The organism is Bacteroidota bacterium (genome assembly GCA_018816945.1).
Classification (GTDB): Bacteria; Bacteroidota; Bacteroidia; order Bacteroidales.
Genome location: JAHIVC010000071.1, coordinates 1 through 99,772, shown reverse-complemented (window position 1 = coordinate 99,772; position 99,772 = coordinate 1). Strand labels below are relative to the sequence as shown.

The window sequence follows — 99,772 nt, the reverse complement described above, 5'->3', positions numbered from 1 at the left end:
TGCACAAAGAAATCACAGAGATACACGAAGAGAATTTTTGAACAGGAACGGAATCCGCCAATAATCAATAATCAATAATCAATAATCAATAATCAATAATCAATAATCAATAATCAATAATCAATAATCAATAATCAATTTTTAACCTTTGTGTCGCTTTGAGGATTCTTTGTGGTTCTTAGTGTTATAGCTAATAAATCGTTACACAGAGCTGCACAAAGAAATCACAGAGATACACGAAGAGAATTTTTGAACAGGAACGGAATCCGCCAATAATCAATAATCAATCGGTAACTTTTCGCCTTCCAATTTAGCAATCACCACAGAACCACAGGTGTCGCTCCAAACATTGGTTGCTGTCCTGAACATGTCAATTAATCTATCAACAGCCAAAATAAGGCCAACTCCTTCTAAAGGCAAGCCAACTGCTGATAGCACAATGGTGATCATCACCAATCCGGCCATCGGAATACCTGCAGACCCAATGGACGCAAGCAATGCTGTTAAAACGATTATAATTTGCTGCAAAACAGTAAGATCAATACCATAAGCCTGAGCAATAAAAATGGCAGCAATGCATTCATATAAAGCTGCACCATCCATATTGATCGTGGCTCCAAGAGGCAAAGTAAAACTGCTAATTTTACGTGAAACACCCGAATTGTTTTCTACGGCATTCATTGTCAGTGGTAATGTTGCACTGGATGAGGAAGTAGAAAAAGCTGTTAATAAAGGCAAGGTCATATTTTTCATATGTTTCCATGGGTTTACTCTCCCAACTACTCTGATTATCAAGGGAAGCGTGATGAAAAAATGTATTGACATTGCCAGAATGATAGTCCCCATATACAAACTCATGCGCTGCACCAAATGACCAAGATCATCCTGTTCGGCTATGATACTTGATACTATTCCAAAGATACCGAGTGGGGTAAATTTGATGAAGAACATGGTTATCTTCATCATTACATCAAAAATAGCATTAAATGCATCGGTTAAAACCTGCTTGGGACGAGGACTTATTTGGGTTATGAAAAATCCAAAAAGTATAGCGAAAAAGATAACCGATAGTATTTGGTTATCATTAAAGGCCGTAAAAATATTCTCGGGTACGATGTCGAGTATAATTTCTTTGAAAGAACGTTGTTGGTCCATCAAGCCTTCAACTTTATAACTAAAGTTCAGATCGGCCCCTATACCCGGTTTAAACAGGTTTACAAAAAATAAACCGGTGAGTATAGCAATCAAACTGGTTGACATATAAAAAATCATCGTTTTCAAGCCTAGCCTCCCAAGATGTTCAACACTGCCGACATTTGAAATTCCACTGATCAAAGAACTTAAAATAAGCGGAATCATAATAAGCTTGAGCATTTTGAGAAAAAGGATACCCATCCAATCAACCGCTTTGATATAAGAATTTTGAACTGACCATTGAACAATGGTGGAGCCATGTTTTTGATACTGATCAGCCGATAGATGCTTTTTTAATTCATCCTGAAATTCATTTCTACTCGTAAAATCAACATCTTTTATAGATTCGACGGATATTAAAACTTCATTTTCAACGATTCGGTTCGTTAGCTTCTTCATTGTAGATTCGCTAACAGAATAATGATTGGAGAATATTACACCGTAGATGATGGCAAGGATCAATGCGATTAATATTTGCCAATGCAATCGGATTTTCCTCATGTTATCTGATTAAAATAAATATAAGAATTACAAAGGATTAAAATTTATTAAATACCATTACCTTAGGTTTTTCGCCTTTTTCAACGCGGATTCGCCATTCTTTGGTTTTATATTGACCTTGTCGTAATCCCACTCCAATAATCCTGCTTTCCCATGTTGGATTTTTATCTTCAGGCTTGCATTTAAAAGGGAAACGCATACTTATCGCGTCTGGATATATAAAGCCTTCTTTGGCAGACAGACCTTTTCCTGAGGCATTTGAAAACTTTAATTGGGTCCACGCATTTTTAGGAGTTTCAACAAATTCATAAACCGCATTTTCAAACAAGGCGATGTAATCATTGCCCATATTATTCAGTGTTGCCGTAATTTCATACACATCTTGTCCACCGGTCTCTTTGACATAAGTAGCGATAAAACTTAATTCAATATTATTAATTTGTATCACCTGGCCTTCTTCCAAAGTTTGCCAATTTTGTGAATAAACAATGTGACCGGTAAGAATAAACACTCCGATCAGGAAAAATTTTATTTTCTTTTGCATCTTAGATTGATTTTGGGTTGGTTAAAAATACAGATTAGTGATCAGATTCCAAAACAATGTTATGTATTTTATTAAATATTATGGCCATATTCGTCCAAACTTCAGCACAGTTATTCGAATAATTCATAACTTTAAAGATTAAATAATTTGTATGAAGGGCAGGATATTTACTTTAATCATCTTTTTATCCTTTACAATGTTGTGTTTAAATTCCTGCAAAAAAACGGGGACTTGTGACAATGGTGTAAAGGGGTCTTTCAAAAACCTTACCGGACTTGATGGTTGCGGCTGGGTTATTGTTCTCGAAGATAATAATCAGGTCATCGAGCCATCCAATCTACAAGATTTTATGATCGTTCCCTCAGAAGACAAAAAAATATGGGTAAAATATGAGCGTGCCCCTCTTGGAAGCATTTGCATGGTGGGAGAAGTAGTTATTATTAATTGTATCTCAGATCGCTAATTAGCAAAATAGCATATGTCAGACAATGCAGAATTATTTCTTGGAACATTTAATGAATTTGAGAAATTTTTGAAATATACTTATAATCATGGCAAACATGATTCCTTTCGGATTTTGATATTTCAGGCATCCCGTCATAATCCTATGGTAAAAAAATACAAAAACGACTTAATTACCTATGGTGATCTGCGTAACGCCATCATGCATAATTTTGATAAGGACGGAGAAGCGATCGCTGTTCCCAGAGATAAGGTTGTTAAACACTTTAGCGAAATTTGGGAGAAAGTAAAAAACCCGGAAAAAGTAGAAATTTTCTTCAAACCAGTGCACACAGTTAATATTAATGATAAACTTTCGGAAGCACTTAAACTCATTCATGAATTTAAAATTTCACAAATACCGATTACTGAAAATAACGTCGTGATTGATGTCCTTAATAGCTTGCAAATAGTTGAATGGTTATCCGGTTTATCTGAAGTAAAACCATCTGAAACAATAATTAGCGAAGTTTTAAACAATTCAAGTAATCGCCGGAATTTTGCAATCATCCCTTCTGATTTTACAATCTATCAAGCTGCTGAACTGTACAAACAATCTTATAAACAGAACCCTGTTAACCGCTATTATGATGCCTTGCTAATCACCAAAAATGGCACAGAAAACAATCCATTACTTGGGATCATTGTTTTAAAAGATATTGCTGCGTTTCTGAGCTAACACTTTTTTATCACCTAAATATTTTTGATTTGTGGTCCAACTTAGCTAAGTTTGAGGATCATATTAAGTATAATCTTAAATCATTCAGATCATGTTTAAAAAAGAAACTTATATCGCACGTCGTCAGACCTTAAAATCTAAAATAGAATCCGGTATTATTCTCATATTGGGTAATGAAGAAAGTTCCATGAATTATAAGGACAACGGTTATCACTTCCGCCAGGACAGCAGCTTTAGCTATTATTTTGGCTTGAACGTAGCAGGCTTAACCGGAATTATTGATGTTGAGTCAGGAGAAGAATTTATCTTTGGCAATGACTACACCATTGACGATATTATTTGGATGGGGGTATTACCAACGGTTAAGGAACTTTCTGAATCCGTCGGGGTTTATAAAACCGGTCAAATTGCTCTTTTAAACACCTTCTTAAAGAATGCTGTAAAATTTAGTCGTAAAATTCATTATTTACCTCCTTACAGGGCTGAACATCATCTTAAAATTTTCAATTGGTTGGGTATCCACCCGCTTGAGGCTGAAAAAAATGCTTCTTTAGAACTTCGGCTAGCTGTGATTTCTCAACGAAATTATAAAACTGCTGAAGAAATGGTTGAAATTACAAAAGGGGTTAATATTTCGGTAGATATGCACGTAAAAGCCATGCAAATGGTAAAACCCGGGATGATGGAAGCTGAAATAGCAGGCGCAGTTGAAGGTATCGCCCTGGCTAACGACGGTCATGTTGCTTTTCCAGTAATTGCGACCATCAATGGGCAAACCTTGCATAATCATCACCATGGCAACATTATTAAAAGCGGAGATTTATTTTTACTTGATGCCGGTGCTGAAACACCAATGTATTATGCAGGCGATTTATCAAGTACCTTTCCCGTAGATAAAAAATTCACTTCTCAACAAAAAGCTATTTATCAACTTTGTTTAAATGCCCACAATCATGCCATCTCTTTACTAAAACCCGGCAAGCCCTTTAAAGAGATTCACCTGGAAACATGCAAAGTAATTGCAGAAGGGATGAAAGATTTGGGTTTGATGAAAGGTAATATTGATGAAGCCGTTTCAGCAGGAGCACATGCCTTGTTTTTCCCTTGCGGCTTAGGTCACATGATGGGTTTAGACATTCATGATATGGAAGGATTGGGCGAAGAATATGTAGGTTACGACGGTGAATTAAAAAGCACTCAGTTCGGGCTCAAATCTTTGCGTCTGGGCCGAAAATTAGAACCCGGATTTGTATTGACCATCGAACCGGGGATTTATTTTATACCGGAATTGATGGATAAGTGGCGTGTCGAAAATAAATTCATGGATTTTCTTAATTATGATGAAATCAATAAATTCAGAAAATTTAGCGGTTGCCGTAATGAAGAAAACTTTTTGATTACTGAAACCGGTGCCAAACTTATAGGAAAACCAAAACCAAAAAGCATAGAAGACGTAGAAAATATTCGAAATTCGTAAATAAATGAACTATTATCCGGCAGGCTTTGATATACGTTTGCCGGATCAACTAAAGCATAACTCAACAAGCTATCATTGTATGGAAGAAATTACACGTTTCCAGCACTGGGAAAACATCTATTCTACTAAGGAACTGCATGAAGTTGGCTGGTATCAAAGCGTACCAGTAACTTCTCTTAAAATGATTAAAGACCTTAATCTTCTAAAAACTGCAAGTATTATTGATATTGGAGGAGGCGACAGTCACCTGGCTCCCATCCTCATTTCGGAAGGTTATACAAATATTACAGTTTTGGACTTATCTGCAAAAGCAATCGAACGGGCCAAACAAAGATTGGGCAATGATGCAACTAAAATTGAATGGATTGTAAGTGATATTCTGGATTTTAAACCCCATAAAAAATATGATTGCTGGCACGATCGGGCTGCTTTTCATTTTCTTATTAAAAAGGATGAAATTGAAAAATATGTAAGTATTTCGGCGGATGCTATCCATACAAATGGAAGTATTATTATTGGTACTTTTTCTGAGAAAGGACCTACCAAATGCAGTGGGCTGAACATCAGCCAATATTCTACAGATTTACTTAATAAAACATTTAATCCTCATTTTAAACTTAAAGAAAGTCTCAACCCTGAACATAAGACTCCAGGTGGATTTAAACAACATTTTACTTTTTGCAGATTTGAGAGAAACTCTAATAATCATTAGGCTTACCTTATTAGAACAGAATCGAGTTCCATATACGATCCCCTATTTAAACTTGAAAGTTTTTTTTCCTTATAGAATTTTAAAATCGAAATTTTATATCTTTAACAACCAATTAATTAACCTGCTATGAAAAAAACACCATTCCTCATCCCCTTTTCAATAATACTGCTTACGCTAGTTTTATTTAGTGCCAGTTGTCAAAAAAAAGCTTCAAATGATAATTCATTTTCATTTGTATTCATGACCGACATTCATTTGCAACCTGAACTAAATGCGGTACAGGGATTCAGGCAAGCACTGGATACCATCGTTACTATGAATCCCGATTTTATTATCACCGGCGGCGACCTGATAATGGATGCCCTCGGGGTTTCTCACGAACGTGCGGATTCGCTATATAACTTATATCTGGAAGTTACCAACGACTATGACATTCCTTTTTATAACACGATGGGCAATCATGAAATCTATGGAATGTACATCAAGGAAGAAGGTATTGAAAACAACCCGGATTACGGCGAAAAAATGTTCGAAAACAAGATTGGAAAATCCTATCAAAGTTTTACGCATAAAGGCTGGAAATTTATGATTTTAAATTCAGTAGAAGAAAAAGCAAACAAGAAATATACAGGACTGATTGATGATGCGCAAATTGAATGGATCAAAAAAGAATTGAGCAATACCGATAAAAATATACCCATTGTAATCAGCACCCATATTCCTTTGATTACAGCATTTAAACACAGATCTCATGGAAGTACTGTACCCATAGATTCCTCAGGGGTAGTTTATAACTCAAAAGAAGTATTGGATTTATTTAATGACTATAATTTAAAACTGGTTTTACAGGGACACCTGCATATAATTGAAGATATTTTGATTAATGGCACTCATTTTATTACGGGGGGTGCTGTTTCTTCCAGTTGGTGGGAGGGGAAGTACTATGGCTTTGAAGAAGGATTTCTGAAAATCGACATAAAGAACGACGATTTCAGTTATGAATACATTGATTATGGATGGAAGGTGATGAATGATGAATGATGGGTTATGGGTTATGGGTTATGAGTTATGAGTTTGGAATTATATTTAAAAAAAGTTGCCATGTCACGAATAAATTCTATTTTATTTTTGGTTTTAGTCATTGTATTTATATCATGCCAAAACAATGATATTCAGGAAAATGATGCAATTTTTCAAACTTCTACTTTTGATGCATTACTCTCAGGCAATTATGATGGCACGATGAGTTTTGAAGAACTCTCAAAAAAAGGCAATTTTGGTATTGGTACCTTCAATCAACTGGATGGAGAAATGCTCGCACTCGATGGAAATTTTTATCAAATAAAAGCTGATGGCATGGTTTATCCTGTAAACCTTGAAATGAAAACACCTTTTGCCGTTGTGACTCATTTTGTTGCAGATACAAGTTTCACTTTAACCAATGAATTAGATTTTGAGCAACTCAATAAATTAATTGATGGAATTATTCCAACAAATAATATTTTTTATGCCATTAAGGTTGAAGGTAAATTCAATAAAGCGATTACCCGTAGCGTTCCAAAACAAAACAAGCCATATCCACCTCTGGTTGAAGTCGTTAAAGAGCAGCCAATATTCGAATTTATTTCAGAAACCGGCTCCATGGTTGGATTTCGCGTTCCAGAATATTTTGGAGGGGTAAATGTTCCTGCCTATCATTATCATTTTATAAATGAAGATAAGAGCCGTGGTGGCCATCTGCTAAATTGTACCATATCAGAAGTCAAAATTTCTATTGATTTTATTCATGAAATCCAAATCTCGTTGAATAATTCTTCTGGCTTTTATAATTTAAATTTGGTAAAAGACAGAAGTGAAGAAATGGAGAAGGTTGAAAGATAAATTTATTGAAACAGTAAAATGAAAGGACGCCACCCCAATAAAATCGGGATGGCGTCCTTTTTTTTAACTAATTCATATCTGCTACTTTAAAGTTGTACTTTTAGAAGTACTTAAAAACAGTCCGTTAAAAAACAATTTAAAAGTTCCATGCGATTGAGCCCGGTATAAAATTTCGGGTCCGAATAAATACAAATTCCCTTTACCGACTTTTGCTTCTGCAATGGCAACGCCTCCGTACAAACGGTCTTGTCCCCATGCCCATCCGCTGGTTAAAGGTTTATCACTATCGAACCATGCAATCGACTTCACACCCTTTTTATCCGCTTCAGGTTTAAAACGGAAAACCGGGCTTTCATCAAAGAAAATATTTACCCTTTCGTTCATCCCATAAGCAATGGGTTGTTTATTATCCATCCTTACTTGCAAAATGGTAGCAGGAATATAATACACCTCAGGTTTTAAAGAATTACCATCCTTATCAACCATGTGATTGCTCATAGGTAATTTCAGGTGTCCGGCCAAATTCGTCGAACTGCCGATGGCGATAATACTTCCTCCATTGTTCAGAAATGAGATCAATTGCGGGATGGTTTTTGCCGGTGTTATTTGTCCTAACCACGATCGGTATTCTTCAGGTATAGTACTGTCATTCAACTGTCCCCGTCCGAATGATGCTGTCCTTGCTTCACCGGAAGGAATTGCACCGCTCACGAATACGATCACATCATACTTTTTATTCAGATCACCGGCATCAAGAGCCTTTGGATATACAACATCAAATGGAAATTCATATTGTTCCATTATCCATCTTGTCCATCCGGAAGACATGGAACCGCCATAGGTATCCCACAAAGCGATTCGTGGTGAGGATAATTCCAATGCCGAAGAAATGGGTTCCTTCATTGTTCCTTCAAAGTTTATCCCTAATTGATTAGCCATCTCCTCTATAATTTTCAGGCTTGAACTTTTTGCTTTGATATAAATGGTACCCACAGGGTATGTTTTGCCATTTACCTCGATTGGATTTGTCAGCCAAAAAATTTGATGTTTGGATTTTAACAGTCGGTTTGTAACAATCGCTGCATCATTGATTTGGTGAGACAGCAAGAATCCTGTTGCATTTTTTGCATTGGTAACTTTGCCTGGCAATGGAGTTGCCAATCCTTCAATTTTTTCAAAAGGACCTTCTATCCCTTCCATTATCCGTTCGAACTCAATCCCCATTTGATAGGCCAATGTATATCCTGCATTGTCGTATGGTGCAACCGGTGGTCCTCCGGGGTATTGAAAATCATTTGGGTGATCCTGAGGCTCAAACAAATCTAAAATATGTGGCCTGAAAGCCTGATCTGTTTTGAAAATATAGGATCCGACGGGATAAGTTTTTCCGTTCACTTTAAAATCAGCGGTTGCTTGTAATACATCCACTCCATTCTTAATAAAAGTGTTTACAAATTTCGTTGCAGTTGCAAAATCAATCTGATCAGCAGAAACGATGTAAGCTCTTGGATCACGATTTTCGGGCTTTTTAAACAAATCATAATATTTCATCGGGGCTCCGGGCCTTCTTCTTCCTGTAGCTGACAACAATTCTTTTAATTTAGGATCCGCTTTAAGTTCCTTGCTTACTTCCTCCACAATTTTAGGGCGAATCGTCCAACTATCCCCGCTCCCTTTTTGAATATTGTTCTTACCCATTAAATATCTGTTATAAAGTATGGGTTCCCTGTTTCGTGAAGCATAGTCTAAAACAGCCATATCCATTGAAATAGAGTATTGAATGGCATCCTTAAAATAAAGCATTCTAGGGGTTACGGGAAATGGCATATCCGTGCCTAATAGTAACTCTTCGGGATATAGTTCCAATTCCAACGGTGCTGGTGTTCCCTTTATTTCGGTCAGCATCCCGATTTGATTATGAAAATATCCTGTTGTACGCAGATTACCATTGAACCATGTGGAATAATTTGCTTTCGAACGCATTGCACTTCCCGGTAACCCGTCGGCTATTAAACGGCTGTGCATGGCCGTTCCTAACGATTGTATCCCAATTATCAGCAAAGGATCAAAATAGTAATTCACCGGATCCCTGAATGGGGGTACAAAAACGATAGCTCCATTGGGACCGGTTTGATGATGATTGTACATCAACTGCGGATACCATTCTTTGTACATTACACGGGCCATATTCTCGGTTTCGGGTTGGGTAACCATGTACGAATCCCTGTTGTTATCATGGCCAATATACTTTTGATATAAACGGGGCAAATTATTGTAGGATCGATCCTTTTCGTTGTCCTTTCTCATATACCAGTCGGCAACCAATTCCAGTCCATCCGGATTGGCAAATACTGCCAGTAAAATTACATCATCCAGGATTCTTAAAGTTTCAACGTCATTTTTACTGACCATGTTGTAAGCCAGTTGCATCAACTGTTGTGACCCAGCGACTTCGGTGGCATGCAAACCTCCATCTATCCATACAACAGCTTTTCCTTCAATAGACAAAGCTTTTGCATTATCGTCCGTAAGGCCTTTTGCTAATGCTAATTTGGCGGATATTTCCCGATAGTGATCAAGTTTTTTTAAATTTTCGGGTGAAGTGATAATTGCCATAAACTGACGTCTGCCTTCAGCAGTTGGTCCAATATCAACCAGTTTCATCCGATCTGATTCCACATTTAATTTTTCCCAATAATTAACAATTTCGGTATAGTTTATCAAATGATAATCGTCACCAATATTAAATCCAAACTGTTCCTTGGGAGTTGTAATCTTGTTTTGTGCCTGAACAGCAGTAATAAGTGCCAGATTCAATAACAAAAAGGCAAATAAAAAATTAAATACCCTTTTACTTTCATTTTTTTTCATGTTGTGCATATTTAGAAAATTACAGTTTTTTAAGAATCTTAAATTTAGAAAAAATTAAATAGCGCGTACCACCCAAATAATGACAATATATTAACTTAGCAATAAAATCGACCAAATGTGCTATGATGTTCAATCAAAACTTGAAACCCTGCTAAAAAGAGCGATTCGTTTTCATGATGATGAAGGTATCCGACAAATTAAAAAAGAGCTGGCACCATACCTGATAAACCATTACCATGCATCAGGCTTTACCCACCCTTCCTTATTAATTTACCCTGATATAAATTCATCCACTCCGGTTCCATCCGTTTGGGGGTTAATTCCGCATTGGGTTAAAGATCAAAAACAAAAACTCCAATTATGGAATAATACCATTAATGCACGGGGTGAAACGATATTTGAGAAACCTTCATTCAGGGAAGCGGCACTTAAAAAAAGATGTGTACTTTACCTGGATGGATTTTACGAACATCATTACCATAAATCGAAACCCTATCCCTTTTTTATCTCAAAAAAAGATAAAAAGCCCATGGCCATTGGTGGTTTATGGAGCGAGTGGCTCGACAAAGAAAGTGGCGAAATTGTGAACACCTTTACCATCGTTACCACTAAAGCCAATGAAATCATGAAAAAAATCCATAATAATCCAAAATTGGCCGAAGCCCGGATGCCACTTATACTAAATGGAGAGAATGAAGATAAATGGTTGGAACCCACTCCGGATGAAAACATCATCAAATCGATCATTCAGCCTTATACAGAAACTGAGTTGACCTATCATAGCGTTCAAAAACTTAGAGGGAAAAATGCAATCGGAAATATTCATGAAGCTTCTGAGGAATTCATTTATGAAGAACTTGAAGCGTTCTGATCTTTATTGATTCATTATTTTTAAAACCAACTATTTTTGATTTTTGATTTTTGATTTTCAATTTTCAATATTTAATTGACTCAAGTTTCGCGGTTAAACCTATTTAGTGAAAATCAGATAATTAATTTATATTAAAAACATAAAAACTATTGATATATAGTCAATTACAGATTTAATTTCTATCAAAATTCTCTTTGTGTATCTCCGTGACTTCTTTGTGCAGCTCTGTGCAACAACTCATTAGCTATGTCACTAAGAACCACAAAGTGACACAAAGTGACACAAAGATGCCACAAAGTGACACAAAGTGCCACTAAGGTCAAAATTAAATTATATTTCATTGGCTATCAGATATAAGAGTTTGGAAAATTACATGCGAAACTTGAGTAATTGATTATCTAATATCAGCATCTCACTAATCACAAATCACTTTTAACTTTTCACTTTTTATTTTTAACGATAGAATCCGCGCTATGGTCGATGAAATGCCTGACTTGCAGATTTTGCATTAAATTTGAATTGATCTTCACTAATTTTTTATAATTTCATCTGTTCAAATAATCGCACTTAAAATATTGAACTATTGAAAAAAACCAAATTCAATAACATAAATCTACTGACATGAAAATCAAATCAATCCTCAGCTTTTTAGCCTTACTTTTTTTAATCGTTGCTTGTAACACAGCCGATCCAAATCTTTCCAAATGGCAGAAACAAGCCGAAAACATTACCATCATTCGCGACAACTGGGGAATTCCTCACGTTTATGGGAAAACCGACGCTGATGCAGTTTTTGGATTATTGTACGCACAATGCGAAGATGATTTTAATCGGGTAGAAGTTAATTATGCAACTGCGATGGGTCGAATGGCTGAATTTGAGGGAGAATCTTCCTTATCTGCTGATCTTCGGATGAAATTGTACATCGACCCCGTGGAAGTAAAAAAGGAATATGAAAACAGTCCGAAATGGTTAAAAAAACTAATGGATGCTTTCGCCGATGGGATTAATTATTATTTATACACCCATCCCGAAGTTAAACCTAAAATTATCACTCATTTTGAACCCTGGATGGCTTTGACTTTTAGCGAAGGAAGCATTGGTGGCGATATCGAACAAATTTCAACCCGTGATTTAGCTTCGTTCTATTTGAATAATACAAAAAAAGAAGTAGCCGAAGTCATTATTGATCAGGATACTGAACCAAGAGGATCGAACGGATTTGCGATCTCACCTAAGAATACAGTGAACGGAAATGCGCTTTTCCTAATTAATCCCCATACTTCTTTTTTCTTCCGGCCGGAAGTTCACATGACCAGTGAAGAAGGCCTAAATGCTTACGGTGCCGTAACCTGGGGACAGTTTTTCGTTTATCAGGGTTTTAACGACAAATGTGGCTGGATGCATACTTCAAGTGCCGCTGATGTGATTGATTATTATTACGAAACAATCGTGGAGCAAGATGGCAAGTATTTTTATAAATATGGTGCAGAATTAAAGCCGGTCATCGAAAAAGAAATCACTTTAAAATATAAGGATGGTCAAAAACTATCAGAGAAAAAAGTAACTGCCTATTACACGCATCACGGGCCTATCATCAGAGAAGCTGGTGACAAATGGGTTTCGATCAGTTTAATGGTTGAACATGAAAAAGCATTGACCCAATCGTATATGCGGACTAAAGCAAGCAGTTACGACGAATTTTACCAAACCATGGAAATAAAAACCAATTCGTCGAATAACACGGTTTATGCAGATGCAGATGGGAATATCGCCTATTTCCACGGCAATTTTATGCCCGTACGAAATGAAAACTATAATTGGAAAGGCATTGTTGACGGCAGCGACCCTGAAACAGATTGGAAAGGATTACATGACATCAAAGATATGATTCATGTTTTAAACCCAGAAAACGGGTGGATCCAAAATTGTAATGCAACCCCGTTTACGGTTTCAGGCAATTTTAGTCCGAAGCGCGAGGATTTTCCAACCTATATGGCACCTGATCTTCAAAACTTCCGGCAATTGCATGCTGTGATGGTTTTGGAAAATCAAACAGATTTTACTTTAGAAAAATTGCGTGACGCAGCATATGATTCTTATCTTCCCGCTTTTGTATCATATATTCCTGCTTTATTAGATGATTATGCGAATTTAAACTCTTCGGATGAAAAATTAAAAGACGAGCTGCGTGAGCCCACCGAAGCATTGCGAAAATGGGATTTGCGTTTTTCAGAAGAATCTATTGAAACTTCACTTGCCGTTTATTGGGGACAAGAAATGATGAATGCTGCGCGGATATTGCAAATTGCCCCGGAAATAAATGTTTACGATTATTTAGCCAATGGCATGAGCAGTGAAAACAGGTTAAACTCATTGTTGTTGGCAGTTAACAAATTAAAAAATGATTTTGGAAGCTGGAAAACACCTTGGGGAGAAATTAACCGATATCAGCGTGTAAACGGCGAAATTGAACAACCTTTTAATGATAATCTGCCAAGTTTGCCTGTTGGATTTACATCTTCCAGATGGGGATCGTTGGCCTCTTTCGGCAGCCGTGCATACCCGGGAACAAAAAAAATGTACGGAACAAGCGGCAACAGTTTTGTTTGCATAGTTGAATTTGGAGAAAAAATTATTGCAAAAAGCAGTTTGGCCGGGGGCCAGAGTGGCGATCCAGATTCTCCTCATTTTGCCGACCAGGCATTGGATTATACCAAAGGGAAATTTAAAGATGTGAACTTTTATAAAGCAGATATTGAAAAAAATGCCGAACGGACTTATCATCCGGGAGAAAAATAAAATTTATTAAAAGGGATGGCTTCCGCCTTTTAGCGGAAGCCATCCCTTTTTGTATTTCTTTACATTTAAAACTAAAAATTAAAAAAATAAGCATTTATCAGTTAAATGAACTACGAGCAAATCATCCTCTATTATTTTTCGGGTACCGGAAATGCCCGGAATGCTGCTCATTGGTTTGTGCAAGTAGCTGAGGAAAAACAGTTGAAAACCAGGCTGATCAATATCGACCGCTTCGATCAAATTGAAATTCCGGATACGGGCAAAAAAACATTGATTGGGTTCTGTTCGCCAACGCATGGGTTTAACTTCCCTCCCATCATGCTTAATTTCATCCTAAAATTTCCCCGCTTAAAAAATGCAGATGTTTTTATCATGAATACGCGTGGAGGATTAAAACTCTCCAAGCTTTTTTTGCCCGGGGTGAGTGGAGTCGCACAACTATTACCTTCCCTGATTTTACTCTTTAAATCTTATAAAATCGTGGGCATGCAGCCCCTCGATTTACCTTCAAACTGGATTTTTCTGCATCCCGGTTTAAAAGCAAAAGTTGTTGATTCGATAACTCAAAGAATTAAAAAAATAACCAAAAAATTTGCGTTAAACCTGCTGGAAGGAAAACGAAAATATAAAGCTTTGCTCAGTTTGCCCATTGACCTTGCCATGATCCCCATTGCTTTTGGTTATTATTTTATCGGGCGGTTTTATCTGGCCAAAAGCTTAGTAGCAACCAACAATTGCAATTCATGCATGAAATGCATCAATGAATGTCCTGTTGAAGCAATCAAACTAAAAAAACAATTGTTCTGGTCGTACAAATGCGAAAGCTGCATGCGTTGTTTAAACAATTGTCCGAAAAAAGCCATACAAGTGGCCCATACTTTTTCAATCGGCCTCCTGCTTCTCAACTTTCTAATTATTATTCCGGCAATCATGTTTCTATTTAACGACTTAGGCAATGATCAGATGGGTGATCCGTTGTTGCTGCTGATCATTTTACGCATCACAAAATGGATCGTATTTATCACTTTTGTTTTCCTGACGTATCGGATTCTGAATTATTTGATGCGATTCAATTGGATCAACAAAATGGTTGAGTTTACCTCTTTTAGTAGATATAAATTTTGGAGAAGATATAAAGCACCTAACTATTAAGATTTTGGGATGGCGTCCCTTACGGGAAGCCATCCCAAAATTCACAAGTCATTTTCGCGGGATTTTTATCGCAGTGAAATCGATTGATTTTGACTAATTTTGTATCCCAAAAATAAACAGAATGCCAGAAGCAATTGTCATCACACCGGTTAAAGATTCGATAGAGACGACAAATCTTACTATTCAGGCTATTTCCAAAGCAAAAGGAAACTTCAAACATTTCATATTTAATGATTTCAGTCAACCCGAAACCAAACAGTTTCTGGAAAAAGCTAAAACAGAATACGGATTTCAAATCATTCATCTCGAAGATATTACTTCAACTCCTTCGCCCAACTACAAACTTGTGCTTGAAACAGCTCAAAAAATGGCTTTGGAAAAAGAATGTCCCTTAATTATTATTGAATCAGACGTAATTATTAAACCTGACACTTTATCCGGATTGCTCGAAATCTTAAAAATCAAACCGAAATGCGGTTTAATTGGTGCCATTACTGTTGACCAATCGGGCGAATATAACTTTCCGTATACTTTTGAAAAATCCAAAAGCGATGAGATTATAAGTACGTCGCATAGTTTGAGTTTCTGTTGTACACTTATTTCCACTGAATTTCTTCGGAAATTTGACTTTAAAATACTTTCTCAAAACAAAGATTGGTTCGATATCTACATCAGCAGGCAATCAAAAAAACTTGGATTTAACAATTACCTGGCAAAAGGACTTGAAGTTTTGCACCTCCCTCATTCAAGCCGACCGTGGAAGCACTTAAAATACACGAAACCTGTACTCTACTACTTTAAAAAGATATTTTACAGACGCGACCGTATTTAAATGACGAAAAGCATATTATATCTTTTGTTTTCCTAAGTTATCGAATCCCATAGAGTCGCCATCCCAAAATTCATAAACATTTTAATAAATTTAGGTAGAAGACGTTATACATTAGACATCAGATACTTAAAATACCTATCATTGCAAGCTTTACTTCTATTTTCTAATATCTAATAACTAACGTCTTATTAGCTCTAAGACTAAATTTCAGACATATTGAACCAGTTTCATAAGAAATGCTCAGATCGAACTGAGGTTAAATTAATTAATTGGGAGTAAATATAAAAATGCAAAGAAATGGCAGATGCTTCCACCTAAAATAAACAAGTGAAAAACGAAATGGAAAAATGGAATCTGCTTTTTGATATAGAATACCACTCCAGCACTATAGGTTAAGCAGCCTGCCAGTAAAAAATAGAGTGAAGTATTGGGAACATTCTGAATAACAGGAACAATGGCAATAATAATGAGCCAACCCATCCCTACATAAAGCCAGGCAGAGAGTTTACGCCATCGATGCGTATAAAACCAAACTTTAAAAACGATACCGGCTATTGCCATGGCCCAGATTAATCCAAATATAACCCAGCCAAATGCACCCTTTAATGAGATCAGCGTAATCGGGGTATAGGTTCCTGCAATCAGGATATAAATGGCTGAATGATCAAACTTATTGAGTATATACTTGAATCGTAGATTTTTAGCTGAATGAAACAAAGTAGAGGCTAAATACAAGGTGATCATACTTGCCCCAAAAACCGAAAAGCTTACCACATGCCAGGCATTCCCATATATCGCACCAAAAACCACCAATAAACATACCACAGCTAATGCTATCCCTATACCAACTGCATGAGAAATGCTATTGGCAATTTCTTCAGCTCTTCTTATTTTTTTTGATTTATAAACCATTATTAAATAGCATAAATAATTAAGCTCAACCTTCTTACAAAATTAAATCTTTTACATCAACTAAGGAGGGCAAAAAAAATATTATTGAAAATTTGTACTTATATTCGCACCCACAAATCACTTGCCCGAATGACTAATTACTATGGCGAATACGCCGCACTGTTAACAGCTTTTTTCTGGACCATCACAGCCATGGCTTTTGAAGTGGCCACCAAACGTGTTGGCACTTATTCGGTGAATATGATTCGTTTAACATTCGCATTCATTTTGTTAGCAACGCTTTCTTATTTTAGAAGGGGAATGCTTTTGCCAATGGATGCCAGCACCCATGCTTGGGTTTGGCTCTCCGTTTCAGGATTGGTTGGTTTTGTATTGGGCGACCTTTTCTTATTCGCCTCCTACCCTATTATAAGCTCCAGAACTGCTATGTTGTTCATGACACTTGCACCACCCTTAGCGGCTATCTTTGGATTTTTCGTTTTAGGAGAAGTGATGACCCTGCTCAGTATTTTAGGGATGATTCTGGTTGTTTCGGGTATTGCAATTGCAATTTGGAGTAAACCCGAAGGATCAAAGAAACGCAGTCTTAATATTCCGATAAAAGGCGCAATCTTCGCTTCGCTCGGAGCACTCGGTCAGGCCGGAGGTTTAGTTTTAAGTAAATACGGTATGCGTGATTATGATCCATTTGCTGCAACCCAAATACGAATTATCGCAGGAGTGATCGGGTTTATGATCGTCATCAGTTTATTGAGAAAGTGGAAAAATGTAATTACCACATTTTCGAACACAAAAGCCATCAGCCGCATTGGGATAGGTTCATTTTTCGGCCCTTTCCTTGGAGTTTCATTTTCATTGATAGCCGTGCAAAACACAAGTGCCGGTATCGCATCGACACTTATGGCCATTGTACCTGTTTTAATTATTGTTCCAAGCGTAATGATATTTAAACAAAAAATAACCCCAAGGGAAATTTTTGGTGCGATACTCAGTGTAGGTGGAGTAATTTTATTTTTTGTTTAAAGAAGGTGTTAAATTATCATAATTCCTCAATTTCTGCTTAATTATTCGGATTAAGTGTTTAATTTTATTAGCAATAAATGTATCGTAACATTAAGCGCAATTTTTACATGAGATTTTCTCGGGTTATTATTCTCCTTATACTAACAACTTTTTTAAATTTTGGGGCAAATGCACAAATTCGTTCCAATTTTTTGCAGTACGGTAATATCGAACTCCGAAACGGGAACTATCTTCAAGCAATTGTATACCTGAATCAGGCCATTCAACTTGAATCAAATTCATACTTCGCTTATTATTTGAGGGGGATTTCAAAATTCAATCTGGATGATATTTCAGGCGCAGAAATGGATTATACCACTGCCATTAACCTGCTCCCCTATTATGCTGAATTTTTCCATAACAGGGCAATTGCACGCTCTGTTTTATTAAGGTATGACGAGGCTTTTCAGGATTACACAAAAGCTTTAAAAATTGATTCCACCGACGCTTCCATCTATTTTAGCAGGGCCAAAACCTATATGAATATCGATAAATACGATGAGGCCATTAAAGATTGTGATAGGGCCATTTCACTAAAATACAATCATGAAAGTATCTATATCTTAAGGGGGAGTGCAAAAGCCGGAGGGAAATATTACGAGGAGGCAATTAAAGATTTGAATCTGGTTTTAGAATATAATCCTGAATATATTATGGGATATATACAAAGAGGTAAAGTATGGATTGAACTCGAAAAGCCTGATTCGGCAATTGCAGATTTCAATTTTGTATTAGCCAGAGACACCAATAATTCGTATGCGTATTTTAGTCGGTCTCTCGCAAATATAAAAAAGAAGGATGATAAGGCTGCCCTTGCTGATTTGGATCATGTGCTGCGGATTTCGCCCCGAAATTCCTATGCTTTATTTAACAAGGCTATTATTAAGATCAACAATCAGGATTTACGCGGTGCAATAGAAGAACTGGATAAAGTAATTAAAATAAACCCAAAGAATATTACAAGTTATTTTTATCGGGGTAAATTAAAATCCGATTTAAAAGATTATGCCGGTGCACTTGAAGATTTCAATAAAACCGTGGAGATTCATCCGGAATTTTCAAACGGGTATATGGAGCGATCGATGATCAAAAACAGGATGGGATTGTTTGATGAGGCAAAGAAAGACAACGACAAAGCTATAAAATTAGGCAACCTGACTGATTTGGAAACGAACAATCTGACACCGGAAAAAATTGCCTATCTGAATAGTTTGGTTCATTTACGTGCCGATTTTACTGAAATTAAGGATAGCAAAAACATGCCCCAATATCAGTATTTCGACATTGATATGTTGCCCTTATTCCAAAAATCAATTGATGATACTCCTGCTTTAAAAGAAAAAATTTATGATGCATATCAGAAACCGGTTTATGATGAATCTTTAATTTCATTGACAAATAGCCCGGTGCAACCAAATGTTTCTGAAATTTCAGTTAAAATTGAGGAACTTACTAACCTGATTAATACAAGTCCTGGGCAATCATCAAATTATTTAAACAGGGCAAACCTGTATGCAGCAATTCAAAATTTCAATGATGCATTTCGCGATTATGATGCTGCCATTGAAAAAAACCCCTCTAATCTCCTTGCCTATTTTAGTCGTGCCAACAGCAATTATTTATTGACTGAACTAATAAAATCAATTGGTTACAAACAACAAGCGATAACTATTAGTCAGGAACAAAAAGAACCTGAAAAGAAAGAGGATAATTCGAATAATGAATACTTGGTTAAAGCTTTAAATGATTATAAAAAGGTATTAAGGTTGGATCCAAACTTTGCTTATGCCTATTATAATAGTGGATATGTAAATTGTATTATGGGCGATTATAAAAATGCCGTAGATGATTTTACATATGCAATTCAACGAAACAATACTTTTGCAGAGGCATATTACAACAGGGGTTTAATCCTTATTTTTCAGAACGAAAACAAAATAGGTTGCCTGGATCTAAGTAAGGCAGGAGAATTGGGAATCCCAAATGCTTATTCGGTAATGAAACGTTATTGTCATCAATAATCTGAGTTACTGGTTACCCTGCTTGCGGCAGACAGGTGGTTACTCGTTGCTGGTTACCCTGCCTGCGGCAGGCAAGTGGTTGCTGTTTGCTTGATATTAAGTTTCTTTCATTTTACATTTTACATTTTACATTTTACATTCATCATTTTTCATCCTCTAACAATCCAAGTATTAATCCAATCAATAATCAATTACTACTCGTATTTTATCGCATCTACCGGGTTTTTACTTGCTGCTTTATATACTTTACCAATAATAGTGATGACTGAAACGCTTAAAATAACTATAGTAGGAATAATGAATGTGCTGATACTGGCACTTTTATAAACCTGATAAATACTAGATAAAAGCATCTCTGACAGATAATAACCCAATACTGAACCCAAAACTGATGAAATAAAAATAATGTATAAAAATTCACGATTAAGTAAACTTATGATATGAAATACCGGTGCCCCCAGTACTTTTCTGATCCCGATTTCTTTGGTTCGTTTTATAACTTTTAAAGAAACCAGAGTGTATAATCCAACCAGCGAAAGCAAAACCGAAACGATCGCTAAAAATAAAAATATATCTATAATATTATTGTTCACGGATTTAGATTCAGCCAATCGTTCTTCCTGCAGAAAGCCTGGATATACGGCATTAGGGATTAATTTTTCCCATTCAGTACGCATATATTTATTCAATTCTTCCAGATTTTTAGGCTCGGCCTGAACCACCAAGGTTCTCATTCGCTCTTTTACGCCAAGTTTTAACATGGTGGGAGTTATTTCGTTCCAAAACCCAAAAGGATAAAAATTTCGAACAACACCAACTACGGTAAGTTCAGTAGTATCATTTTCTCTCAATCTCTGCCCGATTGCCGATTCCCAGCCATATGCTTCCACAAGTTTTTCATTAACGATGATGGCCTTTTCTCTCTCAGATTCTTTAAAGTCCTGATCAAAATAGCGACCATCAACCAATTCAAAACCCATAGTCTCAAAATATCCTTTGCCGATATCAAAAGCGGTCACTTCATGCTCTTGTTCGGCACCCCAATTAAGTGTACGATTGTAACTTGACCAGCTGACGTGTTCTTCGGCCCAGCCCATTTTATTAATCATGGGATTTTGACTGATGGTATTTCTGAAGAGCTCAAGAGTGGGATTATTACTAAAAGGCACCGCGATGATTTTATCTTTCGCATATCCCATTGATAAATTCTCTTGAAATTTTGCGTTTTGTGTAAATATCACGGTGGAAATAATCCCTGTTACAGCTAATAAAAATTGTATCACCAACAAAATTTTTGAAAGCAACCCTGCCCCACTTAACTTAACATTTCCTTTCAAAATATTTATCGGGTTAAATTTGCTTACATAAAAAGCAGGGTAAGATCCTGCAGCAAGTCCTGTAACTATTAGCAAAACAAAGAGAAAAAACCACAATTTTCCGCCATCAGCAAAATTAATTGCTATGGTGTACTCCCACATTTTGCTCCACTCATCAATCAAATAAGATCCAATCAGCAGGGAAGCAAGTAACGCAATAAAACATAAAACTATGTTTTCTCCCAGAAACTGGATCATGGTATGAATACGTAAGCCACCCATTACCTTTCTTAATCCTATCTCTTTTAAACGACGACTTGAAATTGCCAAAGCTGTATTTGTAAAGTTCAAACACGCTAACAGCAAAATGAGTATTGCCATGATGCTGGGTGCAGCAAAAGCCGCAGGATGCAATCCTTGCATAAGCCCATAATTCCATGTATTCCTGGCCGTATTCGGAATAACTTTCATTGGTTCGAGATGAAAACTTGCAACCTTTAAATCCTCTCTGGCTCTATTTTGAATTGGTATAAAAGTTTGTAAGTGATCTTCAATATTTTTCACATATTTCTTATCCGGAATTAAAAGGAAAGTGCCTGAAATCCATGCCCTCCAATTATTCTCGTCAAGATTATTCATTTCAATAAAATTATCAATGTGGGTTAAAACACTGAATTGGAAGCTTGTATTTTCCGGCAAATCTTTGATAATCCCACTGACTTTAAATGTCCTTTCTTTACCATCGTTTAAAAAAACACTGATCATTTCACCTATCGGGTCCTTATCACCGAAACAAGTCTGTGCAAATTCTTCTGTTAAAATTGCACTTCGCGCGTCATTTAATGAATTTGCATCCCCCCGTAAAAAAGGATAATCAAAAACATCGAACATATTTTCATCAGCAAAGCCAACAATATTGCTGAATATTCTATCCCCATACCTGATAGCCATTCTGCTACGTTGAACCCTGATAATTTCATCTACTCCAACCATCGAATTGCCAATTGCCGGCTTTAACGAAAGTGGATTCATTCCAAATCGTTGCATCCGACCATTGATATTTTGAACAAATCCAACCTTATAAATTTCATTTTTATGGCTAATCACCTTATCAAAATCAACGTTCCAACGATAATTATAATAAGCAACAATACAACTGGCCAATGCAATTCCCAATCCAATTACATTGATAATTACGAAAAATTTATTTTTCAGGAAGTTCCGAAAAGTAATTTGAAGAAAGTTTTTAAACATAGGATGTTAGGTTTGGTTAATAGGATTATGACATATGACGCATTAAATTATTAATTGTTACACTTTTTAATTTATCATATAAACATAACGCATTTAGTACGATGCAATACATGGTACTAATAATTTTAACAGACCTATTAAACAATTATTCTTATGCGAGTTCGAAACTATTCTATTTCTTTTACTTCATGGCAATTAACAAATACAATGTCACCAATTGCATCATATCCTTTAAACAAATCGAGCCCATAAATATTGAGGTGCTCGGGCCTGAAGCCGATAATGGTCAATCCTGCTTTTGCAGACTTTTCAGAAATGATTTTTTTACTGCTTACAGATTCATCTTTGCTGATAATTTCTATATTTTGCGGTGCGATCGGAATACGCCCACTTTTAACCAATGCGACCAAATCCTGTTTGGTCATTTCTTCTTCATTTGCTTTACAAATATCAAAAATTTTGATGGTAGATTTGCGCCAATCAGGATGCTCTGAAATGATATAGCTTAAAAGAATCATCAAATTAGAATTTTCGAAATCGAAACTCCTGATCCAAACATGTATAGGCGCTTTTGGCGAATATCTTTTTTCAGAACTTCCAAATATACATACGTCATGACTTCCGGGAAGAGTTAAGTGAAAATTATCAATAACAGTTTTTAATTCGGACAAATTCTTTTTATCATACTCAAATATGATCATATTATTCTCCATACCCGATATTCCGGGTAATTGGATTGCCTGCGCCATTGCCGAAGTATATGAAGGTGAAATAATGGTATCGATGTATACATTATTACTTTTTGCATTCGATTGTAGGATTAACTCTTTCAAACTTGACTGTGCCTGCCTGCTTGTTTCCAGATTATAAAAACCTTCGATAAGATGAATATAAGTACCAAAACCATATTTATACGAAACCCAGTTTAAAAAATTAAATGCATCCTCATGCTCAAGTGATTTTTTCGAAACACAAATGGCTGAAGGTCTCCAACTCTCTCCCATTTTAATACTTCTGGATTTTTGAAGATAGACCTGAATCCGACGGTTCATCTGAAAAATTGCACCCTTAAATATAGATTGCAGTCCATCGCGCTCCTTGCGCTTATTTGAAACCCACAGGTACAATGCGGTCATCAAAACAATTGCCAAAAATGCATACAATCCATTGATTTTAAACATAAGCCAAAAACTCAACAAAAATCCAATTAACGACAAATACCATTTCGATCGAAATGCCGGTCGATACGATGGATCAGAACCAAAGTGATTTAAGAAGGAAATAAGGCAAATGGAACCATAAGTCACCATAAAAAACATAGAAATAATTTCTGCCACAGAATTAACATTTCCCATTGCCACGAAAATAAACGCAATTATTACTGTAAGTATGGAAGCGTTAATTGGTTCATCTGAATCCCTCTTTCCTTTAGCGAAAATTTTATTTATTCGTGTAAATGGTAAAAAATTATCTGAACCCAAAGCTTGCAATGTACGAGGAGCTACCATTACCGATCCAAGTGCAGAAGAGATAGTAGATGCAGCGAGCCCAACAGGAATTACAAGCCAACCATATAACGCTATTTTGCTCATCACCAATTGTTCGGTTAGCATTTCATCTATACTTGCTGATACATTAATTTTCCAGATTATAAAAACATAAACAATCAACCCGACCACTGTTGCAACTGTAGTTCCAATTGGGATTGATTTAGCAGGATTTCTTAAATCTCCCGAAAGGCCAACACCTGCTGTCATACCAGTAAATGCAGGAAATATGATAGCAAAAATCACGAAAAAATTATCAAGATTACCAAAAATATAACGGACACCTTCTGGTTCCGAATTCATAGATGGAGTTGGTTTTCCCATAAAAAACAATAGCAGCGAAGCAAATAAAATTGTTACAACGATATATAAAGCTTTGACACCTATTCCGGCTCCTTTCGTCAGAATTAACAAAGCAAGCAATGCCATCGCAGGCAAGCTAATTGCCTGACGTGGTAAAAGGATTCCATAATTGGTATTTACCCAATTAATTACCGGCTCGAAAGCCTCTGTAAAAGCTATAACATAAAATGCAACACTTATGGCTTGCGACAGGTAAAGTGCAATTCCAATTGTAACCCCAATATTTAATCCAAATGATCGTGAAATAATATAATATTCGCCACCACCTTCAACCTTTTTATTTGTCGCAATCTCTGAAATTGCTAGAGCCGTTGGAATTGTAACCATATGACCCAGTATTACGATGAGCAAAGCTCCACCCATCCCTAAAGTACCAACTGCGAAGCCAAATCTTAAAAATAAGATGGCACCTAAAATGGTTGAGATTGCTGTAAAAAATACCGGTGCTGTTCCAAAGCCATGCTTATGCTGCTTATCTATGGAGTCCATGCTAAAATATTTGGTCATGGTTAATATTAGTCTTTTATATTATTATTCCTCTAAATTAATCGAATTTTAAACACTTCTTAACCATAATGCTTGTATTTTACTATTTTTGATAAACACGAACTCAAATAATGAAGCTAAAGAAATCGACTCCAATTATTATCATCTTTATATTTTCCTCCATGATTGTATGGCCGCAAGACAAGACGATTCCCAAAGATTTTTGTATTTCGGAAAAAGCAAATAAATTATTTGTATTGATCAATGAAGCACGAACGCAGAAACAACTTGACCGACTACCCCTATCAGCTTCTTTATCATTTGTAGCTTACACACACATCAATGACCTAATCCAGAATCATCCAGATACCAGTTTGTGCAATCTCCATTCATGGTCGGATAAAGGAATCTGGACATCCTGTTGTTATCAAGCTTATATCCCCGTACAAGAATGCATGTGGAATAAGCCACAAGAAATTAGTCCATATAAGTACAGAGGGTACGAATTGGCTTTTTGGCAAAGTGAGGATTTAACAGCTGAAGAAATATTCGAGGGATGGATGAATATCCCTCAAGCTTCTGATATGATTTTAAATAAAGGGGAATGGCAAAATGTATGGAGAGCCATGGGAGTAGGTATCAAGGATGGTTATGCAGTTGTGTGGTTTGGACGTGCAGTTGACAATGAACCAAAGCCAAATATTTGTGGCGAAGCACAAAAACCCAACCGTGAAAATAACCCAATTATTAGCGAAAAAATATCAGTTATTAGCGAAAAAACCAATCAATATTATTTAATTTTTGGCAGTTTTAATCGCCTTAAAGATGCAGAAAAACGAACTGAGAAACTTAAGAAAGATGGTTTTAATGACGCAGTTATTTTAATGACAGATGAAAAATACCGGATTGCACTTTCATCATATCCGGATTTAGAATCGGCTAAAACAGCCCAATCCGGTTTAGATAAAAAATATGATGAATCCTGGATTTTTAAGTTTTAATGTCTAATGTTGATTTTTGAATGCTGATTTTTTATTTAAGAGATATTTAAAGACCAATTTCATCATTCATCATTAATCATTCATCATTTAAGCAGTTCTGCCATTTTAGTTCCAATATCGGCTGGAGAATCCACCACATGAATTCCGCAACTAATTAGTTTTTCTTTTTTAGCTTGAGCAGTATCGTCCTTTCCACTAATAATTGCTCCGGCATGTCCCATTGTACGACCTTTAGGTGCGGTTGCTCCGGCAATAAAACTAACAACCGGTTTTGTACTGTTTTCTTTGATCCATTCAGCAGCATCGGCTTCCATATCTCCTCCAATTTCACCAATCAAAACAATCCCATGAGTATCGGGATCGGCCATAAATAGCTGAACGGCATCTTTGGTAGTAGTACCAATAATCGGATCACCACCAATGCCAATTGCCGTAGATTGGCCTAACCCAAGTTTTGTGATTTGATCAACGGCTTCATAGGTTAAGGTGCCAGATCTGGAAACAATACCTACGTGACCTGGAGTATGAATAAAGCCGGGCATGATACCCACTTTTGCTTCTCCCGGAGTAATAATTCCAGGGCAATTAGGACCAATCAGTCTACAATCAAAATCAGTTAAATAATGCTTTACCTGAATCATATCTTTTGTAGGAATCCCTTCGGTAATACAAACGACAACTTTAATACCTGCTTGAGCAGCTTCCATTATCGCACCTGCAGCGTAGGCAGGTGGAACAAAAATTACACTGGTGTCGGCCGCTGTTGCTTTTACCGCATCTTCAACTGTATTAAAAACAGGTTTCCCTAAATGCAACTGTCCACCTTTATTCGGAGTCACTCCACCAACGATATTTGTTCCGTAAGCTATCATTTGCTCAGAGTGAAAAGTTCCTTCGCCACCGGTAAAACCTTGTACAATTATTTTTGAATTTTTATTTACTAATATGCTCATTTTAAAGATTTTAAATTTTCAGATATTAGAGGTCAGTGTTTAGGAATCATTTATTTAATTTTGATGCTGAATCTTTTATGTCTAACTTCCAAGGCCAAAGGTAAGATGTTTTAAATAATTACTGAAAGAATTGCTTAAATTTGTTATTTAAACCGAATATGAAAATGCATTACGATCTGATCGATATTTCAAACAATGAAACCATTGTCGCACTGGCAAGCCCGCTAGGTAGTGGGGCCATTGCAACCATCAGATTATCAGGCACATTATCACTTCGTATTGCAAGTCAAATTTTCACTCCAAAGAATAAAAAACTTGTTCTAAAGGAAGCTCAATCCCATCGAATCCATTATGGTTTTATCAAAGACAAAGATTGCATAATAGATGATGTTTTACTGAGTGTTTTTAAAGGCCCAAACTCTTACACCGGAGAGGATTCTATTGAAATTTCATGCCACGGATCTTTATACATTCAGCAGCGTATTCTAGAATTGATTATAAATTGCGGTGCAAGGGCAGCTCACGCCGGAGAATTTACTTTCCGTGCCTTTATGAATGGCAAATTTGATCTATCACAAGCAGAAGCTGTGGCAGATTTGATCGCATCAAATTCATCGGCATCCCATCAATTAGCTTTAGATCAAATGCGTGGTGGTTTTTCTGCAAAGATCAAAGAATTAAGGCAAAAATTTGTGGATTTTGCTTCTCTTCTGGAATTGGAACTTGATTTTGGAGAAGAAGATGTTGAATTTGCCAATCGCAATGATTTGATGAAATTGCTAGATGAAATGGAGGTTGAAATCAGCCGCTTGATTGAATCGTTTAAACTGGGGAATGTTTTAAAACACGGAATCCCCGTTGCGATTATCGGCAAGCCCAATGTTGGGAAATCAACATTGCTCAATGCACTGCTGAATGAGGAAAAAGCAATTGTATCGCCGATACCTGGTACCACCAGAGATGTTATAGAAGATACTGTTAATATTGACGGGGTTTCATTTCGTTTTATCGATACCGCCGGACTAAGAGAATCTATCGATAGCATTGAAGCAATCGGCATTGAACGAACCTATGAAAAGATCAAACAAGCTAAAATCATCCTGTATGTTTTTGATATCAGTGAAATCAGCATCGAAGATCTGAACGACCTCATAGCTGAATACAAAGAAATTATTGAGAACGAAAATAAGCGAATGATATTAGTTGCCAATAAAATTGATCAACTTATCGAAATTCCTCATGGATTTAAAACTTTTGTTGAATTAGAAACTATTTTTATTTCTGCCAAGCGCAAGGAAAACATTAATGAAATTTCTGATACCTTACTCAAAAATATTGACGTTGCCAAGCTCACCGACAATACCATTATTTCAAACATTCGGCATTATGATAGTTTAAACAAAGTGCTTAAAGGAGTTGAAAAGGTCAAAGCAGAATTTCAATTAAACACCCCTACAGATTTGATAAGCATTGATATTCGTGAAGCACTTTATTACCTTGGTGAGATTACCGGGGAAGTTACTACCGATGAAATTTTAGGAAATATATTTGGGAAGTTTTGTATCGGGAAGTAATTCCTTTTCTCATATTTTCCAACAGCTTGCTATTGTTAGCATTTAAGTAAAATATTTTCTTTTATTTGTTGCCCGTTTTCCTTTTTTATACCTATCTTTGTTGCCAGTTTGTTGCCCAAGAAAAATTATTTAGTTGCCGGGCAACAAAAAGGCGAAATGATGTCACATCATGACACATTTAGTCGCTTACAGGCAATTAAAGACATAAAAGGACATTATGAGCAGCAACCTTACTTTTAAGAAAATTTGTGATTACTGCGGTAAAGAATTTGAAGCCAAAACTCTTTACACTCGCTATTGTAATCACACATGCAACAGCAGGCATTACAAGAAAATGAAACGGGAAGAAAAAATTCAATCCGTTTTACAACCTCAGCAAGCAGAACTGGAACCACAAAAATTTGACACTGCCATTCAGCAAAAAGAATTTCTTAGCGTTGATGAAGCAGCTACCCTATTGGGAGCAAGCCGGAGAACCATTCAAAGAATGATTGATAAAGGTGCTTTGAAGGTTGGTAAGCTCGGTCGCAGAATCATTGTCAGGCGAAAGGAAATTGATAAACTCTTTATATAATATGGTATGAATGTAACACTACGTCAACGGCAGAAAGGCGACAAGGTCAGTTTATACCTTGATTACTACCATCAGGGAAAACGCCAATATGAATATTTGCAACTTTACCTCATCCCTGAACCCAAAAAAGGAAAGCTGACAAAAGAACAAAAGGATGAAAACCGGAAAACCCTTGCTCTTGCAGAATCTATACGATCTAAACGACATCTGGAAATTCAAAACGGAATTTACGGTTTTCAGGATCAGGGTAAAATGAAAGGCAGCTTTTTGAGGTACTTTGAATATCTTGCAGAGAAACGAAAAGGCAGCGAAGGCAATTATGGTAATTGGGACAGTACTTTAAAGCACCTCCGCAAGTTTGTGAAATTTGATGTAACCTTTGCCCAGATTGATAAACGATGGCTCAATGATTTCAAAGAATACTTACAGAAAGAAGCTCGTACACCTGCCAAACAGCCCCTTTCGCAAAATTCAGCATCATCTTATTATAATAAGGTAAGAGCAGCTTTAAGAGAAGCCTACAAAGAAGGAATCATTCAGCGTAATCCTGCCGATGAAACCGAAGGCATTAAACCAGGTGAACCGGAACGGGAATTTCTTACACTTGAAGAATTACAGGCTATTGTAAAAGAGGAATGCGAAATCCCGATTCTAAAACGTGCCTTTATTTTTAGTGCATTAACAGGTTTGCGATGGTCTGATGTTCAAAAAATGACCTGGTCAGAAGTCCAGCACTCCAATGAAATCGGGCATTATATCCGTTTCAGGCAAAAGAAAACCAAAGGAGCAGAAACACAGCCAATATCAGAACAGGCATTTGAATTATTAGGAGAACGAACCATTCCCGAAGATCGAGTTTTTGTCGGATTAAAATACAGTGCCTGGCACAACCTGAAATTACAGCAATGGGTTATGAAAGCCGGGATCAGCAAAACGATAACATTCCATTGTGCAAGGCACACATACGCCACATTGCAGTTAACTTTGGGAACCGACATTTACACGGTTTCGAAATTGTTAGGTCATAAGGACCTGAAAACAACTCAGATTTACGCCAAAATCATTGATGAACGTAAAAAAGAAGCAGCGAACAAAATTAAATTAGACCTATGATAGTAAAGCCAATCATTTTCGACAATATCCTTTTTGGTGAATTAGCTCCCTGGAAACCGGAAAACACCAATGAAACAATGTTTAGAGATATTCTGAACAATCAGGTAAGAGTAAACAAGGACAAACCTGAAAAGTATTTCAAAGCACTGCTAAACTCAGTAAAGGATTATTCAATCAATCTCAAAATAGACCTTTTACCCAATTCCGAAAGAATTGCAAACCTAGCAAAGTTTGCAGAAATGCAAACCGATTTCAGTAGCCTGGCAATTCCTCCCTTTTATAATAAGTCCTCAGAATTTTACACCTGCCTAATTAATAATGAAAATATTCGTCTCCGGGCAGCCCTGGCAACAAATGTGAGCAAGGCAAAGACTGTGATTGATAAAGAATACCAGGTCGTCAGCTTGCTTAAAAACCTTGATTATACAATCGAACAAGTCTCCCAGAAAACCTATAATGATAAACTCAGCACCTTTGTCTTGAATGCCATGAAGATTTCACTTACAAGATTATATGAAGAGATTAAATCAGTTTACCCTCAGTTCATTGGTTCTGAAGCTTTATCAATGCATGAGATTATCAATTTTATAGCACCAGACTTTGACCAGGAAAAGAATGTTCAAAATACCTGTTCATATTTGATCAGTCAGTTTATCGAATCAAGACAGTCAATTCCTGTTAAGGATGATAAACCAATTACAGGAATACTTCCTGCTGACATGGCTTATTGTTCCTTTACTTACAAACATTTAAGCACTCAACCGGAATACATCAAAGATTTATTCGATTCACTAAAAAGCAATCAGTTCATAAATAAATCAACCATCTACACCGACTTTAAGAAAGTGTTTGTTGGTGATCAGGTTCAAAAGCCGGTAATCTGGACAGGCAACATCAGCGAGCTTCATTATTTCATTAAACTAATTCACAACATCAACAAATCGGTCGTTGACTTGAAGCAACATCAATGGGAAGTTGCCTGTAAATGTTTCATTAAACCGGATGGCTCTGCCTTTGACCGTGCCCAGTTGAAGGAACAGAAGAAACCAAAAGCCACAGCAGCATTACTTGAAAAGGCTGCAAAGCAGTTGCAATAACTCCACACTACACTCCTGCATTTTATTTTTCTCTTTTTGTTTGCCGATGTTTTCCTGAATATCGGTTAATCTTCTTTTGTTATATCCACTCCGCACTCCACGCTCCACTCCACCCCTTGTAAACACCAATAAAATAAGGCATTTCCTTAAAGTAATTTTGGCTTGTCTTTGATAATCAAAGATGACTTTTGGCCAGAAGTCCATTTTCTAATTTTTAATTTCTAGTCAAATGGACGACATTATTTTAAAAGAATTGCATGAGCTAAAGAAGCTCATCAATGAGCAGAATCTGCTCAAAAAGGATGTACTGAATTTCTCAGAGGCTTGTCAGTACCTCGACATCAGCGAAAGCCACTTGTATAAACTTACCAGTCGTAAGCAGATCCCGCATTTCTGCCCACAAGGTAAAAAATTGTACTTCAATCGGCAGGAGTTAGACCGTTGGTTACAGCAAAACCGACAAAATACAAATGATGAAATTGAAAAGGAGGCCACCGATTACATACTTCAAAACAGGAGGAGGTAATCTATGGAAGAATGTAAAATATGCCGTGAACCTCTTGAAAACATTCAGGAACGGCTTAATAAAATGCTGTTATTACTTGAGATTAAGCAACGCACTAACCCTGAACAGGTATTTTTCGACAATCAGGAATTTATTCAGGTAATGAATATCAGCAAACGCACCGCTCAGGCTTGGCGTGATACAGGAATGATTGCCTTTTCGCAGGTAGGCAGCAAAATGTATTACCGCTTGTCCGACATCCTGAAAATGCTCGAAAAGTATCACAAACCCTCTAAATCCTGATATTATGGCATGTTCGACAATCTTTTCAGGATTTAATCAGGTGGTAGAAAACAGGGCTTTGCTGTTAATCATCAAAGACATCAAAGAAGGCAAATACAGGGAGGATATTGAACCTATCCGCTCCCTGATTGCCTCCGGTGATACCGAAAAAGCCGACCAGCTAAAACGACAGCTTCCGGCTTTCACTCCATCGGCTACCTTCAAAGGTGGTCGGAAAGCTGATTTACTTGACCAATACAGCGGTTACGTTCATTTGGATTTCGACAAACTCACACCTGAACAGCTTAAAAATGCTTTTCAGGCAATAACTCAAATCCCCTTTACCTTTGCCTGCTTTCGCAGTCCAAGCGGTAAAGGATTAAAAGTTTTTGTTGAGGTAAACACCGGAGCAGAACAACACGATATTGCTTATAAACAGGTGCAGGCATATTACGAAAAAGCATTGGGTATTACTTGCGATCCTAAATGCAAAGACATTACCCGGCTTTGCTTTGTTTCAGATGACCCTGATACTTACAAGAACATTCACAGCCAAAAGTTCGAAGTACAAACGGTTTTCAATGAGAATCCTGCAAAACAGGATTCCCTTGAAATACCAAATTTTCAGGCATTGTTTGAAAATTGCATTCGTTTCACTGAGCAAAAAGAACAATACCATTCCGGCAACCGCAACAACTTTGTATATCTCCTGGCTTGCAACTGCAACCGCAAAGGCATTCCCGAAAGTATTGCACTTGATTTTATTTCAACAAATTTCGATTTATCCGAACAGGAAATCAGGGCTTCAGTAAAGAGTGCCTACAACCACCACTTTAACGAGTTTGCAAACTTTGCAAAGTCTGCAAAAGTGCAAACCAATACTAATGCACAAAACCAGCAGCAGGAAACTATCGAAGAAGATTACCTGAAAAAAACACCAACCATTCCTGATGAGGTTTACAACCAACTGCCCGAATTAATAAAATCAGGAGCTTTGGCATTTACCGACCTCAGAGAACGTGATGTTTTTCTTACGGGTACTTTGTCTATCCTTAGTGGATGCCTGCCAAATGTAAAAGGAGTTTATGCTCAGCAAATCGTCTATCCCAATCTGTTTGCTTTTGTCATAGCCCCTGCCGCAAGCGGCAAAGGGGCTATGAAATTCTCCAAAACTCTTGCCGATAAACACCACGACCAGCTTGTTAAGTCAAGCAAGGAAGAAAAACAGCGCTACGATACTGAACTTAATGAATACAAAAACCGGCAGCGGGCAAAGAAAAAGCGCGAACCGGCAGAGGAACCACCGGAACAACCACCTTTCAGGGTTGTTTTTATTCCGGCAAATTCATCTTATGCAAAAATCCTTTCGCACCTCGAACAGAACCAGGGCGAAGGTATCATTTGCGAAACCGAAGCCGATACGATGGGTAATGTGCTGAAACAAGAATGGGGCGGCTATTCCGATATGCTCCGCAAGGCTTTCCATCACGAACGCATTTCAAGCTCAAAGAAAACCAATAACGAGTATATCGAGGTTAACGAACCCCGCCTGTCAGTTGCACTGTCAGGCACTCCAAGTCAGGTAACCGGTCTGATTGCATCAGCCGAGGACGGTCTTTTCAGCCGTTTTATCTTCTATGCCTACAAGGTTGAACAACAGTGGCGTGATGTTTCACCTTATGCAAGCAGTTTCAACCTTACTGAGCATTTCAATACATTATCCGATCAGGTATTTCAGTTAATTCAATTTTTGAAGCAATACCCGACAACAATAGAGCTTACTCAACAGCAATGGCAGACTTTAAACAGTATTTGCAGCCGTTGGCTGATTGAAGTTACCACCTTTACCGGGGATGATGCCGGAAGCATTGTAAAACGGCTTGGGCTTGTTCTGTATCGCTTGACAATGATTTTTACCGCACTCCGTAAATTTGAGAATGGCGATACCTCAACCACAGCATTTTGCACCGATGCTGACTTTGATACAGCCGTAAACCTTGCCGACTTATACTTACAACATAGTCTACTGATGTTTCACAACCTGCCGAAGCAAAACGAAAACGCTGTTTTCCGGTCCGGCGACAACAAACGCAAATTCTTTGATGCCCTGCATAATGATTTTAAGAGAGCAGAAGCCATCGAATTAGGCAAGAAGTTCAATCTTTCAACCCGTTCGGTTGACAACCTCCTCAAAGAGCTTACAGGGAAGTATCTTTCACAGCCGCAATACGGTTGTTATTCAAAACTGTAGGGCTTTTTACCAAGCTTTGCAGAACTGCATACTTTGCATGGTTTGCAGTTTTTCTCTTTTTTCTTTTGTGTTTCTTTTATTATGTTTATTTTTGTCAATGATTGACAAGACAATAAATAACAACATGAGCCAATTTAGTGAACACATACGCAACCTGCGTGAAACGCTGAAAATCAGGCAACGTGAGGTTGCAGCTTGTCTGAAAGCTGATACAGCTTTTGTAAGCAAGCTGGAAAAAGGGGAACGACAGGCACGTAGGGAACAAGTGCTTTTACTTGCCGAACTTTACAATGTAGATAAAGAGGAACTACTCTCTCTTTGGCTTGCAGAAAAAGTTTATGATCTTGTAAAAGACGAGGATGTCGCTTTAAAATCATTGAAGACGGCAGAAAAGAATGTTAAACTTAAAAACAGGAAATCGGAATGATTACAAAACAACAATTGGGAAACTTCCTTTGGGGAATGGCAGATATTCTTTATGGCAAAGTTGAAGATTACAAGTCGTACATTCTCACATTGCTTTTTTACAAGCGATTGTCTGACAACTATACCTGGGAAGAATCAAATAAGGTATCTGAATTTGAAGAAAAATATGGGAAACAACCCAATACCAAACAATTGGAGCAAATTACCAAGTATGCCCATCAGTTTGTGATCCCTTCCGGCTGCTTTTGGGATGATGTGAAGCAAGCTCCGCTTGACAAAAAGAATGAATTGATGCAAAAAGCCTGTGATGGCATAGCTGATGCAAACAAATTAGCCGATGGCTCATTCCCGTTGAAAGGAATTATCAATGCTGTCCGTTGGAATGAAGCCGCTCCCGATGGATCCGGCAGGAAACGGCTTGACCCGAGCATTTTGCAGGAGCTAATAAATCATCTCGACCCGATGAAACTTTCAAACGACCGTGTACCATTGGATATATTAGGTCATGCTTACGAATACCTGATAAAACGCTTTGCTGATGAAAACAAAGGTGGTACGGTTGCCGGTCAGTTTTATACTCCTCCTGAAATTGTTGAATTGATGGTCCGTACCTTGAAACCTCAAAACGGCCAACGCATTTACGATCCCACTTGCGGTTCAGGCGGATTTTTGGTAAAAACTGCCGACTATGTAAGAGAAAAAAACAGTGAACTCAAAGGATTACGTTTATATGGTCAGGAAACCATCTGGACTACTTGGGCCATTGCAACCATGAATATTATGCTGCACGGTTTGGAAGGCAAAATTGTACAAGGTGATACAATAAGAGACCCGAAATTCCTGAAAGACGAGCATAGCATTGAAACCTTTGATATGGTATTTGCAAATTTCCCTTTCTCAGTCGAAAACTGGGCAGGCAATGGCACACCGAAGAAAGACAAGAAAGGCAAAGCAGTTTTGAATAAAGACGGCTCACCTCAATTTTCATTTCCTTCAAAAGACAGCTATTCCGATAAATTTAACCGTTTTATATATGGTGTGCCGGATTTCTCAAACGGCGACTTTGCCTTTATTCAGCATATCATTGCATCATTAGAGGAAGATGGCAAAGCTGCTGTTGTTTGTCCCAATGGCGTTTTATTTAAAGGACAACCTGAAAAAACCGAGGAAGAGGACGGTCAAAACCGCAAAGCCGATGATATTTACCTCATACGGCGTGGTTTTATTGAAGGCATTGGCGAAGAAGACAAAAATATTCTTGATGCCATTGTAGCCCTGCCCGAAAATGTTTTCTATGGCAATACCATTCCGGGTTGCATCCTGTTTTTTAATAAGAATAAGCCTGAACACCGCAAAGACAAAATCTTAATGGTTTGGGGTGCAAAAAAGGGATGGTACAAAGAAGAACCTGTTCAGAATGTATTGCGGCCTCAGGATGTGATGCGATTGCTGGTACAGCTCGAAAGTTACGGAGATAAGGCAGAAGCCATAAGAATTATCCCGACTGAAGAAGCCCGCTTATTCCAGTTGGTTGATGACTACCTTGCTTTCAAAGAACTCGAAATCAACGACAATTTTAAAGAAGAACAGCAGGATTGGATAAAAACCGATGCTTTGCTCCGAAATATAAAAGAGCTGTCGGAAACGGAGCAAACACTTGAATTTACTACCACCAAAGACAATACTGTTAAATGCAAAGTGAAGAATGGGAAATTTGAGTTTCTGCCCGATGCTAAAGGCAACCTGAAACTACCTGTAGAAGAAAAGAACATCCTTCACCTGAGACTTGAAAACGGTGCTGTACTTGAATTAAAAGTGAAAGCCGATGGCAAGGCAGCCATCAGCAATGCTGATATTGAAAAAGTGGAAAAGAAATTGGCTAAACTTACCGAAACCCTGCAAAAGCGTGACAAAGCTCTTGAGGATGCCCGGCAGGAAGCAGTACGAGAAAAGGAAGCCATAAAAGCGGTGAGTGCGGAACTACTCGAAGTGTTCGACAATCCTGAACTGCGTAAACGCTATTTCTCACTGATTGAAATTGACGAGATTCTCGAAAACGAGTTTAACCTCAACCTGCCCCGCTACATTGATACTGTTGAACCGGAAGAAGAAATTCCTATAAATACTGCTGTTTCCGACCTTGAATCAGTTTTGAAAGAAGAAAAGAAAGCAGAAAACCTATTGGATAACCATTTAAAAACCCTTGTAAATGCAAAGTAAATTATCAAGATTAGGCTTATGCAATCCTGCCTTTGATGTTATGCCATTAAAGGAAATGATTGATAAAAACGATGCCGGAAGCTGGGGTTCCGATCCTGTGGATGCTTCAATGAATGTAGTGCGGAGCACAAATTTTAATGATTCCGGCTATCTTGATTTATCTGATGTAGCCAAACGATTTTTAGAACCTGCTGTCTTTGAAGCATTGAGTCTCGAAGAAAACGAAATCCTGATTGAACGTTCTGGTGGTAGTGAAACTCAGCCTGTCGGCAGGGTTTCATTTATAACAAAAGATGTTGCTGAACAAGGTTTTGCTTATGCAAACTTCATACAACGCATTTCTGTTAAGCCCGGCATTGACCCAAAATATTTGTTTTATTGCCTTTATCAAATGCACAGTGCTGGTTTTACACAGATTATGCAGAATCAAACCAATGGAATCCGTAATCTTGAATACCGCTTTTTCCTGAAACAGCTATTACCAAAACCTGAATTTCCCGAACAGCAAAAAATCGCCTCCATCCTATCATCTGTTGACGATACCATAAAAGCCACCCGTACGAGCATTGCAAAACTCGAACGTCTCAAAAAATCCCTCATGCAAAACCTGCTTACCGGCAAAATGAAACCCGATGGCACCTGGCGAAATGTGGAAGAGTTTTATATGGATGATAAGTTTGGGAAAGTTCCTGTCGGATGGTCAGTAAAGTTTTTGGGTGATAGTGATGTAGCAAAAGTAAACCCAAATTACGAGTATGAGATTAACCAATATTTTGACTTTTTAGAAATGTCTGATGTTGATGAAAAATACAAAGGTGTTATCAAGTACGAAAAGATTTTTATTGAGAAACGTAATAGTGGTTTTGCAAAATTCAAAAACGGTGATATCCTTTTCGCAAAAATTACTCCATGTACAGAAAATGGGAAAATTGCTTTTATTGAAGGTTGTTCGACTGATATTGGGTTTGGCTCTACTGAATTTATCTCTATCAGTCCAACTGAAAACGTTGATGGATATTTCTTATACCTTAATCTTATTACTCATAGTGTTCATGGTAGAGCTGTTGCTTTAATGGAGGGTACAACAGGAAGACAAAGAGTACCTGCCAAAATTTTCAAAAACGTAATTCAAATTTCAGTGCCAGAAATTGAAGAGCAAAGAATAATAGCAGGGCGGATAAAGCTCATTGAAGATGGCATAAGAAGTAAATCTCAAAAAATTCCTAAGCTTGAAAAACTTAAAAAATCACTGATGCAGAAGCTATTAACAGGTCAGTTAAGGGTAAGATGAAAAATATTTTTAATTAACAGCAGGTGTTAACCAAATTAAATGTATCTTTGCATGGAAATTACATTCAGCGATAAAAAACTCGAAAAACTGGCAAACGATGACCGCAAATGTCTTAAAGAGATGGGCAAAATCAGGGCGGAAATATTCCGCCGCCGTCTTAATCAACTCAAGGATGCTCAAACTCTTGAGGATGTTAGGTATTTACCGGGCAATTACCATGATCTTATCGGCAATCGTAAAGGTCAATGGGCTTGCGACCTCGACCAACCTTACAGGTTGGTTTTCGAGCCTCACGAAAGCCCCATCCCCACCGATGAACATGGTGTATATATCTGGTTCGAGATTAAAGGCGTTGAAGTAATAGAAATTATTAACTATCATAAAGAAAAATAGTCATGGTAAAGCAAAATCAGTATTTTCCGCAGTCTGTCCCGCACCCAAGCGAAACACTAATTGAAAAATTGGAAGAAATGGGAATGGGTCCTAAAGAATTTGCATTGCGTACCGGTAAGCCGGAAAAAACCATCACGGCGATTCTTAAAGGCGATAGTTCCATCACGGCTGATATGGCAGTGCAATTCGAGAATGTAACAAAAATCCCTGCTCATTTCTGGCTCAACAGTCAGCGTGGCTACGATGAATATCTTGCCCGTGTTAAACGTCAGGAAGTTATCGAAAAAGCGGTTGTTTGGGCAAAGAACTTTCCTTTGGCTCAAATGGTTAAGTTTGGCTGGTTAAATGCCCTGCCCTCAAAACAGGCAATGGCAGCACAACTTTTGGCATTCTTCGGTGTGGCTTCTCACAAATCCTGGGAGGATTACTATTGCAACCAACAGTTAAAAGTGGCGTTTCGCATTTCTTTGGTACATACCAAAGAACCTTATGCCATTTCAGCCTGGTTGCGAAAAGGTGAGCTTTCCGCCCAGCAAATTCAGGCAAAACCCTATTCCGAAAAAACCTTCAAGGAAATATTACCGGAAATTAAGTCAGTAATGGCAGAGCAGCCCGGTGATTTCTTTCATCAGCTCCAGAATATTTGCTTAAAAGCCGGTGTTAAAGTGGTTCATACGCCATTTCTGCCTAAAGCCCCTATCAGCGGTGCAACACGTTGGATGAACGATACTCCGTTAATCCAACTCACTGGCAGAGGCAAACGAAACGATAAGTTTTGGTTCTCATTTTTCCATGAAGCAGGACATATCCTCTTGCACGGCAAAAAAGAAATTTTCTTAGAGCAGATCGAATACAAAGACAAAGACCTCGAAAAAGAAAAGGAAGCAGATGAGTTTGCCGTAAAATGGACATTCACACACGAGGAAGAAGCCGAACTAAAAGAAAACCTGCCTGATACCGAAGAAGCATTTTATGAGTATGCACGGAAAATAAAAACACACCCTGCAATAATCATTGGCAGGTTGCAGCACAACAAAGATATTCCCTACACTCTGGGGCAAAAGTTTTTTAAAACAATTGATTTGGCAAATTAACAACAACAGCGTATGAAACCAGACTGGGCAGATCAACGAGTATATGATTTATACAATGAATTTATAAGTGCCTGCATTTTGCAGGACAATAGTTTTTTGACTGATGAAAAAGATGTTTTTACCATCACAGCACTTGATGATAACATTCAAAGATTCATTGTTAAATACCTTGAAGGCAGCGACAGCTTCGATAATAAAATTAAAAAACAGTTTGAGGGTGCAACTTATGAAAGTCGCCTGGTATTTGCCCATGCCAATTGGTTATGGTGCATGGCTCCAAGCGATTTTCGTAAAAACTTCAAAAAGGAAGTTCCTATAAATGTACTTGGCGAATTTCTTACGGTTCCCATAAAAGACAATGTTATTCCCGATAATGGTTTTGGATCTGCAGGACCTTATTTAAAATACAATAAGCCGAATGAAATTGCTTTAATCCTTTTGGTTTGCAAACAGCTTAAACTTTCAGTTGCTGCCGGTAATATTAAAACCTTAGAGCAGGCAAATGAAATGGTTGAAAAAATGTGCCTCGTATGTCGTTTTAATTGGGATAGTGAAACAAGCACAATCGTTGATCCCGATGTATGGCATTTAATACCCGAAGGTTTGCTTACAATGTACAACATATTATTGCATTTGGCTAACCCCGACAAGTACGAACCTGTTTATTCCGAAGGTCATAAAAACCAAATCTATGGTGCATTTCACAAATTGCTCGATGATGCCCCAAAAGAAATTAAAGAAGCTAACCGTGAAGAACAAATCCTATACATCCGTCAAAAAATATCAGAATACAGTGGTGAAACTGATTTCACTTTTTATGATGATGAAATCCGAAATATCTGGAATTTTAACTTGGGTGAAACAAGTTTTAATGAATTTCAGGCACTACAATATAAAAAATCAATTATCTTATATGGCCCTCCGGGTACAAGCAAAACCCATTCAGCCAAAGCTTTGGCAAAAACCTTGATTTATCAGCATTACTTCAGCAACAGGGAAAATGTAAAAACATATTTCAAAGACAATCCTGATGTTACTTCCCCTCGTATTCATCGGTTACAGCTTCATCCGAACTATACTTTTGAAGATTTTATTGCAGGTATTCAAATTAAAGAAGGCAATACCATTCCGGTAAAAGGCTATTTTCTTAACCTTATTGAAGAAGTCAGGAAAGATGATTATCCCCATGTATTAATTCTTGACGAAATAAACAGAATAGACTTATCCCGTTTGTTTGGCGAGCTTTTTTCTGGTCTCGAAAACAGAGAGGAAGAAATAAAACTTTCCATTGGCGGTTTTACAATAAAGGTGCCTCAAAACCTCTACATCATAGGCACTATGAACGAAATTGACTTTTCATTGGAACGCATTGATTTTGCACTTCGCCGTCGCTTTGTTTGGTTTTTCTACGGTTTTAGTGCAGGTGTTTTGCGGAATATGATGATTGAAAAAAGAGCCAATCTCGAAGTAAGAATTTCCGATGAAGATATTGACACCTTTGTAAACAGGGCTCAACTGTTCAATAATCATATTAAAGCAATGGATGAACTGGGCAAACAGTTCGAAATCGGTCATACATTTTTTGCTGAGGTAGTTGATATTTTCTGTTCGTTCCGTGATATTGAAGGTTTCCCTCGCCTAAAACTATTCAAAGCTAATGGTCCTGTAAAAGTTCTATGGGAAATTTCGATAAAACCAATGCTTGAAGCCTTTTTAGGAAACATGGATAAACAGGCACAACAAGAAAAAATAAATCTGTTTCAAAACATCTTACTGAATAATGAATGATGCTGAATACATATTAATTGAAGCAAATGATTGCTCACCTTTTAAGTTAAAACCCGAACAAGAAGAGGTATTGCATTTTTTTGCCCATTCAGTATCAACAATCAATACATTTCATTTCAGTTCCGACTATTACAACGACGAAAAATTACCAGTTGCTGAGTACGACTATTATTCCGGCACATGGTGGGCTGGTCGTTTAGTGGGCGAAGCCACATTTAAATACAAGGATAATTATTATAAGATATTAATAAAACCAAGGTTTGGCGAGCTGCATTTATTCAGAATGCTGGAAGAAATTTTCAATGTTAAGCTCACTGAATCAAGTCACACGCTGAATCATCGTCAGGATTTTCAGTTTCTGATAAAAAAACTCATTTCATTTCTATGGCTTAATATGCTGGCAAAAGCTAATAAGCATGGTTTGCCAAGAAATACAATAACTAAAACCCACAGAGGTCAAACTATAAGAGGTCGCATAAACATTCAGAAGTCAATAAAAACCTTATTTACTTCATCCGAGCTTATTTCAAATTACAGAGAAAAAGAAGCAAATGAAGTAATTGCTCAGATACTACTCCAGGCATATAACATCCTATTAAAGGATTATCATTTAGGCTCTTTGAACACACCAAATAATACTCAGGATGCAATTATTCAATTTGAATCTGCCCGTTTGCAAAAAAGGCATATTTCATTCTCTGAGTATCAAAATATTCGCTATAAGGACATCTATCAGTCATTTAAACCAGTTGTTGTTTTTTCCTGGGATTTATTGCAAGGTAAGAGTATAGGCAACAACATTCAGGATAAAGATAAAACCAAAGGATATAGCTTTTTTATTGACATGGCTGAGGTTTGGGAGCTTTACCTAAAATCCTTGTTAAAAAGGAAATTAGCTGCAAAAGGTTGGAGTATCAGAAATGATAAACCTATAACATATTCCGGAAAGTATCATCAAAAGCAGTTGATTCCAGATATTGTAATGCAAAGGAATAACGATGTTTTGGTTTGGGATGCAAAATACAAACAAATGCTTTTCAGGAAGATTGATTTTGACCGCACCGACTTTTTCCAGATTCATACATACATCAATTACTATCAACAAAGTAAAAATGTAATTGCAGGAGGCTTGTTGTATCCTATCTCTTCCTCAATTTCAGAAACATTCGCATCAAAGTCAAAAAGTAATTCCCTCTTTGACGGCAATGGCTCTGATACAAAATTTATTGTAGATGGCATTGATTTGTCTTTTATTAATAATTCAGTAAAAGATGAAGTTCAGGATGATTTCAAAGAAAAAGAAAGTCAGTTTTTAGAAAGAATTAACGCCGTAATTGAATAACATTATGACACAAATTTCAGAATTACACGGAGTAGAAATGCCAATCTTTGATTGGTTAAGTCTTTTGGGCTGGACACCCCGCCCTGATGAGGATTTGAAACAATACAAACGTCCGATTTCAAACCCGGTAATTGATACAATTTTATCCGAAAAAATCCAAAGCATCAACAGCATTACCGCTGCCGATGCCAAAAAAGTTATGGATATTCTGTATGCCCCTTTCAATAACCCCAATTCATTAACAGCAAATGAACTATTCCTGGAGCTTATCACGAAAGGTGTTAATGTTAAGATTGACCAGGACGATAAAACCATCAGAATCATTGATTTTGAAGACATCTGGAATAATAGTTTCATTGTTACTCGTCAGTATTGGGTTCAGGGCAGTGATTTGGTAAAGCCCGATGTGGTATTACTCATAAATGGTATTCCTCTAATCTGCATCGAAGCAAAGCAAAGGGCAAAACAGAACTCAAATTATTTTGAAGGGATAAAACAATTAGGTCGCTACGACAGCAAAGCATCAAAACTATACATCTGTAATTTGTTTGGCGTTGCAGCCAATGGCAAGTTCTCCAAATACGGCACTCTGGGTTCATCTGCATCATTCTTTTTCGAGTGGAAAGACCTGTCAGTCCATAATCCAGAAAACAATCCTGTAATTAAAAACAATACTTTTTCTACCATTCAGAACCCCGAAACAGGTTTATTGGATCTTGATATTCCTGCATACGAGCAAATGAAACAATCGCTTTGCGGGTTACTTCAACCCGAACGTGTGTTGGATATTCTGCAAAATTTCATTGTTTTTGAAAGGTCTCCCGAGGCTGGAATTGTAAAAAAAGTTGCCCGGTATCAACAATTCAGGGCAGCTAATAAAATCGTTGACAGGGTAATCGGTAAGGCAATGAAACATGGTGTAATCTGGCATACTCAGGGTTCAGGGAAAAGCCTCACCATCTTATTCACCGCTTACAAACTCCGCAACAATCCTTTACTTAAAGACCCCACCGTTTATATTGTAGTTGACCGTAAAGATTTGAAAGACCAGATAGGTGACACATTTGAAGAATGCGACTTTCCAAACACGTTCAAACCTACAAACATTGGTCAGTTAAAACAAAAAATCACAGCACAATCCGGTGAAGTAATTATCAGCACCATTCAGAAGTTTCAGGATTTAGGCGACCTCAAAGATGAAAGGGAAAATGTATTTGTACTGATTGATGAAGCACATCGTACTCAGTATGGCGATTTTCATTCAGAACTAAAGGCTGTTTTACCTGAAGCAAGCCGTTTTGCTTTTACCGGTACGCCCATTCCGAAAACGATAAGGGAATTTGGTAAAATTTCCACCAATGAATTTGAAAAATATCTGGACAGGTACAGCATAAAAGATTCAATTGATGACGGTGCAACCGTTGAAATCATTTACACCTTTGGCCCTACCGATTTACAGTTAGATAAGGAAAACCTGAAAAAAGGATGGGATGAGCTTTCTAAGGAATTAAGCAAAGAAGAAAAACAGGCAGTACAAAAAAGAGTTCAACCCTGGAAAACCATAATCAAGAAGCCTGAAAGAATTGCACTGGTAGCAAAAGATATAGCCGAAGACTACAGAACAAAGGTTGAACCCGATGGCTTCAAGGCTCAGGTTGTTGCTGTGGACAAAGAAGCCTGCGTTACCTATTATAATGAATTGCTAAAAAATGGCTTCGATACAAGCGAAATCCAGATTGTTTTCAGCAAAATGCACAACGAGCCGGAGGATCGCTACAATCTTTTCAAAGATCACTATCTGAATGATGGTGATTTAAAGAAAATTGTGAAAAAGTTTAAAAAGCGGATTACTCCCGAAGAAATAAAAAATGGCAACAACCTGAAAATTTTGATTGTTTGCAATATGTTGCTGACCGGTTTTGATGCACCCATTGAGCAGGCAATGTATTTGGATAGTCCCTTTAAAGACCATACCCTGCTGCAGGCAATTGCACGCACCAACCGTCCTTATGATGACAAACCAACCGGAGTATCAAAACAATGCGGAAGAATTGTTGATTATCTTGGCATTTTCAAAGACTTAAACAATGCTTTGAACTATGATCCTGCCGATATTGGGACTTTCAAAGATGAAGCCGAATTATTCCTTCAGTTTCCAGAACTGCTTGACAAAGCAATGCAACCTTTTGAATCAATCAAACTTGAAGATACTTATCAATGTACTATTGAAATAGTCAGGATTCTCAACACCATTGACAGGAACGAATTTGAAAAAGACTTTCGGAAAGTAGTCCAGTTATACGAAGCAATTTCCCCAAGTGCACTGCTGATTCCGTATTTCGCAAAATATCAGTGGCTGCTTACCATCTATCAAATTTACCTGTCCGAGTTCAAACGACTTGATTTTGATGCTGAATTTTATGCAGCCAAGACAAGAAAACTATTACAGGACAGCACCAAAGTTTTGGATTTCAGGGGTCACTTACCGGAAGTGAAAATAGACAGCAATTACATTGATAAAATCAATAATACCAAGCTTAGCCCTGATGATAAAGCGGAAAAGATTATCAGGGATATTGAAACGGTTGTTCGTAAAAATGAATTGCAAAATCCTGTTTACATTGATTACCTTAAACGTCTGGAAGCTCTTATAAAGCAGAAGCGTGAAAAAGCAAAATCAATAGAAGACATTTTAAATGACCTTGAAACACTCTTCAACGAAGTGGAACAGGCGGAAAGTTTGCCACAGCGGATGGGCTTTGAGGATTTGGGTGAGTTTACCATTTTTCAGGAAATCAAAAACCTGAAAGGAGACTTACTACCGGAAGATGAAGCCAAAGCTCTTGCCTTTGAAATCGGCAAAAGCATTAAAAACAAACGCTATACAGGTTGGCAGGAAAGCGATCAGGAGAGACGAAACACAATGGCTGAAATTGCCTATTTGCTGTGTGATGATAAGTATGAGCAATTAGACCTTTGCGGTAATGCTGAACTTGCTGAAAAACTACTGAACAGATTAATTCAACACTATGCTTTATAATGACATTGCAAACTGAATATATCATCGAACGAAAAAAAGTAAAACACGCACGCATCAACGTGAATGAAGAAAAACGTGTTAAGCTGATTATTCCTGAGGATTTCTCTCAGGATGATATTTCCCGTTTGCTTTCCCAGAAAGAAGGTTGGATTAAAAAACAACAATCATTTTTTAGTCAGGAGCAAATTAACCCTGTAAAATTAGAAGAAGGTCAAATTCTGTTGTTTGGCGAGGCATATCAATCGGATTTCGATATTGACAACTCAGTTTTATTAGAAAAATGGTACAAATCGCAAGCTAAAGACTATATCACCGCTCGTTTACGAGAGCTTGCTTCTCAGCACAAATTCAAATACAATAAGGTTTTCGTTCGTGATACAAAAACCAAATGGGGCAATTGTTCAAAAGATAATCACTTGTCATTTAATTGGCGTTTGATAAAAGCCCCAAAGTATGTGATTGATTATTTAATCCTGCACGAATTAACGCACACTTTAATTTTAAAACATACGCAATCCTTTTGGTTGAAGTTGTCTCTTTTATGTCCTGATTACAAGCAGGCAAGTGATTGGTTGGTAAAATATGGTAAAACACTCTTTTAAAAAACAGATATGAACAGATAAAAAAGAATAATGGCAGACCAAAATCTCATATTAAACATTCTCACATTCAACCATCCGGCTGAAACTGCCGAATTTTCTTTTTCTGTCGAAAAAGCAGATGGCTTGTTTTCAATTCACAAAACCGAATGGCCTGTTAATATTGAAGATTTATTTCCGAAACTGAACCCCACTGCACAATATCTATACGTAAACTTTGAACCAAGTCCCGATGAAAAAAAGCTGACCGTAATCCTTCATAAAAGCCCTCGTTTTGCAAAACATTACTATCAGTGGCTCATTTCCCGCTATTTTAACAAAGTGGCAAGCGTTTCAAAGCCAAATTTCATAAACGACAATGAATTTTGGTTCTGGGATAAAGAAGCAAGCACCGGGCAGTTCTTTATTTTCAAACGCTTTGTTATAAAGGTGCAGATTAAACGCATAACCGATTTCCCGGAATTGGTAATTTCCTACGAAGGCATCAGCAAAGTATTCAAAGAAGGACTGAACAAAATAAACGCACCCACCGAAGCCATCCATAAAGTAATTTACAACCGTCAGCTTATCCCCTACAACAAATTAACCGATGAAGCCAAGTTGGATTTAAGCAAAGTCCGTCCGGTATTGAGCAATTCCCTGCGTTCAGCATTGGGTTTTAAATGGGAGCCGAATCTGATCCCCAACAAGTTGAAATTCTTTTACAACGAAATATCCTGGTTTGTCAAAACACATATTGACACACCACAATTCAAAGAAATAATTCCGGTCAAATCCTCTGACTTTATTCAGGTTCCGAAACCCAGGTCATTCAATACTACTAAAGACAGCAACCTGCTCATTTTCGGAAACAAGAAAACAGACCTGAACCCTTTTATGGGTTTGGTTAAGAATGGTCCTTTCACCCCGACCCCACTGAATAAAATTGAGTTCATTCTGCTGTATCATGAAAACGACCGCCCAACGGCAGATAAACTGCTGAATTGGTTCGATGGTAAGGTTAAGCCGAATGTAAAGAGTTTAAAGGACTTCCTGAAGATGAATTACTTTGTTGACATCAACAAGAGTATTGTTTTCACGAATAAAAATAACCCGATACCGGAGGTTCAACAGCAAATTGAAAACTGGCCCCGTATTTCAGGGACAAGATATTTGGCAATCTACATCACTCCGCATCCGAAAGAAACAACGGATAAAGCCATACACAGCCTGTATTACAAGGTAAAATACGAGTTGCTGAAATACGGCATTACTTCTCAGGTAATCGAAACAGAAACCATAAACGCACTCGATTTCAATTACAGTATGCCCAACATTGCCATCGCAATTCTGGCAAAATTGGAAGGCGTTCCCTGGCGTTTGGAACGAACCATTTATAATGAATTAATAGTAGGCGTAGGTGCTTTCAAATCCCGGAATATGGCAAGCCGGTACATTGGCAGCGCTTTCTGTTTCTCAAACGATGGTCATTTCCAGAGTTTCAACTGCTATTCGGCACATTCCACAACCATGCTGGCAGGTTCGATCCGTGATGCAGTCGAAAACTTTGTTGAGAAGAACAAAAGTGTTGAACGCCTCGTAATCCATTTTTACAAGCGGATGAGCCGGAAAGACCTGAAACCAATCCTGGAAGTCCTGTATAGTTTAAACCTCGGAGATATTCCGGTAATAGTAGTTACTGTGAACAAGACCGAATCCCGTGACCTGGTAATCTTCGATAAAGCCTGCCCGTCAAACAACATGATTCCGAACAGCGGAACCTTTGTAAACATTGGCAGAAATCAGTTTTTACTTTGCAATAACACGAGGTATGGCACAACCATGCCCGGCTCCAGAGATGGATACCCGTTTCCGGTAAAACTCAATATCCAGTCAACCGATGAAAAACTACTGGAAAACAGCAAACTCATCAACGACCTGATAGACCAGGTTTACCAGTTCAGCCGCATGTACTGGACATCGGTAACACAGCAAAACATGCCAGTTACTGTAAAATACCCCGAAATGGTGGCAGAAAAATACCCACATTTCGAGAGCAACAACATCCCTGATTTCGGAAAGGAGAATTTATGGTTTTTATAACACATTTTTATGTCTCTTCAACAGGTAAAAATTATAAAAAAATCTTTAGCGAGTCTGCTTGGTTCCATGCAATTTCTTTGGGTCTTGTAAATTTTAAATATATATGAAAACCCTAAATACTTATAAAAACCATGTTGAAATATTTTAATATTGAACGTTTAGAATTTTTGGTCACCAAAAAATGCAGTGGTGGTTGTAAACATTGCTCCGTTATTATTGATGAAGGGGTTTTGGATAACTCATTTATTGATTTTGATATAATAAAGCAATTTATAGAATTCATCTCGATCAATTTCAATATAAAGTCTATAATGACATATGGTGGTGAGCCTCTTTTATATCCAGAAATAACCGCTAATATTCATGAAATAGGTAAAAATTGTGGAATAAAAAATAGAGAGATCATTACAAATGGTTACTTCACAAATAATGAAGATTTGATACGAGTTACGGTTAAGAAAATTATTGAGTCTGGAGTTAATGAAATATTGTTATCAGTAGATGCCTTTCACCAAGAAATTATTAAAATAAATTATGTAGAGATTTTTATCAAAAATGTGATTTCCTTCAAATTTGAAAATATAAAAATTCATCCTTCTTGGGTTGTTTCTGAAGAAAGTGATAATTTTTATAATAACAAAACCAGAAATATTATTGAGTCAATTAGTAAATATGGTATAAAAACATCAAAAGGGAACAACATTGTGCCATCAGGTCTAGCTAAAAAATATCTTAAAAAGTATTATGAAAAAGGCGACATTGATTTCTCAAGTCATTGTGGTGAGTCAAAGTTTTCAAATTCACCGTATGATGTGAAAAGTTTACGTGTACAACCTAATGGGAATATTAATATTTGTCGAGGATTAGTAATTGGAAATGTTTTTAATGAGAAAATAGATGATATTCTGCTAAGATATAATCCAGAAAATAATAACATAATATCCATTTTATCAAATCAAGGACCAATTGGATTATTTCATTTTCTTGAAGAAAATGGGGAGAAAATTAATATTGAACATTATTATAACTCATGCGATCTATGTACAGATTGTATAAAGAAAATAAATAAGCTTATATGATTAGGGTCAGTGAACATATTAGCTTATTGCAAATAAACTATTTGCGAGAATCCATTAAGATGAATTTGGAAGAGATAGTATGTAATAAAAAATTACTTTTATATGGATCGTCAGCAGGTTCAGAACTTATTCGTAATTTTTTTATTGATTCCGGCGCAGCAAGCGTTACAAATGTCCCTTTACCTGAAAATCAAACCAGCAGTATAACTGATTTTTTTCATGCACACAATGAAGGTTTATTGAATCCTAGCAACGAAGTTAAAAATTTCTTGCATAGAATTGATCCATTAAAAGAAGCAATAGTATATGCTGGATCTTTCGTAAGTGCAGAAAGTTTAGATGGTAGAGTTGTAATTGGTAGAAGGCATTCAACATGGTGTGATATTGAAAAAAAGAAATATCAATCTGTACTGACTGCAGGACAAAAAGGTTATAACCCTTTTTATATGGATTTTTTAGATGGATTTCTATTTGACGACTTATTTGATTATTGCATACAAAATAAACCATGTATAATATCTGGTGATGTAAAAGGGCTCATTGCAATGGGATCCGATTATGTTTATATGATTCATCCTGATACACCTTTAAAAATTATAAAAAAAATATGTACGTTATTATATTTAAAATGTGACGGGGTTAGAGTTGCACCTTATAATGAGGGTATCCCTGCAACTTTTTATGGTTTTATAAATGATAATCAGTATATCTTATTTGGTCCTGTTGAGGCTATAGTTGGTTTTCATAGCAAAGATTTTAAGGTTAAAGCATCAGGAATTTTAATCCCTATTTCTCTACCAAATGAATTAATAATAAAAGCGAAAAAAAATATATTAATTATTTTAAAGAAACTAATTAGCGTGTCTTGTTATAGAGGGGCATTTGGTATTGATGGTTGTTTTTTTAATGATTATTTTATTGTTCATGAAATTAATCCAAGGGTTTGCGCTGGATTTTCCTTGCTATCAAAATTATATCTAAACGCAATTCCATTTGGATTGATTGATCTGATTATCCGTGAAGGAGAACCTGAAAAATGTAAATCCCTTTTAACTATTTTGAAAAGAAAATCAAAAAAAGTTTGTCTCTCAACAGATTTAAAATTATGGGAAGATAATGAATTGGAGAATGATTTACGTAATAAGATTCCTCAAAATGGTGAATTATCAGATTTGAATTATTGGAAAAAATATGTAATAAATAAATCATTGATTGGTTGTATTCCGTTTAAAACAGATATTTATTAGTCGATAAAATAAACAAAAAATGATGAAATATGATTGATTCCAAGCGTTTTTTCAATAACCTTACTTCCATTGAGGTTCAAAACTTCCTTACTACAGATTCTATATTGTGCATACCTGTTGGTGCTACAGAACAGCATGGAAAGCATTTACCATTAAACACTGATACCGTTTTAGCGAATGGTTTTGCAAGAAAAATGGTTTCCAAGTATTACAAAAAATATGATCTTTGGTTACTACCTCCTTTAGAAATTAGCCTCTCAAGTGAGCATATTTGGGCATCTGGTACTATCTCGTTTTCAACCGAGCTGTTCGTAAAATTATTCCATGAACTAATAAAAGGACTGATAGATTCCCAACCTGCTAGGAATATAATTATAGTTAATGGTCACGGAGGTAATAGAGGAATACTCGATACATTGATTGAAGAATTTCGTTTTCGATATTCTGTTGCTACAATTGTAATGCATCCAAGCGCTTTATCACGAATAAAATCTGGATCAAAGTTTAGTGAGGTTCATGGTGGCAAAAGCGAAACATCAATTATGTTAGCATTAGCCCCAGAGTTAGTAAATACAGAACTCATTCCTCCTCCATTGGAAGAAAATGATCAAACTCGTGTTAGTGAACTAATTCTTGATAAAGCTGTTTCATGGCCTTGGCATTCAAATGATTCTGGTCTTGGACACGATGGTATTATTGGAGATGCTGCTTTTGCATCTGCTGAACTTGGTAATAAAATAATTGATAGTGCAGTTATAAATGCTGAAGTGGTTATTACTTCATTAATTGCTTTTGGTAGACTAATAAGAAAAAATGATTAATACATTTTATTAAATAACTAATATGGAACTACATGGTAGAAAAATATTTGATTCATATTTCGTTAATCATGAAAATTATGATTCGGTGCGACCCGGATATCCGAATATAATGTTTGATGATCTTAAGAACAATCTAAATATTACACCCACCAAAAAAATATTGGAGATTGAAAGCGATAGTAGTAAAACACTTAAAAAAATTGCTGAGTTTGGGTGCGATATTATCGGAATAGAAACAAGAAAGAATATAATTCCATTTACTCAGGACACAAATACAACATATTCAAATGTTAATGTTGTTGGTACAAATTTTGAGCAATATCATGCTCTTTCCTCGTATTATGATGTGATTATTGATTTTAAAGCGTTCCACTTAACTCAAAACCAAGAAAAATATAAGAAAGTTTTAGAAGTGTTAGCAGAGAATGGTTCGTTAGTTTTAATTTGGAATAGTTTTTTACAAACTCAATCAGCGGTTACATTCGAAATTGAGAAATTATTTAGAAAATATTTATACGAGATTTATCCCTCATATGAAGAAACCGTTAACACTAGAGTGTTTTACAAGGTTGAACAGCGAATGATAGAAATACTAAATCAGCCTGATCTTGTCATGTGCTTCATGAAACGGTATTATTCATTGTATCATTATGATAAAGTAAGTTATCCTGAATTCCTAAATACATATCCTAAAATCAATAGTATTGATAAGTGCCGCCGAGATGCATTTTTGAGAGATGTAGGCGAAACTATCCAAAAATTTAAAGAAATTACTGTTCCTATTATGACTATTGTTCTAATTATGCAAAAAAGAAATTCGATTGTCGATTTTGTTTCTTCGATGTCTTCACCTTTAGTAAATAAATTATGAAATTAAATATTGAACAGATTAAAACATTTGCAGAGAATTATGGGGTCCCTTTTGAAGATGCTCTTTTTATTTCTCTAAATCTTTTTGGTGTAACAATGGATGTTACTTACAATAGGATGCGTACAGCGTTTCATTTAAATGGTAATGATTCTATTTTTTCTTATGCTGCTGATCTAAATGAATTGGATTATTATTTTGCATTAGCGGTTAATCCCAAAAGTCCATTTAGGATATCCGAGGAAGTACTTTATTTGGACAATTATAAAATAGGCAAAACAATTGGTGCAACTGAAGATTTTTGTGATTCTCATTACCCTCGTAGATTAGGAACATCATTAAATATTAATCCAAATTCAAGAACCTCTTGTCGAGGATGTGAGTTCTGTTATACGGCTTATCAAGTACCACATGATCGCAAACGAATGGAATCAGAACAAGATATACGTGAATTCTTTTATAATTGGATTAATAAACATGATCTGTCTGATCTTTCTCATCTTATTCAAGTTTCAGTTGTCACAGGATGTTACCAAACTGAAAAAGATTTGTTACTTTTTTTGCTTACATTAAATAATGTTTTAAAAGATTTTAATTTTCAAGGTAGGATTTTTTATTTAGGCTCGATGCTTGTTTCATCAGAGGCAATTCAGTCTTTAAGAGAAATCCCCTCATTTGGGTACTGTGTCTCTTTAGAGTGTTTTGAGCGTAGACATCTGCTAAAAGATTCTAAAAGAGAATTGACACTTGTTCATGCTAAAAATATAATGCGAGAGTGTGTTGAGGCAGGAATGGAAGTTAATTATACTTATGTTATTGGAATTGAATCTCATGATGTTTTCTTACCATATATGCAAGAATTCATAAAATATACAACAAAATTCCCAACGATTAATGTTTTACAATTACATCAGCAACATAATAATAATTTATTAGACCCAACTGCTTTAGATCTTGGCTATTTTTTAGAAGCTAGAGTTAAAATAGAGAAAATTTTTCTAAAAACTACTTTACGCCCATTAGTTTGGGAAGATTACAGGAGTCTATGGTATCTAAGATTTGGCAATGAAATACTTAAAGGATTTCGTGTTCCAGAATAAGTTTTTACTATTATGAAATTACTTGAACCAAATTTAAAATCGATTCAATTATTTTGGAGGGCTGCTAATTATCTTAGCGTTGGCATGCTTTATTTAAAAAATAACCCACTTCTTAGAGAAGAACTAAGTCTTCATCATTTTAAGCAAGGAATTTTAGGTCATTGGGGTGCTTGCCCTGGTGTTAATGCAATTTATGCACACGCCTCAGATTTATCACGTCGGTCAGGTCAGCAAATTCGGTTAATCGTTGGTTCCGGACATGCTGGTCCAGCAATACTATCAAATTTATTTTTGGAAGGTTCCCTTGAGAAGGTTTATCCAGAATATAAAAGAAATATAGAAGGAATGGCTAATTTATTTAATGCATTTGCTTCTAACAATGGTTTCAATACGGAAATAACTCCGCATTACCCGGGGATGTTATATTCCGGTGGTGAATTAGGAGCAGCATTGGCATTTTCTCAAGGTTATGCATTAAATAATCCCAAAAGCTTTTCTGTCTGTATTATCGGAGATGGAGAGCTTGAAACGTCAATTGCTCATGCTTCATGGCAAGGGTTTAAATTTTTATCATCAAATGATGGAAAAATATTGCCTGTTATCAATGCTAATGGTTATAAAATGGGGTCTAAGTCATTATATTCCCTAAAATCCCGCATTGAGCATGAACAATTATTTAATAGTTATGGATTAATACCAATGTTTATTGGTGATAATCACCAGCAGATTGCCGAAGCATTTAATTTGGCTTACTTAAACCTGATCAGTTCAAAAACTTTACTTCAGCCTATTATCATCCTTGAATCTCCAAAAGGATGGACAGCTCCGGAAAAATTTGGCACACGTCTTTTTGAAGGAAGTTGCAATTCACATAAACCAATCTTAAAAAATCCATCCAAAGACACCTGTGAATTAGAAATGGTTAAAAACTGGTTATTGTCTTATGTTCCTAATGAATTATTTGATGATGATGGTTCTCCCTTTGAGGAGGTAACACAATGTCTGCCTTCCTCTAAAAATCTTTTTGGTTTTAATCATAAAGCTAATAAAGGTCATAAAACATTATTAAAAGAGACAATTTATAACACAGAAAGTCCTATTGATACAATCATAAAAGATTTAATTAATAGAATGAAAGAATCTAAAGATATTATCGTATTTAGTCCAGATGAACTTGCATCTAATAAATTTGATAAAATCTTAGAAATTACTAAGTTAAAATATTGCAACTTAAATGATTTAGTTTATAGTACGCATGGAAATGTAATTGAGATTCTTAATGAACATCTATGTTATGCTTGGTCTCAAGGATTTTCTATGGCAGGAAATCATGCTGTGTTAATTTCTTATGAGGCTTTTGCTCCAATTTTTGAAAGCTTAACTGCCCAACATCTAAAATTTTTGAAAATACTTAAAAAATTGAAATGGCAGCCTTCTTATCCATCTGTAAATATTATTTTGACTAGTTTGGGATGGAATAATAGTTCTACCCACCACAATCCTGGATTTGTCGACAATTTTATTGGCAGAAATCAATCTCATGTAAAAATTTATATGCCTGTCACAGCTAAAGCAGCCGCTATCTTTTTCAATGAAATGATGGAAAGTTATAACCAAATAAACATAATGGTTATTAACAAAAATAAATTAGAGAAAATTTCTTCTCTTTCTAATTTTATAAAAGAAGATAGTTGTAAATCGTGGCGGGTATTACAAAGTGATATGTTAGGTGATTTAAAAATAACAATAATTGCTATCGGAGATATTATGGCTGAGGAATCTTTATGTGCCAAAGATATTTTAAATTCTTATTATCCTGAAATTTTTGTTCGTGTAGTTGTCATTGAGGATTTAAGCCTTCTTGAAAATTCAACTCATTTAGAAATAGAGAAGTTTAAATCTATTATTACTGATAGTTCAGGTTGTGTTTGGGCATATAATGGTTACCCGAAAACAATTAAAGGATTATTATGGGATATAGGTATTATTGCTAATACAAAGGTTTTGGGGTATTTGGATTATGATCAAACTAATGCTGGTTTTGAGCGCCTATCTATTAATGCAGTTAGTCGATATGATATAGCAAATGAAGCAATCAGATTAGTACTGTCAAATCAAAATGCAATTTCATTTGAATCAAAAATTAATTTTTGTATAAAAAGTAAAAACCATGACTAAAATACTAAAACCATCTATCGAAGCCATTAGTGAAGCGGTTCATATATTATTGAATGATGGCATTGTCATTATACCAACCATCAGATGGTATATGTTCTGTTGTAAAGCTGAAAATCAAGAATGCATTGAAAGAATCTTTAACGCTAAAGAAAGATCATTAAACAAAAAACCTCTTTTTATCTTACCAAATAAGTTACTTTCTAAATTATTTTTTAAAATAGAAAACGAAACTGAAATGTTAATTGAAAAGTTATGGCCTGGTGAACTTACTCTGCTTCTTCCTTGGGTGGATCAAAATATAGCTTCTAAATATCTTGCGTTTGACCAAACGTCTGCCTTAGCTATTAGTCCACCTATGCTGTTTGGTGAAATAGCTTGTTCTGCGTCTATACCTTTAGCCGCTACAACTGTTAATACCTCTTGTTCCTTGGATAAAGATCATCTTGGTCCTGCTTTATCAATAGAGGAAGTACTAAGTTTTATTAAGAAATCAAAAATAAAAATTGATATAATAATTGATGGTGGGATCTGCCCTGCTTTTAATCATACGACTATTATAGATTGTAGTGAAGGACAATATCCGAAAATAATCAGAGAGGGTTTTGTACACGAAAGAGCCATCAAAATAGCTTTATCAAATTAAAAATAAATTGACTTTTAAAATAGGAGAAAGAGAAATGAGCAATAAAAAATTACAAGCTGATTTATTCAAAGGTGCTGCACAGTATTATTCTGCCTTTCGTCCTGGATTGCCACCTCAGGTTGCGATTCACTTAAAGGATCGTTTTAATCTTGACGGAAGGGGTATTCTTCTTGATATGGGATGTGGAACAGGATTGTCGACATTTCCTTTAGCGCCATTTTTCGAAAAAACCATTGCATTTGATACCGATGAAGAAATGTTAAACGAAGCAAAAAAAAACGAGCCCTTAGGTTTTAAAATAGAATGGCAACAACGATCTGATAAAGAAATATCTGTCAATGAAGGACCTTATCGACTTGCCATTGCATGCAGAGCTTTTAATTGGATGGATCAGTACCCACTTTTACAAAAACTTCACAGCATCCTTGAACCAGGTGGCGGTGTTGCATTAATTGGTGATGGAAGCTTTTGGACTGGTAATGAACCTTGGCAAAAAAGAGTTAAAGAAGTTATCCAAGGGTTTTTAGGCCAAAAACGTCGAGCTGGAAACTCAACATATTCCGCACCAGATGAACCTTATATTGTCACATTGAAAAATAATGGTTATGATGATCCACATTATGAAGCTATTCCTTTAATTCGTGAATGGAAAATACAAAGTATTATTGGTTATTTATATTCTACTTCTTTTTCAGCAAAACATCTTTTTGGGGATCGCTTAAAGGAATTTGAAGAAGTTATAAAAGAAGAACTTATTATGGCAAATAATGGGAAAGAAGTTTTTGTTGAGAATACTGAGTTTGTGGTTCAGAGCGGGTTTCATAGATAAGATTAATCGAAAATAAAATAATGAAAAAAGTTAAAATAATTAGCTTTGATATTGGTAACACTCTTATTCAACTTAGTCATGATGGCTTTTGTGCAGAGTTTATAAATAAAACCGGCTTATCTAAAGAAGTGTTATATCCTCTTTTTTTTGAGCATTTTTTAACTAAAAACTATTCTTTACACGACGCTGTCCACAAAGTCTGTAGCATAATTGGATTCAAAAATCCACAAAAACTCATTGACGAATTTCAGCCATCGCCAGTTTTCTTATTTGATGACACGATGTACGTTTTAGAATCTTTATCAAAAAAAGGAATATTATTGGTAGCTATAAGTAATTGTACTCCATGGGAATCTGGCGGAATTGATTCAGTCGGGCTAAACAGGTATTTACAAAAAGTTTTTTATTCTTTTGATATTGGTGCAGCTAAACCTGACCCAGCTATTTTTCAGTTTGTGCAGAAGACACTTGGTGTCCTTCCTCAAAATTTTTTACATGTAGGAGATAGCCTTTTGGCAGATATTGAAGGTGCATTATCAGTGGGTTGGAAAGCAGTTTTTTTAAATAGAGGTAATAATGTCAAGGATAGTGAAATAGGAAAATATAAGGTACCCATTATCAAAAATTTAAGCGAGTTAATATACATGATAGATCAAGAAATTGTATAAAATTTTCCTTTATAAATAATGTAGCACTAAATTTAATAAGATATTATGAGTCGCTCAAAGCAGTTCCCTTCATCAGCAAGGAACATTTGCAGTATTTATATTTTTTTTGAGAAGAAAAATCCATTATACAATATTATTATAGGTTTTTTGCTTGTAGGTTTTATTTTCATCCTAAACTTTATCTTAGGATGTCAGATTTATTTTTTCCTTTTATATGTAATTCCTATTTCGTTTTTGGCTTGGTTTGTTGGTCGTAGGGTTGGGATCTTTTCATCATTAATTAGTTTCACTGCCTGGTTTTTTTTAGATATTTCTTTGGTTATTCATTTTCTTAATCCATTTATCATAGCATCTAATAGTTTAATTATTATCACCATTTTCATTTTAATAACTATACTTGTTTCTTCATTTAGAATCTCACTTGATCATGAAAAAAAATTAGCCCGTACTGATAGTTTAACTGGTGCTGCTAATTCGCGTCTATTTTCAGAATTGTTACAAATGGAAGTGGAGCGTTTGGAACGATACAAACACCCTTTTACTTTGGTTTATATTGACACTGATAATCTTAAATTTGTAAATGACAATTATGGCCATACAATAGGAAACCAAGTGCTTATAAATATAGTCGATTTTGCAAAAAACAATTTGCGGAAAGTTGATGTAATATCCAGGCTTGGGGGGGATGAATTTGCATTATTATTACCAGAAACGAGTTATGAATCTTCTAAAATTGTAATATCAAGATTTCAAAAAGGTCTTCTTTCTGAAATGAGAAAAAAGAATTGGCCAATAACTCTAAGCATCGGAGCTGTGACGTGCAATAATGCAAATATCACAGCAGATGAATTATTGAGAATAGCGGATAAATTGATGTATGAAATTAAACGAGAGGGGAAAAATTCAATAAAGCAATGCAATTCTGATTGACTCATTCAAGTAAGATTTTCCCCCGTGCCTATAAAATCCATCGCTCTCACTTAAAATGAAGCGTTACGGGCTTTACTGTCTTTTATAGGCACTCCCCCTCGCCAGCCCTTCTGTTGTTTTTTTCTGTCACACTTTTTGCAATGCCACCGCACAGTGGCACATTGCAATCCTCATTCCGCTGCGCTCCATTGCGGTTGCAAAGAGCCACGCCACCGCTCAAATGCAAAAAGTCGCTTCACTCCAACCACCACCACCGTTACGCTTGTGCCAGAAAAAAACAACCCAAAGCTATATTAACATAATGTGATCTTATAGTACAGCCTATTTTCAGCGGTATAAATGTCATAATTCGGCTGTCCTATAAGCACATTATATTAAATAGCCGCACAGCCTGCCCGCCCCTGACATCGAGCATTCTACCTCCGATTCAGCTTTTCTTTTTGCCCTTTGAGGGGCAATTTTGGCTATCCCTCATCCGACCCACTCCAACGCTCCGGTTTTGTCATGGTTTTTGTGCCTGCCCTTCGGAAACGGCTGCCAGCCCTAAAAAAAATATCAGAACAAAGCCCACCCAATGCAAAGCAGCAAGCAGCAAGGATTTAATTTAGATTAGAGGTTCATTCACTCCACTTCCATTCCATTCCGCTAACGGTTCCGCTTCACTCCACCAACGCTCCATTTCATTTCAGTTCCGTTCATTTCACCACTAATCATTTTTACATTAAGGTTTTGCAGCTTGCTACTTTGCAGCCATCCCTGATTTGTTCGATATTTTTTTCCCAACCCTGCCGTTTCCCCTGCCCTGAAAACAAAAACACAAGCCAAAACCTCCAGCCCGCAGCCATCCCATTGCCGACCCACTTCGCCCGTAGAAACATTGTACCACTGAACCCACCCACCGGAAACATTTGTACCTCGCATCAGCTTCTGTGCATCCCCTAAAAATCAGAAGACATTAGCGGTATCATTAATAAAACCTTTAAGCAAAGATAAGCCGCCCCCGCTCTTGCAAGGTCAAGCCCTACGGGTTTTGCAAAAAAAATCTCCACACCCCTGCAATATTATTTGATTTTTTAAAGGTGCAGGGGGTAGTATTTTTTTCGCAAAAACCTTGCAATTCAGCCACCGCACCGCTTTTTGGTTGCTTAAGGTTTCATTAATGAATTATTCTTTTTATGCGAGCCGTAGGCGAAGCTCACAGCGATTTTTTAACATTTAATCAACAGTAGCAATGAAAACAGACTTTTTCAAAGATTGTACTTCCTTAGATGAAGTAAAAAAGCGGTACAAAGAACTTGCTTTAAAACACCATCCCGACCGGGGCGGAGAAACTGCCACGATGCAGCAAATTAATGCTGAATATGAAAGTATCCTGAAAAATCCGTTCTTTTCGTTTGCCGAGAAATCAGAACAGGAGCAACAGGAATTTATCAAGTACCCGGAAATCATTGACCAGATAATCGGCTTACATGGCATTAATATTGAATTAATCGGTAACTGGATTTGGCTGAGTGGCAACACTTACCCGCACCGTCAGCAATTAAAGCAAACAGGCTTTTACTTCGCACCAAAAAAGGTAATGTGGTATTACCGGCCACCTGACTACAAAAGTGCCAACAAAAGCCCGAAAACAATCGAATACATCCGTAACAAATACGGTAGCGATGTAATCGATAATCCTTCAAGAAAATTCGAGCTTACTACATGACAAAAGGGAGCCAAAAACTCCCTTTTTATTTTTAAACAATTTGAAGTAAAAGAAAGCATAAGCATACATTACGTTCTCATAATCAGTATATTACTTGTAATCAGGTGCTTTTCGACCTATTTTTGTAACGGATTTGAACAACGAAGTATTTAAGCCGTACCAAGTCTGTATCAAGTCCACTTAATTAAAAAGAGTTATTCACCTTTAAATTTTATAAAAATGGCTATTGTACAAAATCCGATCACTGGCAGAACCAAAAAGAAATTCGGTACTGCCGTTTTTTCAAAGCAGTTTGGTAAAAACGTAATGCGTTCAAAACCGATTGAAGTAAAGAACCCTCAGACTGAAGGACAGGTAACACAGCGAAACAAATTCGCAACCACTGTTGACCTTGTCAGGCAAGTTTTGCCGCTCATCAATGAAGTTTATGCCGGTAGCTTGAAGAAAATGTCGCCCTTCAACAAAATCACGAGTATCAACGTAAAAAATGCCTTTGCAGGTGATCCTCCTGTAATTGACCATTCAAAGGTTGTTCTCTGTGACTTTGATGGAAGCACGGTAAACAATGTTACCCTTACCGGAGAGCCCAACCAGGTTATGGATATTGCCTGGGACCCGAATACACAAAATCCTGATGAGCTTGCAAGCTCCCTGACATTTGTGTTATTCAACTGCACCACCAACAAAGCAGTGATTTATCCTGATGCTGCAACCCGTGCCGATGGTTCAGCCTCCGTAGTTGCTCCATCAGAATGGGTAGATGCATTAACTGCATTACACGTTGTAACTACCGATTACACTCAATTCTTGTCGAACATGCCAAAGAGAGTAATCAAATTCAAAGCAGGTAATGATTTAGCCAGTAAGGTTAAGTAGAAGAAACCTGAATTGAACAGAGCCCTTGGTGAAGATCAAGGGCTTTTTTATTGCCTAAAAATCCGTAAAATTCTTCCTATCTTTGCATTACGATTTCATTTGATATTTGCTTTTTTGTTGCCCATTCGTTGCCAAAAGTACATAATTAACTGATAATCAGTATTACATTACATATTGTATCGGAAAGTAAATGAGGCTGGTATTTGCTAAGCCATTTGGCGTAGTCAAATACTTAAGTCGAATTTATCCCGATGAGTGAAACGAAATCGGGATCTTTCAAAAGTCAACCAAATCTGGAATAGATTACTTCGATACTTCCTTTTAATTAAAAATACCTTAATCTGATAAATCTTGGCATTTTTCTTAATTCAAAAATGATATCTTCAAAAAATGTATCAGCCGACTTGGTCATTTCAAGTTTCCATTGATCGCCAAGCCATTTGTTAAATAATGGACAATATGTTAGATAATAGTGACTACCGGCATTTGGATAAATCGTTACTCCGCCTAAAACAATCCCTAGGGTTGAATCGTACAAATCACATCTTGCAAAATCAATGCTTTCTTTAAAAAATTTCCTACTCAAAAAATACAAAAAAAATGATTCAATTTAATGACCATAAATGGCAATGACTTTCTATTAAATTTTAAAATAATTTAATTCAGGATAACTTATGATGACATTATTCTATAGAACTTAATTTAATTTATTTAGAAATAGAATTTGTTAAATACTTCGTTGAAAAGTAAATTACTGCCATTGAAATTACAAGATGCTTTTTCATTTAATTTACAAATGCTTGTTAATAATTTCAAATTTAATCTCATAATTAATCTTATCAAAATTTGATTTAATGAAAAAATATGACATCATGATTCTTTCTGGAGGATTTGATCCCGTTCATAAAGGACATATCAGAATGTTTAAAGCTGCTAAAAACATGGCTCACAAGGTAATCGTCGGTCTGAATTCAGATGCCTGGCTTGTGAATAAAAAAGAAAGATGTTTCATGAATTATGCGGAAAGATCAGAAATAATCTCAGCATTTCGGGATGTAGATCAAGTAATGCAGTTTAGTGATTCTGACGGAACAGCTTTAGATTTATTAGCAAGGGTTCAACGTTTATATCCTGATTGTTCATTGGCATTTGGCAATGGTGGCGGAAGAACAGAAGATAATACTCCTGAGCGCGGGTTTTGTACTGCCTACCATATTGACATGGTTTGGCAACTTGGAGGGGGAAAAGTGCAGAGCAGTTCCGAATTAGTGATGCATACTAACATCTCTGATACGTTTAATTAAATAATAAAACGCTTATCTTATTGGAATTTTAAAGCTCTACTTTACTAAGTATAGAGCCATTTTTATCTGAGGATATTCTATATCGTTTCAAATTTGAATCTCGAACGATCAATTCATAATTTAACACCTCTGGAATAAATATAGAAATACAATTCATTATTTCACCTTCCTTCTCAACAGCCTTTGCAATTGGATTGGGAATTGCCTCAATGGAAAGATTCGTTTTAAGTTCAATTAAATTCCCCTCAAGGTTAAAAAGGCTTATTTTCTCTTTACCTTCTTCAGTAAAAACAGCCTCCACACTATCTTTGAGTTTACACCATTCAACCCCAATTGCTTTAGGAAATAATTGTTTAAACTTAATTTTTATATGATCTGGGGCCGTGTTTTTCTTTGCAAATATTGACTTAATAAAATCCATTAAAATTTTTAATTACTGTATAAAGACGAGGAATTTAAAAAAAGTAACGATAAATCATTTGATTATTCATCTTTTCTGGAGGTTTTATAAAGATATAATAATCTGGTCTTTGCCCTTTTAAGTCTCATCTTCACGGCACTCTCTGTTATGCGCATTGACTCACTTATCTGCTTTAGGCTCATATCGTCCTGATATTTCATTAGAAGAAGGGCTTTTTCTTCTGTATGTAGTTTTTCCATGAGTTCAACTATAAACTCATAACTTATTTTATCATTTTCATCAACTTCTTCAGCATCACTGATATCAGGTAATTCCTGTTTTCTATTCCATTCAGGATAATGAAGCTTCTTTTTCTCGCGCAGGTAATCAATGCAATTATTGTATGTTATTGCATAAAGCCATGTAGAAAAAGAGGAATTACCTTTAAAAGTATCAAGTTTCTCATAAGCCCTAGCCATTATGTCCGTAGCCAATTCGGTTGAGAGGTCACGGTTTTTCAGAAAAGAATAGCACTTATTGAGTACTTTCCCATAGTATCTTTCATATATTACTTTAAAGTGAACCTTATCCTTCTCTTTAAGTATTAAAGAAATAAGTTCTTCATCAGAAACCGATAAAAAATCTGTTGCGGGATGCATTTATTAATATTAAAGACATAACAAATATAAAAGATTCCTGTATTTTAATATAAGAATTATGAAAATATTGTATATTTGCTGATATAATAAATATTAATCAAAAGTCGGTTACTTTTTTTTAAATTCACGTCTTAATCAAAGTTAACAATTCAGAATAAACCTTTAATCTATCTAAATAACAATTGGCAAAAGGATAAACGCTGATGTTAAATATTAAACTAACATTATAATAATTAAAAAAAACAAAAAAATGAAGAACAAAATTTTCATGGGATTTTTAGCAATCGCATTGGTTGCAGTTCTAACAAGTTGCGGTAAAGCACCTCAAGTTGAAATGGATGCAGCTCAGGCTGCTGTTGCTACTGCAAAGACTGCAGAAGCAGATCTTTATGTGCCTGGAGAATACAAAGCTATTCAGGATTCACTAAATGCAGTTTTAGAAAATATTGAAGCTAGAAAAGGCAAATTGTTTGTTAGATTTACCGAAGAGAAAGAAAAACTTGTTGCTATAACAGCAAAAGCTGAAGTAGTTAAAGCAAATGGAGAAGCTGCCAAAGCTAAACTAATTGCTGAAATCGAAACAATGTTTTCACAAATGACAGAACTTGTGGCTGAGAACAATGCCCTTGTTGCCAAAGCTCCTAAAGGTAAAGGCGGTGCCGCTGTTATTGCTGAAATCAAAAGCGAAATGGCTGTAATTGATGCTTCAGTAGTTGAAGCAAATACTTTGTTTACAGATGGTAGCTATTTTGCTGCAAAAGCTAAACTAAAATCAGCACAAGAAAGCGCAATGGCTATCAATACTGAGTTAAAAGAAGCAATTGCTAAAAAAGGCGGTAAATAACATTTACGTTTATCTATAAAAATATCCCCATATAATTCTGGGGATATTTTTATTTAAAGTTTAATGCCTCATTAATTTTAATGAGTTTTAGATATCTTATTTTTTGTTTTAGGAAGAAGTTAATGGAAAATGATATTTCCTGATTTACTTCCTTATTTTTTGTTATCAAGGGTTGAGTAATTATTATGAGGCGGATTATCAGGTTTTTTATTATAACAATTTTAAGTGTATCATTTCTTTTGGGTTTGTATTATGCAATGATTGTTTTATCGCCAAAACCACCGCTTCAAGAAATCGGATCAGCCCGAAATGCGCTTTCAGAAGCATGGTCGAAAGGAGCCGGAAACTATACTCCCGAAATGATGAAGCAGGCACAAGAACTTTATGATTCAGCAATGATTATCTGGAAAAGTGAAAATGAAAGATTTTTACTTTTCAGGGATTATGAAATTGTTCAAAAAAAAGCAATTGAGTCTTGTCAGATTGCGTTAGAAGCCATCGGCTATACGAAAAAAACTTCAGATAACTTAAAAGATGTTGGAAAAGCGAGAATAAATGAACTCCGCTTAAAAGTCTTAAAATCAAGCTCTTTATTCAGTCGTTTGCCACTTCCGGTTAAAATTCGAAAAAACAACATTCAGGGAAAACTATTACTTGGCGAAGCAGAAAATTCATTCAATCATGGCGATTATATCAAAACCCAAGCATTATTGATTGAAGCTAAAAATTTGCTAGACTCTTCATACGACTTCTCTGATAAGTTTATCACTGATTATTTCTCAGCTTACCCTCAGTGGACAAAATGGGTTAAAAAAACAATTGAGGATTCAAAGAAAAATAAAAGCGTTGCCATTGTCGTCGATAAATTTGACCGCAAATGTTTTATCTATCAATCCGGTAAATTAAAGCATACATTTGAAGCAGAACTTGGCAAAAATTGGATTGGGCATAAAAAAGTTAAAGGGGATAATTCTACACCTGAAGGAATGTACAGTGTCCTTAAAAAAAAGGATGGCAAAAACACTATTTATTACAAAGCTTTACTTATTAATTATCCAAACCCTGAAGATAAAGAAGAATTCCATCGTGAAAAAAACAATGGTAATATTTCACGAAACTCAACACTCGGTAGCCTAATTGAAATTCATGGACAGGGTGGTAAAGGGGTTGATTGGACAAATGGATGTGTAGCATTGACCGACAAAGAAATGGACATAATATATAAACTATCTTCAGTCGGAACCCCAATCACTATTGTGGGTTCACTAAAACAGCTCAGCGAAGTAATTAATCGTTAGGATTATGAAAGATCAAATCAAACCTTATATTTTAATTGCAAAATCCAACTCTCTAAAAGCCGGGAAATTTGCATTTAACGTATCTAGCAATGTTTATGACTATTTAATGCATAGCAAATTGGGCATTATTTTTTTATGGAGTTGGTTTATTATTAGAATCGTCCTTACTGTTTTAATTTTTTCTTTCCTCATGATTGAAGGTGTAACTGCCATTTCAGAATTTCAGTTATTGACCGGGAGCGGTAAAGTATCTCCCGACAAAACACTTGCAAAGGAACAAGACAAACTTAAAGAATCACTTATCAAAGATCTAGCTCAGCTTGAAAAGAGGATGAATACTTTTACCCCGATACATCCATACATCATTATCAATACTACCGAAAACAAGTTTTACATATATAAAGGTTCCAAACTTTTAAAAGAAGGAAAATGTTCAACAGGCAGTTACATAAACCTCATTGGGGATAACAATAAAAGTTGGATTTTTAAGACCCCCCGAGGCGAAAGAAAAATATTGAGAAAGACTAAAGCACCTGTTTGGAAAAAACCAGACTGGGCATTCATTGAAGAAGGAATTCCTGTACCGTCTATGTCACATTCCTCCAGATTCGAGTATAATGTGCTTGGCGATTATTCGCTTGCACTTGGTGATGGTTACCTTATTCACGGCACCATTTATAAACGTCAGCTTGGCATGCCCGTAACACACGGTTGCGTGCGTTTGAATGATGACGACTTGGAATTTGTTTATAAAACTCTTCAAATTGGTTCAAGAGTTTTCATTTATTGAAATAAAAGCTAATTTATATGTATGAGAATAATGATATTCAAATAAAAAAAAGTAAACGATCATGGTATCGTTATTTTTTATATTTCTTATTATTGATATTGGTTTTCTTTTCAATTACTGAAGTAATAACCTTAATATTTCAAAAAAAAGCAATTTCTTCACAATACGGGCAGGGAGGACAATCTCACAAAATTGAAAGGGCTCTTTATTCGCAGGAAACAATAGAGTTACTGCGTAAAAAATCATATTTGTCAGGAAGAATTGATATGGCTAAATCCGATAGTATTACCATGGTTATTAGTTTAGTTGATTCGGTTATAAGGCTTGAATTAAAAGGAGTTATCATTCACAGAGCCCCGATACTTAAATATTCAAAAAATAGATTGTTTGAGAGTTCTGATCAATTTGCAATAAGCAATCTTTTGTCTGTTCCCGGTAAGGTCACTTCATTTGAAGGAACATTACCAAAAGAACCCATGATGATAAAAATTGCACCTAAAGATACTATTGAAGCAAGTATCCCGGATATTGCACCCGACACCTCAAAGGTTGAACCGGTTTACTATCGTCTTAATCTTGATAATGGCGTTATAATCAACATATCAGAAGTAAAATCAAAATCCTTTTTTCAGAATATGCCAGATTTCACTTTTAATATCACCGAAAAGATTTCACAAATCTGGGATAACGCATCCTCTCTGATGAGTGGAAAACGTCCTAAAAACATCCTGTATATTCGCTTAAGGGTTGATGCCAGGGATGGAAGGATTATTTACCGTGCACTTCCTTATAAGGCGCGAGTTACAGTGCGAATGTAACTTAATCTGCCTTGTGCTTATATTCGGTTTACTTTTCGGCTTAAATTATGTATGACTTGTCTGTGTCCTCTTTTCAATTAATAGATAGATTAAATCTATTGTTCATTGATTTTTCTTAATTTAGGCACTTTAATTATGCTTATACTACTATGAAAAAAACTTCATTTCTCCTGTCAATTGTATTATATACTTTTACGCTTACGGCCCAAAACGAGGCACTTGAGGTTAAAAATATTTTTGATCATGCATTGAAAAGTGATGTTGCCTATAATCAACTTAAATGGTTGTGTGAAAATACGGCAGGACGTATTTGTGGAACCCCTGAAGCAGCCGCCGCAGTTGAATACATGAGACAAGAAATGCTGAAAATGGATCTGGATACTGTGTATTTGCAATCTTGTATGGTTAAGAATTGGAAACGGGGAGAGCCCGAAAAAGCATACATCCTATCAAAAAAGATGGGTCGTATAGAAGTTCCGGTATCTGCACTTGGATTAAGCATTGGAACAGGAAAAGATGGTTTACTCGCCAAAATTGTTGAAGTATCAAGCTTTAAAGAGATGGAATTATTGGGGAAAAATAAAATTGAAGGAAAAATCGTATTCTTTAATAAACCTATGGATCCTACATTGATAAATACTTTTAGTGCATATGGAGGTGCAGCCGGACTCAGAACAGGAGGAGCTTCTGAAGCCGCAAAGTATGGGGCAATTGGAGTTGTAGTCAGATCACTTACTTTGGCATCTGATGATCATCCACATACAGGAGTCATGCAGTATCAGGATAGTGAAAAGAAAATCCCTGCAATTATGATCAGTACAAATGCAGCCGATCTTTTAAGCTCGTCTATAAAAAAAGAAAGTGATCTCGAGTTTTATTTCAGAACTACCTGCCAAACCTATGCTGATGTTCCTTCCAATAATGTAATTGGAGAAATACGTGGAACAAAATACCCTGATCAAATTATTACCATTGGAGGACATTTAGATGCCTGGGATACAGGACAGGGAGCTCATGATGATGGGGGCGGTTGCGTTCAGTCAATCGAAGTATTACGGTTGTTCTTAGAACTGGATATTAAACCAAACTTCACGATACGTGCAGTTATGTTTATGGACGAAGAAGTAGCCCAACGTGGAGGTCAAAAGTATGCTGAAATGGCTGATCAAAATCATGAAAATCACGTTATGGCTATTGAACTTGACAGAGGCGTTTTAGTTCCCAGAGCAGTGGCATTTTCAAATTACGATAAGGATAATGCCAAACACCGGAAAATTGCTGAATTATTAACTCCGTACAATATTAATATTATCAAAGGTGGCGGAGGTGTTGATATCGGACCGTTAAAACAATATTATCCAAACATTATATTTGGCGATTTAGTTACTGATGACCAGCGCTATTTTGATTTTCACCATTCAGGAAACGATCGATTTGAACACGTAAATAAAAGAGAATTACAATTGGGTGCTGCAACAATAGCTTCTCTCATATACTTAATTGACCATTTGGGAGTTGAATAGAATGAGCTATGCCCGCCCGTTCCTAACGGAACGTTCGGGCGGGAGTTTTGTGTTGTGAGTTAAGTTTAAATTTCATCACGTTTCATCAATCACGAATAACAAAATCTTATTAAAATATACTTTCTCTTAATACATCCTTCGGTCCTTTTCATTTACCTTTGCTTATAAACTCCATTTAAATGAAGAAAACAAAAATAGTTGCTACCATTTCCGATAAAAATTGCACCAGGAAATTTATTCAAGATTTATATGACAATGGACTAAATGTTGTCAGATTAAATACTGCGCATCAATCAACGGAAGGCGCTTTAAGGGTGATAGAGATGGTCAGACAGGTATCTGATAAAATTGCCATTTTAATTGACACCAAAGGTCCCGAAATTAGAACGAACGAATGTGGAGAAGGATTGAGTTTTAAGGCCGGCGAAGAAGTACTCATAAAAGGGGATCCAAATCAGGTTTGTAATACCAAATGTCTATACGTTAATTATTCAGGATTTGTTAAGGAAGTAAAAGAAGGAAGCGAAATTTTAATTGATGACGGATACATTATTTTAACCGTTATTAGTAAATCAAACGACTCGCTGATTTGTCGCTTTCAAACTGATTCGCTTGTTAAAAGTCGTAAAAGCGTAAATGTGCCTCAAACAAATTTCGACCTACCCTCCATCAATAAAAAAGACAAAGAGTTTATCCAATTTGCCATTGAACAGGATATTGATTTTATAGCTCATAGTTTTGTGCGAAACAAAGAAGATGTACTGGCTGTTCAAGAAATTCTGGATAAATCAGAAAGTAAAATTAAAATCATTGCAAAAATCGAAAACCAGCAAGGGGTCAATAATATCGATGAAATACTCGATTACGCATATGGAATTATGGTAGCAAGGGGTGATTTAAGTGTAGAAATCCCTTACGAACAAACTCCTGCTGTTCAAAGAAAACTGATTGAAAAATGCATTAATAAGCGTAAACCGGTAATCATTGCAACGCAAATGCTTCATTCGATGATCGATTATCCAAGGCCAACACGTGCCGAGGTAAGCGATATTGCAGGTGCAGTTTATAATCAAGCCGACGCATTAATGCTTAGTGGTGAGACTGCTTTTGGGAAATATCCGATCGAAGCGATAGCCACAATGACAAAAGTTGCTGCCGAAGTTGAAAAAAGTACTGATTCATTTCGCAATATTGAGCCGGTTGTTTTAAATAGCGATGTCTCCGCTTTTTTAACTAAAGCAACTGTCGAAGCATCAGTCAACCTCAATGCTGCTGCAATTGTAGCTGATACAATTTCAGGGCGTACAATACGGAATCTTTCGGGTTACCGGGGCGAAAAGCCTGTTTATGCAATTTGTTACCACAAAAGAACAATGCGCGAACTTGCTTTAACTTATGGTGTTTACCCTCAATTTATGGAGCGTAAAAATTCATCTCACGAATTTTTGCAAGAGTCGCTTAACCTATTATTGTTAGAAGCAAAACTCGACAAAAAAGACCTGGTGGTAATTATTGCCGGAAATTTTGGCTTACATCATGGAGCCAGTTATATTGAGGCCGGAACCATTGAAAACCTTCTCAATTTGCATACTCCAGGCTTAACATTTTAATTGTCCGGCTTTGGTAAATTTGCTTTCGAAACTCAAAAATCAAATTACCCAAAGGGTTTTGATAAAATTTATTTTTATATTTGCGTAATAAAAAGATTCTTACTCCCCAAAGAATTTAATTGTAGAATTAACAAATTCAAATTATTTAATAATTTAATGATGAAAAAAATCTCAATCCTAACCTTAGCACTTTTTATTGTTGTTCTTGGAAAAACTTCCACAGCAGCTGAAATTAAATTTAAGGAGTTTAAGCTCCCGAATGGATTGCACGTTATCGTGCATGAGGATCATTCAGTGCCAATCGTAGCTATTTCGGTTATGTACCATGTCGGATCGAAAAATGAACAGCCGGACAGAACCGGATTTGCTCACTTTTTTGAACACCTGATGTTTGAAGGCACCAAAAACATTGAACGCTTCGAGTATGATAAGTTAGTTGAAAGTGCAGGCGGTACATTAAACGCCAACACCAGTAACGACCGAACGTATTATTACGAAATACTTCCGTCTAATCAGCTTGAACTTGGCTTATGGCTTGAGTCAGAAAGGATGCTTCATGCCCGGGTTGATTCTATAGGAATTGCTACGCAGAAAGGTGTGGTTATCGAAGAAATGAAACAACGTGTAATTAATCAACCTTATGGCTCTTTACTGCAAGAGTTACAGTCGCACGGTTTTACTAAACACCCATATAAATGGACCGTATTGGGAAGTGCAGATCACATTAGAGAAGCTAAAGATGAAGAATTTAAAAAGTTTTACGATTCATTTTATGTTCCCAATAATGCCGTTTTAGTTTTAGCGGGAGATATTGATTTTAAGGATGCCAAAAAATTGGTTGAAAAATACTTTAGCGATATTCCAAAATTGGAAGAAGAAATTTACCGTCCAAATATCATTGAAGATATTAAATATGCAGAAGTTAGGGATACCATTTATGACAACATCCAATTACCGGCTGTTTTTCAAGCGTATCATATCCCAAAAATGGGAAGTAAAGATTATTATGCTGTTGAAATATTAAGCCAACTTCTGGCAACAGGTCAAAGTTCAAGATTGTACAAATCATTGGTTGATGACCAACAACTCGCCATTCAAGTTGCCGCGATACCTCTCCCGTTTGAAGATCCGGGATTGGCTATCATTTTAGCTCTTCCCAACATGGGCATAGATTGCGGTACCCTTGAAGCTTCAATGGATAAAGAAATTGAAAAAGTTCAAACTGAACTCATTCCTGAAAATGAATTTCAAAAATTAAAAAACCAGATTGAAAACCAAATCGTTAATGAAAATTCAACGATTGAGAACAGAGCAACAAAGCTAGCTGAAAATTACACTTATTTTAAGGATGCCAATAAAATCAATACCGACCTGACTAAATACATGGAAGTTACCAGAGAAGATCTTAAACATGTTGCTAATGAGTATTTCAGGAAAGACAACCGAGTGGTTTTATATTACCTACCTAAATCATCTTCAAAATAATTTTCAATCAAAAAACAACAACGAATCATGAAAAAACTCATATATACCTTATTTATTTTATTCTTAGCAATAACGGTAAATGCGCAGCTCGATAGAACCGTAAGACCAAAAGCAGGACCGGCACCAAAAATCCAGTTGGGCGATTATAATTTATTTACCCTCGACAATGGATTAAAAGTAATCGTAGTTGAAAACCATAAAAATCCTAAAATCACCTATCAGCTCAGCCTCGACATCGACCCAATTCTTGAAAAAGACAAAGCAGGCTATATTTCCATGACCGGAAATCTGTTAAGGGCAGGTACCACTAGCAAGACAAAAGCTGAGATCGATCAGGCAATTGATTTTATCGGTGCATCTTTAATCACCTATTCAACAGGAATTTCAGGCTCAGTTTTGACAAAACACAGTAATGTGTTTCTTGATATTATGAGTGATGTTTTATATCATCCTTCTTTTCCTGAAGATGAATTGGATAAACTTAAAAAACAAAACACTTCAGGTATCCAATTTGGTAAAAACGATGCGAATTCAATTGCAAATAATATTAACTCAGTAATAACCTATGGAAAAGCTCATCCTTATGGTGAAATAATGACTGAAAAATCTATTGAAGGAATTACCATTGATGAATGCAAAAATTATTATAATACTTATTTCAAACCCAATATTGCTTATTTAATTATTGTAGGAGATATTACGCTAAAAGAAGCAAAAAAGCAAGCCAATCAATATTTTGGCAGCTGGAAAAAGGCAGATGTCCCGACTCATTCTTTTGAGTTTCCAACTGTAAATAAAACTCCACGAGTTATAGTTTCTAACAGGGACGGTGCAGTTCAATCGCTAATTATGGTCAGCTATCCTTTAGATTACAAACCAGGAAATCCGGATGCTATCAAAGGAAATGTGTTAAATGCTATTTTTGGTGGAAGTGGTACCTCTACACGTATTAATGCAAATTTAAGAGAAGATAAAGCTTATACTTATGGCGGTTATTCTTCGCTCAATACTGACAAACTTGTTGGATCATTTAACGCATCAGCTGAAGTAAAAGGTGAAGCTACCGACAGTGCAATGGTTGAGTTACTCTATGAAATGAACCGAATAATCACTGAACCGGTTTCCAATGAAGAATTAGAGAAAGTAAAAAGCAAAATGAATGGATCTTTTGCGCGATCGCTTGAAAGTCCATCAACCATAGCAGGTTTTGCCTTAAATATTGAAAAATATCAGCTCCCAAAAGATTATTATGCTACTTATCTGGAAAAACTCAGCAAAGTTACCGTAGCTGATATGCAGGAAATGGCAGCTAAATACCTGAAGCCGGAAAACGCCAATATTATTGCCGTCGGAAATGCTGATGAGCTTATGAAAACCATGGCAAGATTTTCGAAAAGCGGCAAAGTTGAACAATTTGACTTTTATGGAAATCCGGTTAAAAAAATGGATACCCCTAGTGATTTAAGTGGAATGGATATTATTAATAAATATATTGATGCGATTGGTGGTAGAGAGAAACTTTTACAAATAAAAGATATCACCATAAAATCAGGAATGACGATGCAAGGCATGAACCTTGAAATTAACATGTATCAAAAAACGCCCAACAAAATGGTTGTTGAAACGTTGATGGGAGGAAATATGCTCTCGAAATCTGTTTTTAACGGCGAAAAAGCTAAAGTCAAAAGTCCGATGGGCGAGCAAGAATTAACAGGTTCTGACTTAGAAGACATGAAGGTTCAATCAACCTTAAATGCAGAATTGTATTTATCGGAGATGGGCATCACGGTCGAATTAAAAGGTGCAGAAGATGTTGATGGCAAAGCTGCATGGAAAGTACAAGTAACCGCTCCTTCCGGAAAAACTTCGGTTGATTTTTACGATCAGGAAACTGGGCTAAAGGTAAAATCGGTTGCCCAACAAGGACAAATGAGCGTTACCACCCTACTTTCAGATTATCGCGAAGTTGAAGGGGTTTTATTTCCGTTTAAAATGAACCAATCTATGGGCCCGCAATCTTTTGATGTACTTGTTAAATCAATTGAAGTGAATAAAGGAATCGATGATAAAATATTTGAATTGTAATTAACACCAATTGTACTTATCTACAAACTAAATCCCTGATTAATTTGAAATTAATCAGGGATTTTCTTATTTATTCATCAAAATGTTTCGTTATTCTACTCGTATTTTAAGGCATCAATCGGATTTTTATTAGCGGATCGAACCGAATGATAACCAACAATTAGTATTACAAGCAATAGGATTATGAAGCCCGCAATTGGGTATCTTGAAAAATTAATTCCAACATTATCGGCAAAACGCTCGAGCCATTTTAGCGAAACCCAATAAATAACAGGCCACGCAACCACATTTGCAATGATGGTCAGGAGAATAAACTCCTTGCTCATTTCATAAACAATTTTCAAAACAGAAGCCCCAAGTGTCTTTCTGATACTAATTTCTTTTCGCCGAGATACCGCCATAAATGCGATTAATCCGAATAAACCTGATAAAGAAATATAAATAGCCAAAAATGTAAGGATATTGAGAATCTTTGAAACCTTTTTTTCAGCCAAATACATATTTTCAAATTCTTTACTGATAAAACGCATTTTAATGGGCCATATTTGTGCATGTGTATTCCAGACTTTCTCAATCAAACCAACCGTTTTAGAAACATTTTCAGGATGTAATTTGATTAACATTTTATAATAATAATAAGGATAGTTTTCTTCTGCAATTTGGTATACAACTGGAGGTACGGCTTCATGCAATGATTTATTACAAATATTATTTACCACACCAACTATAATTCTGTCTTTCTCATCCCAAAATCCACTCAGGTTCCTTCCAATTGGATCGTTTTCAATACCAAACAATTTTGCAGCAGCTTCATTAATAATGCAAGAATTATTTTCTTCTGCAATATTATTATCCAGAAAATCCCTTCCCATCAATACTTTTGTCCCCAGTATCTTAAAAAAGTTCTTTTCAACTCCAATATAAGCGGCTTGCATTACTTCTTCATTTTTTAAACCAACAACTTCGTATGTTGACCAATTATTGATATTTTCGCCCGGCACATTGTAAGCACCGCTGACCATAACAATTTCTGGATGTTGCTCAAGATCAGTTTTTACATTTTTAAATATTTGAGCCATATCCTCGGTCCACACATTGGTTAATACTATCAATTGCTCCGGATCATGTCCCAAATCCTTATTCTGTGCATACTTTAACTGATCATGTATCAATATTGAACCAATAATCAATGCTATTGAACTCGCTAATTGTAGAACCACCATCACTTGCCTGAACCTGATTTTCGCTCCTCCCCTTTTCGAAACCTCAAGATGCATAAGTCCACCTTTTAGCACTTTTACCGGCTCAAACCTAGACAAAACAAAGGCGGGATAGAATCCTGCAAGCAAAGTAATTAACACTAAAAATGCGAATAACACACTAAACAAAACAAGTAAATTAAGGTTGTAAAGGGATAAGCTTTTCCCTGTTAAGTCATTGAACCAAGGCAACATTGTTTCTACCAAAATTAAGGATGAAATGACCGATAACAAGCTAAGCAGAAAAACTTCAACCAAAAACTGGACGATTAGCTGGCTTTTAATAGCTCCAATTGCCTTACGTAAACCAATTTCTTTTGCTCTTTTTGTAGATTGAGCAGTTGACAGGTTCATATAATTAAAACAAGCCAGTATTAAAACTAAAATGGCGATTGTTAGAAACACGCGAACAATTCCGATGTCTCCGCGGATATAAAAATCATAGCCGATTTCAGCCGATTTCAAATAAATGTCAGAATATGGCTGCAACCGATATTTAGCCCGTTCAACTTCTTCTAAATTCCTTGCCTTTGAAACAAGGTTTGGAATTCTGGAAGCCAAAGTATCCGGATTTAAATGATCATCTAATTTCAGATAAGTGTGCGAAGAATTATTATCCCAACTAGTGAGAACCGAAGAACCAGTACTTCTGAGTACTTCAATATTTATTAAAAAATCAAGCTGAATTGGATCATGATCGGGCGATTTCTCAAGTATCCCGTTAACTACCATTTTTCCTTCATTACCAATTAATAATACCTTGCCCATAGCTTGTTCGTCACCAAAATATTTAATAGCAATTTCGCGTGTAATTACTATTGAATTTGGTTCTTTTAATGCCGTTGAAGGAGTTCCTTCCATTAAATCCCATTTAAAAAAATCGAGAAAATTACTATCAGTAAAAACAACCCTCTCTTCATTAAATCGAATTTCGTTATAGCTAATTACTTCAGATGATTTACGGACCCTTACCCCATCTTCAATTCCCGGCACATCCTTTTGAAGCATCGGCAATAATTTGGCCGTAGTAATTGAGGCCATCTCCTCACGTCCTCTTAAAATCCTATAAACTTTGTCCTTATCTTTTAAGTTCCACCCAAATTGAAGTTCATCATAAACAAAAAGAAAAATAATCAGGCAAGTACTAATTCCAATGGTCAACCCCATGAGATTGATGATTGAAAAAAACTTGTTACGAAATAAATTACGAAATGCAATAATGAGATAGCTCCTGATCATAAGTTCAAGTTGTATTAATTATAACATCAAATTTTCAAAATCTATGCCATGAGCCATATCTTCCTGATATACTGATTTTAAAGCGATTTTTCATATTTTAATATCTATAATAATGTTCCAAAACGAAACGATTTTATGTTCAGTTAAATGCAAACAATGCATCCTGAACTACGAATATGGGATATTTCCTAAATAATTCATAATTACTTTTAACGAATTCCTACATTTTACGGAACTGCTTTATTTTACCATATCAAAAAAAAGCTAAGTACCATATTTCCAAGTCTTTTTCAATTAAAAACATGATTCATTAAATAAATGCGTATCTTTGTAAAAATTTCTGATTTGAGTACATGTGCTTTTATTTACTAATCACCTTTTATTTTTAGTTCATCACTGCCTTTCTTTGAATCCCGATTTTTAAACTTTAATAATAGGTTATTTTTTTAAGCTCATTTTGTTTCATTATCTACCAAGAATCATTTTACCTGTGATTTGGCATTGTAAATAATCAAAGGAAATGGCCAAATCAAACATGTTATTAAAAAAACACAATTTAATATTATAAAAACATGAACATTTATGTAGGAAACCTTGATTTCAAGGTGAGTGAAAATGACCTGGTGGAAATTTTCGAAGAATTTGGAGCTGTTAGTTCCGCGAAAATCATCATTGATAAATTCAGTGATAGAAGCAAAGGATTTGGCTTTGTTACGATGGATAATGATGAACAGGCAAATAAAGCAATTAACGAATTGCATGGTGCTGAATTTAAAAACAGGGATATGGTTGTTAATGAAGCAAAACCAAAAAAAACAGATTATTAATATTTAAACATACATTATTATGACAAAAGGAAAAGTAAAATGGTACAATGAAACCAAAGGTTTTGGGTTCATTGAATCAGAAACAGGTGAGGATATATTCGTACACAGATCAGGATTGGTAAGTTCTTATGGTGGATTACAACCAGATCAGGAAGTTATATTCGAAATTAAACAAGGCGATAAGGGCCTGAATGCAACAAATGTAAAAGTGGCAAATTAATTTATTAAATTGCAAGCAATATTTTAAGCATATTAAAAACTGTTCCTGAAAATATTGGAACAGGATGATTTGAATAACAGCGTATTCGTTGACAATACTTATTATTAACTAATTATAAAATATCTATGGGTCGATCACAAGATACCTTCAACAAAAAGGAAGTCCGAAACAAGAAAGAGAAAAAAAGAAAAGAGAAAGAGAAAAAAAGAATTGCCAGAAAAGATAATGACAAAAAGGGCAGCCTTGATGATATGATCGCTTACGTTGATGAAAATGGAAATATCACTTCTGAAGCTCCGGATCCTAACAGAATAAAGGAAGAACTTAAACTAGAGGATATCGAGATTGGAATTCCTAGTCGCGATAATATTGAAAAAATGGATCCAATCAGAAAAGGAACTGTTACCTTTTTTAACGACTCAAAAGGATACGGATTTATTAAAGACATGGAAACGAAAGAAGGAATCTTCGTGCACATAAATAATGTAATTGATGAGATAAAAGAGGGAAACCTCGTTAGTTTTGAAGTTGAAATGGGGCATAAGGGCCCAACCGCGATGAAAGTAAAGCTTTTCAAATAAGCTCAAATATATACATTAAAAACTTAAAAGGTTTAGCCACTCAGCTAAACCTTTTTTTAATTTCTGTTAAAATAATATTTTACCAATAATGATTAAAAATAAACGCCGCATACAGACGAATATTGCAGCGAAAGTTTTTTTAAAAAATTTTGCTGCAAACAGCAGGGAACCTGACTGCCGCCAGCCTGCCGAACTAGCAGGTCATGCGTGTTATGACCCAAGATCCCTACCTTCAGTTCTGGATCCAATCCTCTGTCTGACAGGAGTTCGAGTGAATAAAACCAAAGTATAATAAAATTACAACAAGGATAGTTTGAATATTTTAAAAAATAAGCTAACCATAAATTATGTGACAATTTTATTTATCAATTTGATATAAAATAAGCCTATTTCGATTCATTTGAACCAAGCTAAAACTTTTAAATTGTAATCATTTTTAAACAAATAATTATAACTTTTAATCGAAACTATTAAAATAATGACAATATTAAAAAATATTTTTTTTTAGTTTTTTTTGAAATAAGAATTTGACACAAAATTGTTTTATAAATTGAATTTTCAAGCGATCGTTTATGAAGACATTAAAGTATTGATATACTTATTGTTATATATAATTGTTTCTAAATAAATATATTTACATTTCTTCCAAGTGAATATTTTCCGGATAATAGACATCCCAAAAATAAGTAATATAAACCTTGAGCTTACTTATTTTTTTGACTAAAATTAACGTTCATTAGTTATCTTTGACTAAAATCATTCACTTTTTGAAAATAGAGTAGATTACTATTAAATGATAGCAATCTATTCTAAACTTTTAATTAACTAATTATTAACTAAACCTAAAAGGCCTATGAGTATTTTTTGATTTTTTATGCACTTGGCGAATGTTATCCAGCCAGGCATAAAAAAATTACATCGATTTTATTTTAAATTTATTAATTAAATTTTTACCTATGAAACGAACATTTACAATTTTTTTATTATTCCTACTTGGAATGCAAATTTCATTTGCACAAGGAAGAGTAATCGCTGGTAAAGTTACCAGTGCAACTGATGGTTCTACAATTCCTGGGGTACAGGTGATTGTTAAGGGAACCACAACAGGTACAACTACCGACATGAACGGTGTTTACAATTTGACAGTACCTGCAACTGCAACTACACTCCAATTTAGTTATATTGGAATGAAAACAACTGTTGTAGAAATCGGAAACTTAACAACAATCAATTTAGTAATGGAAGAAGATTTATTGCTTCTGGATGAGGTTATTGTTGTCGCTTATGGATCCGCAAAAAAAGGTTCATATACCGGATCTGCTACACAAATCAACGCAGAAAAAATGGAATTACGTCCTCTGACAAACATTTCTTCTGCTATTGAAGGAGCTGCAGCAGGTGTCCAGGTTACTTCTGCCTCCGGACAACCGGGCGACGGTGCCGGTATCCGTGTTCGCGGTTACGGTTCTATTAATGCTTCAAGTGCACCCCTTTATGTTGTTGACGGAGTTCCTTTTTCAGGGTATGTATCCGACATTAACATGAACGATGTTGAAAGCCTTACCATTTTAAAAGACGCTGCATCTACTGCTCTTTATGGTAATAAAGCTGCAAATGGAGTGGTTATGATTACTACAAAAAAAGGTAGAAAAGGAAAAGGTGAAATGAGTGTAAGTGTTAGCCAAGGTATTACCAGTCGTGCCGTTCCTGAATACGACCGTGTTGACCCGCTTAACTATTATGTTCTGGCTTGGGAAGCAGATCGAAACCAACGTGTCTTTACCAGTGGTAAAACTTATGATGTAGCCAACCAGGAAGCTACTGATAGACTTATTACCAACCTCGGGCACAATATTACAACCGTGGCCAACAATGCCATCGTTGGAGTTGACGGGAAAATCAATCCTTCTGCTAAAGTCAATCCACTTTATGACGATCTTGACTGGCAAAAAGAAATTATGAATACCGGAAGCCGTAAAAACTACGATGTATCTTATCAAGGTGGTACCGAAATCAGCGATTACTTTGTATCATTAGGCTATCTCGACGAAAAAGGGTTTACCGAAATGTCAGACTATCAGCGTTTCAGTGGACGTATGAACGTAAATATCCAGCCAAAAAAATGGCTCAAAACTGGCTTGAACATTTCAGGTGCAAATTCGGTAGCAAATCAAGCTGCCCAAGGGGGTACTTCCTATGTCAACCCTTTCTTTTTTAGCCGAAATATGGGTGGCATTTATCCTGTTTATTTGCATAACGCTACAACCGGTGAGTACATCCTTGATGCTAATGGTGAAAAAATTTACGACCTTGGAAATATGATCGAACTTGGTGGTGCCACACGTGCTTCCGGCGGATCTCCTGGCCGACATGTTGTTGCTGAAACACTTTGGAACGAAGATACGGATAAAGGTACCAACCTGAGTGCAAAGACCTATCTGGATATCAATTTCATGAAAGATTTCAAATTTACCATGAATGCCAGTTTCGACAAACGTAATTATTATCGTATAAGATTTAACAATAAAGTTGTTGGAGACGGTGCTCCTGCCGGTCGTGGTGGCAGAACTTCCACAATCCGAACAACCACTCAATTAGGACAGTATTTAAACTATAACAAAGTTATCGGAGATCATTCTATCACTGCAATGGCTGCTCATGAGAACTACGAATATGAATACAACTATTTTGATGCATTCCGCAATGGCCTTATTGCCGACGGAAATACTGAATTAATAAACTTTACCGCTACAAGTAGTTTAACATCATATACTAACATTTACCGTACCGAAGGATATTTTGCATTTGTTAATTATGATTATCAAGGCAAATATTATGCTGCATTTAATTACCGTCAGGATGGTTCTTCCCGTTTCTATAAAGAAAACCGCTGGGGTGATTTCTGGTCAGTAAGTGCCGGATGGAGAATTGATCAGGAAGCTTTTATTAAAGATTATACTTGGATCAACATGTTAAAATTAAGGGCATCATACGGAAAAACAGGTAACGATGATGTTGGGTCCTACTATCCTTATCAGGCTTTATATACATTGGGACGTAACAATGCCACTGAACCCGGAATTTTGCAATCTTCACTTCCTGCATTGGATTTGGTTTGGGAATCAAATAATCAGTTCGACATTGCATTGGAATTTGGATTGTTCAATAAATTGTTCGGTACCATTGAATATTACCACAAAATTTCTGAAAACCTGTTGTTTGCAGTACCACTTCCTCGATCAGTTGGTAGTGATAATATTGATCAAAACATAGGTGCGATGTTCAACAGTGGTCTGGAAATTAGCCTTGACTATGAAATAGTTAAAACCAAAGACTTCAGATGGTCAATTGCTGCTAACGTATCTACGTTCAAAAACGAAATAACTAAAATGCCGCAGGAAGAAATTGTTTCAGGCACCAAAAAACTTATGGTAGGCCATTCTATCTATGATTTCTGGTTAAGAGACTGGTACGGCGTTGATCCTGATGACGGTGCTGCTTTGTATTATGCAAATAATACCACTGCCTCAACCGGAATCCGTATTAAAGGTAATGACACCCTGACCACGATGCAAAACAATGCCAAATATCATTATATTGATTCTTCAATTCCTGATGTTCAGGGCAGTATCACTAACAAGGTTTCTTATAAGCAATTTGATTTAAACTTTATGCTCACCTTCGGAATCGGAGGAATGTTCTATAATTCAGACTATGCTGCGATCATGAGTGCTGGAAACTATGGCCGTGCAATGCATACCGATTTATTGAACCGTTGGCAGAATCCTGGTGACATCACCGATGTTCCAAGAATGGATGCTGCAAAAACCAGTGATTTTAATGCTGCTTCAGACAGATGGTTACAAGACAAATCTTATTTAAGCTTAAGAACATTACAACTTACTTATAATCTACCTAGTCAGGTGGCAAATAATTGGGGCGTAACACGTGCACGTGCATACATCAGTGGTGAAAATCTGTTTTCGCTGACTTCAATGAAAGGATTGGATCCTATTGAATCTTTCAGCGGAACCAATTCAAACTATTACCCTGCTGCCCGCGTTATAACTATTGGTCTTAATGTTACATTATAAAATTGAAAACGATGAAAAAAATAATTTATAGTTTAATCATATTTCTTGTGCTTGCCGTTAGTGTAAGTTCGTGCAAGAAAGATTACATGAACACAGTTCCAACATCCGCAGTTTCTGCCGAATCTGTTACGCTTTCGGCTGATAATATGATGCTGGCATTGAATGGGATCCACCGTTCATTGTATATCCAATACAGTTCCCAGGGAGAAGGTGGTATTTTTGGGATCATGATCCTCAGGGAAATGCTGGGCGAAGATGTTGTTATGACCGAAGCCGGCAACGGATGGTATAACAATGCCTACAAATGGGTTGATCATAGAAATCAAAATGGAGGAAATACCTTATATCCATGGAGGGTTTATTATAGAATCATTGCCAATGCCAACGTTTTGATCAATGGTTATGAAAATGCAAGCGGAGATCCTGCTAAGATCAAGGCTATTGTAGGACAGGCACTGGTTTATCGTGCATGGGCTCATTTCGAGCTTGTTCAGCTTTATGGTAAACGCTATAACCCTGCCGGAGGTAACTCTCAGCTTGGTGTTCCGTATATGCTTGTTAGTACAACCGAGGGCCAGGCCAGAAATACCGTTGAAGAGGTTTATACCCAAATCAATGCCGATTTGGATCAGGCCATTATCAATTTGACAGGTTATACCCGTGCCAACCGTTCACATTTTAATGTGGATGTGGCCAAAGGAATTAAGGCCCGTGTTGCTCTTGTTCAGGGTAAATATACTGAAGCCGCTACTTTTGCAGCTGCAGCCCGAACCGGCTATCCATTAATGAACAAAGCAACTTATAAACTTGGATTTAACGATTACAAAATAGGTGAATGGATGTGGGGTTGCACTGTAATTGAAGATCAAACCCTTTATTTCTATCATTTTGGTGCCTATATGTCAAGGAATTTCAGTTCTACCAATATCCGAACCAATCCGAAAGCAATGTTCTCAGTGTTATATAATGCACTTCCGGCAACCGATGTTCGAAAAGAATTGATAAGTGTAAACGGTAACACTCACGTTTTCCCTGCAGGATACGGACTGTTATCTTCTCACCTAAAGAGACCTTATACTTCTCAAAAGTTCCTTAGTTTTGCCAATGCCGACAGCCGAATGGATGTTCCATTTATGCGCGCTGCCGAAATGTATTTGATCGAAGCTGAAGCTAAGGCCCGTTCAGGTCAGGATGGTGCTGCACAACAAGTACTTTATGATTTGAACATTGTACGAAACACCGATTATACCAAATCTGCAAGTACAGGTACTGCATTGATCGATGAAATTATGATATACCGTCGTGCCGAACTTTGGGGCGAAGGCTTCCGTTATAATGATCTGAAACGTTTGAACCTGCCTCTTGACAGAACAGGTGGCAATCATAGAGATGTATTAAATGCAGGATTGTTCCAGGTTCCTGCAGGCGATTTACGTTGGGAATTCCTGATTCATCAATCTGAATTGGATGCCAACCCTTTGATGGTTCAAAACGACTTATAGGAAATTTTTTTCCATAATTATTGTTCTTTAATCAGACCAATAATAAAAAGCCGAAGAAAATTTATTTTCTTCGGCTTTTTCATATAAATGCCTGTTACCGGTTTTGATTCAATCATTCAATTTAAAAATTATTAGAAATTACTTTTTTTTTGTATATTATATATTTTTAATTCCCATGTAAAATTTTGTATTTTAGCCTTAAAACTGACACAAACAAACGATTCAACTGAATGAAACATTTACTTCGTTTCCAAAATAGCATTATCAGGTTTATCGATTATTTCTACCCTCTATGCTCAAGATTCATTCCCAACGAAACTTTTAGATATGCAGCAACCGGTGGCGCCAATACTACCCTGGATATTATTCTTTACTTTGTCTTTTATCGTTTCATTCTGGATAAACAAATTGTTGACTTTGGATTTGTTGCCATTAGTCCTCATATAGCTGCTTTCGTTTTTGTATTTCCAATCACGTTTACAACTGGCTTTTTACTGGCAAAATATATTACATTCACAAATTCATGTTTAAAAGGAAATATTCAATTATTCAGATATGGCATTACTGTTTTGGGAGCAATTTTATTGAACTATGGATTATTAAAACTCTTTGTAGAAGAATTTGGCTTCTATGCAACCTTATCAAAAATCTTAACAACGTTGGTTGTTGTTACCTATAGTTATTTTGTACAGCGCTTTTATTCATTTAAAACAGGCAAATTCAAGAGAGTAGTGAGTGCCTAGAGTAGGGAGTTTGGAGTTTGGAGTGCCTAAAGTTAAAAGTTAAAAAATGGATAATAAGGAATTTAGCAGGGAATTAGAAAAAAGAACAAAGAAATTTGCAATTAGCATTATAAGGCTATCTGCATCTTTACCAAATTCTCCGGAAGCCAAAGTGATTAGGAACCAGCCTACTAAGTCAGGGACGAGTATTGGTGCAAATTACAGAGAAGCTAACCGTGGAAGAAGTAAGGCTGATTTTTCGAATAAAATTAAGATTTGCGAGAGCGAGGCCAGCGAAACACTTTATTGGATTGAATTAATTGCAGATTTGAATATGATTAAGAAGGAAACAATCGAAGTGATTGCTTTAGAAGCAAATGAACTACTCGCCCTTTTTACATCAATAGGAAAATCTTTAAAACTCTAGGCACTCCAAACTCTAAGCACTTCAAACTCTAAGCACTCCAAACTCTAGGCACTCCAAACTCTAGACACTCCAAACTCTAGGCACTCCAAACTCTAAGCACTCCAAATTCTAGGCACTCCAAACTCTAAGCACTCTAAACTCCCAACTCCTCGCACTTAATCCTTCACAATGATCCATTCGTTATTCAACTTATATTCCTTAAGCCTTAAATCTTCGGTTGATTTCTTTTCGGTAAATACATCTTTTTTAACCTGCGAAAATGCACCAAGTTTGACCTCAATTGATTTCATCGTACTTAATTTACGCTTTTTCATACTTTCGTACGACTGTGATCCATCCGAGGGCCGGTCCATTATGTAGTTGGTAGTGACAAAATCATCACTCTGTGCAATCCAAAAAACCAATTCCGTTTCTTCAGTATCCAAAACCTTTATCAATTTATTATTGAATTTAATCGTTTTTGTCGATCGTATAATGATGAGCTTATTATAATAAACGTAATAGTTTTTATATAAATAATAGAGTAAATACGCTAATCCTAAAATAAAGGCTATAAGAATTGCATAGGTAACAATGGTTTTTATGTGGGTTTTTAAAAGTTTGGTTTCCGAAACAAGTTCCGATCTATAATTCGATAAACTGACAAACTGAACACGTCGAATATTTTGATTGGGAAACGGTATTGTTGATAATAACAAAACTTTACTTGAATTACTATAGGCCGGTTGGATATTTGCATCAACACTCAAATCAAACCCCTCACTTATTTTGTAGGTCGAAATATGATTGTTGAAAATATCAAAAACATAGAGTCGCGAACCTAATATTGAAAATAGCTCCTGATTAGAACTGAAAGTAATGAACGAATCATTATTTTGATTATTTGAAAAAGCAATGGGCATGTTAACCATTCCTAATCTGGTCCAATTTCTGGATTCCATATCCAAACACCAAAGCTCGTTCGTATTATTGATCACGCTTGAAACTGAATTTGTATACGAAACTCTGGCACCGCCCCATACATATAATAAACCACGCTCTTCGTTAAACAAGCTCAACAGCCGAACCCGCGATGGAGGAACCAACGTGCCGTCATTTGGAAGAAAAGCCGAAAGTTTCCTGGTTTTTAAATCATATTTGGAAATAAAAGATGGGTATTGAAAATAACCGTAACCACTAAAATTAAATATATTATTATTATGTACGAAATAAGTGGAGGATGCATTTGCCCGCTGATCATACGTATTGTCCAATCGTATGATCGAATTTCCGGTAAACTCATAAATGTTCCCGCTTCCTTCAGCTACCAGATAAGCAGCACTATCGGTAGTCACCCAGGTTAAATCTTTAATATCAGCCTTATCAATAATCAAATCATTTCTTACATAATAACTCTTAACCAAATCTCTCTCACTAACCATTTTGAGTTCCCAATACTCATCTTTAGTAAGAATGTAAAAGGTATAATTAGTCTCTGTGTATCCTAAAATAAAAGTGTCTTCTATTAAAGTTAATTCATGCCTGTCGGTAAACAGAGGCGCATCAACCTGACATACAGCATCATAAGATAATATAATTGCACAAAACAGCAGTAAGCTTTTCAACAATTGATTGTTCATAAAAAAATTACTAAAAACTACCTTTAAACTTTTGAGTATTTTTACATTCTCAATCATAAAAATATACCCTGATTTTTCGTACCTTGGCTCTGAAAGCATAATAATATCAATCTTTTTGAAAAATGAACAATGTTTACAAATTTTGCTCAATTTAATGAGGGAAAAAAAAATTCCCTTATGGCAAAAAAGCTAATTTCGACCCAAATATACACAATTTTCATATATTTTATCTTAAATTTTAACAATATGCTTATGCATTGTTTTTCTGATACTTATACATGTTTTACATATAGGGGATTTCTCAATTCTCCTATTAGTTCTAACACTTTTTATTTTAAGATGATGGAAAGTGGTATATTTGTTACTAATTCGTGAAATTCGCTGGGAAACTCTCATGCAATTTCTTTTATCTAAATCATAATTATTAATCATTTGTTTAATTAAAAACAAAAAAACTCATGAAAATCAAAATTACACTGATTGCATTTTTCGCTTCAGCTTTGATGTTAACAAGCTGTATGAAAAATGAAGTAAGCCCTGGTATCGAATCGGTACGTACAGCTTACGCCGCACTACTTAATGCAAAAGCACAGGCCGAAATTATTTTAGCCAATGCCAATGCTACTTTATTAAATTCACAAGCTGCTTATCAAAATGCTTTAGCTGCTCTTAAATTAGCTGAAGCTCAAGGTGAACTTGCTGCTGCCGAAGTGATTCGTGCTGAACTTGCTGCCGATATGAAAATTTGGGCTCTTGAATTGCAAGTAGCAACACAAAATTACAATGCAACTATGGCTGCTTATGCACTTGCTGTTAAAGCCGCAAAAAATGCACTTGTTACTGAATATTTCGGTAAGTACATTGCTGCTTTGGATACCATGCGTGCTATTCAGGATGAAATCTTTGCTAAACAAGGTCAAATTCTTGCTTTGGCTATCGACGTTGCAGCCGGAACAACCAATACCATGCCCGGTTTAGTTGCAACCCTTGCTGCTAAAAATGCACAATTAGTTACTCTTCAAGCTGATTTAGCTGCTGCAAAAGCATTATTAGGTACTCCAGATGCACTTGTTACCGGACAAACCGGTCTTATGAATGATACCACTACCATTCAAGCTGCGATCTACCAATTATTAATTGATCAACAAGTTCTTCACCCAGATTGGCAAGCTGCTTATCGTGCTGATACCACTGCTAAAGGTGTTACCTCACGTGCATTGGCCGTTAGTAATGCTGCTAAAGCTGCTTACAGTGCTGCTGATGCAAGTTTCGCTGCAGATTTTCCTATTCCTACTTTTTGGCAAGATGAAATTGATGCTGTTAATGATGCTAAAGCAACCCTTTTGGCTACCTATGCTGATACATTAGCTTCTTACACCGCATGGAACAACGCTAAAATTTTAATAGCAAGTGGAACTACCGTAGAAACCGCTGCTTGGCAAGCTAAAGTTGATTCAGTTACTGCTTATGTTGCATCTATTGCTGCTTTAGTAACTGATTCATCAAACAAATATGATGCTTGGGTTCTTGACACGGCACAGCTGAATGCAGCAATTGCAGATACACTTGCTGCCGATGCCGCTCACGCTGCAAATGTTTTAAGTATGGCCAGTCACTGGTTTGCATGGCATGCACTTCCATATGGTCCTGCTCGTACAGGCGACTCAATAGCTTATTGGGAAGGTTATGCTGACAGTGTTTATTATGTTAGTGCCGGTGAATTCCTTCTTAACCTAGCTGTAGTACAAGCCAAAGCTGATACCGCTGTTACCGGTCCACTTTGGAGAGCTTCTGAATCTATCTTTAACGCCCAACATCCTGTTAAAGTTGCATTCTTAGGTCTACCTGCTAATACAACCGATGCTACACTTTATGGTCGTAGATATCTCGCAGCTCAAGCTATTACTGCCAAAACTGCTGCTATCGCTGCTGCACAATTAGCACTTCCGGATTTGTATTCCGAATACCTGCACTGGCTATCATTCATCGAAGAGGATTTAGCTGCGTATAATGCTGCATTGGCACATAAAGAGTTAGTCCGTCCTGATTACGAAGAATATATGGATCAATTCTATTATGGATATGTTGCTGATCTTTTAGCTGCTTATAACGCTAAATATCAAATCTATCTTGATAAAAAAGTTCTTTCTGATGCTACCGGTACAGCTTTAACTACAGCTAAAAAACCTTGGACTGACCTTGGCACAGCAATTGCTGCAAAACAAGCTGAAAAAGCCGTTAAAGTTGCCTTACTTGGTGTATATGCAAATGCTATTGCTTACAATACCGACGTAGTTGCTGGCATTAATGCATTAATAACTGCCAAAAAAGCAGAAATTGTAGCTGCACAAGGCAATATTGATGCTGCAGTGATAGCTTACGCAGCTGGTAAGATTAATTATGATAAATTCCAACAAGATTTAACTTCACTAAATGTTGAGCTAACTGCTGCAAATGCTCAGGTAGCTTTCTGGAAAGCGTTACTAGACGAAGCCATTGCAGCAGCAAACTAAGCAACTTACAAATGTTTTTAAAACCTTATAATATGAAAAAATTACTTATAGTCTTAATTTTAGTATTAGGGGTTGTAACATTAGTAGGTGCTCAGGAGAACACGGGAGAATTTAATGAAAATGTAACAGCAAATTGTACAAAATATAAGTTTAGTATAAACTTTGGCAATAGCTTTTCATTTGAAAACAGATTGAGTCCGGGTTCTTATAGTTCTAGTGTACAGCCTGTAGTACCTTACGTTTATGGCATTGATATGGATTATAATAATGCTTCTAATATGATTGGAATGGAATTCCGTTGGATGTTTAAACCCAACTGGAGTTTAAACCTCTCGGGTCTTGGAATTCTTACAGGTAATCCTTCACAGGATTACGTTGCAGGAATTTATGATTACGATGCGGGTGGATACATCATTCCAAACGTTAATGCAATTCCTTTCGAGACATCATTTGATTGGGTTGCAGAAGTTGGAGTTAGTCGTTATTTCGATCTACCAAACAAAAAATTATTGCCTTATCTTGGATTCAGTTTCCTTTATAATCACGGAGGTTATCAATTTGAATATCCTTTAGTTATTGAAGGTGAAGATCCACAATTATATGCAGCACAACTGCGTGGAAAATCAAGGGCAGAATTTATTTCTTGGGGATTCGCAGTGCCTGCAGGATTTGAGTATTATTTAACAGAAGGCTTATTCATTGGTGGATCTATCAATGTGGTAAATTACTTCTATTCAATGACTCAAATAGCTCCTGGTGAAGGTATGGAATTAGCCAGGGCGGATCAAAGCACGTTTTCTTTCTTAACACTACCTATGCTTAAATTAGGTATCGCGTTCTAGAAACAGAATATACGTAACACTCAAAACTGCCAGCGAGAAATCGTTGGCAGTTTTTTTTATGCACTAATGCTAATGTCACTTCGAGCGTTCCGCCAAAGGCGGAAAAATGTCGAGAAGTTCTTGGGATGGCGTCCCAAATGGGACGCCATCCCTTTTCCTCACAACTAAATTTCTAAACCCATAAAAATTACTTCTTTTAAGCATCACAATAAAAAATACATTAAATTTGCAAACCAGTAAATACGTACCTGAATGGAAAACATAAATTATATAGGCCCATTGCTCGGATTGTTAGCGTTTTTCGCAATTGGCATTTTTCATCCAATTGTAATTAAGATGGAATACCATCTCGGAAAAAGAAGCTGGTGGATATTGTTATTTCCCGGTATAATTTTCATTATACTTTCCTTGTTTTTCAAAGATATTTTATCGGTCGTATTTGGGGTATTTGGTTTCGCATGTATATGGAGTATGATCGAAATATTTAAACAACATGAACGGGTGATGAACGGAAGAGCGAAAAAAAACCCGAATAGAAAATACGATGAGTTATGAGTTATGAGTTATGAGTTATGAGTTATGAGTTATGAGTTATGAGTTATGAGTTATGAGAAACCAGTAAACAGTAAACAGTAAACAGCAAACAGAAAACAGAAACCACCTGCCTGCCGCAGGCAGGGCAACCAGAAACCAATAATCAATAATCAATAAAAAATCCTTATGGCTTTTGAATTATTCGGATACAGTATAAATTTAATTGGGATCATTCTGGGATCAGCTTCCTTTTTGATTATCATTTTTGCCCGTTATTCATGCATAGCAGGAGAATACCATTTCACGAAAAAACTTTGGATCGTCTTTTTAATTGTTGGAGTTTTTGCGGTATTAATCTCGTTTTTGTTGACAAATATCATAGTCTCGACAATCGTTGCAATTATAGGTTTTAATTACCTTTGGGGCATTAATGAAATCATTGAACAAGAAAACAGGGTAAACAAGGGATGGTTCCCTAAAAACCCGAAAAGAAGATAAAATGTTTGAAGGACTCATACAAATGCAATTACCTTTCATCCTCATCTCCTCAGGAATTTCCTCAGGGCTGTATCTTCTATTTTTATTTTTCAATATTGGCCAACCTGCAGTACCTGTTAATCCTACTATTGAAAAAGAAGCATTTACCATTGAAATTTCAAAAGATAATTCAAATCAGGATCATGACTTTATCACGCTTTATGATTACTATAATCAATCTGCTAGCGCTACACATCAAGTCGAACCTATTGATCCTTCTCAAATTGAAAAGTTCGGGCCAATAAAATTTCGTAGTTTTAGGTTTGCCCATTCATTTCATTTTGCTGAGGCAAGTTTCGGACGACCTCCCCCATCCTGCTAATTTTAGCGTTTATTAATTTAAATGAAACTCCTCGCAGCATGCTGACGAGGTATTTCAATCGAAATTTGATTTTTCAGATCCCTCGACTACATTTCGGCTGCTGCTCAATGCAGGTTCTCGGGATCCCAGCCTTCGTCTGGCAGGAGTTCGGCTAAATGATTTTGATAATCAAAATCAAAGTCTCACTGATTTACCTGATCATTCAAATTTCTAAACCATAGATGCATATCTAAGGAGACTTTGCATTATTGTATCATCAAGATGATATAAAGGATTATATAATTTTACTAACTTACTTATAATCAGAACCATGAAATCTATCTATATATTTATTCTACTATTTTTCCCTTTATTTGCATTTTCACAAACTGACACTGTTTATGTAAATATACCTCATACAGTAATTTTAGAGGAAATTACTGTACAAGCTGAAAAAGTAACAACTAAATTGCAAGAAACGCCTATTGCAGTTTCTTCTATCTCGGCAAGAGTGATAGATCAGCAAAACATCAATACCATGGCAGATTTAAGCTCTCGAATCCCTAACTTTTTTGTGTTGGATTATGGTTCTAAAATGTCGCCACCGGTTTATTCACGTGGTATGGGGCTCAGACGAGATGTGCAACCATCGGTTGGCTTGTATGTAGATAATATCCCTTATTTAGAAAAAGGATCCTTCAACTTTGAATTTCTTGATATTGACCGGATTGAGGTACTCCGAGGCCCTCAAGGTACACTTTATGGCAGAAATACCATGGGAGGTATCATCAAAATTTACACCCAGGATCCAAAAGCTTTATTCGGTGGTTATATCAAAACTGAATATGGAAACTATAATCTATCAAAAACCATACTGCACATCAATCAGCCACTAAGCGCTAAGTTTTATTCTGTATTTAACCTGGCTTATGCTCATGGTGACGGGTATTTTACAAATCAATTTACCAATAAAAAAGCAGATGCATTTAACACTTATTCTGGCCGTTTGAAATTAGCCTATCGCCCTAATAATGATTTTAAAGCAACCCTTTCTGTTGATTTTGAAAGAAACAATCAATTAGGATATGCCTACGCAATTTATAACACCGTCACTCAAAAACCGGATGCCGTTAACTACAACCGAGAAAGTACGTACGATCGGGATCAATTATCGCTTGGTTTAAACATCGAACATATCGGAAGCTGGTTTGTTTTCAATTCATCAACCGGATATCAATACATGGAAGATAAGTTTTTCATTGATCAGGACTTTTCTCCGGCAGACATGTATTTTATTGATCAAAACAGAATCCATCATACCATTTATCAGGAGCTTAATATTCATTCGAATCCGAAAGCTAAAATTACCTGGTTATTGGGATCGATGTATTTTAAACAATTAACTGATAAAGGTGTTAACGTAACTTATGGTGATGATTTCATTAATGCTTACCATCTTCCCTATACCGATTATTCTTATCTCAAAACATACAATTTACCTACAAGCGGATTTGGGGTTTATGGTCAATCAACCGTTCCATTGGGCAAATTCAAATTTACGGGAGGCTTACGTTTAGATTTCGAATCTGCCAAATTGGATTATACTTATGATATGACTAAAAATGGGAATACAGAAGCAAAACCGGGTTTTAACAGCGATTTAAAATTTAATCAGCTTACACCAAAAGTTTCAATAGCCTTTGTTCCTTGCAATTATTTCACCGCATTTTTTACTACCACTAAGGGTTTTAAAGCAGGTGGGTTCAACTTCACATTTGAATCGGATGACGCCAGAATTTATGGGCCGGAAACCAGTATGAATTATGAATTCGGGATCAAATCAAGTTGGTTCAATAAACAATTAACTACAAATTTTAGTTTATTCCATATTGATATTGACAACCAGCAAGTAGCACAGCCTGTTCCAAGCGGACAAGGCTCAATGACAACAAATGCAGGAAAATCAAAAAGTCAGGGTGTTGAATTTGAAGCAAATGCAATTATCACCAACAACTGGCAAATATGGACAAGTTTTGGATATACCGAAGCAAAATTCACCGAGTACATTAATACTGAAAATGAAGATTTAAGTGGTAACCTGATCCCTAATGTACCAAAATTTACTTTTGGAATCGGAACAGATTACAGCATTGATTTCAAAGAATCATTTATCAATAAAGCACATTTCAATCTCAGTTATCAGCACATGGGTAAAATGTATTGGGAAGAGGATAATATTGACTTCCAGAAAAGTTATGGTATTACCAACCTAAAGATTACGTTTGTGACTTCTAAAGTTGAATTTGGGTTTTGGGGCAAAAATATTTTTGCAACTGATTATAATGCATTCTATTTTACATCACTTGGAAAATCTTATGTACAACTTGGGAAACCTGCACAATTTGGTGTTTTCGCTAAATTAAACTTCTAAATTTATGATTAAGACTACCGGTGGTAAATACTTTACACTACTAAATTTATATCTGGCACAATCGATTCCAATGAGTTTTTTCTCGACGGTTATGCCTGTGATCATGCGGACAGAACATTATTCTCTGACTTCTATAGGTTTAATTCAATTAATTAAACTACCCTGGATCATAAAATTCTTATGGGCACCCTTGGTCGACAAAACCGGGGGTACCATAAGCAAATACAAAAGCTGGATTTTTCTTTCCGAGATTTTTTATGCCATGGTCATCTTTGGCATTGCATTTCTTAGCCTGGATGTTAATTTTGAGATGATTATCATCTTGATGCTTATTGCGTTTATGGCATCTGCCACACAAGATATTGCCACGGATGCCTTTGCAATTTTAATCCTTAAAAAAGAAGAAAGAAGTATTGGCAACAGTATGCAATCGGCCGGAAGCTTTTTAGGTACACTAACAGGAAGTGGACTTCTCCTCATTATTTACTATTATTGGGGATGGCAATATTTATTAATGGCATTGGCAGGATTTGTACTTCTGGCTCTTATACCTCTCTATATTTATAAAGGCAGGGAAGTTGCGAAACCAAAACCGGCAAAACCAATAACACTGAAAGACATAGGCCTCTTTTTTAATCAAAAGAAAGCTTACAAACGGATCATCTTACTGACGATATTTTACTCAGGGATCATCGGTATATTGGCAATGATAAAGCCCTGGATGGTCGATTTGGGATTTAATATTAAAGAAATTGGCATCCTTTCCGGAATTCACGGTGCAGCATTTGGTGCAGCATTTTCTTTTGCAGCCGGATTTTTAATAAAAAAACTGGGGAAGAAAAGAAGCTTACTCCTATTCTCTGCCGTGGCATTTCTTGCAGCATCATATTTTTGTTGGATGACCTATTTCACACCCTCAAAATCACATATTATTTTAGGAATAGCTTTAATTTGGTCCGCTTATGGAATGTCGACAGTTATAATTTATACCATATCGATGGATAATGTTAGAGCCGGAAGAGAAGGTACCGATTTTACAATACAAATCGTTATTACGCATTTAAGCAGTTTATTAATTGCGGTCAGCAGCGGAAAAATTGCTCATTTGATCGGATACAAAGGATTGTTCCGAATTGAGTTTATTGTTAGTTTAATTGTGCTGGCTTCAATCTCATTTCTTTTTGATGAAAGGTATTACGAAGAAAATTTAACACAGAATAAATAGAATGAAAGTTTCTCAAAAATTACTGGAAAAATACAATGTAGCTACACCAAGATATACGAGCTACCCCCCTGCCAATTATTTTCATAAAGAGTTTAATGATAAAGAGGTTGATCAAGCCATTTCTTTGTCGAATATTGAACAGCCTGAAAATATTTCACTGTACATTCATATCCCTTTCTGTAATAAACTTTGTTTTTATTGCGGATGCAATACGGTAATAAGTCGCAATGGAAAAATGATTGATTCTTATATAGAGACCCTTAAAAAAGAGATCGTTCTATTAAAATCGAAACTTGATCCAAATCGGAAAGTTTCTCAGGTTCACTGGGGAGGAGGAACACCAAATTATCTTCAAATTGAGGATATTGAATCGATAATGAATACTTTATACGAGAATTTTAATTTCATTCCGGGCGCGGAAATTGCGATGGAATGCCATCCCTGGCATTTGACCTATAAATATATTGATTGTTTAATTGACCTCAAATTTAACCGATTAAGCCTCGGAGTTCAAGACTTTAACGATAAGGTTATGAACAGCATCAATAGAAATCAATCTATTATTCCAATCTCTGAACTTGTTGAATATATCAAAGCGAAGGATGTCGCCGTAAACTTAGATTTTATTTATGGCCTTCCATTTCAAACTGTTGACTCTTTTACCGAAACCATACAAAAAGCAATTGAAATTTCACCAAACAGACTGGTAACATTTTCTTACGCGCATGTGCCATGGATCAAAAAGGCTCAGCGAAAACTCGAAAAATACAATTTACCGGATGCCGGAGAAAAAGTTAAACTTTTTGAGGCTGCTTATGATTTACTGACAAAAAGTGGCTATAAAGCCATTGGTCTCGATCATTTTGCAAAAGAATCAGACGAGCTTTATATAGCGCTGAAAGGAAAAACATTGCATCGAAATTTTCAGGGATATTGCACACGCGAAACAACCGGTCAGGTTTATGCCCTTGGGGTAAGCGGTATTAGCCAACTTGAAAGTGCCTATTTGCAAAGCACTAAAGATGTTGCAGAATATACACAGCTTATTAATGAAGGAAAATTTCCAATTGAGAAAGCATACTTCTTATCTTTAGAAGAAAAAATTACGCGGGAAATAATTAATGAGTTGATGTGTAATCTTTATCTATCATGGCAAGCGCTTGCTAATCGTTTTAACAAACCGATTGAAGAACTTAACAATTTGACCAAAGAACAAAACCAACAACTCAAAACATTTGAATCAGAAGGTCTTATCATTTATAATAAAGATGAGATATTCATCACTGAAACGGGCAAGTTTTTCATTCGCAATATTGCAGCCACTTTCGATCCAAAAATGCAGAATACCACTCGTAATTTCTCAAAAGCACTTTAACAATGAATGACCATAAATATATTGCAATTATTGGGGCGGGTATTACCGGACTCACCACCGCCTATTACCTTAAAAAAGCAGGCATAAAATTTAAAATATTCGAACAAAGCGATCATATTGGGGGAGTTATAAGAACTAAAAGTACTAAAAACTTTTTGTATGAAACCGGTCCTAATAGCGGCATACTTGGTAATGCCGAAATTGCAGATCTGTTTGAAGAATTAAAAAATGATTGCAAATTAGAAATCGCAGACCATACTTCTGCCCGACGATTAATCTGGAAAAAAAACAAGTGGCATGCTTTGCCTTCGGGCCCGTTATCAGCAATTACTACTCCCCTATTCAGTCTTTATGATAAATTCAGAATATTGGGAGAACCATTTCGAAAAAAAGGAACCAATCCAAACGAATCATTAGCCGAATTAGTTAAGAGACGCATGGGGAAAAGTTTCCTGAATTATGCCATTGACCCATTCATTTTAGGCATTTATGCAGGTGATCCTGATTATATTGTTCCTAAATATGCCTTGCCAAAACTGTATAATTTAGAACAGCAATATGGAAGCTTTATTGGGGGCGCTTTAAAAAAACGCAAGGAACCTAAATCAGATCAGGATAAGAAAGCCACCAGGGAAATATTTTCGGTTGAAGGTGGTTTAGAGAAGTTAATCAAGGCACTCGTAAAAAATATCGGGAAGAATAATGTGCAAACTAACGCTAAAAACATTTCAGTTCGAAGATTGCACAAAATTTTTGAAATTCACTATAACGACACCGTCGAAAGTGGCTTTACAGATATAATCACAACTGTAAATGCACATGAACTTAATGTATTGTTCCCATTTATAGGTAAGGCTAAATTAAGTCCGATCACCAACCTGAAATATGCCAAAGTAACCGAAGTCACCATTGGATTTAATAAATGGGAAGGTGTTAAACTGGATGCATTTGGTGGTTTGGTCCCTTATCGGGAACAGCGAAACATCCTTGGCGTTCTTTACATGTCAACTTTATTTAAAAACAGAGCGCCAATAGAGGGTGCTTTATTGACAGTTTTTGTTGGAGGGATTCGAAGAGAAGAACTGGCTGAATTAAATGAAGATGAATTAAAAGAACTAATGGCAAATGAATTTAAGCTCATGATGGGTGTTTCGAAATTTGAGCCTGATTTATTCAAAACAACTCATTATCAGTATGCAATAGCTCAATATGGAGCAGACTCTGAAGAAAGAATTAATGCCATTAATAGCATAGAGAAAGAATATAAGGGTTTATATTTAGCCGGAAGTATTGGTAATGGTGTCGGTATCGCTGATCGTGTCAAACAAGGCAAAGATCTGGCAACTCAAATAGCAAAAAATTAAAAAAATATTGTGGAATCAATAAAAAGAAAACCGATCAAACAGAGGTTAAAACCTGCAGCACCTAAATTTTTGCTAATGTTAATTTCGGGAACCATGTGGCTTGGGGTTGGAATATTTCTGAACACTTATGCTTATTCCTGGTTAAATCGCGAATTTCAAATTATCCATTTTTTATTTATTGGTACCGGAATACTTTTGGCGATAACTATTTACCGATTCGGTTTCAGTAAGGTTGCACAAAAAAACATATTCAGAATCAGTATCTTACCTGACAAACCATGTATCTTTTCATTCATGGCATGGAAAAGCTATTTTTTAGTTTTAATAATGATTGGATTTGGAATTACACTTAGACTCTCACCAATTCCAAAAAATTATTTATCGATCGTTTATATTGGAATTGGATTGGCACTTATATTGTCAAGTTTGAAATATTTCCAATCTGCTTTTAAAAAATAAATTATTGTATTAGAATGGAGAACATTCCATTGCACTATAACGATTGGATCTGGACCCCATCATATTTCGTCCAAAAGAGCCACCACGGCCACCACCTGTAAGTGCACTAAAAGAATCTAAAGTAAAAATCAGGGTTAACTCATGTGTTCCTCCTGCTGCACGGTAAAGGCTTTCATTTAACAGCACATCATAACTATAAAGAATCTTCAAACGACTTTCTTCATTTATCTTTGCATTAATTCCAAGCATCAGAATCAATGCATTCGATTTTAATAAATCAAAGGTTTCATTTCGATACCAGAACCCTGCATAAATATTTGACTTGTACACATTCATTCCCAAAGTAAAAGATTTAAATTCCGACTGTTTTTGGAAGATGAACCCGGGATTAAATTTAAAACCGCCTTTATCTCCCCGATTATAGCTTGTGATTACTCTCTCATAGTCTTCATTTTGTATTATAAAGTCACCGGTTATTACTAATTTTCTTGCTAAAGGCGATTCAAAATCATAGAAAGATTCGTTAGGAGTAAAAACATGATGAACAGCGACCCCTGCCGTAGCTATCATTTGTTTACCACTCCAGGTTGATTCGACCAATCGAAAAGCCAACCCAATATCAAAATCAGGATATGTAACTTTATTTTTTAAAGGAGAAACAAAATCTGAAGGATTGACATTTCCAAAACGGGGATCAAGTTGATCAACAAAAATTAAATTATCCCAATTAAGGCTTTTTTGAACAAAAGAAGTCATTACACCCATTTGCACAAGAAAATTCTCATAAAGGGGAACCCTTACAGAAAGAGGAATTCCAATTCTTGTTCTTTCATAATATCCTGATCCGGCAGTATGTTTATCAACCATCAGGCCTAAACCACCCGAACCTGAAGCAGTTCTGGCTGCCAGATCAATATTAAAATTATAGGTTCTAAAATCTCCGGGCAAATTTGCCCATTGTTTACGATAATTAAAACGCATTGTCATCCCACTTGAGATACCTGTATAGGCAGGATTATAATAGATTGGGTTATGAGTAAATTGCGAATAATTAGGATCTTGCGATCTTACTTCTGTAAAAATAAATATCAGAAAGATTATGAATGTATATTTAACTTGGGGAATTTTCAAGATGTATATAGTTTTAGTCGTATTAGTAACAAAATAATTAAGAACCTCCAATTAATATAACTTTGCAGTATCTTATAATAATGGTATCATACGATTAAATAGATAAATGGTTTCAATAGCCGTTAAAGCTAATGAATAAAAAAGTTGTAGTATACGATTTATTTGAAATGAGTGATAATACGAGAGAAGCCTGATACTATTTTT

At 36.1% G+C, this 99,772-nt stretch carries 83 protein-coding genes; 68 read left to right on the top strand and 15 right to left on the bottom strand.

All coding sequences use genetic code 11. From position 1 onward, the window contains the following. Positions 1 to 276: 276 nt before the first annotated feature. Positions 277 to 1,695: a dicarboxylate/amino acid:cation symporter gene (locus KKG99_11445; protein MBU1013613.1), complete on the bottom strand. Its 1,419-nt coding sequence runs from the start codon at positions 1,693 to 1,695 to the stop codon at positions 277 to 279. Positions 1,696 to 1,732: 37 nt separating this feature from the next. Next, a complete protein-coding gene (locus tag KKG99_11440) occupies positions 1,733 to 2,239 on the bottom strand; it encodes a hypothetical protein (protein MBU1013612.1) in 507 nt (168 codons plus the stop codon). A 151-nt stretch (positions 2,240 to 2,390) separates the two neighbouring features. Between KKG99_11440 and KKG99_11435 the strand changes: the two genes are divergently transcribed. The 6 genes from KKG99_11435 to budA all read left to right on the top strand — a co-directional run bounded on the left by KKG99_11435 (position 2,391) and on the right by budA (position 7,489). After that, positions 2,391 to 2,702: a hypothetical protein gene (locus KKG99_11435; protein MBU1013611.1), complete on the top strand. Its 312-nt coding sequence runs from the start codon at positions 2,391 to 2,393 to the stop codon at positions 2,700 to 2,702. Positions 2,703 to 2,717: 15 nt separating this feature from the next. Continuing rightward, the gene (locus tag KKG99_11430) at positions 2,718 to 3,419 is read left to right on the top strand and encodes a CBS domain-containing protein (protein ID MBU1013610.1); all 702 of its coding nucleotides are present in this window, start codon (positions 2,718 to 2,720) and stop codon (positions 3,417 to 3,419) included. A 91-nt stretch (positions 3,420 to 3,510) separates the two neighbouring features. Next, the gene (locus tag KKG99_11425; protein MBU1013609.1) at positions 3,511 to 4,896 is read left to right on the top strand and encodes an aminopeptidase P family protein; all 1,386 of its coding nucleotides are present in this window, start codon (positions 3,511 to 3,513) and stop codon (positions 4,894 to 4,896) included. A 79-nt stretch (positions 4,897 to 4,975) separates the two neighbouring features. Next, positions 4,976 to 5,608, top strand: coding sequence for a class I SAM-dependent methyltransferase (locus KKG99_11420; GenBank protein ID MBU1013608.1), 633 nt, complete (start codon positions 4,976 to 4,978; stop codon positions 5,606 to 5,608). Positions 5,609 to 5,734: 126 nt separating this feature from the next. Then, positions 5,735 to 6,649, top strand: coding sequence for a metallophosphoesterase (locus KKG99_11415; GenBank protein ID MBU1013607.1), 915 nt, complete (start codon positions 5,735 to 5,737; stop codon positions 6,647 to 6,649). A gap of 60 nt (positions 6,650 to 6,709) precedes the next feature. After that, a complete protein-coding gene (gene budA / locus KKG99_11410; GenBank protein MBU1013606.1) occupies positions 6,710 to 7,489 on the top strand; it encodes an acetolactate decarboxylase in 780 nt (259 codons plus the stop codon). A gap of 81 nt (positions 7,490 to 7,570) precedes the next feature. Here budA and KKG99_11405 read toward each other — a convergent pair whose 3' ends face one another. Further along, a complete protein-coding gene (locus KKG99_11405) occupies positions 7,571 to 10,360 on the bottom strand; it encodes a peptidase (protein ID MBU1013605.1) in 2,790 nt (929 codons plus the stop codon). A gap of 115 nt (positions 10,361 to 10,475) precedes the next feature. Between KKG99_11405 and KKG99_11400 the strand changes: the two genes are divergently transcribed. The 4 genes from KKG99_11400 (at position 10,476) to KKG99_11385 (ending at position 16,017) form a co-directional block, all read left to right on the top strand. Then, positions 10,476 to 11,231 (top strand): SOS response-associated peptidase, encoded by a 756-nt coding sequence (locus tag KKG99_11400; protein ID MBU1013604.1) that lies wholly within the window; start codon positions 10,476 to 10,478, stop codon positions 11,229 to 11,231. A gap of 621 nt (positions 11,232 to 11,852) precedes the next feature. Next, positions 11,853 to 14,033: a penicillin acylase family protein gene (locus tag KKG99_11395; GenBank protein MBU1013603.1), complete on the top strand. Its 2,181-nt coding sequence runs from the start codon at positions 11,853 to 11,855 to the stop codon at positions 14,031 to 14,033. 105 nt (positions 14,034 to 14,138) lie between these two features. Beyond that, positions 14,139 to 15,185, top strand: coding sequence for a 4Fe-4S dicluster domain-containing protein (locus KKG99_11390; protein ID MBU1013602.1), 1,047 nt, complete (start codon positions 14,139 to 14,141; stop codon positions 15,183 to 15,185). A gap of 121 nt (positions 15,186 to 15,306) precedes the next feature. After that, positions 15,307 to 16,017 carry a glycosyltransferase family 2 protein gene (locus KKG99_11385; protein ID MBU1013601.1) on the top strand — a complete coding sequence of 237 codons (711 nt, stop codon included), beginning with the start codon at positions 15,307 to 15,309 and terminating at the stop codon, positions 16,015 to 16,017. Positions 16,018 to 16,278: 261 nt separating this feature from the next. Here the strand turns inward: KKG99_11385 and KKG99_11380 are convergent, their stop codons facing one another. Further along, positions 16,279 to 16,929, bottom strand: coding sequence for a hemolysin III family protein (locus tag KKG99_11380; GenBank protein ID MBU1013600.1), 651 nt, complete (start codon positions 16,927 to 16,929; stop codon positions 16,279 to 16,281). Positions 16,930 to 17,058: 129 nt separating this feature from the next. Between KKG99_11380 and KKG99_11375 the strand changes: the two genes are divergently transcribed. Continuing rightward, complete coding sequence (locus KKG99_11375; protein ID MBU1013599.1) at positions 17,059 to 17,952, top strand: DMT family transporter; 894 nt, start codon at positions 17,059 to 17,061, stop codon at positions 17,950 to 17,952. Between the two features lie 107 nt (positions 17,953 to 18,059). After that, positions 18,060 to 20,012 carry a tetratricopeptide repeat protein gene (locus tag KKG99_11370; protein MBU1013598.1) on the top strand — a complete coding sequence of 651 codons (1,953 nt, stop codon included), beginning with the start codon at positions 18,060 to 18,062 and terminating at the stop codon, positions 20,010 to 20,012. Between the two features lie 194 nt (positions 20,013 to 20,206). Here the strand turns inward: KKG99_11370 and KKG99_11365 are convergent, their stop codons facing one another. Together KKG99_11365 and KKG99_11360 are read right to left on the bottom strand one after the other, a co-directional pair. Then, complete coding sequence (locus tag KKG99_11365) at positions 20,207 to 22,582, bottom strand: ABC transporter permease (GenBank protein MBU1013597.1); 2,376 nt, start codon at positions 22,580 to 22,582, stop codon at positions 20,207 to 20,209. 167 nt (positions 22,583 to 22,749) lie between these two features. Then, the gene (locus tag KKG99_11360) at positions 22,750 to 24,981 is read right to left on the bottom strand and encodes an amino acid permease (protein MBU1013596.1); all 2,232 of its coding nucleotides are present in this window, start codon (positions 24,979 to 24,981) and stop codon (positions 22,750 to 22,752) included. 128 nt (positions 24,982 to 25,109) lie between these two features. Between KKG99_11360 and KKG99_11355 the strand changes: the two genes are divergently transcribed. Beyond that, positions 25,110 to 25,979, top strand: coding sequence for an SPOR domain-containing protein (locus KKG99_11355; protein MBU1013595.1), 870 nt, complete (start codon positions 25,110 to 25,112; stop codon positions 25,977 to 25,979). Positions 25,980 to 26,062: 83 nt separating this feature from the next. Here the strand turns inward: KKG99_11355 and sucD are convergent, their stop codons facing one another. After that, complete coding sequence (sucD, locus tag KKG99_11350; GenBank protein MBU1013594.1) at positions 26,063 to 26,932, bottom strand: succinate--CoA ligase subunit alpha; 870 nt, start codon at positions 26,930 to 26,932, stop codon at positions 26,063 to 26,065. Between the two features lie 185 nt (positions 26,933 to 27,117). Here sucD and mnmE point away from each other — a divergent pair, with 185 nt between their 5' ends. The 4 genes from mnmE (at position 27,118) to KKG99_11330 (ending at position 31,290) form a co-directional block, all read left to right on the top strand. Continuing rightward, on the top strand, positions 27,118 to 28,506 hold the full coding sequence (gene mnmE / locus KKG99_11345) for a tRNA uridine-5-carboxymethylaminomethyl(34) synthesis GTPase MnmE (protein ID MBU1013593.1): 1,389 nt from the start codon (positions 27,118 to 27,120) through the stop codon (positions 28,504 to 28,506). Positions 28,507 to 28,723: 217 nt separating this feature from the next. Beyond that, entirely contained in the window at positions 28,724 to 29,080 is a 357-nt protein-coding gene (locus KKG99_11340; GenBank protein MBU1013592.1) for a helix-turn-helix domain-containing protein, read from the top strand. 6 nt (positions 29,081 to 29,086) lie between these two features. Continuing rightward, complete coding sequence (locus tag KKG99_11335) at positions 29,087 to 30,193, top strand: site-specific integrase (GenBank protein ID MBU1013591.1); 1,107 nt, start codon at positions 29,087 to 29,089, stop codon at positions 30,191 to 30,193. After that, a complete protein-coding gene (locus tag KKG99_11330; protein ID MBU1013590.1) occupies positions 30,190 to 31,290 on the top strand; it encodes a hypothetical protein in 1,101 nt (366 codons plus the stop codon). Before KKG99_11335 ends, KKG99_11330 begins: the two co-directional genes overlap by 4 nt. On the opposite strand, the gene KKG99_11325 is transcribed toward KKG99_11330, so the two are convergent. After that, a complete protein-coding gene (locus KKG99_11325; protein ID MBU1013589.1) occupies positions 31,258 to 31,494 on the bottom strand; it encodes a hypothetical protein in 237 nt (78 codons plus the stop codon). The two genes, KKG99_11330 and KKG99_11325, sit on opposite strands and share 33 nt — an antisense overlap. Positions 31,495 to 31,519: 25 nt before the next feature. Between KKG99_11325 and KKG99_11320 the strand changes: the two genes are divergently transcribed. The 23 genes from KKG99_11320 (at position 31,520) to KKG99_11210 (ending at position 58,966) form a co-directional block, all read left to right on the top strand. Next, entirely contained in the window at positions 31,520 to 31,816 is a 297-nt protein-coding gene (locus tag KKG99_11320) for a helix-turn-helix domain-containing protein (GenBank protein ID MBU1013588.1), read from the top strand. A 63-nt stretch (positions 31,817 to 31,879) separates the two neighbouring features. Further along, positions 31,880 to 32,098 (top strand): helix-turn-helix domain-containing protein, encoded by a 219-nt coding sequence (locus KKG99_11315; GenBank protein MBU1013587.1) that lies wholly within the window; start codon positions 31,880 to 31,882, stop codon positions 32,096 to 32,098. A gap of 4 nt (positions 32,099 to 32,102) precedes the next feature. Then, complete coding sequence (locus tag KKG99_11310) at positions 32,103 to 34,328, top strand: DUF3987 domain-containing protein (protein ID MBU1013586.1); 2,226 nt, start codon at positions 32,103 to 32,105, stop codon at positions 34,326 to 34,328. 124 nt (positions 34,329 to 34,452) lie between these two features. After that, a complete protein-coding gene (locus tag KKG99_11305) occupies positions 34,453 to 34,755 on the top strand; it encodes a helix-turn-helix domain-containing protein (protein ID MBU1013585.1) in 303 nt (100 codons plus the stop codon). Further along, positions 34,752 to 36,974: an N-6 DNA methylase gene (locus KKG99_11300; protein ID MBU1013584.1), complete on the top strand. Its 2,223-nt coding sequence runs from the start codon at positions 34,752 to 34,754 to the stop codon at positions 36,972 to 36,974. The genes KKG99_11305 and KKG99_11300 overlap by 4 nt, the downstream gene beginning before the upstream one ends. Continuing rightward, entirely contained in the window at positions 36,964 to 38,265 is a 1,302-nt protein-coding gene (locus KKG99_11295; protein MBU1013583.1) for a restriction endonuclease subunit S, read from the top strand. Before KKG99_11300 ends, KKG99_11295 begins: the two co-directional genes overlap by 11 nt. Before the next feature lie 51 nt (positions 38,266 to 38,316). Beyond that, on the top strand, positions 38,317 to 38,658 hold the full coding sequence (locus tag KKG99_11290; GenBank protein MBU1013582.1) for a type II toxin-antitoxin system RelE/ParE family toxin: 342 nt from the start codon (positions 38,317 to 38,319) through the stop codon (positions 38,656 to 38,658). Between the two features lie 2 nt (positions 38,659 to 38,660). Beyond that, positions 38,661 to 39,752 (top strand): ImmA/IrrE family metallo-endopeptidase, encoded by a 1,092-nt coding sequence (locus KKG99_11285; GenBank protein ID MBU1013581.1) that lies wholly within the window; start codon positions 38,661 to 38,663, stop codon positions 39,750 to 39,752. A 12-nt stretch (positions 39,753 to 39,764) separates the two neighbouring features. After that, entirely contained in the window at positions 39,765 to 41,540 is a 1,776-nt protein-coding gene (locus KKG99_11280) for an AAA family ATPase (GenBank protein ID MBU1013580.1), read from the top strand. Further along, the gene (locus tag KKG99_11275; protein MBU1013579.1) at positions 41,533 to 42,882 is read left to right on the top strand and encodes an McrC family protein; all 1,350 of its coding nucleotides are present in this window, start codon (positions 41,533 to 41,535) and stop codon (positions 42,880 to 42,882) included. The genes KKG99_11280 and KKG99_11275 overlap by 8 nt, the downstream gene beginning before the upstream one ends. A 4-nt stretch (positions 42,883 to 42,886) precedes the next feature. After that, complete coding sequence (locus tag KKG99_11270) at positions 42,887 to 45,922, top strand: type I restriction endonuclease subunit R (GenBank protein MBU1013578.1); 3,036 nt, start codon at positions 42,887 to 42,889, stop codon at positions 45,920 to 45,922. After that, on the top strand, positions 45,922 to 46,524 hold the full coding sequence (locus KKG99_11265) for a M48 family metallopeptidase (protein MBU1013577.1): 603 nt from the start codon (positions 45,922 to 45,924) through the stop codon (positions 46,522 to 46,524). The genes KKG99_11270 and KKG99_11265 overlap by 1 nt, the downstream gene beginning before the upstream one ends. Before the next feature lie 30 nt (positions 46,525 to 46,554). After that, positions 46,555 to 48,603: a hypothetical protein gene (locus KKG99_11260; GenBank protein MBU1013576.1), complete on the top strand. Its 2,049-nt coding sequence runs from the start codon at positions 46,555 to 46,557 to the stop codon at positions 48,601 to 48,603. Between the two features lie 131 nt (positions 48,604 to 48,734). After that, the gene (locus KKG99_11255) at positions 48,735 to 49,682 is read left to right on the top strand and encodes a radical SAM protein (protein MBU1013575.1); all 948 of its coding nucleotides are present in this window, start codon (positions 48,735 to 48,737) and stop codon (positions 49,680 to 49,682) included. 59 nt (positions 49,683 to 49,741) lie between these two features. Next, entirely contained in the window at positions 49,742 to 50,929 is a 1,188-nt protein-coding gene (locus KKG99_11250) for a hypothetical protein (protein MBU1013574.1), read from the top strand. Positions 50,930 to 50,958: 29 nt separating this feature from the next. Then, positions 50,959 to 51,750, top strand: coding sequence for a creatininase family protein (locus KKG99_11245; protein MBU1013573.1), 792 nt, complete (start codon positions 50,959 to 50,961; stop codon positions 51,748 to 51,750). Positions 51,751 to 51,772: 22 nt separating this feature from the next. Further along, positions 51,773 to 52,621 carry a hypothetical protein gene (locus KKG99_11240; protein MBU1013572.1) on the top strand — a complete coding sequence of 283 codons (849 nt, stop codon included), beginning with the start codon at positions 51,773 to 51,775 and terminating at the stop codon, positions 52,619 to 52,621. Continuing rightward, entirely contained in the window at positions 52,618 to 53,718 is a 1,101-nt protein-coding gene (locus tag KKG99_11235) for a hypothetical protein (protein ID MBU1013571.1), read from the top strand. Before KKG99_11240 ends, KKG99_11235 begins: the two co-directional genes overlap by 4 nt. Before the next feature lie 12 nt (positions 53,719 to 53,730). Further along, positions 53,731 to 55,896, top strand: a complete 2,166-nt coding sequence (locus tag KKG99_11230; protein ID MBU1013570.1) for a hypothetical protein — start codon at positions 53,731 to 53,733, stop codon at positions 55,894 to 55,896. Next, a complete protein-coding gene (locus tag KKG99_11225) occupies positions 55,889 to 56,539 on the top strand; it encodes a Sua5/YciO/YrdC/YwlC family protein (protein MBU1013569.1) in 651 nt (216 codons plus the stop codon). The genes KKG99_11230 and KKG99_11225 overlap by 8 nt, the downstream gene beginning before the upstream one ends. 34 nt (positions 56,540 to 56,573) lie before the next feature. Next, complete coding sequence (locus tag KKG99_11220) at positions 56,574 to 57,368, top strand: class I SAM-dependent methyltransferase (protein ID MBU1013568.1); 795 nt, start codon at positions 56,574 to 56,576, stop codon at positions 57,366 to 57,368. A gap of 20 nt (positions 57,369 to 57,388) precedes the next feature. Beyond that, positions 57,389 to 58,036 carry an HAD family hydrolase gene (locus KKG99_11215; GenBank protein ID MBU1013567.1) on the top strand — a complete coding sequence of 216 codons (648 nt, stop codon included), beginning with the start codon at positions 57,389 to 57,391 and terminating at the stop codon, positions 58,034 to 58,036. Between the two features lie 234 nt (positions 58,037 to 58,270). Continuing rightward, positions 58,271 to 58,966 carry a GGDEF domain-containing protein gene (locus tag KKG99_11210; GenBank protein ID MBU1013566.1) on the top strand — a complete coding sequence of 232 codons (696 nt, stop codon included), beginning with the start codon at positions 58,271 to 58,273 and terminating at the stop codon, positions 58,964 to 58,966. Between the two features lie 645 nt (positions 58,967 to 59,611). Here the strand turns inward: KKG99_11210 and KKG99_11205 are convergent. Then, complete coding sequence (locus KKG99_11205) at positions 59,612 to 59,887, bottom strand: hypothetical protein (protein MBU1013565.1); 276 nt, start codon at positions 59,885 to 59,887, stop codon at positions 59,612 to 59,614. Positions 59,888 to 60,197: 310 nt separating this feature from the next. Here KKG99_11205 and KKG99_11200 point away from each other — a divergent pair, with 310 nt between their 5' ends. Both KKG99_11200 and KKG99_11195 read left to right on the top strand, forming a co-directional pair. After that, positions 60,198 to 60,674: a J domain-containing protein gene (locus KKG99_11200; protein MBU1013564.1), complete on the top strand. Its 477-nt coding sequence runs from the start codon at positions 60,198 to 60,200 to the stop codon at positions 60,672 to 60,674. 219 nt (positions 60,675 to 60,893) lie between these two features. Continuing rightward, entirely contained in the window at positions 60,894 to 61,550 is a 657-nt protein-coding gene (locus KKG99_11195) for a hypothetical protein (GenBank protein ID MBU1013563.1), read from the top strand. A gap of 325 nt (positions 61,551 to 61,875) precedes the next feature. On the opposite strand, the gene KKG99_11190 is transcribed toward KKG99_11195, so the two are convergent. Further along, a complete protein-coding gene (locus KKG99_11190; protein MBU1013562.1) occupies positions 61,876 to 62,136 on the bottom strand; it encodes a hypothetical protein in 261 nt (86 codons plus the stop codon). Between the two features lie 268 nt (positions 62,137 to 62,404). Here KKG99_11190 and KKG99_11185 point away from each other — a divergent pair, with 268 nt between their 5' ends. Next, positions 62,405 to 62,854 carry an adenylyltransferase/cytidyltransferase family protein gene (locus KKG99_11185; protein MBU1013561.1) on the top strand — a complete coding sequence of 150 codons (450 nt, stop codon included), beginning with the start codon at positions 62,405 to 62,407 and terminating at the stop codon, positions 62,852 to 62,854. A 28-nt stretch (positions 62,855 to 62,882) separates the two neighbouring features. Here the strand turns inward: KKG99_11185 and KKG99_11180 are convergent, their stop codons facing one another. Then, a complete protein-coding gene (locus tag KKG99_11180; GenBank protein MBU1013560.1) occupies positions 62,883 to 63,275 on the bottom strand; it encodes a hypothetical protein in 393 nt (130 codons plus the stop codon). A 62-nt stretch (positions 63,276 to 63,337) separates the two neighbouring features. Then, positions 63,338 to 63,913 (bottom strand): sigma-70 family RNA polymerase sigma factor, encoded by a 576-nt coding sequence (locus KKG99_11175; GenBank protein ID MBU1013559.1) that lies wholly within the window; start codon positions 63,911 to 63,913, stop codon positions 63,338 to 63,340. 250 nt (positions 63,914 to 64,163) lie between these two features. Here KKG99_11175 and KKG99_11170 point away from each other — a divergent pair, with 250 nt between their 5' ends. The 8 genes from KKG99_11170 to KKG99_11135 all read left to right on the top strand — a co-directional run bounded on the left by KKG99_11170 (position 64,164) and on the right by KKG99_11135 (position 74,366). Further along, the gene (locus tag KKG99_11170; GenBank protein MBU1013558.1) at positions 64,164 to 64,757 is read left to right on the top strand and encodes a hypothetical protein; all 594 of its coding nucleotides are present in this window, start codon (positions 64,164 to 64,166) and stop codon (positions 64,755 to 64,757) included. A gap of 185 nt (positions 64,758 to 64,942) precedes the next feature. Then, on the top strand, positions 64,943 to 66,055 hold the full coding sequence (locus KKG99_11165; protein MBU1013557.1) for a L,D-transpeptidase family protein: 1,113 nt from the start codon (positions 64,943 to 64,945) through the stop codon (positions 66,053 to 66,055). 4 nt (positions 66,056 to 66,059) lie between these two features. Next, the gene (locus KKG99_11160; GenBank protein MBU1013556.1) at positions 66,060 to 66,845 is read left to right on the top strand and encodes a L,D-transpeptidase; all 786 of its coding nucleotides are present in this window, start codon (positions 66,060 to 66,062) and stop codon (positions 66,843 to 66,845) included. A 17-nt stretch (positions 66,846 to 66,862) separates the two neighbouring features. Beyond that, positions 66,863 to 67,663, top strand: a complete 801-nt coding sequence (locus KKG99_11155; protein MBU1013555.1) for a hypothetical protein — start codon at positions 66,863 to 66,865, stop codon at positions 67,661 to 67,663. 149 nt (positions 67,664 to 67,812) lie between these two features. Continuing rightward, positions 67,813 to 69,186 carry a M20/M25/M40 family metallo-hydrolase gene (locus KKG99_11150; protein MBU1013554.1) on the top strand — a complete coding sequence of 458 codons (1,374 nt, stop codon included), beginning with the start codon at positions 67,813 to 67,815 and terminating at the stop codon, positions 69,184 to 69,186. A 179-nt stretch (positions 69,187 to 69,365) separates the two neighbouring features. Further along, positions 69,366 to 70,796, top strand: coding sequence for a pyruvate kinase (pyk, locus tag KKG99_11145; GenBank protein MBU1013553.1), 1,431 nt, complete (start codon positions 69,366 to 69,368; stop codon positions 70,794 to 70,796). A 159-nt stretch (positions 70,797 to 70,955) separates the two neighbouring features. Then, on the top strand, positions 70,956 to 72,281 hold the full coding sequence (locus KKG99_11140; GenBank protein ID MBU1013552.1) for an insulinase family protein: 1,326 nt from the start codon (positions 70,956 to 70,958) through the stop codon (positions 72,279 to 72,281). A 27-nt stretch (positions 72,282 to 72,308) separates the two neighbouring features. After that, entirely contained in the window at positions 72,309 to 74,366 is a 2,058-nt protein-coding gene (locus KKG99_11135) for an insulinase family protein (GenBank protein MBU1013551.1), read from the top strand. Between the two features lie 95 nt (positions 74,367 to 74,461). Here KKG99_11135 and KKG99_11130 read toward each other — a convergent pair whose 3' ends face one another. Beyond that, the gene (locus tag KKG99_11130) at positions 74,462 to 76,792 is read right to left on the bottom strand and encodes an ABC transporter permease (GenBank protein ID MBU1013550.1); all 2,331 of its coding nucleotides are present in this window, start codon (positions 76,790 to 76,792) and stop codon (positions 74,462 to 74,464) included. Positions 76,793 to 77,436: 644 nt separating this feature from the next. On the opposite strand from KKG99_11130, the gene KKG99_11125 reads away from it, so the two are divergent. From KKG99_11125 to KKG99_11095, 7 genes are all read left to right on the top strand, one after another. Continuing rightward, positions 77,437 to 77,691 carry an RNA-binding protein gene (locus KKG99_11125; GenBank protein ID MBU1013549.1) on the top strand — a complete coding sequence of 85 codons (255 nt, stop codon included), beginning with the start codon at positions 77,437 to 77,439 and terminating at the stop codon, positions 77,689 to 77,691. Positions 77,692 to 77,710: 19 nt separating this feature from the next. Continuing rightward, a complete protein-coding gene (locus tag KKG99_11120; GenBank protein ID MBU1013548.1) occupies positions 77,711 to 77,911 on the top strand; it encodes a cold shock domain-containing protein in 201 nt (66 codons plus the stop codon). Positions 77,912 to 78,036: 125 nt separating this feature from the next. Continuing rightward, the gene (locus KKG99_11115) at positions 78,037 to 78,492 is read left to right on the top strand and encodes a cold shock domain-containing protein (GenBank protein MBU1013547.1); all 456 of its coding nucleotides are present in this window, start codon (positions 78,037 to 78,039) and stop codon (positions 78,490 to 78,492) included. 956 nt (positions 78,493 to 79,448) lie between these two features. Beyond that, complete coding sequence (locus KKG99_11110) at positions 79,449 to 82,586, top strand: TonB-dependent receptor (GenBank protein ID MBU1013546.1); 3,138 nt, start codon at positions 79,449 to 79,451, stop codon at positions 82,584 to 82,586. A gap of 11 nt (positions 82,587 to 82,597) precedes the next feature. Next, positions 82,598 to 84,088, top strand: a complete 1,491-nt coding sequence (locus KKG99_11105) for a RagB/SusD family nutrient uptake outer membrane protein (GenBank protein MBU1013545.1) — start codon at positions 82,598 to 82,600, stop codon at positions 84,086 to 84,088. Between the two features lie 230 nt (positions 84,089 to 84,318). Next, complete coding sequence (locus KKG99_11100) at positions 84,319 to 84,831, top strand: GtrA family protein (protein ID MBU1013544.1); 513 nt, start codon at positions 84,319 to 84,321, stop codon at positions 84,829 to 84,831. A gap of 46 nt (positions 84,832 to 84,877) precedes the next feature. Further along, the gene (locus tag KKG99_11095) at positions 84,878 to 85,237 is read left to right on the top strand and encodes a four helix bundle protein (GenBank protein MBU1013543.1); all 360 of its coding nucleotides are present in this window, start codon (positions 84,878 to 84,880) and stop codon (positions 85,235 to 85,237) included. Between the two features lie 155 nt (positions 85,238 to 85,392). Here the strand turns inward: KKG99_11095 and KKG99_11090 are convergent, their stop codons facing one another. Then, positions 85,393 to 86,955 carry a hypothetical protein gene (locus tag KKG99_11090; protein MBU1013542.1) on the bottom strand — a complete coding sequence of 521 codons (1,563 nt, stop codon included), beginning with the start codon at positions 86,953 to 86,955 and terminating at the stop codon, positions 85,393 to 85,395. Between the two features lie 359 nt (positions 86,956 to 87,314). Between KKG99_11090 and KKG99_11085 the strand changes: the two genes are divergently transcribed. The 10 genes from KKG99_11085 to KKG99_11040 all read left to right on the top strand — a co-directional run bounded on the left by KKG99_11085 (position 87,315) and on the right by KKG99_11040 (position 98,437). Further along, positions 87,315 to 89,369: a hypothetical protein gene (locus KKG99_11085; protein ID MBU1013541.1), complete on the top strand. Its 2,055-nt coding sequence runs from the start codon at positions 87,315 to 87,317 to the stop codon at positions 89,367 to 89,369. A gap of 32 nt (positions 89,370 to 89,401) precedes the next feature. Then, on the top strand, positions 89,402 to 90,211 hold the full coding sequence (locus KKG99_11080; GenBank protein MBU1013540.1) for a hypothetical protein: 810 nt from the start codon (positions 89,402 to 89,404) through the stop codon (positions 90,209 to 90,211). Between the two features lie 261 nt (positions 90,212 to 90,472). Next, positions 90,473 to 90,766, top strand: a complete 294-nt coding sequence (locus KKG99_11075; GenBank protein MBU1013539.1) for a DUF4491 family protein — start codon at positions 90,473 to 90,475, stop codon at positions 90,764 to 90,766. Between the two features lie 192 nt (positions 90,767 to 90,958). Beyond that, positions 90,959 to 91,243, top strand: coding sequence for a DUF4491 family protein (locus KKG99_11070; GenBank protein MBU1013538.1), 285 nt, complete (start codon positions 90,959 to 90,961; stop codon positions 91,241 to 91,243). A gap of 1 nt (position 91,244) precedes the next feature. After that, complete coding sequence (locus KKG99_11065; GenBank protein MBU1013537.1) at positions 91,245 to 91,604, top strand: hypothetical protein; 360 nt, start codon at positions 91,245 to 91,247, stop codon at positions 91,602 to 91,604. 310 nt (positions 91,605 to 91,914) lie between these two features. Then, entirely contained in the window at positions 91,915 to 94,014 is a 2,100-nt protein-coding gene (locus KKG99_11060; protein MBU1013536.1) for a TonB-dependent receptor, read from the top strand. A gap of 4 nt (positions 94,015 to 94,018) precedes the next feature. Then, on the top strand, positions 94,019 to 95,239 hold the full coding sequence (locus tag KKG99_11055; GenBank protein MBU1013535.1) for an MFS transporter: 1,221 nt from the start codon (positions 94,019 to 94,021) through the stop codon (positions 95,237 to 95,239). 1 nt (position 95,240) lies between these two features. Then, a complete protein-coding gene (hemN, locus tag KKG99_11050; GenBank protein ID MBU1013534.1) occupies positions 95,241 to 96,614 on the top strand; it encodes an oxygen-independent coproporphyrinogen III oxidase in 1,374 nt (457 codons plus the stop codon). Positions 96,615 to 96,616: 2 nt separating this feature from the next. After that, positions 96,617 to 97,978, top strand: coding sequence for a protoporphyrinogen oxidase (hemG, locus tag KKG99_11045; protein ID MBU1013533.1), 1,362 nt, complete (start codon positions 96,617 to 96,619; stop codon positions 97,976 to 97,978). Positions 97,979 to 97,987: 9 nt separating this feature from the next. After that, entirely contained in the window at positions 97,988 to 98,437 is a 450-nt protein-coding gene (locus KKG99_11040) for a hypothetical protein (protein MBU1013532.1), read from the top strand. Between the two features lie 9 nt (positions 98,438 to 98,446). Here KKG99_11040 and KKG99_11035 read toward each other — a convergent pair whose 3' ends face one another. After that, a complete protein-coding gene (locus KKG99_11035; GenBank protein ID MBU1013531.1) occupies positions 98,447 to 99,568 on the bottom strand; it encodes a PorP/SprF family type IX secretion system membrane protein in 1,122 nt (373 codons plus the stop codon). Positions 99,569 to 99,772: the final 204 nt, after the last annotated feature.

Coding starts and splice junctions, on each gene's coding strand:
- KKG99_11445 (MBU1013613.1), bottom strand. CDS start 1,695: ATGAGGAAAATCCGATTGCATTGGCAAATATTAATCGCATTGATCCTT.
- KKG99_11440 (MBU1013612.1), bottom strand. CDS start 2,239: ATGCAAAAGAAAATAAAATTTTTCCTGATCGGAGTGTTTATTCTTACC.
- KKG99_11435 (MBU1013611.1), top strand. CDS start 2,391: ATGAAGGGCAGGATATTTACTTTAATCATCTTTTTATCCTTTACAATG.
- KKG99_11430 (MBU1013610.1), top strand. CDS start 2,718: ATGTCAGACAATGCAGAATTATTTCTTGGAACATTTAATGAATTTGAG.
- KKG99_11425 (MBU1013609.1), top strand. CDS start 3,511: ATGTTTAAAAAAGAAACTTATATCGCACGTCGTCAGACCTTAAAATCT.
- KKG99_11420 (MBU1013608.1), top strand. CDS start 4,976: ATGGAAGAAATTACACGTTTCCAGCACTGGGAAAACATCTATTCTACT.
- KKG99_11415 (MBU1013607.1), top strand. CDS start 5,735: ATGAAAAAAACACCATTCCTCATCCCCTTTTCAATAATACTGCTTACG.
- budA (MBU1013606.1), top strand. CDS start 6,710: ATGTCACGAATAAATTCTATTTTATTTTTGGTTTTAGTCATTGTATTT.
- KKG99_11405 (MBU1013605.1), bottom strand. CDS start 10,360: ATGAAAAAAAATGAAAGTAAAAGGGTATTTAATTTTTTATTTGCCTTT.
- KKG99_11400 (MBU1013604.1), top strand. CDS start 10,476: ATGTGCTATGATGTTCAATCAAAACTTGAAACCCTGCTAAAAAGAGCG.
- KKG99_11395 (MBU1013603.1), top strand. CDS start 11,853: ATGAAAATCAAATCAATCCTCAGCTTTTTAGCCTTACTTTTTTTAATC.
- KKG99_11390 (MBU1013602.1), top strand. CDS start 14,139: ATGAACTACGAGCAAATCATCCTCTATTATTTTTCGGGTACCGGAAAT.
- KKG99_11385 (MBU1013601.1), top strand. CDS start 15,307: ATGCCAGAAGCAATTGTCATCACACCGGTTAAAGATTCGATAGAGACG.
- KKG99_11380 (MBU1013600.1), bottom strand. CDS start 16,929: ATGGTTTATAAATCAAAAAAAATAAGAAGAGCTGAAGAAATTGCCAAT.
- KKG99_11375 (MBU1013599.1), top strand. CDS start 17,059: ATGACTAATTACTATGGCGAATACGCCGCACTGTTAACAGCTTTTTTC.
- KKG99_11370 (MBU1013598.1), top strand. CDS start 18,060: ATGAGATTTTCTCGGGTTATTATTCTCCTTATACTAACAACTTTTTTA.
- KKG99_11365 (MBU1013597.1), bottom strand. CDS start 22,582: ATGTTTAAAAACTTTCTTCAAATTACTTTTCGGAACTTCCTGAAAAAT.
- KKG99_11360 (MBU1013596.1), bottom strand. CDS start 24,981: ATGGACTCCATAGATAAGCAGCATAAGCATGGCTTTGGAACAGCACCG.
- KKG99_11355 (MBU1013595.1), top strand. CDS start 25,110: ATGAAGCTAAAGAAATCGACTCCAATTATTATCATCTTTATATTTTCC.
- sucD (MBU1013594.1), bottom strand. CDS start 26,932: ATGAGCATATTAGTAAATAAAAATTCAAAAATAATTGTACAAGGTTTT.
- KKG99_11340 (MBU1013592.1), top strand. CDS start 28,724: ATGAGCAGCAACCTTACTTTTAAGAAAATTTGTGATTACTGCGGTAAA.
- KKG99_11335 (MBU1013591.1), top strand. CDS start 29,087: ATGAATGTAACACTACGTCAACGGCAGAAAGGCGACAAGGTCAGTTTA.
- KKG99_11330 (MBU1013590.1), top strand. CDS start 30,190: ATGATAGTAAAGCCAATCATTTTCGACAATATCCTTTTTGGTGAATTA.
- KKG99_11325 (MBU1013589.1), bottom strand. CDS start 31,494: ATGGACTTCTGGCCAAAAGTCATCTTTGATTATCAAAGACAAGCCAAA.
- KKG99_11320 (MBU1013588.1), top strand. CDS start 31,520: ATGGACGACATTATTTTAAAAGAATTGCATGAGCTAAAGAAGCTCATC.
- KKG99_11315 (MBU1013587.1), top strand. CDS start 31,880: ATGCTGTTATTACTTGAGATTAAGCAACGCACTAACCCTGAACAGGTA.
- KKG99_11310 (MBU1013586.1), top strand. CDS start 32,103: ATGGCATGTTCGACAATCTTTTCAGGATTTAATCAGGTGGTAGAAAAC.
- KKG99_11305 (MBU1013585.1), top strand. CDS start 34,453: ATGAGCCAATTTAGTGAACACATACGCAACCTGCGTGAAACGCTGAAA.
- KKG99_11300 (MBU1013584.1), top strand. CDS start 34,752: ATGATTACAAAACAACAATTGGGAAACTTCCTTTGGGGAATGGCAGAT.
- KKG99_11295 (MBU1013583.1), top strand. CDS start 36,964: ATGCAAAGTAAATTATCAAGATTAGGCTTATGCAATCCTGCCTTTGAT.
- KKG99_11290 (MBU1013582.1), top strand. CDS start 38,317: ATGGAAATTACATTCAGCGATAAAAAACTCGAAAAACTGGCAAACGAT.
- KKG99_11285 (MBU1013581.1), top strand. CDS start 38,661: ATGGTAAAGCAAAATCAGTATTTTCCGCAGTCTGTCCCGCACCCAAGC.
- KKG99_11280 (MBU1013580.1), top strand. CDS start 39,765: ATGAAACCAGACTGGGCAGATCAACGAGTATATGATTTATACAATGAA.
- KKG99_11275 (MBU1013579.1), top strand. CDS start 41,533: ATGAATGATGCTGAATACATATTAATTGAAGCAAATGATTGCTCACCT.
- KKG99_11270 (MBU1013578.1), top strand. CDS start 42,887: ATGACACAAATTTCAGAATTACACGGAGTAGAAATGCCAATCTTTGAT.
- KKG99_11265 (MBU1013577.1), top strand. CDS start 45,922: ATGACATTGCAAACTGAATATATCATCGAACGAAAAAAAGTAAAACAC.
- KKG99_11260 (MBU1013576.1), top strand. CDS start 46,555: ATGGCAGACCAAAATCTCATATTAAACATTCTCACATTCAACCATCCG.
- KKG99_11255 (MBU1013575.1), top strand. CDS start 48,735: ATGTTGAAATATTTTAATATTGAACGTTTAGAATTTTTGGTCACCAAA.
- KKG99_11250 (MBU1013574.1), top strand. CDS start 49,742: ATGAATTTGGAAGAGATAGTATGTAATAAAAAATTACTTTTATATGGA.
- KKG99_11245 (MBU1013573.1), top strand. CDS start 50,959: ATGATTGATTCCAAGCGTTTTTTCAATAACCTTACTTCCATTGAGGTT.
- KKG99_11240 (MBU1013572.1), top strand. CDS start 51,773: ATGGAACTACATGGTAGAAAAATATTTGATTCATATTTCGTTAATCAT.
- KKG99_11235 (MBU1013571.1), top strand. CDS start 52,618: ATGAAATTAAATATTGAACAGATTAAAACATTTGCAGAGAATTATGGG.
- KKG99_11230 (MBU1013570.1), top strand. CDS start 53,731: ATGAAATTACTTGAACCAAATTTAAAATCGATTCAATTATTTTGGAGG.
- KKG99_11225 (MBU1013569.1), top strand. CDS start 55,889: ATGACTAAAATACTAAAACCATCTATCGAAGCCATTAGTGAAGCGGTT.
- KKG99_11220 (MBU1013568.1), top strand. CDS start 56,574: ATGAGCAATAAAAAATTACAAGCTGATTTATTCAAAGGTGCTGCACAG.
- KKG99_11215 (MBU1013567.1), top strand. CDS start 57,389: ATGAAAAAAGTTAAAATAATTAGCTTTGATATTGGTAACACTCTTATT.
- KKG99_11205 (MBU1013565.1), bottom strand. CDS start 59,887: ATGCGAGGTACAAATGTTTCCGGTGGGTGGGTTCAGTGGTACAATGTT.
- KKG99_11200 (MBU1013564.1), top strand. CDS start 60,198: ATGAAAACAGACTTTTTCAAAGATTGTACTTCCTTAGATGAAGTAAAA.
- KKG99_11195 (MBU1013563.1), top strand. CDS start 60,894: ATGGCTATTGTACAAAATCCGATCACTGGCAGAACCAAAAAGAAATTC.
- KKG99_11185 (MBU1013561.1), top strand. CDS start 62,405: ATGAAAAAATATGACATCATGATTCTTTCTGGAGGATTTGATCCCGTT.
- KKG99_11180 (MBU1013560.1), bottom strand. CDS start 63,275: ATGGATTTTATTAAGTCAATATTTGCAAAGAAAAACACGGCCCCAGAT.
- KKG99_11175 (MBU1013559.1), bottom strand. CDS start 63,913: ATGCATCCCGCAACAGATTTTTTATCGGTTTCTGATGAAGAACTTATT.
- KKG99_11170 (MBU1013558.1), top strand. CDS start 64,164: ATGAAGAACAAAATTTTCATGGGATTTTTAGCAATCGCATTGGTTGCA.
- KKG99_11165 (MBU1013557.1), top strand. CDS start 64,943: ATGAGGCGGATTATCAGGTTTTTTATTATAACAATTTTAAGTGTATCA.
- KKG99_11160 (MBU1013556.1), top strand. CDS start 66,060: ATGAAAGATCAAATCAAACCTTATATTTTAATTGCAAAATCCAACTCT.
- KKG99_11155 (MBU1013555.1), top strand. CDS start 66,863: ATGTATGAGAATAATGATATTCAAATAAAAAAAAGTAAACGATCATGG.
- KKG99_11150 (MBU1013554.1), top strand. CDS start 67,813: ATGAAAAAAACTTCATTTCTCCTGTCAATTGTATTATATACTTTTACG.
- pyk (MBU1013553.1), top strand. CDS start 69,366: ATGAAGAAAACAAAAATAGTTGCTACCATTTCCGATAAAAATTGCACC.
- KKG99_11140 (MBU1013552.1), top strand. CDS start 70,956: ATGAAAAAAATCTCAATCCTAACCTTAGCACTTTTTATTGTTGTTCTT.
- KKG99_11135 (MBU1013551.1), top strand. CDS start 72,309: ATGAAAAAACTCATATATACCTTATTTATTTTATTCTTAGCAATAACG.
- KKG99_11130 (MBU1013550.1), bottom strand. CDS start 76,792: ATGGGGTTGACCATTGGAATTAGTACTTGCCTGATTATTTTTCTTTTT.
- KKG99_11125 (MBU1013549.1), top strand. CDS start 77,437: ATGAACATTTATGTAGGAAACCTTGATTTCAAGGTGAGTGAAAATGAC.
- KKG99_11120 (MBU1013548.1), top strand. CDS start 77,711: ATGACAAAAGGAAAAGTAAAATGGTACAATGAAACCAAAGGTTTTGGG.
- KKG99_11115 (MBU1013547.1), top strand. CDS start 78,037: ATGGGTCGATCACAAGATACCTTCAACAAAAAGGAAGTCCGAAACAAG.
- KKG99_11110 (MBU1013546.1), top strand. CDS start 79,449: ATGAAACGAACATTTACAATTTTTTTATTATTCCTACTTGGAATGCAA.
- KKG99_11105 (MBU1013545.1), top strand. CDS start 82,598: ATGAAAAAAATAATTTATAGTTTAATCATATTTCTTGTGCTTGCCGTT.
- KKG99_11100 (MBU1013544.1), top strand. CDS start 84,319: ATGAAACATTTACTTCGTTTCCAAAATAGCATTATCAGGTTTATCGAT.
- KKG99_11095 (MBU1013543.1), top strand. CDS start 84,878: ATGGATAATAAGGAATTTAGCAGGGAATTAGAAAAAAGAACAAAGAAA.
- KKG99_11090 (MBU1013542.1), bottom strand. CDS start 86,955: ATGCTTTCAGAGCCAAGGTACGAAAAATCAGGGTATATTTTTATGATT.
- KKG99_11085 (MBU1013541.1), top strand. CDS start 87,315: ATGAAAATCAAAATTACACTGATTGCATTTTTCGCTTCAGCTTTGATG.
- KKG99_11080 (MBU1013540.1), top strand. CDS start 89,402: ATGAAAAAATTACTTATAGTCTTAATTTTAGTATTAGGGGTTGTAACA.
- KKG99_11065 (MBU1013537.1), top strand. CDS start 91,245: ATGTTTGAAGGACTCATACAAATGCAATTACCTTTCATCCTCATCTCC.
- KKG99_11060 (MBU1013536.1), top strand. CDS start 91,915: ATGAAATCTATCTATATATTTATTCTACTATTTTTCCCTTTATTTGCA.
- KKG99_11055 (MBU1013535.1), top strand. CDS start 94,019: ATGATTAAGACTACCGGTGGTAAATACTTTACACTACTAAATTTATAT.
- hemN (MBU1013534.1), top strand. CDS start 95,241: ATGAAAGTTTCTCAAAAATTACTGGAAAAATACAATGTAGCTACACCA.
- hemG (MBU1013533.1), top strand. CDS start 96,617: ATGAATGACCATAAATATATTGCAATTATTGGGGCGGGTATTACCGGA.